Consider the following 95,552-nt stretch of genomic DNA (forward strand, 5'->3'; position numbering starts at 1 on the left):
CCCCTCAAACGCTCCCAACACCGCAACTGGCCGCAACCAGAACCGGCGACAGTCACCATCACCCAGCCAGGAGCAACCTAAAGTCACCGGCATTGGTACTAGGCTGGCTCCCGTTTGACCGGGGGACGGGGGACGGGTGTCTGAGGACGGGGGTCACGTGACCTTGCTGGAGAACGATCCGCGCGAGATCGGCGGGTACCGGCTGGAGGGCCGGATCGGCGCGGGCGGGATGGGCGTCGTGTACCGCGCGCGGTCGCTGTCCGGGCGGCAGGTGGCACTCAAGGTGATCCGCCCCGAGCTCGCCGGGGACGAAGAGTTCCGGGCCCGGTTCCGACACGAGGTCGAGGCCGCCCGCCGGGTGAGCGGGGCGTTCACCGCACCCGTCGTCGACGCGGACCCCGACGCCCCGTCGCCTTGGCTGGCCACCCTGTACGTCCCGGGCCCTTCGCTGGCCGAACGGGTCGCCCGGCAGGGCCCGTTGAGCCCGCCGGAGGTACGGCGGCTGGCGACGGGCCTCGCGGAGGCGCTGCGGGACATCCATCGCGCCGGGCTGGTGCACCGGGACCTCAAGCCCGGCAACGTCCTGCTCGCGGAGGACGGCCCCCGCGTGATCGACTTCGGCATCGCCCGCGCCCTGGACGGCACCCAGCTCACCAGCACCGGCGTCGCCGTCGGCACACCGCCGTTCATGGCGCCGGAGCAGTTCCGGCGCGGCGACACCAGCCCGGCCACCGACGTGTTCGCGCTCGGTTCGGTGCTGGCCTTCGCGGGCACCGGGCGCGGTCCGTTCGGCGCGGACTCCTCGCACGCGGTGGGCTTCCGGGTCGTCTACGAGGAGCCGGACCTCGCCGGGCTGGCGGCGGAGCTGCTCCCCATGGTCGCGGCCTGCCTCGCCAAGGAGCCGACCCGACGGCCCACCCTGGAGACGTTGCTGACGTGGTCCGTCGCGGGCGTGGAGCCTCCCCCGGCCGCGCCCGACACCCGGCCCGCGACCGTGTGGGAGCGGCCCGCCGTGCCGCCCGTACCGACCGAGCCGGACGTCCGCTCGGCACCCCTCGCACCCGCCCTCCCCCCGCCCGCCGGGCCCGCCGTCATACCGGCGCCGACCGACCCCGTCGTCCCCAGGCCACGCCGCCGGACGGCCGCGCTCGTCGTCGCGGTCGCCGTCGCGCTGGCCGCGGCCGGCGGCGCGGCCGTCCTGCTGCGGCAGCAGGAGAAGGACAGCGGCGGTGCCGGTGCCCTGCCCCCGGCCGCCTCGGCTCCGTCCACTCCCGGTCAGACAGGCCGGTCCGGCCCGCCCGACTGCCCCTCGGCCCGCGCCGTCGTGGGCGGAGACGGGCCGTTGAAGACCGTCATGAGCCGTTGGACGGCCGACTACCACCAGGCGTGCCCCACCGCGAACGTGGCCACCGCCGACCTGGGCGGCACCGCCGACCAGCAGTTCGTCGCCGGCCAGGTCGACGCCGTCACCCTCGACGACGCGCCCCTGGGCGACGAGGGTGACGGCCTCGGCAAGCGGTGCACGGCCGCCCGGCCCGCCCAACTCCCGCTCGCCGCCCTGCCGATCGCGGTCGTCTACAACGTCCCCGGGCTCGACTCGCTGGTACTGGACGCCCCGACGGTGGCCCGGATCTTCAACGGCCAGATCACCAGCTGGCGGGATCCCGCGATCGCGACGCTCAACCCCGGCCGGGTGCTGCCCGACTCGGCCATCACCGCGGTCCACCCGTCGGCCGAATCGCCGATCACGCTCGGCTTCACCCGCTACCTCGCCAAGGCCGCGTCCGCCGCCTGGCCGTACCCGACGGCCGCCCGCTCCTGGCCCGCCCAGGCGACGGGCGGTCTGGCGGTCGGCGATCTCGGCGCCGTCCGCCAGACGGTGACCGGCAAGTCCGGCGCGATCGCCTTCCTCCCGCTCAAGGACGCCGACGGGCTGCGGACCGCAAAACTGTCCGCCGGCTCCGGCCCGGTGGCCGCCACCACCGAGGCCGCCACCGCCGCCCTGGTCGGCGCCAAGGTCACCGGCACGGGCGCCGGCCTGACGGTCGACGTCGACTACGCGAACCCCGGCTCCGGCGCGTACCCGCTCGTCCAGGTCGGCTACGCGGTGTTCTGCGACACCAACGCACCGGACAACCGCGGCAACCGCCCGACCCAGGCACTGGCCGGTCTGCTCTCCCACGCGGTGAGCGCCGCCGGCCAGCCGGCCGCGACGCAGCTGGGCTACGCCGCACTGCCGCCCGCCCTCGCCCGTCAGGTCACCGACGCGCTGAACGGTCTGACGGCCGGCTGACCGGCACGGTGGGCGCTGGGCCCGCCGCCCCCTCCCGCCCGGCGAGTCGGTGCCGCCGCTCACCGACCGCGACGCCCGACGGCAGGACGCGGTTCGGGCCACCGCCTCGGTACGCCCGCGAGCTGAGCCTCGCCCGCCCCCGGGCCCCGCGCCGCCCATCCGACGAGGGATCATGAACGGGTGACCATCGACCTGCTGCCCGGCCACGGCGTCCGCCTGCCCGCGCCGCTGCCCGGACTGCGCTTCGGCCTCACCGAGGCGACGGTCCGCCGCCTGCTGGCCCCGCACCACGAGGCGCTCCCGGGCGGTGTGCGCCCCATCTTCGTCTGCGGCTCCAGCTGGGCGCTGCACTTCACCCTGCCCGGGGTCGGCGTCACCCTCTGCTCGGGCTCGGGCGAGCGCCTCCGGGCCGTCTTCCTCTCGCGCCGCCCGGTGGAACCGCTGGAGGGTGCGGCCGCCTGCCCGGTCGGCCTCCACGGCGTCGACGTCTTCGGCCGGCCGGCCCACGAGGTGGTCGAGGCGCTGCGCGCCGGGGGCCTGCCCGTCCCCGATCCCGCCCACGGCAACGTCCGGTACGACACGCTGCGCCTCAGCCGAAACACCCCCGTGCGCTGGACCCCGGCGGGCGGAAGCCGCGCCACGAACCGCCGTTCACCTTCGGCCTCGTCTCCCTCTCCTCCCCGGAAGCCCACCCCTCACCCCTTCACCAGGAGTCGACATGACCACCACCCCCGCGTCCACCTCCGCGACCACCCCCTTGACCATCGCCGTCCTCGGGCCGGGCGGCGTCGGCGGCCTGATCGGCGGACTGCTCGCGCGCGCCGGGCACCGGGTGATCTGCCTGGCCGGCGAGGAGACCACCGCCGTCCTCAACCGGGACGGACTGCACGTCCGCAGCGGGCAGTTCGGCGAGTTCACCGCCCGGGTCGAAGCCGCCACCGAACTGCGCGAGCCGGTCGACGCCGCGTTCGTGACCGTCAAGGAGACGGCGCTGGCCGACGCACTCGACCGGATGCCGCCGCAGGCCCTCGGCTCCGCCGTCGTGGTGCCGCTGCTCAACGGACTCGACCACGTCGCGGCGCTGCGCGAGCGCTACCCGGCCGGGCAGGTCGCGGCCGGCACGATCCGGGTCGAGGCCACTCGGACCGCGCCCGGGCGGATCGAGCACACCAGCCCCTTCACCGTGCTCGAACTGGCCGGAACGGCAGCGGACTTGGCCGAGCAGCTGCGGCGCACCGGCCTCGATGTCACGCTTCGCGAGGACGAGACCGCGATGCTCTGGAGCAAGCTCTCCTTCCTCGCCCCGTTCGCGCTGCTCACCACCCGCCACCGCAGCGAGGTCGGCGTCGTACGCACCGAGCACCGGTCCGAACTGCTCACCGTCCTCGACGAGATCGCGGCCGTCTCCGGCGCGGCGGGCGCCCCGGCGGACGCACAGGCACTGCTCGCCGCCTTCGACCGGGTGCCCGGGTCGATGAAGTCCTCGATGCAGCGCGACGTGGAGGCAGGCCGTCCGATCGAACTGGACGCCATCGGCGGCGCCGTCCTGCGGGCCGCCGCCGCACACGGGGTCGACACCCCGACCCTCGCCGGACTGGTGCGCGACCTCTCCGGACCGGCCAACCGGTAGCAGTCCCGGCCGACTTCACGTCATGGGCAGCACCCCTGACGTGAAGTCGGCGAAGTCGAGTCCGGAATCTGATGTTCCATCAACTCCCTTTCCTGGCCGACAGTAAAGGTTCACCCATGATTCACCCGATCGGGCGGAACCACGAGCGGGCGATCAGGCGTTGTTGCCGGCGGGAGGGATACAGACATGACAAGGAAACCGTACCGACTGGCCGCCGCCGCACTCGCGCTGCTCGCCACCGCTCCACTGCTCAGCGCATGCAAGGACGTCGACCAGGCACTCGACTGCGGCAAACAGGCCGTCAGCATCACCGGCGACATCCAGGACCTCGCCTCATCGGCCATCAACGTCGGCCAACTCACCGACCAGGATCGCCGCAAACACACCTCCGACGCCCTGAAGAAGGTCGGCGACGACATCAAGAAGCTCCGCGACCACAACAGCGGGGACAAGCTCGACAAGGCCACCGACAAGCTGAACAAGGCCGTCTCCAGCGCCCAGGACAACGTCTCCAAGGGCAAGATGCCCGACATCGGGGCGATCACCGACGCCGCCGGCGACGTGACCAGCGCCTGCGCCGGGTCCTGAGCCACCGACCGCACCGCCCGCTCCCGGCCCCGCACCCGCGGGGCCGGGAGCAACCCGGGGCCCGCCCCGGCCTGTCGCCACCGACCGGGCCCCGCCAGGCGGTAGGAATGGCACCGGGACCGAACCGCACCACGGAGGCACCGGTGAACCACCCGATCCTCGACCAGATCCGCGACCTGCGCGCCGAGTTGGCGCCCGGCGACGCCGCCCCGGCACTCGTCACGGCGCTCGCCGACGGCATGGCGCCCCGCCCGGCCCTGGCCGAACTCGCCGCCCAGCAGCACCGGATCATCGCCTCCGACCGGCGCAGCCTGCTGCTGCTCGCCACCCGCAGCGCCGACCTTCCGGTGAGCGCCTGGTTCGCCACCCTCGCCGAGGGCGAGAGCGCCGCGCTGCACACCCTGCCCGGCCTCGCCGCCGCCTGCGGCCTCGGCCCGGACGAACTCGCCGCCCGGCCACCACTGGCCGGCTGCCAGGCCTACCCGGCCTACCTCGCCTGGCTCGCACTGAACGGCGAGCCCGCCGCCGCGGCCGCCCCGCTGGTCGCCAACTTCGCGGCCTGGAGTAAGTATACAGACGTAGACTTAACCCCTGGCCTGCGGAAACACGCACAGCTCACCAGCTACGCGCTCGTCGCGTGAGCTTGGAGGCTCCGGTTTGAGCGGGGCGCCCAATCAGGGCATCGTCTTCCGCCCTGGCATGCTGATAGGCATCCACGGCCAGGGGGCGGGGCGCAGACCGGTTGCTTCCTCAAGCGGCTGGACGCGGTACCCGGCCTTGATCATCTGGGCCTGGAGCCAGTTGGAATCGCACCCGTAAACCGTCGCGAGCCTTCTGACGCCGACGCCGGAGGCGTACCGGAGGGCGATGGCCGGCAGCGCGGCGATCACGAGTGCCCTGAGCATGGCCTGCCGGTCTTGTTCGGTGGTGGCCCACATGGCTACTCCTGAGGAGGGTGGAGAGTCCTCCGCCCTGCGGCAGCGGGGGCAGCCGCAGGGCGGGGGTGGGCCCGCCGCTGGGGGTTGAGGGCGGCGGGGGTGCGAGGTGTCAGTCCCGAGTGGGGACGGGGTTGTCGGGGCTGTCCAACCACACGGTGTGGCCGTCGGGGGTGACGGTGAGGCCGAAGCGGTCGAAGCCGGGGCGGCCCTGGTCGTCCCACCAGCGGTAGGCGGCCTCCACCTCGTCCCACAGGTTGCGGGGGCCGGACTGGACGACCTCGTAGGCGGTGCGGCCCGGTTCCCAGTCGGCGGTGGCCCACGAGGTGACGGCCGTGTCGTGCAGCCACAGCGTGTACGTGCCGTCGTCGTACCGCTCGGTGAGCGGGAACGCTTCGGGCACTTGCACGCCGACGGCGAACATGGCCAGCCAGTCGCCCAACTCCTGCGGTGACAGGTCGGTCTGGGACTTCGCTCCGTCGGCCGGCCACGGCCCGGACAGGTACTCCAGGCTGCTCGGGCGAGGCGTTCGCTGCTGGCGCAGGCGCATGAACGCCGAGGACCCGACGAAGTGGCCGCTGGCCGTCCCGTCGTCGCCGACGGTGAGCCGTACCACGGCTTCCCCGCCGTACTGGGGCCCCCACGGGGCGACGATCACCCCGCCGGGCCCGGTCTGGGATACCCAGGCGTGTGGGATCCGTCCGACGGAACAGGTGGCGATGACGCGATCGAACGGCGCGCCGTCCGGATGGCCATCGGCTCCGTCGCCGACCACGGACGTCGGGAAGTACCCGGCCCGCGCGAGGCGGCGTTGGGCGGCGGCGGCGTTGGCCTCGTCCACCTCGATGGTGACGACGCTGCCGGACCCGAGGCGCTGGGACAGCAGGGCGGAGTTCCATCCGGTGCCGGTGCCGATCTCCATCACCCGGTTCCCGTCCTCCACGTTGAGCGCGGAGAGCATGGAGAACACCATCGTGGGCATGGAGTTGGACGACGTGGGCATGGTTCCCCGTTCGTCGCCCTCGTGGGTTCCGTCGTCCCACTGCGTGGTGAGCGGGACGTCGGAGTAGACCGCGTGCCACCACCGCGCCGGGTCGGTGTAGCGGTGGACGGCCTGGCCCTGGCAGACCCCGTCGGCCTGGCCCGGCCAGATGGTGTCGGGGATGAACTGGTGGCGGGGCACGGCGTTGTACGGTCCCAGCCAGTCCGAGGTGAGAGACCCGTTGTCGATGAGCGCGGAGGCCAGCCGGGTCCGACCGGCCTCCGCTTCGTGCTTGGCGCTCACTGGCTACTTGCCGCCCGCCGGGCGCTGGCCGTCACTGCTGTTGCCGCCCTCGTCCGAGCCGCCGCCGTGCTTGTTGCCGCTGTTGCTGTCGTCCTGCTGGCCGCCCCCGGTGCCGGGGCCGGAGCCGCCGCCGTGCTTGCCGCTGTCGCCAAAGCTGGGCATACAGGTGTTCCCTTCTCGGTCGGTCAGGCCGGGGACTGATGCCCCCTGGCCCGTCGTGCGTCTTACTGGCCCGTCCCGGCCGTTCTTCCCCAGGGTGGCCGGGACGGGGGTCCGTGGGTGCTACTTGGGGTTCGACGGCTGTTCGGCGTGGCTAGCGCTGGTCGTAGATCCCGACGTCCAGGCCGAAGCGTCCGCGTCGCCGGATCTCGATCGTGCGGTGGGGCAGCACGCGTACCCACCACAGGCAGCCCGGCTCCCGTTCCTCCCTGTCGAAGTCGAGACCACCGACGACCAGCAGGACCATGGCGGCGAGGATCAGGACGTACCCCATCACGAGATCACCGTGCCGGGCTCGACTTTCGGACCGATCGTCCACGGCACCCGCGCCAGGTGTTCGTAGGACCGGTGCTCCGGGTCCTCCTTGACGTGGACGAACGGCCAGCTCTGGGCGAGGTTGAACGACTGCAACTCGGGGCCCTCGGCCCCGCACACGGTGCCGTCCTCGTCCTCCGCACGGCACCGGAACTGGTGCAGGGCCGGCGGCATGTCGGGCTCGTCGGCAGCCTGGCTCAGCGTCCAGTCCGTGAACCGGAAGACCGTGCGCAGTCGGGGGGCCGGGGCGGCCTCGCGCGGGGTGGGCAGGTCGGCCGCGTCCTGCCTCGCCGGGGGACAGGACGTGTGCGCGAGCGGCGGGCCCGCAGAGGTGTCAGCCATGGTGTTCCTCACTCGAAGATCCAGTGCCACGTGGCGTGGCGGTGCTACAACTCCCGTGTGCGCTCCCGAAGGAGGCGCATGCTGTCCGACTCGGCAGGCACAAGGGCTGCCGACTTTTCGGACTCGTCGGCTGCCTCGGGTAGGGCAGGCAGGTCGGCCACCGCCTGTCCGTCGTCCTCGGCGTTCTCCTCCGGGCGGCTCGACACGGGACCTACGCCGGGCGCTTGTCGAGCGCGGCCCGCAGCGCGGCACGGCGGTGGGGCGTCCGGGCGCGGCTGATGCAGTCGCTACAGATCAGGTGGCAGGTGCTACGGGGGTCACCGGGGGCCTGGAGCGAGGTGCCCGCGCAGACCAGCGTCTCCCGGGAGCAGGCCCAGCAGGTCCCCTCGCGGTAGCCGTCGGGCCGGTCCACGACGCGCCCCTCGCCCGGAGGCCAGGAGGGCGGCAGCGTGTTCAATCCGCGGCCTCCAAGTCCACCAGCAGGACCATCTCCGGGTAGGGGTCGCTGGAGCTGTCCCGGTTCACCCAGGCGTGGTTGGCGAGCCTGCTCGGGGTCTCCGCGACGGTGCCCGTCCATCCGTCTTTGCGGTGCCGGACCGGGTCGCCCTGGATCACACTGACTTTCACAGTTGCGCCTCTCCATCGGTGCTCATGCGGCGTTCCTGCGGGCGACGCAGGCGGGGCAGGTGCACCAGGACCGCACGGCGGCGATCTGAAGCTCGCCAGCCCCGGACAGGGGGCGGCTGGCGGCGTTGGCCGTCCTGTAGTCGTCCAGCGGGCTCCAGCCGGGGGGAAGTCGGTTCGACTCACTCTTGCTCCGACCCACGTCGACCTCGCGGTACTCACGCTTGGGGTTGCGTCTCGCCATCGGTCTGTCCTCCTTCGCCGTGGCGGTGGGGGGTTACTTTGCGTTCATGTCCGCCGAGCCGTTCATCAACGACGACGACCACGACGCCTGCTGGATCTGTCCAAGCCTTCGGCTCCCCGCTGGGGCGTTCGACGTGCTCGAACGCCCCAGCGGGGAGTACCCGTTCAACCCGGCCGACGGCTTCCGGTACAACCGGGAGGGAGTCCCGGCCTGCGTGCACGGAGACCGCATCGGGCTGCCTCCTGGCCGGTACGCGAGTGCCGGCCAGGAGCTACCCGAGGGCTAGACGGTGATGGCGTGCTACTCGTCGCCGCCGTTCTCGTTGTCGTTCCCGTGCTGGTTGCCGCTGTCGTCACCGTGGTTGTTGTTGCCGTCGCTCATCAAGGCGTCCCTTCTGAGTAGCTGCCGAAGACCGGCAGCGTCGGTGTGTGATCGAGCTGCCGCAGGGTTCATGAGGCCCCAATGTCCTCACTTCGCCTGTCGGCCGCTGACATTCAGTCAACCGTCGGTCACACAACTTCGGATAGGACGTTCCAGCGTGGTCGTCTTCACGGCCCCCGGACATTTCTGAGGGTTGACGGCGGGGTGCCGGGGGGTAGCGTCGCCTCACCGGACCGAGGAGCCCCTATGGCAGCCGCCCGCCCGAACCAAGTCCTTCGGGGTCTCATGCTCACGAACACGTTGTCCGCGAGTGACCTGGCGCGAGCCGTTAACGCCGCTGAGGAGCGGCGTTTCGGTCAGCCGGGGAGTGCAACGGACCGACACGTGCGGCGGTGGCTCTCTGGCGAGACGGGACTACCGCAGATGCACTACCTTGTGGCACTCACGGATGTTTTCGACCTGCCTGCGGATCAGCTCGGGTTCACTCTTTCGGGTGCGAGGGCCCGCCAGCTTGCGGCCGTCCAGCCCCGATCTACGCTGCTGGGAGAGACGCCCGCCGAGCCTCAGGAGAATCACGTGCTCCGTCGTCAGTTCATGATCGCCGCCACTGGGAACCTCATCGGTTTTGCATTCGCACCTCTGCCGACCTCGGGGCGCATAGGGATGGCCGATGTCGAGCGCATCCGGGGGAGCATCGACGAACTCCATGCCGTGGACGACGCCTACGGGGGTGAGCAGCTCGCCGACATCGCCGAAGAGGCCGTCAAACAGATCGAGGACGCCATGGGCCGGTGCGTCTACGGGCCCCGAGTGGAAGCAGCGCTCTACCAGGTGATCGGCGAGCTACATGCCAGCGCGGGATGGTTCGCCTTCGACACTGGCGACCAGAGCCGCGCGGGCCAGAATTTTGACTCTGGGTTGCGCGCCTCCCTGTTGGCCGGCGACCGCATGCTCCAGGCCCGCATCTGGGCCTACATGTCCCGCCAGAGCTGGGAGCTTGGCCGGGCGACGGAGACCATCACCATCGCCCGAGCGGCCCTGGATGCCACGCGTAACAGCCGCAACCACCGCCTCAGCGCCCTGCTGCATGGCCGGCTCGCCCTCGGTTACGCGGCTTCCGGAGAGAGCACCCGGTGCGCAGGCGCTCTCGCACGGGCCGAGACTTCGCTGGACAGGGCCACCGGCACGACGCCGCCAGCGTGGCTGGCCTTTGTCGGCCCGGGTGAGCTACTTGGCGCTGCGGCCATGGCACACATGGACCTGGGTCAGGCCGACAAGGCGGCCGACCAGGAGGAGCAGGGCATGCGGTTGTTGGACCCTGCCTTCAGGCGTAACAGGTTCGCGAAGAGCGTGCACCTTGCCGAGTGCTACCTTGCCGCTGACGAACCGGAGCGGGCGATCGACATGGCGGATGGGGCCCTCGCCCTCTATCCCTCAGTGAACTGCCCCCGTTGGGCCACGCGTCTCGGCAAGTTCCGAGGAAAGGTGGCCGACCTCGGTCTACCGACGACGAAGTCCTTCGTGGAACGCTACGACGTCCTGATCACCTTGTGAGGAGCACCCGCGTGGCCGCCACCCTGACCGTCAGCTACTACACCGCCGACGACTTGCCCGTCATCGAGGGGCAACTGATCGAGGTGTACGCCGAGGTGTACGCGGAGGAGGCAGCCTCTGATCCGTTCTTCCGTGTCGAACGCTTCACCGAACGCCTTCACCGCCATGCTGCCGGGCCGCGCTGGGGCTGCGCGCTAGGAGAGGTCGATGGCTCGGTGGTCGGGTACGCCTACGGTTTTGGACGCACGGCGGCGTACCGGTGGGGCGGACTGATCACTCCGGTGCCAGCCGACCTGCTGGAGGAGACCGATAACAGGACTTTTGCCTTGTGCGAGGTGATGGTCCGTAAGGAGTGGCGTGGCACGGGCGTTGCACGCACCTTGCACGAGGAACTGCTGTCGCACAGGCCGGAGGATCGCTCCCACCTCTTGGTCGAGGAGGACCACCCGAAGGTCCGAGCACTCTACGAACGATGGGGCTACACCTGGATGGGCACGATGCAGCCCTACCCAGACTCGCCCCGCTATGACTCCATGCTTCGCCCGATCATGTGACACAGAGAAGGGGCGGATTCCCCCTGTTCGAGCATGGTCACGTCCTTCCGTTCGGGTGAGAGAGGGTGGGCCCTGGCCCCACCCGATACTTCTCCTCTTCCTCCGGCGGCGGGAGCGGGACGGCGATGGACAGCTCGATGGCCGCGACCCGGCGGGTGAGGTAGCCCCGTCGGCCGGCGGCGGCTGCCACCCACGCCCCGGATGCGTCCTTGGGCATCCAGACGCCTCCGTGCTTCTCCACGGTGCCGATCTGTTCGCCGAGGCCCCGTACGACCCGGTAGTGGCCTCTGCGGCCCTCGTAGTCGAGTTCGAAGCACCGCGGATTCCATCGGCCCTCGGCCAGGACGTTGTCGGGGTGAATGCTCAGGGGTGGTGCCTTCCGTTCGGGTGGGTGGGGGTGGGGCCTGGTGCCATCGGCCGGCGGGGGTGTCGACGGCCCGTTGGGTGGGCGAGGCGGGGGTGGGCTCAGGTGTCCGCTCCCCGATCTCGACGCCGTCGGCGAGCAGCTGCCGGACGGCAGCGTCGGCCTGGTGCTCGTAGGGGTGGCGGGAGATGAAGTAGCCGTTCTCCCGGATCTTGTACATCTCCGCCGCGAAGTCAGTGGTGTTGAGGGTGGCGTCCAGGCGGCGGTCGTGGCCGGCCCCGGTGACGCTCCAGCGGCCGGCGGCCACCGCGGACCACGTGAGGCCGATGTCTGCTCCGGTGCGGGACCGCTGGGCGCGCTCGCGCTCGGCCTGCTCGTCGGCGCGGCGCTGGCGTTCGGCGGCGCGCTCGGCCTGGTGCTGCTGCTCTGCCTCCTCGCGACGCCGCAGGAACTCGGCGCGGCTCTGGGCGGCCTGGCGTTCCAGCTCCGCGAGGCGCTGGCGGGCGGCTTCCCGGCGGCGGGCGGCTTCGTGGCCGCCGGGCAGCGGGGGTAGGGCCTGGGGTTCGTGGCGGGCTGGCCAGGGCTCGGCGAGGTCGGTGCGGTGGTGCCGCCAGATGGTGAGCATGGCGCGGCCGTCCGCTGTGGCGACGACGTCGCCGTTCTCCTCCTGCTGGAGGAAGCCGGCGGCGATGACCAGCTCGACCACCTTCCGCCGTACCCGGCGGCCCTTGGCGTCGAGCCGGGCCCCGGCGGGGACGAGGCGGTAGCCGGTGCCGTCCCACCACACGCCGCCTTCGCTGGGGTGCAGGCTGGCCGCCGCGACGAGGCTGTACACCCTGCTGGTCCACCCGGACTGCTCGCGGGCCTCCCGGGTGCGCTCGGCGGCGACGACCCGGCGGAAGTCGGCTTCGTGGTCGTCGGCATGGAGGCGGGCGGCGTGGCGGGCGTCGTCGCGGTGGGCGTGGGTGTCGCCGGCCTGGGCGGGGCGCCCGGCGTACCGGTCACCGCACTGAAGGCACCAGACCACCCACCACTGCACCCGGTCGGTTCCGGCGGGCCCGACGCCGACCGGGCAGGGGTTACGCAGACCCCACCCCAGGGCGCTGCCGCCTCCGGGTATCCAGGGGGCGCGGGTGGGGGTGGTCACTGGGGTACTTCTTCGCCCAGCCAGCTCCCGCGCTCGAACAGCAGGCCGCCGACGCCCTCGGGCCGGATCCGCTGGACGGGCCGACCCTGGCCGTGGCCCGCGAGTACGGCCGACTGCTCCAGGCGTACGAGCACCTGTTCTGGGACACTCTCGGACAGCTCGACTAGGGTCCGGGGTCTCCCGGGTCACGCCGACGGGCCGACCGGGCGCGGGGGGGCCGAGGCGTTCATCCCCCGCACCCGATCGGCCTCGCTCAGGCCTGCCAGTGCGGCTTGCCGCTGACCATCCGGCAGTAGATCATTCCCCCGTTGGCGTCATGGGTGCTCTTGCCGAGATCGGCGTTGCGGCAGAACTGCCCGGCCGCGTAGCAGTTCCCCGCGTTCGAGCGGAGCTCGCACTCCGCACCGCCGGCCGCCGCGGTGTGCTGCGGCTCCGGGGCGGTCGGCGGCTGGGCCGTGGTGGTCTTCGGCTGCGGCGCCTTCGGGGTGGGCGACGGCGCGTGGGTGCTGGGGGCCGCCGCTGCGGGGGCGGTCGGCGTGCTCGGCGCGGGGTCCGACGCCGACGGCGGCGTGCCGGCCGGGGACGCGGCGGGCGGCGCCGCAGGCGGTGCGGCCGGCGGGGTCGACTGGGTGGTGGCGCCCGCCGGGGCGGTCACCGGGGGCGAGGCCTTGGCTCCGCCGTCGGCGGCCGACGGGTCGCAACCGGTCAGCGCCAGACCGACGGTGAGGACGAGTCCGGCGAAGCCGGCCAGGCCGGCGCACCGACGCCCGCGTATGCGTGAAGGCATGGGTGGAGAACGCTCCGTTCCGTTTGGATGAGGTGTGCGATTCAAGCAGAGCTCGCACACGATCCGCGCACGGATCTCCCACTCGTTGGCAGATCGAGATCTGCCGGCTACCGAGCGTCGCCGCCCTCCGGTCCGCCGTCACGCTGTGCCGAACCGCCGACCGCCCCAACAGGGGTATAGCGCCGGAGCGCAGGGGAATTCGGCATGTTCCTGACATGGCCAGCGGATCGCTACCGTTCCGGCAACCCCCACGCCGAACGAGGAGATCCCCCATGCTCCGCATCCGTGTGCTCGCGGTCGCCACCGCGCTCGCGGGCGTCGCCCTGACCGCCGCCCCCGCCGTCAGCGCGCCCGCTGACGACCCGTCCACAGTCGCCGCCCTCGCTTCCCCCGCGGCCCGGACCGCCCCGGCCCCGTCCGCGCTGCTCCCCGCGCTCCAGCGCGACCTCGGACTCTCCCCGCAAGCCGCCGCCGACCGGCTGGCCGGGGAGAGCCGGGCCGCCCGGGTTCGGACCGCGCTCGCCGCCGCCCTGGGCTCCCGCTGGGCCGGGGCCTGGGTCGAGGGGCCGGACGCCGCCCTGGTGGTCGCCACCACGGACGCCTCCGTCGCCCGGACGATCACCGCGCACGGCGGCCGGGCCACCGTCGTCCGCAACGCCCTGGCCGCCCTCGACCGGGCGAAGGCCGCGCTCGACCGGGCGGCCCGGGCCGCCACACCCACCGCCACGCCGTTCTGGTCCGTGGACGTCCGCACCAACGCCGTCGTGGTCCGGTCCTCCGACGCCGCCCGGACCGAGGACTTCCTGCGTCGCTCCGGGGTGGACCGCGCGCTGGTCCGGGTCGAGCGGGCCACCGCCACGCCCCGGCCGCTGGCCGACCTGCACGGCGGCGACGCGTACTACATCGACAACGCCGCCCGGTGTTCGATCGGATTCCCCGTCACCCAGAACGGCCGGCCCGGCTTCGTCAGCGCCGGCCACTGCGGGCAGCCCGGTTCCAACGCGACGGCCTCCGACGGCAGTTCGATCGGCACCTTCCAGGGCTCGACCTTCCCCGGCAACGACTACTCCTGGGTGCAGGCCGGCCCGGGCTGGACGGCGCAGCCGCAGGTGAACGACTACGCGGGCGGCGCGGTGACGGTCGCCGGCTCGACCGAGCAGCCCGTCGGGTCCTCGGTCTGCCGCTCCGGCTCCACGACGGGCTGGCACTGCGGCACCGTCGAGGAGGTCAACGCCACCGTCACCTACCAGGAGGGCAGCGTCTACGGCGTCACCCGCACCAGCGTGTGCGCCGAACCCGGCGACTCGGGCGGGTCGTTCATCTCCGGCAACCAGGCGCAGGGCGTCACCTCCGGCGGCTCCGGCGACTGCACCTCGGGCGGCGAGACCTACTTCCAGCCCGTCAACCCGATCCTGAGCGCCTACGGCCTCACCCTGGCCACCGGCTGAGCGGCTGACCGGCTGAGCAGCCGCGCACCCGGGCGAGCCATCGGCCGAACCGCCCACCGAGCCACGGGCCGCCGTGAGGACAGGACCTAAGGCAGCCCCGCCGTCCGGCGCTCGAACACCTCGGGGCGCGCGGTCTCCAGGGCGGTGGCGACCGCGCCGAGGAGGACCGCCTCCTCCCCCAGCAGGCTCGGCGCGAGCGTCGGACGCATCGGGGCGATCCGGTGCAGGGCCTGCTCCAGCGGTTCCAGGAGCAGGTCCGCGCTGTTGCCTATGCCGCCGCCGAGGACCACCAGGTCCGGGTCCAGTACGGCGGACAACACGGCGACGGCGTAGGCGAGTTGGCCGGCCTCATGGCCTACGGCCCGGACCGCCGCCGGGTCGCCGGCCCGGGCCCGTTCGAAGACCTGCTTGGCCGTGGGCGCGCCGCCCAGCCCGAGGTCCTGGGCGGTGCGCACCACGGCGTCCGCGGCGGCCTCCTGCTCGATGGTCGCCGGAGGCTCACCGGGGCGGGCGGGCAGCGGCACCAGACCGATCTCGCCCAGCGCGCCGTGTGCGCCGAGCAGCAGTTCGCCGTCCTTGACCACGCCGACGCCCAGGCCGGTGCCGACCAGCAGGTAGGCGAACATCCGGCTGCCCCGGCCGGCGCCGAGGGTGTACTCGCCGAGCGCGGCCAGGTTGGCGTCGTTGGCGACGGTGACGGCCACGCCCAGGCCCTCCCCGATCCGGTCGAACAGACCGGGCCGGCCCCAGCCGGGCAGGCTGGTGGCGTAGCGCACGCCGCGCCGCTGCTCGTCCCACACGCCCGGGGTGCCGATCACCGCGTGCACGATGTCGTCGGCGGCCAGGCCCGCCTCGTCGATGGCCTCGTGGGCGGCGGCGACCACGGCGTCGGCGACGGCGTTCGCCGAGCGGCCCCGGTTGGCCACGTCGCGGCGGGCGACGACCGTCCCGGCGAGGTCCGCGACGGCGACCCGCAGCCTGGCCCGCCCGATGTCCACGCCGAGCACGTGCCCGGCGGCCGGGTCGACCTCGTACAGCACCGCGGTGCGGCCGCGCTCGGGGGCCAGCCGACCGGCCTCGCGGACCAGCCCGGCCTGCTCCAGGGCGGCCAGGGCGGCGGACACGGTGGGCTTGGACAGGCCGGTGTCCCGGGCGAGTTGGGCGCGCGAGGAGCCGCCGCCGGTGCGCAGCAGTTCGAGCAGCAGCCATTCGTTGTTGCTGCGCAGCCGCTGCCGGTTCCACGGCACTGCCGGGGCCCCGGCCGCCGGGCGGTGGGTCGGCAGGTGGCTGCTCATCGGTTCCTCCGGTCTGGGCGGGAAGGCTGGCGGGCGGGCTGCGCCGGGTGGTGCCGGCACGGCCCGCGGCGTCCGGTGTCGGGTGCCGCCGCCCAAGTATGACCGGTGATCATTCCGTTCCCACCCCGGCTGCCGGCCCCGCGCCGCCCCGAGCCGCCCCCAGCGCGATCCTCGGGCCCGTCAGGACCACCAGGCCCGTCGGACCTGTCGGACCTGTCGGGCCCGTCGGGCGTGTCAGACCCGGGCCGGACTCGTCAGACCACCCAGCCGCCCGTCATCCGCCGCACCGCCGAGCCGTCCAGGTCGGCCAGCTTGGTGCCGGCGAAGGCCCGGGCCGCCTCGGAGGTCTGCACCCGCAGCGGCGGCCGCTCGGCGGTGAGGGCCGCGACGATCGGGGCGGCCGCCTGCTCCGGGGTCTGGGCCTGGGCGAAGGCCTTCTGCGTGCGGTCGACATAGGCCCGCAGGGCGGGGGCGTACGGGCCGGCCGCGGCGGTCAGCGCGGGGAGGTCGATGGCCTGGTTGCCGATGAACTCGCTGGCGACGGCGCCCGGTTCGACGACGGTGACGTGCACGCCGACGGTGGCGGCGACCGGCGCCAGCGACTCCATGAAGCCCTCGACGGCGAACTTGGCGGCGCAGTACGCCTCGTTGAAGGGCTGTCCGACCACACCACCGACGCTGGTCACGGTGACGACCCGGCCGCCGGAGGCCCGCAGGTGCGGCAGTGCGGCCCGGGTGACCTCGACCACACCGAAGAAGTTCACCTCCATGGCGGCCCGCACCGGCGCCGTCCCGTCCTGCTCGATCGTGCCGACGTGGCCGGCGCCCGCGTTGTTGACCACCGCGTCGAGCCGGCCGTGCCGGGCGAGGACGGCCTCCAGGCAGGCGGTAACGGAGGCCGGATCGGTGACGTCCAGCTGCTCGACCTCGATCCGCCCGTCGACGCCCGCCTCGGCGGCGGCGCGCCACAGGGCCTCGGCCCGTCCGGTGTCGCGCATGGTGGCGACGACGCCGTACCCGGCGCGGGCGGCGGCCACGGCGGCGGCGAGGCCGATCCCGGAGGAGGTGCCGGTGATGAGGACGATCGGGGCGGCGTCGGTGTCCATGGAAGTCTCTCCTCGGATCTCCCCGGCTTCTCCGGGGAAAAGTGTGTGCGTGCGCACGCACCATACATTTAGGTGCACGCGCACGCAACCGGTCGACAGCCCGGCGGCGCCGGTCGGGCGGCCGTCACACCTTCGCCAGCGCACCCTCCACGTCCGCCCACAGGTCCTCGGGGTGCTCGATGCCCACCGACACCCGCACCGTCCCCGGGCCGATCCCGGCGGCGGCCAACTCGGCGTCGTCGAGCTGGCGGTGGGAGGTGCTGGCCGGGTGGAGCACGAGGGTGTGCACGCCGCCGAGGGAGGGGGCGAGGGCGGCCAGGCGGACGGACTCGGTGAAGGTGCGAGCCGCCTCGCGGCCGCCGACGAGGTCGAAGGCCAGGACGCCGCCGTGGCCGTCGGGCAGGAGCCGGCGGGCGAGGTCGTGGTCGGGGTGCCCGGGCAGGCCCGGGTAGTGGACGGCCCCGACCGCGGGGTGGGCGGCGAGGCGACCGGCCAGGTCGAGGGCGCTCTCACAGTGCCGGCGGACCCGCAGGGCGAGGGTCTGGAGGCCGCGCAGGGTCAGCCAGGCGGCGAACGGGTCGACGGCGGCGCCGAGTTCGATGGCGTAGTGCCAGACCTTGCGGTGCAGTTCGGCGTCCGCGAGAACGGCGACGCCGGCCAGGACGTCCGAGTGGCCGCCGAGGTACTTGGTGGCCGAGTGGATGACGACGTCCGCGCCGTACTCGATCGGCCGGCAGAGCAGCGGCGTCGCGAAGGTGTTGTCCACGACGCTGACCACCCCGGCCCGCTTGGCGACGCCGATCAGCCCGGGCAGGTCGGTGACCCTGGTGGTGGGGTTGGAGATGGTCTCCAGGTGCAGCAGCCGGGTGGTGGGCCGCAGGGCCGCCTCGACCTCGGCCGGGTCGTCGCCCCCGACGTGGGTGACCTCCACCCCCCAGCGCTCGGCGAGGTCGGCGAGCACGGCGAAGGTACCGCCGTACAGGCTTCGCTGGGCGATCACGTGGTCGCCGGAGCGCAGCAGGGCGAGCAGGACGGTGTTGATCGCGCCCATGCCGGAGGCGGTGGCGATCGCACCGGCGCCGCCTTCGAGGTCGGCCACCGCCGTCTCCAGCGAGCGGACGGTCGGGTTGCCGTAGCGGTTGTAGAAGAAGGCCCCGCCCGGGCCGCTGAAGGCCTGGGTGAGCGCGTCGCTGGTGTCGAAGGCGAAGAGGTGGCTCTGGTGCAGTGGCACGCCCATCGGGCGGCTGCCGGTGATGTCCGCGAGAGGCGGGTGGACGATCCGGCTCTCGGGGCGCAGCGCGCCGGGGGCCCAGTGTCCGTCCGGAGCCCGGTGTCCGTCGGGGGTCTGCTGTCCGCCAGAAGCCTGCTGTCCGTCGGGGGCCCGGTGGCCGAGGTAGTCGCTCATGCCGCCCATCGTCGGGCCGGTCGCACGCCGCGCCCAGGGCCAATCGCGCCCGGGTGGCCCGCCCCGGTGCCGCTGCGGCGCCGGGGCGGGCCACCGCGGCTCACTTGCGGCGGCCGAAGATCCGCTTCGCGGCGTAGACGATGCCGACGATCAGCAGCACGAAGAACAGGATGATCAGGATGACCACGACGATCAGGAACTTGCCGAGCTTGGCGAAGAAGCCCGACTTCTTCTTCTCGTCCTTGGCCGCGAGGTGGGCGGCCGGCGCGGTCTGACCGCTCCGGGTGCTGACGGAGACGGCCGGGCCCGCCGCCGGGGCGGCCGGGCCGGAGCCGGTGACGGAAACGGTGGTGGCGGCGGCCGCGACGGGCCGGGGTGCGGCCGTCGCCGTCGCGCTCGACGCCGCGGCGGTGAGGCCGACGGCGGCCAGCAGTGCCACCAGGGCGCCGGCTATCGAACATGCGATCCGGTGAGTCATCGTGCTCCTCGTACGGGTTCTGAGCAGCGCGGAGGAGCCTGGCCGACCGGATCCGCTGGTCTGACCAGGTGGTTTTCTCATCTGCGCCTAGTATGCTCCACTGAGTTTCTACAGCGGTGTAAAAGTTTAGCGACGGGCCTGCCCGGATCGGCTCCGGCCCCGGTCACGCACGCCCGCCGGTTCGACGGGGGTTTCGTGGCAACTGTGGAGGATGACGACGTGTCTGGTCGCAGGGGTTCCCCCGGAGCCGGAAAATCGCCGCGCCGGGCAACCGGCGGCTCGCCGGAGGGCCGCATACCCGACGGCCGCACCGCGGAGGGCCGCCCGGCGGACGGCGGCCAGGCCGGCCGGACCGGTCAGGCACGCAGGACCGGTCAGGCGGGCGGGGCCGGCCAGGCAGGCGGGGCCGGCCAGGCGGGCCGCACGAGCCGGGCGAAGCCGAAGGCCAAGCGCAGCACCAAGGAGAAGGTGCTCTGGGTGACGGCCGGCTGCACCGCCCTCCTCGTCCTCGGCGGCTGCGCCGTCTACTACCGCCTGAACAGCAACCTCACCACCTTCGACGGCGATGCCCTCAGCAAGGACCGGCCGGCCGCCGCGGCCCCGGACGCCCAGGGCCGTACCCCGGTCAACGTCCTGCTGATCGGCTCGGACAGCCGCGGCAACGGCAACAGCGACCTGGGCGGCGGCGGGGACGGCGGCGCCCGCTCGGACACCGCGATCCTGCTGCACGTCTACGCCGACCACAAGCACGCCGTCGGCATCTCCATCCCCCGCGACTCCCTGGTCACCATCCCGCCGTGCAAGCTCCCGAACGGCAAGTGGACCAAGGAGCAGACCAATGTGATGTTCAACAGCGCCTTCTCGGTGGGCGACAGCGACCAGGGCAACCCGGCCTGCACCCAGAACGCCGTCGAGAAGCTCACCAACCTGCGGGTCGACCACACCATCGTGGTGGACTTCAACGGCTTCGCCTCGATGACAAAGGCGGTCGGCGGCGTCGAGGTCTGCCTGCCGAACGACATCCACGAGGGGGATCTCAACCCGAACCTGGGCAAGAAGGGCAAGCTGGTCTTCCCCAAGGGCAAGCAGAAGGTGGAGGGCCAGTCCGCGCTCGACTTCGTCCGAGTGCGGCACGGCATCGGCGACGGCTCCGACATCGGCCGCACCAAGCGTCAGCAGGCCTTCCTCTCCTCGCTCATCAAGGAGGTCAAGTCCCGCGGCATGGACCCGACCACCCTGCTGCCGCTCGCCGACGCCGCGACCAAGTCGCTCACCGTCGACCCCGACCTCGGCTCGGCGGCCAAGCTCCTCTCCTTCGCCATGTCGCTCAAGGACGTCAACCTGCACGACGTCAAGTTCGTGACGGCGCCGTGGCGTTACGAGGGCCCGCGAGTCGCCCTCGTCCACCCCGACGCGGACCAGCTCTGGGCCGCGCTCAAGGCCGACCGCACCCTGGACGGCCAGGACGCCAGCGCCACCGCCGCGGACTCCACCGCGCCGGGTACCCCCGCCGCCGAGGCCACCCCCAGCCCCACCGCCACCACCCCCGTGCCGGACGCCAAGGGCGGCGAGGCCAAGCCCGCCGACGTGAAGGTCGCCGTGCTCAACGGCACCGGCGCGACCGGGCTCGGCGGCAAGGCCGCGGAGGCTGTCAAGGGCGCCGGCTACACCGTGACCAGCGTCGGCAACGCGACCGGCAAGCCGCGCTCCACCACGGTCGTCGAGTACGGCGCGGGCGAGCGCGCCGCGGCCGACGCGGTCGCGAAGCTGTTCCCGGGTGCCACCGTCCAGGCCGGCGGCAAGGGTGTCAGCGTGGTGCTCGGTCACGACTTCGCCGCCGCCAATCCGGCCGGTGCCGCCGACCCGGCCGCCTCCGCGTCGGCCGGCGCCCCGGCCGCTCCGGCCCCGGTGCCCAGCAGCGTCGCCAACGCCGCCCGGTCGGCCGACGACGACCCGTGCGCCAACGTGTCGTACGGCTGACCCGGACGGGACGCACGACGACGGCGGGGCGCCTGCGGATCCCGATCCGGAGGCGCCCCGCCGTCGCGAGGTGCGCGGGGCGTGCTGGGCCTGCGAGGTCTACGAGGCCTGCGGGGTCAGCGCCTGGTGCCGCAGGACGGGCAGAACGCGGCGCCCTCCGGGATGTCCTGGTGGCACTGGCCGCACTGGGTCGGCTGGGCGAGCCGGTGGCCGCAGCCCGGGCAGAACGGCGTGCCGTGCGTCTCCGCCGAGCACTGCGGGCAGACGAGCTGGCGCGGCGTCCGCACGTCGAACTCGGCGCCGGACTGCTGGCCCTGCTGGTAGGAGCGGTCGGACACCATGTCGTTGAGGCCGCGCCGCTGCGCCGCCATCGCCTCGGCCGCCGTGTCCGGGGCGCAGTTGTGGCACAGGCCCTGGCCCGGGTCGAAGCAGCGGCCGCAGACGTAGTGGGTGCAGCGGGCGCAGCGGTTGAAGTGCACCTGGGCGTTGGTGATCGCGCGCTGGAAGGCGGCGTCGCGCGCGTTGCCCCAGGTGTGGCCGGCCAGGCCGTCGGCGGCGTTGCTGATGGTGTTGGCGTTGCCGCCGATGAGGTTCCAGGCGGCGCTGACGCCCTTGCCGATCCAGCCCGCCACCTGACCGGTGGTGAACGCCTCGAACGACGAGCGCCAGGTGTCGGAGCAGCGGTAGCAGGAGAACTCGAACTGGAAGCCCGCGCCGGTGCCGTGCTGCTCGCACAGGTCGCGGTAGTTGCTGCTGAAGTAGATCTCGGAACTCACGTCGTCCCCGGTCGATGAAGTGGCATGTCGGCAGTCCCCGGGCCCCCCAAGGTGCCGACACGGATGGGGCGGGTCACGGGGGCGCTGCACAGAATCGCACATGCCGTCATATTTTGTGAATCTCTTATGGACAACGCCTCGTGATCGCCGCACCGAGGGACGTCCGGGCCCACCGGTCCGGTTCCGATCATGCCGGTACCGATCAGGCCGGTTCCGGTCCGATCGGAACCGGTCTCGTCGAAACCGGCCGACGTCTCTTCAGAGCCCGGCGACCGGCAGCAGCAGGACCCGCGCCGGATCGAACCGCTCCCAGCCCGCCGGCCGCCCGCTGCGACTCACCCGCAACCGGCACCACCGCTGCCCGGCGGAGTCCTGCCACCAGCCGCTGATCCGCCCGGACGCCCAGGCGCCGTCGCCGAGGTCCACCTCGACCGGCTGGTACACCCACTGGACGTCCGGGTCCGCCGGTTCCCCGACGGCCACAGGACTGCGCCGACTCTCCACCACGGTTCCGCCTCCCGACCCGACCCCGGCGCGCGGCCTCCCCGGTCGGGCGGCCACGCGACCAGGCGTGCAGCTCACCCCGGAAACTCTACAGGCGTGTAGAGAAGGACGGGAGGAGTTCCGCCGAAGCCCTCACCCGGCTCAGTGGCGGCTCCGGCGCGCGCTACGGCGGCGGCGCCACAGGGCGAACGGCACGACGGCGGCCAGCCCGAGCGCGTCCGGCGCCGACGGCGCCTGCACCGGCGCGGCCGCGCCCGCCGGCACCTTGCCGAAGGTGTCCGGGACGGGCAGGGTGGACCAGTCCGTGAGCGGCCACGCGACGACGAACGCCCGGCCGATCACGTTCCCCACCGGCACGAAGCCGTCACCGGTCTCGTTGTGGTGCGGGCGGGAGTCCCGCGAGTTGTTGCGGTGGTCGCCCATCACCCAGAGCTTGCCCTTGGGGACGGTGACGGTGCCCACCGGGTCCTGGTCGCAGGGCGCCGAGCCGGGGAACAGGTACGGCTCGTCCAGCGCGACGCCGTTCACCTTCAGCGGGCTTCCCGCCTTGCACTCGACGGTGTCCCCGCCGACCGCGATCACCCGCTTGATCAGGTCCTTCTCGTCCGCCGAAGGCATCAGGCCGACGGTGCTCAGCACCTTCTGGACCGAGCTCATGACCGAGCCGTCCGCGTGCGTCGGCACGCTCTCCAGCCAGCCGCCCGGATCACGGAAGACCACCACCTCGCCACGCTCGGGCTCGGCACCGAACCACGGCGTCAACTTGTCGACCAGCACCCGGTCGCCGATCGCCAGGGTCTGCTCCATCGAACCGGAGGGGATCGAGAAGGCCTGGACGAAGAAGGTCTTGATGCCGAGCGAGAGCAGCAGGGCGATCACCAGCAGAATCGGGAGCTCCTGCCAGAACGGGCGCTTCTTCCGCCCGCTCTTGGCGTCCGGCTCCACACCGCCGGTCCCGTCGGCCCCACCGGTCGGACCGCTGCCGCCGCTGCCGTCGCCGCCGCCGGAACCACCGCCGGCCCGGCCGGATCCGCCGCCGGAGGCCCCGAAGGCCCCCGCCGCGCCCGGGACTTCGGGCGCACCCACCGCACCGCGCTCCCCGGTTCCACCGCTCTCGCCGGACTCCGTGCTCTGCTGGACACTCATCTTCTCGGCCCCTCCCGACGGCCTGGCGGGAGACCGGAACGGAAAACCCCCGCTGTCAGGGAACGAACCTACCGAACGGAGGTTCCCGGGCGCGCCCTGACATGGATCCGCTCACCCTGAGGACCGAACAGACTGAGGAACTCCACCGGCTGCGGCCCGGCGTTGCCGAAGGCGTGCGGGGTCCGGGTGTCGAACTCGGCGGCCTCACCGGCCGTCAGCACCAGGTCGTGCGAACCGAGCACCAGCCGCAGCCGGCCGGACAGGACGTACAGCCACTCGTGGCCCTCGTGCACCTTCAGCTCCAACTCGGGCTCGGTGCCCCGGCCGGGCGGCATGATCTGCTTGAAGGCGTGCAGACCGCCGAGGTGGCGGGTGAGCGGGATGATGGTCTGGCCGTTCCTGGTCACCGGGCGGGGATGGACCCGGGGGTCACCGGTGGCCGGGGCGCCGACCAGTTCGTCCAGCGGCACCCGGTACTCCCGGGCCAGCGGCAGCAGCAGTTCCAGGGTCGGCTTGCGCTGCCCGGACTCCAGCCGGGACAGCGTGCTGAGCGAGATCCCGGTGGCGGCGGCCAGTTTGGCGAGGGTGGTGCCGCGCTCGCGTCGCAGGGCGCGCAGCCGGGGGCCCACTGTGGTGAGGACGTTCTCGAAGTCTTCGTCGGCCATGCCTGCCATTCGCCGGGACGGCAAGGGTGTTTGTCAAACCGGCACACCGGTGCACGGGCGCGCGGGCCCGTCGGCGCGCCCTATGCTGTCCGGCCATGCGCATCCACCTCACCCGGGACAGCGTCGCGGCCGGCGACGACGCCGACGCCCCGCACGCCGCGGCGCTCGCCCTACCCGACGGCCTCGACCTGCCGGAGGCGCTCGCCGCCCTCGGACTCCCCCGGCCGTACCTGCCCCTGATCGGCGGCGGCCGCGCCAGCTGGATCCTGCGCTCCGGCGACGGCACCCCGCTCGCCGTACTCGCCCAGCAGTGGCCGCGCGCCCGGCCGCTCCCGGGCGTCCGGGGCCCGCTCGCCCGTCTGGCCGGGCCGGAGGGCGACGTCCGGCTGCACGCCGAGTACCGGCGCCAGCTGGACCCGGACGCCGAGTACGACCGGCTCGCCGCCGGCTGAGACCGGGGCACCGGAGCCCGCCGGGGCTCCGCCGACGCCCGCCCGGGGCATGACCGGCTGCCCCGCGGCGGGGCCCGGTGGCGGTGTGCGTCGCTACCGGGCCCCGCCGCGGGTCGGTGCCGGCGGCTACCGGTACTCGCGCAGGCGCGGCCGGACACCCAGCGCGGTGAGGGCGAGCGCCGCCGCCAGCGCCCCCGCGGCCAGGGCCGCCGTGCTGGCGTCGAGGTCGTCGTCGGTCGCGGCGACCGCCGAGTCCATCGCCATGGCGTTGACCGCGATGGTGTCCCCGATGGCCGTGCTCAGCTGGTCGAAGTCGTAGTTGGACTGCCCCTGGGAGAGACCGGTGTTGAGCGTCACCGCCTCCTTGAGCCGGCCCTCGTCGCGCAGCGCGCGGATCTTCCGGTCGTCCTGCTGGTACTGCTGGAAGGCGGCCAGCACCCGCTCTGCGGCGTCCTGCTCGCCGGGGAAGGTGATGTTGTGCAGTTCGGTGCCGAGGTAGCCGCCGAAGGGGACGGCCGCGTGGTCGGCGCGGTGCCGGGCGGCGGCGGCCGCCAGTTGGGCGTTGTAGTCGGCGAGGGTGGCGCCGTCCAGGCGGGCGATCGCCTGGGTCTTGTCGAGGAAGCTCTGCTCGTAGGCGGCCGCGCGGGACAAATCGGTGAGGTAGCGGCTCTCGTCGGCGTTCAGGTCGAAGGCGACGGCACGGGCGCGGCTGAGCGCGATCACCGAGTCGTAGGCGTTGCTCTTGGCGGTCACCAGGTGGTCGTCGGCGCGGCTGACCAGGTGCAGGCCGATCGCCAGCACGACGCCGGTGAGCAGCGTGACTGCGGCCAGCGCCGGGTTGACGACGCGGTGGTAGCGCACCGCCAGGACGCGCTGGAGCCCGAGCAGCGCGGCGAGTGCGAGCAGGCCGACCGCGAGCAGCCACCACCAGCCGCTGCCGAGGGCGTCGCGGCGCTCGGTGTAGACCTGCTCGACGGTGGCCTCGTTGGCGGCGGTGACCTGGTCGGCGGCGGGCAGCAGTTGCTGGCGCAGCAGGTCGGTGGCCTGGCGGTAGGCGTCCAGGGCGGCGGGCGAGGGCTGGCCGGCCGGGGCCTTGGCCTGCTCCTCCAGCAGCTGGGCGCGGGCCACCAGGGCCTCGTAGCTGCCGAGCCGGCCGAGCACCTGCTGGACGGCGCTCTGGCCGGCCGGGTCGGCGGCGGCGGCCTGGGCGGCCTGCTGGAGGTCGCCGTCGGCCTGCGCACGGCGCTGCTCGTAGGTGTCGAGGGTCTGCTTGCGCAGCGCCGTGTAGTCGGGGTCGGCGCCGACCAGCAGCAGGTTGGCGGCCTGGGCGTCCATGTCGCTGAGCGCGAAGTAGAGGTCGGCGGCGCGGGTGGCCTGCGGGGCGGCCCGGTGGCCGATGGTGTCGGTGCCGTCGCGGGCCCCGCCGAGGACGGTGGTGGCGGCCGCGCCGAGGCCTATCAGGGCGGCCAGGCTGAGCGTAGTGAGGCCTCGGACCAGGCGCGGAGTGGTCCAGTAGGCGCGGCCGCCGACCGTCCGTGCGCCGTGCCGGAGCCGGGCCAGGGCGCTCGGGGCGGCCGTTGTCCGAGTCGCTGTCCGGGCCGATGTCCGGGCCGTTGTTGTGGCCGTTGTCCTGGCCGTTGGTCCGGCTGGGGCCGGTTCCCCCGCCGGACCGGTTTCCGTCCCCGGGGCCGCCTCCCCCGTGGTGGCCGTCGTGCCCGCTGCCGAGGTGGTCATGGCCGCACGTTCCTCTCCCCCGCTGCACGGTCCGCCGGGGTTTCCTGCTGAAACCGGAGCAGAACCGTTTCTCTCCGCCGGGCGACGCTAGTGCCGCGCCACCTGCGGGAAGCCGCCCCCTGACGGCTCCTTGACGCCGCCGGGCGCCGTTCTTGACGCATCCTTAGCGACCGTCCCCGGCGCCCGGCGGTGTCCGCCGGTTCGCGGTGGTTCTCGGCGGTGGTGAGTGGTGAGTGGTGAGTGGTGATGGGTGGTGGCGATGGGCGGTGGCGATGGGCGGTGGCCCGCGGTGGTGGGCGGGTCAGCCCTGCCCGGCCCGGCGGCCGCGGTTCGCCGTGTTCTTCCGCCGGGCCCTCTTCTTGCGGGCGCGCTTGGACATCGCGTGCTCTCCGATTCCGGGGAAGGGCTTCAAGCGGCCTGGCCGACCAACTGGTCTGCCAGCTTGACCAGGCGCTTCAGCGAGCGCTCCTCCTGGGCGGCCTGCGCCACCGGCGCCACCGAACCGCCGTCGTAGTAGGCGCCGTTGGCGACCGCGACGTCCGGCAGGCAGAGCCGGACGACGGCCGCCGCACCCTCCGCCGCCGGCGCGCCGGCCCGCCCGTACAGCGGCAGCAGCGCCGTGTCGCACAGGCCCGGGTTGAGGCTGACGGCGGTGATGCCGGAGCCGGCCGGGGCCATGTCGGCGGTCGCCATGGTGAGCGCGAGCTGCGACTGCGCGTACGCGGCCACCCGCGAGTACCTCTTCACCCGGTGCGGGTCCGACCAGTTCATCGAAGCCGTCCGGTGCAGCGAGGACGAGACGTTGACGATCCGGGCGTCGCCGGATGCCGAGAGCGGCGCCCGCAGCAGCCTGGCCAGCAGGTGCGCGGCCAGGAAGTTGACCTGCAGCGAGACCTCGTTGCCGTCATCGGTCAGCGTGCAGCGCTCGGGCGCCATCGCGGCGGCGTTGTTGACCAGCAGGTCCAGCGCCGGGTAGTGCTTGACGACCGTACCGGCCAGCACCGCGACCTCCGAGAGGCGGGTGAAGTCGGCGGCCAGCTCGACGAGTTGGTCCCGGCGGGCGCCGGCGTCGACCAGCCGGGCGACGGCCGCCTCGGCCTCCGGGGTGGTCCGGGCGTGCACCAGCACGGTGGCGCCCAGCCCGGCGAGCAGCCGGGCGGTCTCCCAGCCGATGCCGGAGGAGGCGCCGGTGACGAGGGCGGTACGAGCGGACAGGGCGGATTCGGACATGACCGTTCCCAGGGTGCGGGGCACCGCCGGCCCTGTCCGGGCCGGGGTGCGGGCTCAAAAGACCTGATGAGATGCGGAACTCGCGCGCCCGCCCGCACCCCGCGCCGATCGGGCGACGGGGCGGGGCGCGGCACGTGCCGTGCCCTCCGGCGGGGAGGCGCGGATCAGCGCACGGCGATGGCGGCCGCGGCGACGCGGACCGGCGGCCGCGGATGCGGCGGGCGGTCGTGGTGGCGTGCCGGGCGGTTCATGCTCCTCATCCAACCGGCGGGCGCGGACCGGGGCAAGCGCCGCGCCGCCGCCCTGACGAATCCCTGACGCCGGGCGAACAGCCGTGCGGCCGACGCCGGTTGCGGCTGCCGGTCAACCCGCACCGGATTTCGGCGCACGGCGGAGCCGGTCGCGAGCGCCGCGCCCGAACCGACCGTGCCGCGCCCCGCCCCGCCCCGCCCCGCCCCGCTGTCAGAGCCAGTTGCGGCGCTTGAAGACCACGTACAGACCGGTGCAGACCAGCGCCATCAGCCCGATCGCGAACGGGTAGCCGAACGCCCACTTTAGCTCCGGCATGATCTCGAAGTTCATCCCGTAGACGGTGCCGATCAGCGTCGGCGCGAAGAGGATCGCCGCCCAGGAGGAGATCTTCTTGATCTCGTCGTTCTGCACGTGCCCGGCCTCGGCGAGCTGCTTCATCTCCTCGTTCTGCCGCTGCGAGACCAGCGTCGCGTTCACGGTCAGGATGTTCTGCAGCATCTGCCGGAAGCCGTCCACCCGCTCGGCGGCGTAGGTGGCGTGGTCGGCGACGTCGCGCAGGTAGCGCTGCAGCTCGTCGTCGGTGCCGTACTTGCCGAAGCCCGCCTCCAGGCTCCTCATGATCTCCAGCAGCGGCCGGGTCGCCCGCTGGAGCTCGATCACCTCGCGGGACAGCTCGTAGATGCGCCGGGAGACCTGCGGGTCGCCGCCGAACACCTCCGTCTCGATCTCGTCGATGTCGTGCTGGAGCCCGGCGATCACCGGCGCGTAACCGTCCACCACCGCGTCCAGCACCGCGTACAGCACCGCCTCCGGGCCGAGCGCGAGCAGGTCCGGGTCCGTCTCCAGGCGGCGGCGCACCGCGGACAGGTCCGGCGCCTGGGAGTGGCGGACGGTGAGCACGAAGTCGGGGCCCACGAAGAGGTGGATCTCGCCGAAGTCGACCTCCTCCGCCTCGTCCAGGTAGCGCGCGGCACGCAGCACCACGAACAGCGTGTCGCCGTAGCGCTCCAGCTTCGGCCGCTGGTGGGCGACGATGGCGTCCTCGACGGCCAGTTCGTGCAGGTTGAACCGGTCCGCCGCCTCCAGCAGCTGCGCCTCGGCCGGGCGGTACAGGCCGATCCAGGCCATCGCGCCGGGCCGGTCGGGCAGTTCGCGGTAGATGTCGGCGAGGTTCGCCGGTGCGTCGATCCGCCGCCCGTCCCGGTAGACCGCCGCGTCCACCACCGAGCGCTCCAGGGTGACCGGCTCGACGGGCTGGTCGGGCCGCGGATCCATCGAGTGCTCCGGCGCCGGCTGCGTGTCGACGGGGCCGGAGCCCCCGACGGGGCGGGAGAACGGACGCTTGCTCGCGCGCACGGCGCGCACACGCCAGTCGGACATGGCGGATACCTCCACGGTGGGTGCCCGGGCCGCCGTCCGGGGACAGCGGGCCGGAGGCGCCCGGCCGGCCACCACGCGCACGGCGCGACCGGCGGCACCTCGTCGAGGACGAGGTCAGCGCCGCGCGGGAGCCGTACGGGAGGAGGAACGCCGGGTGCCGCGAATGGTGCGGGACAACCGGGGGCGGGGCCGACTTCGACCCGGACTACTGCACTCCACGGCTCTCACCTCCTCGGCTCCGCGCGCCCGCGCACCGAAAGGGGGGCCTGCACAACTCCCGCCGAGTGTAGTACCCGCTCCCGGGTGCCTCCCACCGCCCGCCCCCGGGGGCCCGCGCGGCAACGCTCCGGGCCGGTCGTGCGCCCGGCGCGTTCGGGCTCCAACGGCCGCTCGCACCCTGCCCGTTCGTCCCGCCGATGCGACTACGGGGCCGCCACCGCCCGACTACGCTACGTGTCATGACTTCTTCGGAAACGGCCCCCGGGCGGGGCACGGCGGTGGTGATCGGCGGCGGACTGGCCGGCACGGTGGCGGCCTGGGCCCTGCGCGGGTTCGCCGAGCGGATCGTGGTGGTGGAGCGGGACCGCTACCCGGCGGAGCCCACGTTCCGGGCCGGGGTGCCGCAGGGCCGACACGCGCACCTGGTGCTGGAGGCCGGGCACCGGGCGCTGGAGGAGATGATGCCCGGCATCAAGAAGGAGCTCACGGAGGCGGGCGCGATGAGGGTCGCCGTCTCGGGCGATCTGAAGTGGCTCAGCTCGGCGGGGTGGATGGCGCAGTACCCGGCACAGCTCGCCTTCCTCTCCTGCACCCGGCCGGTGCTGGACAAGGCGGTGCTGGACCGGGTCCGCGCCGATCCCGCGATCGAGTTCCTGGAAGGCGCCGACGTGGTCGGCCTGCTCGGGTCGGCCCGCACGGTGACCGGCGTCAAGGTCCGCGACCGCGGGCCAGAGCGCGGCGAAGTCCGGGAGATCCCGGCCGAGTTGGTGGTGGACGCGGCCGGCCGCACGACCTCGGTGCCGGACTGGCTGGCGGAGCTGGGCCACCCGCCGGTGCCCGAGGAGCGGGTGGACGCGGGCGTCGCGTACTCCTCCCGGCTGTTCCACCGCCCGGCCGGCGTCGACATCGGCTACAAGGCGATATACCTGCAGACCAAGGCCCCCGACGCGCCCCACCTGGGCGTACTGCTGCCGGTCGAGGGCGACCGCTGGATCGTCAGCGTCGCCGGCATGCGCGGCGCCGAACCCGAGCCCGGCGAAGCCGGGTTCACCAAGCAACTGGCCCGGCTGCGCGACCCGAGCATCCGCGAGGCGCTCCAGCAGGCCGAGCCGGCCGGCGAGGTGCGCGGCTTCGTCCCCGGCCCCGGCATCCGGCGACACTACGAACGCAGCGCCCCGGACGGCCTGGTGGTGGTCGGCGACGCCGCCAGCACCTTCAACCCGGTGTACGGGCAGGGCGTCACCGTCGCCCTGTTCTGCGCCCGCGAGCTGCGCCGCACCGCCCTGCGCCACGGCGGCATCGGCCACGCCACGGCCCGGGACGCCCGGCGTGCGATCGCGGCCGTCTCCAAGAACCCGTGGGTGATGTCCTGCACCGAGGACGTCCGCTTCGCCGCCACCACCGGCGGCCCCTCCGGCGCCCTGCTCGCGTTCCAGCACCGCTTCCTCGACAAGGTGCTGGCCGGCGCCGCCCACGACCCGGCGGTCACCGCCGCGTTCCACGAGGTGATGTCGCTGGTCGCCCCGCCGACGCTGCTGTTCCGCCCGTCGCTCCTCGCCGCCATCCTGCGGAGCTGACCGGCCGGGGGCGCCCTCGGGTGAGGAGAGCCGGCCTGCTCCGCACAGCTGCCGACCAGGGGCGCGCCCGGCCCGCCGTGCGCCCCGCCGGAACCGTCAGACGGGCTCCAGGTGCGCGGCCACGTACGGCACGGCGACCTGCTCCAGGGCGCCGCGGCCGAACGCCGGGTGGACGTTGACCTCGAAGACCACGCCGCCGCTCTCGGCGGCGAGGTCGACACCGGCCAGCGGCAGGCCGAGGCAGGCGACCGCGCGGATCGCCAGGTCCGCGAGCCCCCGGGGCAGTTCGGCGGCGGCGAGCGGGGCGGAGACGGCGCCGCGGCTCTCGTTGCAGGGGGCGTCCGGATCCGCCTGCACGTGTTCGACGACCCGGACCACCCGGCCGTCGAGCACCACCACCCGGTACTGGTGCCGGCGGCCGTCCGGGGTGAAGTTGCGGGCGTCCCGGGCGATCAGCCAGTCCGCCCCGTCGTGCTCGTAGTGCCGTGCGGCGGAGGCGAGTTGGGCGTGGGTGGTGACGTGGAAGACGTCGTCGCCGCCCATCCCGACGCAGGGCCGGGCCCAGACGTCGCCGCCGAGCCGGTCGAAGGCCTCGGCGGCGGCCCGCGGGCTCGGCCGGGACAGCGAGACGGTCGGCATGTGCGCGACGCCGTCGCGGGTGAAGCGGGCCACCGTGAGGTCCTTCTCGGTGGCCGCCCGCCAGGCCTGCACATCGGTGCCGAGTGAGCGGGCACCGTGCGCGCCCAGCAGCCGCTGGAAGGGCGCGAAGTCGCGCCGCCGGTGCGGCGGGATCTCGTACACCACGACGGCGTCGGCCGCCACGCTGCGGCCGTCCGCCTCCAGGCGCAGCCCGCCCTCGTCGCCGGGGCGGATCCGGCCGCCCCCGCCGGTCATGAAGTGCCGGGCGTCGAGCAGCACGGGCGCCCGGCCGGTGAGGGCCCGGGCGGCGGCGACGAGGACGTCCCGGCTTCCTTCGGTCGAACTGTGATCAGTCAGGAGAACGAGCTCACGTCGACCCATGCGGGTCATGGAAGCCCGGGGCCCGCGCCCCGGCAAGGGGGCCCCACGAGCCAACACCCGCCCCACTGGCCGAAACCCGCGCGGACGCGGTGCGCTCCCCCGGTAATTCGGATGCGGACGCTTCACCCGCCCCGCTACCCTGGCCGCATGTCTACGCCCCGAATTTCCTAGCCGACGGACCCGCCTCCACACCACCCGTGTGTCCGTTCGCTGTTTCGGAGCGTTATCCCATGATCACCACCCGTGGTGTCGACCTGCGCGTCGGCGCCCGCCTCCTGCTGTCCGACATCACCGTCCACATCGCCCCCGGCGACCGGATCGGCCTGGTCGGCCGCAACGGCGCCGGCAAGACCACCCTGCTCGCCACCCTCGCCGGACAACTGCCGCCCGCCGCCGGGACGGTCACCCGCACCGGCCCCGTCGGCTACCTCCCGCAGGACTCCCGCGCCGCCGACCCGTCCGCCACCGTCACCGACCGCATCCTGTCCGCCCGCGGCCTGGCCACCGCCGTCCGCGCGCTGCGCGCCGCCGAGGAGGCGATGGCGCAGGCCGACGGACCGCACGACCAGCGCCGGGCGATGGACGTCTACGTTCGCGCCGAGGCCGAGTTCCAGTCCCGGGGCGGCTACGCGGCCGAGGCCGAGGCCGCCCGGGTCGCAGCCGGCCTCGGACTGCCCGCCCGGGTCATGGACACCCCGGTCGGCACCCTCTCCGGCGGCCAGCGCCGCCGGGTCGAGCTGGCCCGGATCCTCTTCGCCGACCACGGCACCCTGCTGCTCGACGAACCCACCAACCACCTCGACGCCGACTCCGTCGCCTGGCTGCGCGGCTTCCTCGCGTCCCACCAGGGCGGGCTGGTCCTGATCAGCCACGACCTCGGTCTGCTCGCCGACACCGTCAACCGGGTCTTCCACCTCGACCCGCAGCGCGCCGCGATCGACGTCCACAACACCGGCTGGCGGGCCTACCTCGACCAGCGCGCCGCCGACGAGCGCCGCCGCACCAGGGAACGGGCCAACGCCGAACGCAAGGCCGCCGCCCTGCACGCCCAGGCCGACCGGATGCGGGCCAACGTCGCCACCGCCACCAGCGCCCGCAGCATGGCCCGCCGCGCCGACCGGATGCTCGCCGACCTCGAACCCGCCCGGCAGGCCGAACGGACGGCCCGGATCCGGCTGCCCGAACCCGCCCCCTGCGGCCGGATGCCGCTCGGCGCGATCAGCCTCGCCAAGGCCTACGCCGGCCGCCCGGTGCTCACCGGCCTCGACCTGGCCGTCGACCGGGGCAGCCGGATGGTCGTGCTCGGCCTGAACGGCGCCGGCAAGACCACCCTGCTGCGCGTCTTGGCCGGCCACGAGAGCCCCGACACCGGACGGGTGGTGCCCGGCCCGGGCCTGCGGCTCGGCTACTTCGCGCAGGAGCACGACACCCTCGACCCGGCGCGCAGCGTCCGCGACAACCTCGCCCAGGCCGCGCCCCACCTGAGCGACGGCGAACTGCGGCACGTCCTCGGCGCGTTCCTGTTCCGCGGCGACGACGCCGACAAGTCGGCCGGGGTCCTCTCGGGCGGTGAGAAGACCCGGCTGGCGCTGGCCGGCCTGGTCCACTCCGGCGCCAACGTCCTGCTGCTCGACGAGCCCACCAACAACCTCGACCCGGCCTCCCGGGCGGAGGTGCTGGCGGCGGTCGGCACCTACCCGGGCGCGATCGTGATGGTCACCCACGACCCGGGTGCCATCGAGGCCCTGCGGCCCGACCGCGTCCTGCTCCTCCCCGACGGCGACGAGGACCTGTGGCACGACTCCTACCTGGAGCTGGTCGCCCTGGCGTGAGCGGCGCCGCCTGACGCCGTCGCGTGACAGCACCACCTGCCAGCGCGGCTGCGCCCCGCCGGTCTCCCCGGCGGGGCGCAGCCGGGCCTGAACCGCCCTACGGCCTGCGCGCCTCGATCAGGAAGCGCGCGGAGTGGGCGACGAACGGCCCCTCCGCCCGGATCAGGGCGTCCAGTTCGCGCAGCCGGTCCCGGTAGGCCGCCACGGTGAAGCCCGGGACCATCCAGATCACCTTCCGCAGGATATGGCGGGACTGACGTTTCCGCCCAGCTCAGGGGCATGATCGACCATCCGGAGTCAGCAAAAGGTCAGCAAGACTCCCGGGGGTTCCAACCACCATCGCGACCACAGACCTCACCCGCGGCATGGGCAGCTTCTGCAAGGAGTGCGAGCACCCCGAGTCCCGCTGGAGCAAGTACCCGCACGAGTACAAGATCAGGTACCGCAACGCGGCAGGACGCCAGACGGAGGAATCCGGCTTCGCCACTCAGGACAAGGCCAAGCGAGGAGGCCGTCCGCAACAGCTGGAACACCGCGGCCGCCGGGGGCTCCTACGTCGTCTCCGCCGCACCTTCCACCTGGTACACAGACTTCCGCGCCGACATCGCACGCATCGACGTACCGGTCCCGATCCTGCACGGCACCGGCGACCGCATCCTGCCCGTCGACAACACCGGACGGCCCTTCCGCCGGGCACTGCCGTCTGCCGAGTACGTCGAGGCGGCCGGCCCGGGGGCATCCCCGGGCCGGCCGGCCTGCTGGTGCGGAGCGTCGTGGTGCGGTGCGTCCGGACCCGGCCCGGCCCGGTCGGGTCGGGTCGGGTCGGGTCCGGACGCGGGCTCAGTACCTGGTCTTGATCTCGCTCCGAGGGTACGGCAGCGTCCAGTAGTGCTTCTGCCAGATGCCGAGGGTGAGGATCACCCCCTTGCTGCCCCGGCGGTTGTTGGCCTCCGCGATCCCCTTGCCCATGCTCTTGACCAGGAAGCCGAGTGCCTTGAGGATGCCGCCGATGATCTTCGCCACGAAGTGCGGGAAGAGTCCGACGATCAGGCCGATGATGCTGCTGATCGAGCCGGTGTTCTTCAGCAGCTTGGCGACGCGGGCGGCGCCCGCCTTGCTCATGGTGGCGCTCCAACTCTTCAGCCAGCGCAGACCGTCGAGGTCGGCCATGGTGATCGGGTCGACCGGGTAGCCGTAGGCGTTCGGCGAGCCCTCCAGGACCGGGTCGGTCTGGAGGAAGCGGCCGGTGGCCGGGTCGTAGACCCGGACCCCCATGAGGATCAGGCCGCTGAGCGAGTCGCTGGCCCGCAGTTCCCCGCCGTGCCAGCCGTACTCGGTGGTGCCGGTGGCGTCGGCGACGTTGCCGTACTCGTCGTAGTGGTAGACGGCGAGGTCCTGGGTGCCGTCGGGCGACATCTGGACCGAGGCGTCGCCGTGCAGGTTGGTGAGGACCAGGACCGCGCCGCCGTCGGTACCTGTGGCGGCCACGAGCTGACCGCCGAGGTCCGTGACGTTGCGGGTGAGCTTGCCGTTGACCTCGCTGGTCCAGGTCGGCTTGTCGTCGGTGCCGTCGTAGTGGTGGGTGGCCCGGGCCGTGACGGTCCAGGTGCCGTCCTCGCCCCTGGTCTCCGTGGTGGCCGTCGCGAGGCGGCCCGCGGCGTCCAGGTCCCAGGTCTTGCGGGTTCCGCCGAGCGTCTCGCTGCGGATCAGGTCGGTGGCGTGGTAGCTCAGCTGGGTGCCCCGGGGCAGCGTGGTGGTGCGGCCGAAGGCGTCGTACGCGTAACCGGGGTCGGTGATCCGGTCCGCGGCGTCGTAGCCGTGGTTCTCGGCGGTGGTGACGGCGTCGGCGGTGGCCGGGTCGCAGTCGTCGCCGACCGTGGTGCGCTTGGTGCGGTTGCTGCTCCGGTCGAATGCGTAGCTGCGGGTGGCGCAGTCCAGGCCGTTGCCGGAGACGGCCTTCAACAGGCGGCCGGCGGCGTCGTAGGTGTAGTCCTCGCTGGTGCTGTTGCCGTCGGTCTGGGTGCGTCCGGCCTGCTGCCCGTGGACGGTGAAGCCGGCGGTGTCGGCGAGCAGGACGGTCCCGGCCTGGGTGGCGTAGGTCTTGCCGGTCTGGATGCCCCGGCTGTCGTAGGAGCTGGTGAGGGTGTTGCCGCCGGGCAGCGTCTGGGAGACCAGGCGGCCCTCGACGTCGTAGCCGGCGGTGAAGGTGCCCGCGACCGAATCGGTCATGCTGGTGGGCAGGCCGCGCGGGTCCTTGGCGGTGTCGTAGCCGTAGGTGACGGTGGAGGGCACCGAGTCGGACTTCTTCACCACCCGGTCGAGCCGGTCGTACTCGGTGGTGGTGACGCTCCCGGCGCCGTCGTCGTAGGAGACGGGGCGGCCGAGCCGGTCGTAGCCCTGGGTGACGGTCGCCGTCCCGTTGCCGGTGGTCGACGGCTGGCCGGTGGCCTGGTCGTAGCCGTACACGGTGTCGGGCACGGCGGTGCCGGTGCCGCCCGTCACGGAGACCTTGGTCGGGCGACCGGCGCCGTCGTAGGTCCGGGTGGTGGTGCGGGTGACGCCGTTGGCGGACTCGGTGAGGACGGTGACGTTGCCCCAGCGGTCGTACTGGTACGTCTTGGTCGGCAGCTGCGCGGGGGCGCTGCCTCCGGTGACCGCCGCGGCCGGGGCGGTGGAGCAGACCAGCCCGGCCCATTCCGGGCGACCCGCGCACGAGCCGGTGGCGCCGGTGCCGTAGTAGGTGGTGACGGTGGTGCCCGCGTCCGAGCCGTCGGAGTTCGGGCGGGACTGCGAGACCACGCGGCCGCTCGCGTCGTAGCCGGTGGCGGTGGTGATCTTCAGACCCATCGGGTCCTGGACGGACCGGGTGGGCAGGCCCTGGGCCCAGTCGTAGCCGGTGGCGGTGGTGCGCACGTCCGCGTCGGCGGCGTAGCCCTCGATCCTGGCGCCGACCGCGACCGAGGTCTCCCGGTCACTGACCGCGGCGTTCGCCGGGCGGTTCTCGTCGTGGGTGGTGACGGTGTGGGCGCGGGCCGGGACCTCGTCGCCCGCGACCAGGGCGGGGCTGGTGCCGGAGGCCGCCAGGTCGTGCTCCAGGGTGACGAGCTGCAGCGGGTCGTACTGCTCGACCAGTCGCTTGCCGTCCGCCGAGTACACCGACAGGGCGGACAGCATCTGGGCGCGGTCGGCGGTGGAGCGGCCGGCGATGCCGAGGGCGCGCAGTTTGCCCAGGCCCTCACCGGTGGCGGCCAGGGCCAGGATGCGGTTCTCGGCCGAGAGGGTTCGCACCGGGCTGCCGTGGGCGTTGTACTCGGTGGTGACGATTCCGCCGCCGGGGGTAGCGATGTTGACCTCGCGCCCGGAGGCGTTGGTGTAGGTCACCGAGGCGCGGGCGTAGGCGGCGGTGCCGAGGGCCTTGCCGTCGTGGCCCGCCGGTACGGCGTCGGGCGGCAGTACGGCGGTGGCGTCGGTCGGGGCGTCGCTCTGGCCCCAGGCGGCGACGTCGGAGGGGCCCAGCGGGTACGGGGCGTTGGCGCCCGACAGCGGCACGTCGTACACCATCGAGGTGGTCGCGGCGCCGTCGGTGACGTCCTTGCTGCCCTGCTTGAGGGTCGCCCGGGAGGCGGCCAGCAGCATGCCCTCGCCTGCGGTGGCGGCGTTGCCGGCCTTGCCGTACTCCAGCGTCCAGGGCAACTCTCCGGGCTGGGCCTCGGTGGCGACCCGGCCGGCGGCGTCGTAGGTGTAGACGGTCTTCAGCGCGGGACTGATCAGCGGGTCCCAGACCTCGCGCAGGAGGCCCTGCTCGTCGTAGGCGTACTGGGAGACGGCCACGGGGGTGGCGCTGCTCGCGGCGGGCTCGGTGGACCACAGCCGGATCTGCTTCACTTGGCCGGCCACGTCGCCCAGGGCGGCCGGGGTGGCGGTGGTGGCGGTGGCGTAGACGTACTCCAGGACGCGGCAGCCAGCGGTGGCGGGCGCGGCGGCGCAGTCGGCGGAGGCGGTCCCGGCGGTCGGCGCGATGACGTACTTGGGGCGGGCCAGCGTCCGGCCGCCGGCTACGACCTTCTCCGAGACCACGGAGGTGGTGGAGTCGGCGCTGGGCAGCGAGGAGCCGGTGGCCTGCCAGGTGGTGGCCGCCGGGTCGACCTTGCCGAAGGTGACGGTGGTACCGGCGGTGTCCTTCAGCGTGAAGGCGCCGGTGAACGCACCGCTCAGGGTGAGGTCCGCCGCGCCCGGCTCCGGCTTCCAGCCGCCCGCGCCGGTCGCGGTGAAGCCGATCTCACCGCCGGCCGAGGAGACCACCGACACCGAGGTCGGAGAGGTCTGGCGGACGTAGGAGTAGGCGGTCTCGGTGAGTTCGGCGGTGGTGCCGGAGCTCCACTGCGGGCCGAAGATCGCCGCCTGGCCCTCCTGGGCCGAGCCGTTGAGCGGCCGGCGGGAGGAGAACGAGCGCTCGGCGCTCAGGCCGAAGCCCTGGGCGTCGGTGGCCGAGAGCGTGAGGTCACCGGTGAGGGTGTTGACCTGGCCGGGGCCGACCGGGGTCTCGGGGGCGTCGCCGGCGTGCCGGTCGACCGTGACGGTGGTCGGCTCGGTGGCGTCGGTGGCGGTGCCGTCGGTGAACACTGCGCGCACGTCCACCGGGCCGTTCTCGGCCAGGGTGTCGGTGATGTTCCAGGTCAGCGCGGCCGGCTTGCCGGCGGAGGCGGCGAACGGCCAGGCGGCCACCGGCTTGCCGTCGGTGGTGGCTACGTTGGCGACCGGCACGTCCTTCCAGGCGTCGGTCTCACCGCGGCGGTACTGGTAGCGCACGCCGGTGTAGGTGCTGTTGCCCTCCGCCTGGAGCGAGGTGCGGCGGGCCGGGCGCTCGCCGGGACCCGGGGCCACCAGGGCGGAGCCCTTGCCCGCGTAGAAGGCGTGGGTCTTGTCGGCGGAGACGTTGCCCGCCGCGTCGCGGGTGTGCGCGGTGACCTTGTGCGCCCCGGCCTTGAAGGTGAGCTTGGCCGAGACCGGCGCGCCGGTGGTCGCCACCGTCGCCCAGGCGCCGCCGTCCAGCCGGTACTGGACGTCCTTCACGTCGCTGGTCGGCGGGGTGAAGGTGAAGGTGCCGCTGTAGTCGCCGTTCGCGTCCGGGGAGCCCGCCCACTGGCCGGCCGGGAAGTCCGTGGAGGAGACGGTGGTGGCGCCCGGCGCCGTGGTGTCCACGGTGAAGGTGCGGAAGCCCGACCACGCGCTGTTGGCGGTGCCGTCCCAGGACCGCGAGCGCCACTTGTAGGCGCCCGGCACCAGCGCGGTGCCCGGCGTCCAGGTGAAGGTCGAGCCGGAGGCGGCGAGGCCGGTCCGGCCGGACTGGAGCGCCGCGGTGCCGGTGGACGTCCAGACCTCGAAGTCCAGGGCGATGTTCCCGCCGTCCGGGTCGGTCGCCTTGGCGGACAGCGTCGGCCTGGCCTCGTTGGTCAGCGCGGCGTTCGCCGGGGAGACCAGGGTGGAGACCGCCGGCGGGGTGTTGTACGTCACCGACAGGTACGGGGTGTTGGACGACGCGTTGCCGGAGTTGAACTTCTTCCAGCCGTACGGGTCGGCCTCGTCGGTGGCCCGGATGCCCAGGGTGTTGTTGGCGTTGCCGTTCCCGGCCCAGGCCTTGACCAGGGCGGTGATGTCCTGGTTCACCCAGCCGTCGTTGCAGGAGCTTGAGTAGCCCTTGGTCGCGGTGGAGGTGGCCCACTTGCGGTTCCAGTTGGGCTGCGCCGTCCAGCGGGTGGCGGTGGTGGCGCTGCCGGTGTCCCAGACCTCCCAGCTCTTCGCCGTGCAGGACCAGCTGTGGAAGTTCCACAGGTTGAGCTTGCCGCCGGTGATCTGCTTCCCGCTGATCTTCGCCATCGGGAACTGCAGGAAGGAGCGGGCCACCTGGCCGGAGCCGTTGTTGCCCAGCTTCAGCTCGGTCTGCGCGGAGACGTCGGTGCCGTAACCCTGCTGCACGAAGGTGTCGAAGCCGACGCCGATGTTGACCGCGGGGTCGACGGTCACCGGGTAGACGGTCCTCGGGTCGGTCAGGAAGGCGGCGTCCGGGGTGAGCGTCAGATCGATCGCGTCGCCGTCCTGGGTGACCTTCAGCCCGACCGGCGCGGTGCGGGTGTGCTCGCCGCTGCGCTCGTCGACCTGCGCGTCCCACATCACCGGCGCCGGGAGCTGGCCGGCCTCCTGGCCGGTCTTCGGGTCGAGGAACGACACCGAGCCGTCCGGGTTCTGCCGGGCCCGGAGGCCGTCCGCGTCGAGGGTGAGCGTGACGCTGCCGTTGGCGGCCACCGCCGAGCGGTCCTTGAGCTCCAGGAACTGCTCGAAGCCGGTGCGGGTGGACTCGATGACGAGGTCGGTGGCGGTGAGCGCGTCCGCGTACCGGGCGCGGGCGCCGTCCAGCGTGGGGGCGGGCAGGGCGCCGCGCCAGGACAGCGACATGGCGGTGCCGTTGCCGTTGTCCAGCGACACCAGCGGGGTGCTCGGGGCCTTCTGGTCCCCGGCCTGGGCACCGGCGGCCTTGAACGCCGACACGGCGGCGGGCGGGGTGGCGCCGGCCAGGGCGAGGTTGAGCGGGTGGCCCTTGGCCTTGACGCTGCCGTCAGGCTGGCGGGCGAGGTCGACGTCGATCGGCTGCAGGCGACCGGCCGCGTCCTGGTAGCGGACCGGCCCGGAGGCGACGTCCAGGGTGGTGGTGCCGTCCGGGTTGATCCAGGTGGTGGTGGACTCGGTACGCTCGTCGACCACCTCGATCCGACGGTCCTCCAGCCGGGCCTTGAGGTGGGCGGTGGCGAGGTCCTTGGCCTCGGCCGGGCCCAGGGACCGGGTGGGCCGCGGGGCCTGCTCCGTGGTGACGGCGACGGCCTGACCGGTCGTCATGATGACGACGGCCGACTCGGCGGCGAGCACCACGGCCAGGGCGACGGCGGTGTTGCGCAGCGCGGTACGGCGGCGGGTCGGCAAGGGGGACGGCGCGCCGGTTGCGGCCCGGTGCCGTGGCGGTTCGCCCGTGGGGCGTGGCATGGAACTCCTCGATGGTCTGTGTGGGTGACGGTTCTTTGTGGTGTCGACGGTTCGTCGGGTGAGGGCCGGCGGTTCGGGAGGGCCGGTCGTTGGAGGAGAGAGGAAGGATCGACATGACGAGCCCATGAGAGTCATGGCGAAGCAAAGCAATCGCAATGAATCAGCCAAATTGCCAGGCGGTCGAAATCGATCGAAAACCGTCCGGAAGATTGGAAACCATTCGAGCCCGGCTACCGCGGATCGAACGGATGCCGACCCCTGGCGGCCCGTGCCCGGGCCACCAGCGCCCACGCCCTCGAACGGGCCGCCGTCCCGTCAAGAGCGCGGACGTGGAGCACCAGGCCTGCGCCGACGACGACGGCGCAGGCGCGCGTGCTCCAGGCCGCCGCCGGGACCGGCACACGACCACAGGGCGGCCTGGACCTTCGCGGCGACCGCATCGCCCGACGGCCAGGCGGAACCGGCCGACAGGGCCAGGTGGACCGGTAACACCGAGGTCAGGACCGCCCGGAGGCCTCGGCGGCAGGCGGGGCGTCCCAACCGATCGACCTGGCGGAGGGGCCGTCCCAGCCGATCCCGCCGCCCGCACCCCCGGCGGCGAGGGCCAAGGCGGCGGAGGCGGCGAGGGTGGCGAGAGCGGGGACGACCGGGGCGGCGAGGGCGAGGGACACGAGGACGGTGGCGAGCGGGCGGACGGACACGACGGAGTCCTGTTCTGTGCGGGAACCAGGGCGAGGGCGCCGGAATTCTGGGTGTCCGGGCTTTGGCGAGAGAGCGCGCACGGCGAATCCTCCCCTCCACGAACCGTCACGGGAAGCGGATCCGGCAGGCAGGATCAGGCCAGGCAGCTTGCTGCAAAGAGGCCCGGACGACCTGGGCGGGGGCGTTGACCGGATCATGCCTTGCAAGGGTGTCCACCCGGCGGAAAGATCGACAACGGGCCGATCGGGAATACCGAATCGACCACGGGGATCGGGGGCGCGGAATGCTGGAACTGCTGGGGTTGGACACCACCGCGGAAGCGGTCTACCGGGAAATGCTCACCGACCCCGACGGAGGGATCGCCGAAATCTGCGACCGGCTCGCGCTTCCCGAGGCCGCCGTGCACACCGCCCTCGACCGGCTCGCGGACCTCACCCTGCTCCGGGCCTCCCGCGATCGGCCCGGCGCGCTGCGACCGGTCAGCCCGGAACGCGGGCTCGACCTCCTGCTGCGCCGACAGGAAGAGGAACTCGCCTGCCGTCAGCAGGAGTTTGCCGCCTCCAAGGCGGCCGTCGCACGCGCCCTGGCGGCGTACGCGACGCTGCGCACCGACACCCCGGTCGGCGTCCGCGAACGGCTCGTCGGGCTGGACGCCATCCAGGAGAAGCTGGAGATGCTGAGCGCCCGGCTGACCACCGAGGCCCTGGCGGTGATGCCCGGCGGCGCCCAGTCCGCGGCCAGCCTGGCCGCCTCCCGCCCCCTGGACGAGGAGGCCCTGCTGCGCGGGGTCGGCCTGCGCACCATCTACCAGGACAGCGTCCACGACGATCCGGCGACCCTCGGCTACGCCCGCTGGCTGGTCGGCCTCGGCGGCGAGGTGCGGACCGCTCCCGTCCTGCCGCCGCGGATGCTGGTCTTCGACCGGAGCACCGCGGTGGTACCGATCGACCCGCAGAACACCCGGGCCGGCGCCCTGTGCACCAGGGAGCCGGGGATCGTCGCCCCACTGGTCGCCCTGTTCGAACGGACCTGGGAGGCCGCCGTCCCGATCGCCGACGACCGCGCCGGTGGGGAGCCGGTGGGCCTCAGCCCCGGCGAGCGCGAGGTCCTGCGCCTCCTCTCCACCGGACTCACCGACGAAGCGGTGGCCAAGCGGCTCGGCGTCTCGGTCCGCACCGTCCGGCGCCAGATGGCGGCCCTGATGGAACGCCTCGAAGCCGCCAGCCGCTTCGAGGCCGGGCTGAAGTCCGCCCGGCGCGGCTGGCTCTGACCGGGCCGAAGGCGCGGAGGCCGGTCACGGAGAGGCTTCCGAAACGAGAACCGCTTCCGGGAGCAGCTGCACATCGGCGACCACCACACCCCGTACAACGCCGCCCCGAAGGCACCGGCCACGAGGTAGCCCGCACCCCGTGCCTCGGCGGCGGCCCGGAGGCGGACCGCCCTCGGCGCTGGACCGGCTCGGCCGCGAAGCACCGTCCGTCCGCGCACGGGCGGCGCCTTCTCACGTCGGGCCCTGATCGGGAAGGCCCGGGTCGGACGTCCGAACGGTCAGCCGCCGAGAGGGCCCGACACGTCCGCCACGGTGGGTGTACGCCTGCGACCTGCCCTGCGGCGCGGCTGCCACACTGCAGCCATGACAGAGGAAGGGACGGAGCAGGATCGGCCCCGCCGCCGTTCGCCCACCGCCCGCCCACCGGCCCGCACCGGTCGCGCGTCCAGTCCGGTCGGCCATCGCGGCAGCAGATCCGAGGTGACGCGATGACCTCCGCGGATCTGGCGATCATCACCGGGCTGGTCTTCGTCTGGGGGATGCTCTCGGCACGACTGGAACGCTTGGACATGACCGCGCCCATCGTGTTCACCTCAGCCGGCGTCCTGCTGACCCACGGCCCGCTGACGCCGCTCGGGATCACCCCCAGCCCGGAAATGGTGAAGGTCCTGGCCGAGGCGACTCTGGCGCTGGTGCTGTTCTCCGACGCCTCCCGGGTCGGGCTGCGCCAGCTACGCCCGGATCTGGGGCTGTGCCTGCGTTTGCTGCTCCTCGGGCTGCCGCTGTCCATCGGACTGGGCACACTTGCCGCCTTCGCCCTGCCCGGGGTGGGGACCGTCTGGCTCGCCCTGCTCGTCGGCTCGGCGCTGGCGCCCACCGACGCGGCTCTGGGTGCGGCTGTCATGGTCGATCCGGCGCTTCACCGCCGCGGGCGGCCCGGCGGCCGCGTTGGTCCCCTTCGTCGAGGAGACCGGTGCCCTGCTCTCCCTGCTGGTCTGGCTGATCTTCGGCGTGATCGCGGTGGTACCGGCGATGGAGGCTCTGACCTGGCAGACGGCGCTGTACGCAGTGTTTAGCCTGACGGTCGTCCGGATGCTGCCGGTGGCACTCGCACTGGCGGGGACCCGTCTCGGCCGGCCCGCCGTCCTGTTCCTGAGCTGGTTCGGACCACGCGGCCTGGCATCCGTCGTCTTCGGACTGCTCGCACTGGAAGACCTCGCCGGGCCCGTGGCTCGGCCCGCTGTCACCGCGATCGCCTTCACGGTGCTGCTCAGCGTCCTAGCGCACGGCCTCAGCGCGGACCCGCTGGCCAAGCGCTACGGACCGCGCCTCGCCGCACCACAGGGAACGCCCGCCTCGCCGGCCGAAATCCCCGAGCGACGCCTCATCCGCCGCACCCCGGCCGACAACCGTCTCAGCGGGCGGTGAGCTCGTCGCCGGCGACGCCGAGGTCCGGCCCCACGCGGGGCGCGCACGGCCGGACCGCTGTCGGGAGCCCAGGCGGCCCGGATTCCGGAGAGGCCGCCTACGCTTCGAGTCCGGCTTCGGCTTCGGCCACGGCGATGACGTACCCGAGGGCCTCGGTGATGTGGGTGGCCGCGGACATGACCCGGGCGGTTCCCACGATCGGAGCGATCGCGACCAGGACGTCCTGCATCTGGGCGGGGGTCAGGTCGGTCTGGATGGCCGGATCGATGTGGGCGAGGTAGGACACCGCCGGTGCGTCCATGGCCGCGAGTGCGGCAATACGGGTGAGGATGAGCATGTCCGGGGGCAGCCCGCACCGCTCGACGGAGTCGAGGGTCATGGCGGCCAGGGTGTCGAGGACGGGGGTTTCGGACGATGTCGTCATGCTGAGCCATCTTCAGGGTGCGCCGGAGCCGACGCGTCAGTAGCGAGAAGGAACCCTGCGTCGCACCCGCTGTTTCAACTCTAGGAACACTCCTGCCGAGACGCATCCCGACTGCACGGGCAGCATTTCGGGGAGGCGGCAGACGCGCACCCGGCACTGGTGCCGATCCGCGCTGAACGCTGCCGGCAGCGTCTTGGGCGCGGCGTCGCGTCCCTGGTCCCGGAGCCTCAACCACCTGCGGATGGGCCGCCTTCGACCGTGGGTGCCGACGGCACCGGAGGGGAGCCTCCCGGTTCGGAATCCAGGAACTCCCGGATCGCGAACCCGGCCAGCACCACGACGACGATCCACAGAACCACGACCGCCGTCGGGTAGTTCCAGGTGGCGAGGACGACCGCTGCCACAACCAGGATGGCGGCGCCGATCCAGCGCTTGCAGCGGTGCACGAAGCGGCCCACCGGCCCGAGGCGCATGCCGTGTGACGTCGCCACCTCGCGCAACGCGCCGATCGACGAGCTGCAGGCGCTGCGGACAGCGACGGCGGCCCTGGACGGGCCGATCAGGAACGCGCCGGCAGCCGCCACCAGCGCCGTCACGCCGACGACCCGGATGCCTGCGCGCAGGAAGCGGATCAGTGCGTCGTAGATCGCGCCGGCGGCGGCCTGGGATGCCCCCGGCGGCAGGTGATCGAGGTAGAACGACCGGAAGACCGTCAGCACGGCTCCCAGCAGGAGCATGGCGACGGCCACCCCGAGGGCGGCACCGATCAGGCCGCGACGCCGGTTCACGGCGGTGAACACGCCGGCCGCGGCGATCAGCACCGCGATGACCGGGAGCCAGGACCCCATGATCTCCAGAAGCCGGAAGTAGCTCTTGACCTTGCCGATGTCCTTCGAGGCGAACACCACGAAGCTGGTGTGCACCTCCGGAATCTTCGCGGCGGGTCCGAAGCCGGAGCTCACCAACTGGTCCTTGACCTTGGCGACGATCGGCCCGATATCGATGGCGACCTGGTTGTTCTCCAGCGAGACCGCTCCCCCGCCCTTGCCCGTCAGCGCCTTGTCCAGCGAGGAGTGCACCACCCGGTTCGCGTCGACCCACAGGGTCGCGAACTGATCGCTGGTCACCACCTTGTTCACGGTGGTGCTGACCAACTGCGTGAGGCCGCTGGTGATCGGCCCGCTCAGGCCGCCGATCAGCTTGCCGAGCTCGGGTGGCGCACCCTGCTGGACGGCTGCCTGGGACAGCTCGTTCACCACGGCCTTCACGTCGATCTGGGCCAGGACCTCCGACGTGACCCGATCGGTGAGCGCGGCCTGGACATCCGGATTGCCGGCCAGCGGCGCGACCGTGGCGACGTACCGGTCGGTGTCGCCGACGATCGAGTTCGTCCAGACCGCGATGACCGAGAGCAGCGCCAGTAGAGAGGAGATGACGATCAGGACGACCGCGCCCGACGTACGAAGCCGGTGGTGCCGGTCCCCTGACGGCTGTGCGGACGCCTCCAGGGCGCTGAGACGGTGCCGCAGCTGGTCCAGCTCACTGCGTTCGCCCGTCGAGAGCTCGGCCGGCTCGGGCCGCCCGCCGTGAGCCGACCGCTCGCCCTTGCCGTCCGGCGGCCGCGCGTCCCCCGATCCCCCCCGGATCCGGCCCTGACGCATCGGCGGGCATCACATACTCCCTGGGTCAACTGTCCTGGACGAGATGGTTGACGATCGGCTCGCCCCCTCCAGGAAATGCCCGACGTGCCGGGACCGCCACCGGGAGCGCTCACGCAGGTGACCAGCGCAGCCTGCAGCCCAACCAAGACCATCGGCGCCGGGACTTCCGCCGGTCCCGCACTCGACGGGTCCACGTTCTCGGATCGATGTCACCGGCTGCTTCCACCGTGCCGGTTGTGACCCGAATCCGCGGCGTGGCCCGATGAAGAGCTCATCGCGAGGATCCGTGAGTGGTGCTTGTGGAAGCGTCACTCGACTTCGGTGACGGAGCCGTGCACCGCCAGGCCTCGGGTACGGGCGCGATGCGGTGTCCTCTCGAACCCCTCGACGCCCGTGTCGGCCGACTCACCGGGCTGGCCGACACGGCCCCCGGCAGAACGATCCGGGCCTCGCCTCCACCGTCTTCAACCAGGCCGCGCTCCTCGCCTCCGACCTCGCCCTGCCCGACTACGCCCGCGACCTGTGCCACCGCCACGCCGCCCTCTACCTCACCCGCGGCCCGCTCCCCTCGACGAGCGCCATCCGCGGCCTGGAGCCGATCGTCAACCTCGCCCGCCTCCACATCCGCGCCGGCCACCACCGCCGCGGCCGCCAACTCCTCCTCGGCCTCTACCGCGCCGTCACCACCGCCACCAAGTCCTCCCTTGACGGCATCACCGTCCCCGCCCACCTCACCGAGACCGGAGAGCAGCGCAGTGAAGTCCGCCAGTGGCTGTGGCGGGTCATCATCGCCGACGGAACCCGCGCCCTCACCTCCACCGGCCGCTGGACGGACGCCTTGCACCACATCGAGGAACACCCCGGCATCGGCCAACGCATCTTCGACGGCCGCCAGGTCGCCATCCTCGCCGCGCCACCACCGCCGGCCTGCCCGGCCTGTTGTGAGCCACAGCGCATATCTGATGGTTCATCAGATATGGTCAGCAAGAGGTCAGCATAGGTACGAGCAGACCCTGCCCAACAAGCCCGGACGCGAGACTCGGCCACTGTCAGCACCCTTACCCGCGGAGGCCCCCAGCTGGAGGCCCATGGGTCCCATCGCACTGGCTGAGCAGGCCGCCCAACACCTATCGAATCGCTCTCGACGCGGGACTGCACGGGACATCTCTCCAGTTCAGAGCACTTTTCGAGCTGTCTCCCGGACAAACGGTGCTCACACTGGCAGGGGCGGCCAGCCGGACCTTCCAGACTTCCCTCGACTCTTCCATATCTGTACGATGCGGACACCGGATCAGTCGATCTACCTGCGCGCCTCCATCAGGAAACGCGCCGAGTGGGCCACGAACGGGCCCTCGGCTCGGATCCGGGCGTCCAGCTCGCGCAGCCGGTCCCGGTAGGCGTCGACGGTGAAGCCCGGGACCATCCAGATCACCTTGCGCAGGAAGTACACCACCGCGCCGATGTCGAGGAACTCCATCCGGAGCCGCTCGGAGCGCAGGTCCACCACCTCCAGCCCGGCGTCGCGCGCGGCGGCGCTCTCGTCCTCCGGGCGGCGGGCCCGGCGTGCCTCGGGCTGCGGGCCGAGGAAGTACTCAACCAGTTCGAAGCCGGACGCCGGCCCCACGTGCTGGGCGCAGTAGGTACCGCCGGGCCGCAGCACCCGGGCGATCTCCGACCACCAGGCCTTCACCGGATGACGGCTGGTGACCAGGTCGAAGGCCCCGTCGCCGAACGGCAGCGGCGGCTCGTCCGGGTCCGCGACTACCACCACGCCCAGCGGGTGCAGCAGGCCGGTGGCGCGCGCGACGTTCGGCGGCCAGGACTCGGTGGCCGCCATGGTGGCCGGAAGCGCTCCGCGCTGCGCGGGGGCGGGCGCGCCGGGGGCGGACTTTCCTGCGACGGGCTGTCCTGCGACGGGCTTCGCGGCGGCGAGCCGGGCCGCGCCGGCCAGCACCTCGCCGCCGCCCGTCTGGATGTCCAAGGCCGCCGAGGCCCGGCCCAGCTGCTCGGCCAGCAGCCGCTGGTAGCCCCAGGACGGCCGTTCCTCGGTGGCGCGGCCGGAAAGCCAGGAGAAGTCCCAGCCGTCCACGGACACCGCCTCGGCCTCGGCGATCAGCTCTTCGAAGGTGCGCATACCGGCATCATCCCCGTGGCCCGCCCGCCCGGCGAACCGTTTCACCCTCCGGGTCATCCCCTCGTACCGCAGGGCGGTTCCCCGGACCACTCGCAGACCGCCTGCCGCGATCAGCCCGGTCACCGGCTCCGAACCTCCGCCGTCCGCCTCGAAGGCGGCCAGCACAGCCGGCACCTCCCCGCACTGCCGCTCGACGCATCCCGTCCCGCCCGACGGATACTCGTTCGGCACTCGTTCCACCGTGCCGCCCCATCGTTCCCCGCCCTCGGAAAACCGGTGTCCGCCCCCGGTACGACTGGGCGAGGATGACGGCGTGACGAACGGGCAGGCGAGGGCCCCGCCTACCACCTCGCCCACGTCAACGCCCGTCGTGCCCGCTCTTCACCCCTCTCTCCACCGTGGAGCCTCCGACGCCATGACCCCCTCCCCACAGTCCCCCGTCGGCCGCTTCTACGACGAGTTCGCGGCCGGGTACCACCTCCTCTACCCCGACTGGGACGCCTCCGTCGCCCGCCAGGGCGCCAGCCTCGACGCCCTGATCCGCGCCGGCCTCGGCGATCGCCCGGTCGACGTCCTGGACTGCGCGTGCGGCATCGGCACCCAGTCCCTCGGCCTCGCCGCCCTCGGCCACCGCGTCACCGGCACCGACCTCAGCCCGGCGTCCGCCGCCCGGGCCGCCGCCGAAGCCGCCCGACGGGGCCTCCGTCTCCCCACCGCGGCCGCCGACATGCGCCGGCTCCCCTTCGCCGACGCCCGGTTCGACGTCGTCGTCTGCGCCGACAACGCGCTCCCCCACCTGCTCACCCCCGAGGACGTCCGCACCGCCCTCACCGAGATGCGCCGCGTGCTGCGCCCCTGCGGTCTGCTCCTGCTCACCACCCGCCCCTACGACGACCTGCGCCGCTCCCGCCCGGCCTCCACCCCGCCCCAGACCAGCGAACGCGACGGCCTGCGGTCCGTCATCTTCCAGCTCTGGCACTGGCACGAGGACGGCGAGCGCTACGACCTGGAGCTCTTCCGCCTCACCCCGGATGCCACCGGCCACTGGCAGACCGACATCCGTCGCTCCACCTACTGGGCGCTCACCCAGTCCCAGCTCACCACCCTCGCCTCCGAGGCCGGCTTCACCGCCTCCCGCTGGCAACCACCCGCCCGAACGGGCTTCTTCCAACCCGTGCTCATCGCCCGCGCCCCCTGATCCCGGCCGACCCCGACGACTGCGCGATCCGCACCGGCCGGGACAATTCCGGGGTGCTGTTGACATGGATCGCCGAAATAGCGGACGAACCGCTGGTACTGGAGCCGAGCGACCGGCGGGTCGAGTGGCGGACCAACACCTGGTACCTGAGCGCGGAGGACGAGGACAAGCGATCCTTGTCCGTGACCGAGGTCGTCGCCGCCTTCGAACGGACCGCTCAGGCCATCCGGCTCCGTATCCATGCGCTGGGCTTCGCCGGGGTGGCGACCTTCTACGTGTGGCACGACGAACAGGTCGATCAACTCCGCTGCTCCACCGGATCGGTGGCCGTCGATGAACTGCCGTTCGGCGGCACCTACCTGACCTCCGACGACCTCGCTCCGGTCGTCGAGAGCTTCCTGAACGACCGACGGCCAGCCGGGACCAACCCGTCGGACCAGACCGCGCCCAACGCCATGACGCCCTTCCCCGTCTGGGTCCGCAACGTCGGACCGACCCCACCCTGACCTGTCCCGCAGCCCGCCGAGGGCGGCGGCGGGAGCGGCCGGCCGAGATTCGCAGCTCAGCGGCCTGCGCCGGGGGCCGGGCCGGTCAGGTCTCGCGCTGCGGGTGGTACTCGGACTCGGGTATGCCGAAGGTCCAGGCGACCCCGGCGCGGGCGGTGCGGGTGCTCGGCGGGACGCGCAGCCAGTAGGTGCGGAAGGTGCCGTCGGGCTCGGCGGTCGAGTTGACGACCTCGACCATGACCACCGGTTCGTCGTCGGGCAGGGTGATCCGCCAGAGCACGCCGGTCTCGTCGCGGTGGATGGGCTCGGCACCGGAGTCGGCCAGGTAGCGCTCGTAGCCGTAGTGCTCCAGCAGGACGCGGCGCAGTTCGGCGTTCGCCTCGGTGCGGATCCGCTCGACGGTGACGTCGGCCAGCCCGGCCAGGAACTCGGCGGGCACGGGCATGCCGCGCCAGGCGTGCAGGGCGAAGCCGTCGGCGTACTCCAGGGCGGGGCCGTCCGCCCGGTCGAGCCGCCCGGCCTCGTCGCGGTGCAGCGCGACGGGGCGCTCGCTGACCAGCGCGACGTCCTGGTACGGCCACCACCAGCCGGCCTCGCGGGCCACCCCGGCGAGCGGCGCGACGGCCTCGGCGCTGCCCCCGGCCGCGTCGGAGGCGGCCTCGAAGGCGGCGAACCAGGGAGCGTCGTGCTGGCCGCGCACGGCGTCGAGCAGGGCGAGCCGTACGGTGGTGCGCCGGGCGCGGGCGGCGGCGGCCACGTCGTCCGAGGCCTCCTCACGGTCGACCTCGGGGGCGAGCCGGTCGAGGACCGCCGTGCGGATGCGGTCGGCGAACGGGGTGGTGACCGGGCCGAGCTCGCCACCGGTGAGTGCCCAGTGCGCCGCCCACCCGGCCGCGCCGACCTCCTCGACGGCCCGCCGCCGGGCCTGTTCCCAGGGCCCGGTGCGCACGGCCTCGCGCACGCTCACCGCGCCGGCGGCCCGCAGTTGCAACGCCGCCTCGGCGGCGGCGAACGGCGAGCCGAACCAGCGGACGGCCGTGGGCTCGGGCAGCCCGGCCGCCCGGTAGGCGGCCCGGACCGCGTGCTCGGCCGCCGACCGGTCGGCCGGACCGGTGGCCGCCGCAGCGGCCCGCCAGCGGGCCGTCACCTCGGCGGGCCCGGCCGTCACCGCGCCCGCCGGGCGGTCGGGAATCGTCGTCTCCATCGTCTGCTCCGTTCCCGGCCGGGCTCCCCGCCCGGCCGCCTGCTTCCGTTCCGTTCGGCACTGCGCGTTCCACGCTGCACGTTCCGCGTTGCACGCCGCGCCCGCCCACCCGTCTGCGCGCCGCCTGCCGTCGCCCGACGCCCGGTCACCCGCCCATCAGCCACCGGTCCGCTCGTCGGGCCCCGCGTCAGTCCGCGACCACCCGCACTGCGCCCGGGGTGTACTCGCGCTGGCGCACCACCCGGTACCAGCTCTTCGGCAGCGGTATCGCCGCATGCTCCTCGTGCACCACCCGGCCGCCCTCGGGCAGGTGCAGCCAGCCCGCGCCGAACGGGCCGGCCTCCCGGCGCAGTTCCCCGGGACCGACCACGGCGTGCGCGTGGCCGGTGACCTCCCCGAGGGCCAGCACCATCCGGCCCCGGCCGTCCCGGGGCTGGACGGCCAGCGCGGCCACCCGGGGCGGCACGGCGCCCTCCTCGACCGGCACGATCAGCACATCGCCCTGGCGGTACATCAGTCCTCCCTCGCCGTACGGCCGGACCCCGGCGGCTGCCGGAATCCCGGGCTCCGCCGCGCTGTTCGCGGTCACGTTCCGGAGCCACGACCAGAACGTAGGGCATGGGTCTGACAACGCGCCCGGCCCGCCACCCGGCCACCGGATTGTCGGACCCGACTGGTAGACACGTGTTCGGCCCCGACCCCTGAGGAGCAGCGCATGACCGTCAACCACCACATCGAGCAGTTCCACGGTCTCCCGGTCTTCGACTTCGTCCAGGCCCTGGACGAGGCCGCCGACGGCGGCGACGCGGCAGCCGTGACCCTGCCGGAGCCGGCGTCGGCCGCCTGGCGGATCGGCCTGCACTACGACTCCGAGGAGGCCTTCACCGAGCGCTGGCGGCAGTTCCTCGACACGGTCGACACCGAGCGCGTGACGGCCGTGGTGATCGGCCCGTGGTTCTCCGACGAGCCGGAGCAACTCGACGCCGCCCTGGCCGCGATCGTCGAGGCGGCGGGCCGGCTGCCCGCGCTGCGAGGGCTCTTCGTCGGCGACGTCACGTACGAGGAGAGCGAGATCTCCTGGTTGGAGATGTGCAACGTCACCCCGCTGCTGACGGCCTACCCCGAGCTGGCCGAGCTGGTGGTGCGCGGCGGCAACAACCTGGAGCTGACACCCGTGCGCCACGAGGCGCTGCGAGCCCTGCGCTTCGAGGCCGGCGGCCTGCCGGCCCGGGTGGTGCGGGCGGTGGCCGGCTGCGACTTCCCCGCCCTGGAGCGGCTCGAACTCTGGCTCGGCGTCGACAACTACGGCGGCGACGCCACGCTGGACGACCTCGCCCCCTTCCTGGACGGCACACGCTTCCCCGCGGTGCGCCATCTGGGCCTGCAGAACAGCGAGTTCGAGGACGACATCGCGGCCGCCGTGGCGCACGCGCCGGTGGTGGCCCGGCTGGAGTCGCTCAGCCTCGCCATGGGCGTGCTGACCGACCAGGGCGCCACCGCCCTGCTGGAGGGCCAGCCCCTCACCCACCTGCGCGCCCTCGACCTGCACCACCACTTCCTCACCGGGGAGGTGCAGCAGCGCCTCACCGAGGCCCTGCCGGGCGTCGAGATCGACCTCTCCGAGGCCGGAAAGCCCGACGACCGGTGGCGCTACGTCGCCGTGGCCGAGTAGCCGTCACCGACCGCGCGCGCCCGACGCCGCCGCACCGCCGCACCGACCAGCCCACCACGCCCATCCGTCTGGAACCGACATGACCGTCTCCCTCCACCCCGACCGCTTCCACGACCTGCCGATCCACGACTTCACCCCCGACGACGGCACCCGCACGCCGCCCGCCGCCGGCTCGGTCGCCTGGCGGCTCGCCCTGGACTACGACGCGAAGCACGACTTCGCGCAGCTCTGGCAGACCTTCCTCGACACCGTCGACCCTGCCGGAGTCCGCGCCCTGGTGATCGGCCCCTGGTGGCGCGGCGACTACGTCTCCGTGGCCGCCACCGTCGCCGCCATCACCGCGGAAGCGGAGCGCCTGCCCGCCCTGGAAGCGCTCTTCCTCGGGGACGTGACCTACGACGAGTGCGAGATCTCCTGGATGGAGATGGGCGACGTCACCCCCCTGCTGACGGCCTTCCCCGGGCTGACCGAGCTGACCGTCCGCGGCGGCACGGACCTGAGCCTCCAGCCCGTGCGGCACGACCGGCTGGCCGCGCTGCGCTTCGAGGCCGGCGGCCTGCCGGCCCGGGTGGTGCGGGCGGTGGCGGGTTCCGAGCTGCCGGCACTGGAGCGCCTGACGCTCTGGCTCGGCGTGGACGAGTACGGCGGTGACGCCACGATCGACGACCTCGCCCCCTTCCTGGACGGCGCCCGCCTCCCGAGCTTGCGCCACCTCGGGCTGGCCAACAGCGAGTTCCAGGACGAGATCGCCTCGGCCGTCGCGCACGCGCCCGTGGTGGCCCGGCTGGAGTCGCTCGACCTGTCCATGGGCGTGCTCTCCGACGACGGCGCCGCCGCCCTGCTGGAGGGCCAGCCGCTCACCCACCTGCGCGCCCTCGACCTGCACCACCACTACGTCGGCGAGGAGATGCAGCAGCGCCTCACCGAGGCCCTGCCCGGGGTCGCGCTCGACCTCTCCGAGGCCGAGGACCCCGACGAGGACGAGGACGACGGGGACCGCTACGTCGCGGTCGCCGAGTAGGCGGGTGACGGCACGATGACACCGCGGCTGACCGTCCTCGGCAATCCCGGGCACCGGCGGGTGACGCTGTTCGCCGCCGCCGCCCGGGCCGCCGGGCTGCCCGAGCCCGCCGTCCTGCCCTGGCTGGACGTGCTGCGCGGCGACTACCGGCTGCCCGAGGACGGCCTGCTGCGGATCGAGTCGCCCGGCGAGGAGGCCCTGGTCGACGAACTGCTGCGCGGCCCGGCGCTCGGCCCGTCCTACGCACCGACCCGGGTCGAGGGCACGGCCGCCTGGTACGCGGGGGTGACGGCCGCGCTGCGCGAGCTGGCCGGGCGCCCCGACGTACGGCTGCTGGGCGATCCGGAGGAGATCGCCGTGATGTTCGACAAACGGCGGGCACACGCGCTCCTCGCCGCCGCCGGGGTGCCGGTACCCCGGGCGCTGGGCGGCGAGGTCACCGGCTGGGAGCAGTTGCGCGGGCGGCTGGCCACGGCCGGCCTGCGACGGGTCTTCGTCAAGCCCGCACACGGCTCCTCCGCCTCCGGGGTGACGGCCCTGCAGTTCGGGCCGCGCGGGCAGGTCCTGGCCACCACTTCGGTCGAGCTGGCCGACGGACTGCTGCACAACTCGCTGCGGGTCCGCCAGTACCGCGGCGAGCGGGAGGTGGCCGAGATCATCGACCGGCTGGCACCGGACGGGCTGCACGTCGAGCAGTGGATCCCGAAGGCCGCGCAGTCCGGCCGCTCGGCCGACCTGCGCGTGGTGGTGGTCGCCGGCCGGGCCACCCACGCGGTGGTGCGCACGAGCGCGCAACCGATGACCAACCTGCACCTCGGCGGCGCCCGGGGCAGCCTCGACCTGGCCCGGGAGGCCGCCGGGCCCGCATGGCCGGCCCTGCTGGAGACGGCCGAGCGCGCGGCGGCCTGCTTCCCCGGCTCGTTGATGGTCGGGGTCGACGTCCTGCCCACGGCCGGCTGGCGGCGCGCCCTGGTCGGCGAGGTCAACGCCTTCGGCGACCTGCTCCCCAACCTCACCGGCCTGCCCGGCGGCCCCGCCGAGGGCCTCGACACCTACGGCGCCCAGCTCGCCGCCCTCACCGGGGCCACCGGCCGCACCACCGGAACGCCCCTCCCCACCCCGACGGACCACCAGATCACGGAACCCTCCCGATGAACCACCAGACCTCCCCCCACACCCAGGCTCCCGCTCCGACCCCCGACATGAACGCGGTCGTCGGCACGCACGACCTGCTGCTCGTCACGCTCGACACGCTCCGCTTCGACGTCGCCGAGGAGTTGGCCGCCGCAGGCCGGATCCCGCACCTCGCCGCCTTCCTCCCCGGCGGCCGCTGGGAGCGCCGGCACGCGCCCGGCAGCTTCACCTACGCCTCCCACCAGGCGATCCTGGCCGGTTTCCTGCCCACCCCGGCCTCCCCCGACGGCCCCCACCCGCGCCTGTTCGCGGCCCGCTTCGCCGGCTCCGAGAGCACCGCCCCGCGCACCTGGGTGTTCGACGCACCGGATCTGCCGACCGCCCTCGCCGCCGCCGGGTACCGGACGGTCTGCATCGGCGGCGTGGGCTTCTTCAACAAGCAGGGCCCGCTCGGCTCGGTGCTGCCCGGCCTGTTCCAGGAGAGCCACTGGGATCCCGGGATGGGCGTGCCGTCCCCGACGTCCTTCGAGGAGCAGGTCGCCCGGGCGGAGCGGGTCGCCGCCGAACAGCCCGCCGGGCAACCGCTGTTCCTGTTCCTGAACGTCTCGGCGCTGCACCAGCCCAACTGGTTCCACCTGCCCGGCGCCACCCGTGAGCACGGCGACTCCCGGGCCAGCCACGCCGCCGCCCTGGAGTACGTGGACGCCCACATCGGCCGGCTCTTCGCGGCGATGAGCTCCCGCCGCCCCTGCTTCGCGATCGTCTGCTCCGACCACGGCACGGCGTACGGCGAGGACGGCTACACCGGGCACCGGATCGGCCACGAGGTGGTCTGGACCGTCCCGTACGCCCACTTCACCATCCCCGCGGCCGTCCCCGATGCCGACCCCGCCGACCCCGCCGACCCCGCCGCCCCCGCCGCCCCCGCAGCTCCCGCAGCTCCCGCAGCTCCTGCAGCTCCTGCGGCCAGCCCAGCCGCCGCTGCCGTCCCTGCCACCGCCACCACCGCCACCGCCGCCACCGCCGCCACCGAGGAGCGCGCATGACCACCGCACCCCCGCGCCCCGACTCGCCCTACCAGTCCTACGTCTACGCCTACCCGCACAAGACCGCCTACCGCCCGCTGCCCGAGCGCCCGGGGCTGCGCGAGCTGTGGGCCGGCGAGGCGCAGGACGCGCTCTCGCTCTACCTGCACATCCCGTTCTGCGAGGTCCGCTGCGGCTTCTGCAACCTGTTCACCAGGATCGGCAGCCCCGAGGGCCTGACCACCGCGTACCTGGACGCCCTGGAGCGCCAGGCGGTGGACGTCCGCACCGCGCTGGACGAAGGCGCGCGCTTCGCGCTGGCCGCCTTCGGCGGCGGCACACCCACCTACCTGACGGCCCGCGAGCTGGAGCGGCTGTGCGACATCGCCGAGCGGCGGATGGGCGCCGACCTGCGGGCGATACCGCTCTCGGTGGAGGCCTCCCCCGCCACCGCGACCGCCGACCGGCTGGAGGTCCTGGCCGCCCGGGGCACCACCCGGCTGAGCCTGGGCGTACAGTCCTTCGTCGACGCCGAGGCCCGCTCCGCCGTGCGCCCGCAGAAGCGGGCCGAGGTGGAGGCCGCCCTCGACCGGATCCGTGCCGCCGGGTTCCCGGTGCTCAACATCGACCTCATCTACGGCATCGACGGCCAGTCCGAGGCCAGTTGGCTGCACTCGCTGGACGCCGCGCTCGCCTGGCAGCCCGAGGAGCTGTACCTCTACCCGCTCTACGTGCGCCCGCTCACCGGCCTGGCCCGGCGAGGCGAGCAGGAGAGCCACTCCGCCTGGGACACCCGCCGGCTCGCGCTCTACCGCACCGGCCGCGACCACCTGCTGGCCCAGGGCTATCAGCAGGTGTCGATGCGGATGTTCCGCCGCGCCGCTTCCCCGCAGGCCGGGGCGAGCGAGTACGCCTGCCAGACGGACGGCATGGTCGGCCTGGGCTGCGGCGCCCGCTCCTACACCTCGCGGCTGCACTACTCCTTCGACTACGCGGTGAACGCCACCGAGGTGCGCGGAATCATCGACGACTTCGTCGCCACCGAGGACTTCCACCACGCCGAGGTGGGGCACCGGATGAGCGGCGGGGAACCACGCCGGCGGCACCTGGTGCAGTCGCTGCTCCAGGCCGAGGGCATGCCGTTGGCCGACTACCGGGCCCGGTTCGGCAGCACACCGGCCGCCGACTTCCCGGCGGAACTGGCCGAGTTCACCGCGCGCGGCTGGCTCGCCGATGACCGGGACCGCCTGGTGCTCAGCCCGGAGGGCCTGGCGCACTCGGACGCGGCCGGGCCGATGCTGTTCTCGCCCGAGGTCCAGGCCCTGATGACGGCCTACGAGGCGAAATGACCTTCCTCGGCCTGCCGTCCACCACCCCGCCCGCACCGCGCACACCGAGCGCCGAGAGCGCACCGACCGACGCGGCCGACCGCGGGCGCGACCTCACCCTGCTCTACCGTGGCCCGCTCGCCTCCTGCGACTACGACTGCCCCTACTGCCCGTTCGCCAAGCGCCGCGACACACCCGATCAACTGCGCGCCGACCGCGCGGCCTTGGAGCGGTTCACCGGCTGGGCGGCCGGCCGGGCGGGCAGCGGTGACACCCTCGCCCTGCTGTTCACGCCCTGGGGCGAGGGCCTGGTGCGGTCCTGGTACCGACGGGCGCTGGTCGAGCTGAGTCGGCTCCCGCACGTACGCCGGGTGGCGATCCAGACCAACCTCAGCTGCCGGACCGACTGGCTCGCCGACGCCGATCCCGACACCCTCGCGCTCTGGGTGACGTACCACCCCGGCCAGGTCACCCGGGAGCGTTTCCTCGTCAAGTGCCGGGAGCTGGACGCCATGGGCGTGCGCTACAGCGTCGGCGTGGTCGGCCAGCCCGAGCACCTGGCCGAGGCCCGCCGGCTGCGCGCCGAACTCGCCGCAGGCGTCTACCTCTGGGTCAACGCCGCCGAAGGCCGCACCTACACCGACGCCGAGGCCGCAGACTGGGCAGCCGTCGACCCGCACTTCGGCTACAGCCGGCACGCCCACCCCAGCGCCGACCGCCCCTGCCGAACCGGCGAGTCCGTGCTCTCCGTGGACGGCGACGGCACCGTCCGCCGCTGCCACTTCGTCCGGGACGTCCTCGGCAACCTGTACGACGGCTCCTACCGCACCCAGCTGCGGGCGCGCGGCTGCCCGTTGCCGGTCTGCGACTGCCACATCGGCTACGTCCACCTGGAGACCCTGCCGCTGTACGAGCTGTTCGGCGCCGGCGTGCTGGAGCGGGTGCCACACGACTGGCCACAACGCGGCTGAGACCGGGCGGCGGGACGCGACAACCCGATCGCCGGACGGGGCCGCCACCCGCGAAAGCACACGAACGACCGTGCAGAACCCTCCGCGCCCCGCTCGTCCCGCTCGACCGCACCTCTCCGAGCGCGGCGACACCCGGCGACCGCCCGCACACGCCCCGGCTCCGCCGGCTCCAGCCCGGCTCGCCCCGCCGCCGCCCGCCGCCACCCATCGCCGCCCCCGCCCCCGTGGGCGCCCGCCCGCCAACGTCCCTAGCCTGGAAGCAGGAGGAGGCGAAGCACCATGCTTGGAGACGCACCACTGCAGGCCGTCATCCCCGCCGCCGACCTCGCCCGCGCGAGGAGTTTCTACACCGACACCCTCGGCCTCAAGCTCGCCGAGGAGACCGACGAGGAACTGGTCTGCGACTGCGGCGGCACCCAGTTCACGATCTACCACACCCCCAGCGGCGGACAGGCCGCCCACACCCTCGCCAGCTTCAAGGTCGCCGACCTCGACGGCGCGATGTCGGCCCTGCGTGAGCGCGGCATCACGTTCGAGGAGTACGACTTCCCCGGGCTGAAGACCGTCAACGGCATCGCCGAACGCGACAACCTGCGCGCCGCCTGGTTCAAGGACAGCGAGGGCAACATCCTCTGCCTGGCCCAGTCCGTCAGCCGGTAGCGCAACCCCCCATCCCCCCCGGGCCGAATCCGCTGCCCCGCCCGCTCACCACGAGCGGGCGGGGCAGCAGCCTCGCGACCGCCGGACGACCGGCCCCCACCCGCAACGGCTGGGCCAGCACAACCGGTTCTGCTCCTGCCCTGCCCGGACAGGGGTCAGCGCATGCCCTCGTGCCGGGGAACCCCGTGCCGCAGCCGGTGCTCCGCGAGGCGCTTCCGGTCGACGACGTGATCCGCCGCCTCTCGCAGCCGGCCCAGCACGGAGCTGTCGTCGCGGCTCACCACCGTGAGGTCGTCGTTGACGATCAGCATGCCGAAGTCGAACAGCACGTGGTGGTTGGCACACAGGCAGAGAACGTTGTCGACGGTGTCCGACCCGTGGTGCGGTCTCCCCAGGGGCGTGATGTGTGCGGCCTCGGCGTAGGCGCCGCCCGGGACCACCATGCGGACACCGCACACCTGGCAGGTGTAGTCGTGCGCACGTTTCACGTGGGTGGCGATCGCGGTGTTCCGGACGACGCGCTCGATCGATGTCGCGGATCGGACCGGCCCCGCCTCCCGACCGTCCTCATCCGTCGGAGCCGTCACCCGATCCGTCACCGGAGCCGCTACCTGAGCCGTCACCCGATCCGATACCCGGGCGACTGCCGCAGCCTGTTCGGCCGGGGGAAGGGCGACCAGGCGGAACCGCCACACGAGGAAACCGTCGGAGGAGGTCTCGGACCAGAGGTCCTCGACCCGGAAGAGCCCGTCGTAGCGGTAGAAGGAGCGGGTCGCGGTGGTGACTCCCCGGACCACGCGAACCGGGGCCCCGGTCGCCGCGCTCGTCGCCAGGGCCGCGTTGCCGCGCGTCAGCTGCTGGTTCCGGGCCGGCTGCCCCGTCTGCGGGCTTCGCCCGCCCTCCCCGGTGTAGAGGATCACATCACCGAGGTCCTCGTCCTCCTCGTACCCACCGGAGACCACGATCGATTCCGCGCCGAGCTCTCGCAGACCGCAGATACCGGCCTGGAGCGGCCGGTGCACACCGGCCAGCGAGAGCGTCCGCCGGTTGTCGAACTCCTGGCCCAGTCGTACGCCCGGCACCGGCCCGATGCCGTCGGGGAACGGGCCGAACTCGACGGGAGCCTGCCCTTCCGGGAGGGCCGTGGCCAGTTCCCTGACCCTCGCCCGCTCCTCCTGCCGCGCCGTCTGGGCGCGGAAGAGCACCTCCCCGATGAAGGTGTCCCGGGTGGCCGCCAGCCAGGCGCTGTCATCGGCGCGCAGCGCGGACAGCCCGTCGAAGAGTTCGCGAAGCCGCGACTCCGTCGGAATGGTCCGTCCGTCCAGGTAGGAGTCGAGGGTTCGCGCGCTCAGGTCGCAGTGGCGCGCCACCCGTTCGGTCGACGGGTCGCCGACCTTGCTCCACAGTCCGCGCAGCGCGCGGGTGAAGTCCTCCTCCTCGGGTGTGCGGCCGGCCGTCGCCGCGCCCTGCCGCCGGGCCGCCTCCGCGAGGCCTTCCTCGGCGGAACGTCGCCGGTCGTGCCACTGCCGCCGTTCGAGCTCGCTGCCGCTGCCCCACGCCTCGACCATGGCGTCCAGGTTCTTGGCGCTCGGCAGGCGGGATCCGTTCAGGGCGGCGTAGACCGCCGTCCGCGAGGCGCCTCGCGCGACGACCGTCTCGACCGTGCCCCGGGAGCGTTCCTTGAGTTCGCGGAGCTCGCGGGCGAAGGAGACCAGCGGGCCCGTTCCACTCAGCGGGAGCCTGCGCGCCATATCCCCACCGTGAGATTCCTCACAGTTCCTCTCCCATTTCCTGTGATGTGAGTCACATCGATGACGCCAGTGCGCCTCTGACCTGGACCAACATCAACTTTCTCAAGTCCCGCGATGTTTTCTGCGGTTTTTTGGCCTTCCACGGCTCTGTCATCGTAGCCACTGTCGGTACGAGCCGTACGCCCCACAACGGAGCGACGGCTCCCTGCGTCAACAGGAAGCCGTCATCACTCGTAGCCCCATCAACACCCGGAGAACTACATGCACGAGGGTACGGGGATTCCCGCGTCGGGCGGAAGCGCCCAGGCCACGGGCACCGCACCGCCCGCACCGGGCCCCCGCTGGCTCGCTCCGGCCGGAGTCGCCGCGACCGGCGCAGGCCCGGTCGCGGCCGGATTCCAGAGCAACAACACCATCGCGATCATCTCGGCGGCCCCGAGCCTCGTCGTGGTGTTGCTGTTCTTCTTCGGGGTCGTCTGCCCGGCGGTCTGGTCGCGCAAGGCCCAGCGCAAGAAGGCGGCCCTCAACGTGCTCAACACGCTCATCGGGCGGAGTCCCACGAGCCCCATGAGCCCGCCGCCCCGACGGTAGACCCACGACCACACCACACCACACCCGTTCCCCGTCCCCGTCCCCGATCCCCACACCCGATGCCGCCGCCCGACGCCGCCCACCCGCCTGCGGACGGACACCTCCGGTGGCGGGACGGGCCGGGCTGGCCTTGACTGGGGCGGATCGTTGCCCCGCTGCGGGAGGACCGAGGGATGAGGTCGGTGAGGGAGGCCGCCGGCCGTTGGGGGGAGCGGCTGGCCCGGGGCCGCGGGCAGTGGGAGCGGGCACGGGTCGAGGCCGAGCGGCGCTTCCCGGTGATCACCGAGCTGACGGCCCGGCTGCTCTCCCCCGGACTGCTGGACGCCGCCACCCGGATGGCCTCCCAGATCTTCCTGACCTCCGTACCACTGCTGTTCGCGGTGGCCGCGTTCGCCCCGCCCGATGTGCGGGACCAGCTGGTGGCCTCGCTCCGCGCGCTGTTCGGCGTCTCCGGCGCCTCGGATCAGGAGCTGCGCCAGGCGCTGTACGGCACCGGGGACCTGCGAGGCACCACCGGAATCATCGGCGTGCTGATGGCACTGCTGTCGGCGACCAGTTGCAGCCGCGCGGTGGCCCGGGTCTGCGAGCACGCCTGGCGGCTGCCGAAGGCCGGTACCCGGGCGGCGGCCTGGCGGTGGCTGCTGTGGATCGTGGCCTGGCTGACGGTGCTGCTCTTCCAGGGCTCGTTGCGGGACGGTTTCGGTGTCGGCTTCTGGCTGGGCCTGCCGCTCACCTTCGCGGCGTCCTTGGTGGTCTGGTGGTGGACCACCCACCTGCTGTTGAGCGCCCGGGTCGGCTGGCTGCCGCTGCTGCCCGGCGCGCTGCTGACGGCCGCCGCGGCCACCGCGATGTCACTGACCGCCCGGGTCTACATGCCGGGCGCGCTGAACCGCAGTCTGGCCCATTACGGTTCGCTGGGGCTGGTGCTGATACTGCTGTCCTGGCTGATCGCGCTCTGCGCCGCCGTCACCTTCTCCGTCACGGCGGGGGCGGTGCTGGCCCAGGGGCCCCCGCTGAACGTCTACCTGGGCACGCCCGCCCCGGACCCCCCGCGCACCGGCTGATCCGTCGACGCCGCCACCACCACGGAGCAGCCACCAAGCACCACCGCCGCCGCCGCCACCACCGTCAACGCCGGCGCAGCCGCCGTCGGACGAGCCGGCCCATGGCAACCGGGTCCCAGGAGCCCGGGCGGTCCCGGGTCAGCGGGTAGCAGGCCAGGCCGATCAGCACGGCGCTGAAGTGGCCGATGCTGGTGTAGTCCCGACTCTGCGCGACGCCCAGGCCGTAGAAGACCAGCACGCCGGCCACGTACAGGTACCGCCAGGGCCGCACGATCAGATAGGTGAGCACCGCGACCACCCCGGCGAGCGCGTAGCTGACGCCGTAGTCGAGGGTGTAGACGGCCCTCGGCGGGGCGATGCCGCGGTGGATCGCCCACCCGAGCAGGCCCTCGCTGAGGTAGGTCGCGCCGACGTGCGCGATCATCGCCACCGAGATCCAGCGCAGGGTGCCGAGCCAGCGTTCGGCGGGTACGTGGAAGAGGTTGTAGAGCAGGAAGTAGCTCAGCCAGCCGCCGCCCGCGATCCACAGCGCACTGGTGATCAGCACGCGCACCGGTGAGACCTGGAGGTGGTGCAGGTTGGTCGAGCGCCGTTCCAGGATCCGGTCGGCGGTCGCGCTGTCGACGTGGCGGATCACCTGTGTGGTGGCGAGCAGGATCGCCAGCCAGACGTAGGTGCCCGGGGCCCGGCGGACGTAGGTCCGGACCGCGTGCGCGAGGCGTGCCCACCAGGGGCGCCGGTGTCCGGGCGCGTTGGTGGTGCCACCGGTCATCGGCGCCTCCTCGACGGTTCCCTTCACCCTCACCCGGGGCGGCCCCCGGCGCGTCTACGCGGTGCGCCCTTCGAGTGACCGGGTCTCGCGGACGGTCTACGCACCGGCCGCCGGGGCCCAGCAACCCCCGGCGCACGTCCCGACCCAGGCCGACCCGGCGCACGGCCCCAGCCCGTTCGCGGCGACCAGCACCGGCGCGGTGATCCGGCGGATCGTGGACACCGGGCCCGAGCCCGCCGCGCCGGCCGCCGTCCACGCCCTGGACCCGGCGCCGGCCGCCGTGGTGGTCCGCGCGCTGAACGCCGACCCGGCCGGGCGCCCGGCGGACGGCGCGGCGCTGCTGGAGCTGCTGACGGCCGCTCCGGCCCCGGGCGTCCCGGCGCCGAACGCGAGTTCGGTCCGCGAGGAGATCACCCGGGGCTGGCGTACGCTGGCGCTCTGACCGCCCGGAACGGGCCGCCGGGGGCTGCCGGGCGGCACCACCGGGACCGCACAGCGAGGGCGACGGGCACGATGAGCGAGCGCGGCACGACGACCGCACCTGCGGGTATCGACGCCGGCCCCGGAGCGCGGCACCCGGCGCTGCGCGTGGCGGACCGACTGCGGCTGACCACGGTGTACGTGCTGCTGCTGACCGCGACGGCCTGCTGGCTGGCCGGCCAGAGCCACGGCGCCCGGGCCCGGTTCGTCCGGCACAACAGCAGCAACGTCCACCACATGGAGGTCGGCAAGTGGTGGACGATGTTCACCAGCGGGCTGGTGGTCGACGGGGTGCCCGCCTGGGCGGGCATCGCGGCGGTGGCCGTGGTGCTGGGCCTGGCCGAGTGGCGCTGGGGCCCGGCCCGGGCCGGCGCGGTCTTCGTCTTCGGGCACCTGGGCGCCACCCTGCTCACCGAGGGCGCCATGTGGGTGATGCTCACCGCCCGGATCCCGGGGGCGCTGTCCCGGGCGCGTGACGTCGGGATCAGCTACGGGCTGGTCGGCACCGCCGGCTGCCTGCTGGCCCTGGGCCCGGCCCCGCTGCGCCGGTTCGGGCTGCCCGCGCTCGGGCTGGGGCTGGCCGTGACCTGGGCGCTGGACCAGCAACTGGCCGACGCCGGGCACCTGGTGGCGCTAGGCCTCGGCGCACTGGCCGCCCGGACGCCCTGGCTGCGCATCCGGGCCCGGGCCCGGATGCCGGTCTCCGCCGCACGCTGACGGCCTTCCGACACTCCCCCCGGCGCTCCTCCCCGGGGTCTTGCGATCACCCCCACCCCGAGTAATGCTGATTACATGATTACAACCTCACCCGAAGAGCTCCGGGGGTGGTTCACCGGCCGCCTCCCCGCCGACCTGTTCACCGATCTCGTCGAGATCACCGCGGACCGCGAGGAGATCACCGTCGTCGGCCGCATCACCGAGCCCACCCTCGACCGGACGGCCTCGGACGCCGAGCGCGAAGCGGCGTCCGAGGGCCGGATCGCCGAGTTCCGCGACCGGACCAGGGACGCCCGGATCGCCGTCGCCCGGGAGGCCGAGCGCCGCTACGGCCGCAAGGTCTCCTGGGGCGCCGAGTGCGGCGACCTGAGGGGCATGTTCACCACCGTCTCCGCCCCCGTCATGACCCGGCTGCGCCAGCCCGAACGGCAGGTGCTCGACACCCTGGTGGAGGCGGGCGTCGCCCGCAGCCGCAGCGAGGCGCTCGCCTGGTGCGTCCGCCTGGTGCAGCGCCACTCCGACACCTGGCTCACCGAACTGCGCGAGTCGCTGGAGAACGTCCGCCGCCTGCGCGCCCAGGGGCCGGACGCCGACAGCGCCTCCTGACTCCTCTCCCCGGCGTCCGGCCACCCAACGCGCCTGGGAGAAAGCCGGGTTGAGGCCAGGCGACCACCGATCGGCCACGGCGAGGGGCGGCAACAGGAGCGGCCACCCCTCGCCGAGCCGATCGTATGCTCTTGCGATACTCTGCAAACCTATGCCAGAGTGCGGGCATCGGATACGCCGAATCCCCTCACACGTCGCTAAGTCAGGAGCCCGCGCCTCGCGGGTCAAGGGTGCATGCATGTCGAAGGTCTTGAGCAAGCTGCCGGTCGGTGAACGGATCGGCATCGCATTCTCCGGTGGATTGGACACCTCCGTCGCCGTCGCGTGGATGCGCGAGCACGGCGCCGTCCCCTACGCCTACACGGCCGACATCGGCCAGTACGACGAGCCGAACCTCGCCGACGTCCCGGCCCGCGGTCGCGCCTACGGCGCCGAGCAGGCCCGGCTGGTCGACTGCCGGGCGGCGCTGGTCGAGGAGGGCCTGGCCGCCCTCGCCTGCGGTGCCTTCCACATCCGCTCCGCCGGGCAGACGTACTTCAACACCACCCCGCTCGGCCGCGCCGTGACCGGCACCCTGCTGGTCCGCGCGATGCGCGAGGACGAGGTCTCCATCTGGGGCGACGGCTCCACCTACAAGGGCAACGACATCGAGCGGTTCTACCGCTACGGCCTGCTCGCCAACCCCAGCCTGCGGATCTACAAGCCGTGGCTGGACCAGCGGTTCGTCACCGAACTCGGCGGCCGCAAGGAGATGTCCGCCTGGCTCTCCGAGCGCGACCTGCCGTACCGCGACTCCGCCGAGAAGGCCTACTCCACCGACGCCAACATCTGGGGCGCCACCCACGAGGCCAAGCGGCTGGAGTACCTGGACACCTCGATGGAGATCGTCAGCCCGATCATGGGCGTGGCCTTCTGGGACCCGGCGGTCGAGATCCAGACCGAGGACGTGACGATCGAGTTCGAGTTCGGCCGTCCGGTCCGCATCAACGGCCGGGCGTTCGCCGACGCCGTCGAGCTGGTGCACGAGGCCAACCGGATCGGCGGGCGCCACGGCCTGGGCATGTCGGACCAGATCGAGAACCGCATCATCGAGGCCAAGAGTCGCGGCATCTACGAGGCCCCCGGCATGGCGCTGCTGCACACCGCCTACGAGCGGCTGCTCAACGCGATCCACAACGAGGACACCGTCGCCACCTACCACACCCAGGGCCGTCGGCTCGGGCGGCTGCTGTACGAGGGCCGCTGGTTCGACCCGCAGTCGCTGATGCTCCGCGACAGCCTCCAGCGCTGGGTCGGCCAGCCGGTCACCGGCAGCGTCACGCTGCGACTGCGCCGCGGCCAGGACTACTCGGTGCTCGACACCCAGGGCCCGAACCTCAGCTACCACCCCGAGAAGCTGTCCATGGAGCGCAGCGTCGACGCCGCGTTCGTCCCGGACGACCGCATCGGCCAGCTGACCATGCGCAACCTCGACATCGCCGACTCGCGCAGCAAGCTGGAGCAGTACGCGGTGCACGGCCAGCTGGCGCCGTGGAGCGGCCTGATCGGCGAGCTGGCGCCCGGCGGGGCGGCACCGATCGCCGCCGCCGGCCCCGACGCCGAGGCGCTGGCGGCCAAGTCCACCGCGCTCGACAGCGCTGCGATCGAGTCGGGCAACGACTGATCCGCTGCCGTGACCACGTCCGAGGGCCGCCGCACCACACCGGTGCGGCGGCCCTCGGCGGTTCCGGGCGAGCTGCGGCCGTTCCGGGCCTGAGCCCTCCGGGCCTCACCCGCACAGCGGCCCCGGCCGTGCACGGCGGCCCCGGGCGTAGCTGAATGGGGCAGACGTGTGCCCGGCGGGAGCAGGGCCCGGGCGACGGCTTCACCGGACGCCCCGGGCAGCGGCTCCACCGGAGGCGGGCCCGGACGGCGGCCCCGCCGGGCGAGCCCGGGCGACGGCGAGGAGGCGGGAGCGGGATGGGCGAGGCGGTCGGTTCGATGCTGGCGTCGGCGGTGGGCATCGCGATCAGCCCGCCGGCGCTGGTCGCGGTGGTCCTGATGCTGGCCGCACCGCGCGGGCGGACCATCGGGCTCGCCTTCGCGGCCGGCTGGGCGGCCGGCCTGGCGGCGGTGGTGGCGGTCGTGGTGGCGGCGGGCAGAGCACTGGGTTCGGGTGGCGGCCGGCCGGACTGGCCGTACTGGCTGGAGCTCGCGCTGGGCGTCCTGTTCGTCCTGATGACCTGGAAGCGGTGGCGCGACCGGCCCCGCGCGGGGCACGTCACCGCGCCGCCGAGGTGGATGCGGGAGGTGGGCCGCTTCAGCGCGGGCCGGTCGGCCGGTCTCGCGGTGGCCCTGGTCACGACCGGCCCGAAGAACCTGGCACTGGCCGTCGGCGGCGCGGCCTCGATCGCCGCCAGTACGGCCGGGATCGGCGGCACGGTGGTGGCCGCCGCGCTGATGGTGCTGATCGGCTCGCTGTGCACGCTGCTTCCGCTCGGGGTCCACCTGCTCCGCGGGGACCGCTCGGCGCGGACCCTCGGGGAGTGGAAGGCCTGGCTGGCCACCCACAGCACGGCGATCACGACCACCGTGCTGGCCGTGATCGGGGCCGAGTACGTCGGCGACGCCATCACCGGGCTCGCGTGAGCCCTCCCTCATCACCGGGCTCGCGTGAGCCGCCCCTCGGCGGCCGGCCCGCTGTCAGAGCCGCCGGGCCCCACACCACCACAGCCCTCCACCCACCAGCGCCCGGCTCACCGGATGCGCACCACCCCTCTCCCCCGCACCGACCGCAGGCCCAGCCGTCCGCCGTCCGCCCCCGGGCGCACCGCCAGCACGTCCCTGAGCGTCAGCAGGATCTCGCCGTCGTAGCGCTCGGCCAGCTCCCGCGCCAGCTGCGCGGCGCCGCCCGGCCCGGCGTCCGGGGCCAGGGCGGGCAGGTGGCCGGGGGCGCTGAGGTCCTCGGCCTGGGCGGCCCAGCGGGCCGCGTCCCGGGTCTCGCCCTCGGCCGCGTAGTGGACGGCCAGGCAGTGCACGGCCAGCCGGTCGCCGTACTGCGTCGCGATCCGCCACCAGAAGACGCCGTCCGCGGTGCGGCCCATCCCGTAGAGCAGGCAGCCGAGGGTGCGGAAGGCCGTCTTCTCGGCGAGTTCGAGGTCCAGCGCCAGTTCGCCCGGTTCCACCGCGCCCGCCACGGTGGCGCACAGGTGCCGCAGGTCGCGTCGGAGCTCCGTCCGGCCGCCGGCCCACGGGGGTTCGCCGAAGGCGTGCGGCGGCCGGGCGTTCGCGGGCGGGCGGGCCGGGCGTTCGCGGGCGGGCGGCGCGGGCCGGCGGGCGGCGGCGAGCCGCTCGGCCAGCCGACGGGTGAAGGCGGCCGGGTCGTGGTCGCGGAACTCGCGTTCCAGCAGGGCGGCGTCCGCCCGCAGCAGTTCGGTGACCTTCACGGCGCCTGCCCGTCGTCCGGCTGCTCCAGCAGGTACTCCAGGTGGCGCCGCCCGAGGCTGTAGTAGGTGCGGGCGGTGGTGTGCGCGATGCCGAGGCTGCGACCGATGTCCGGGTAGGACAGGCCCGCCTGCCGCAGCCGGACGACGTCGGCCTGGACCGGGGCGGCGCGCGCGAGTTCCTCCATCGCCCAGTCCAGCGCATCGAGTTCGGCGAGCTGGTCCAGTTCGTCCTGGCTGGTGTCGGGCCGGCGCTGCGCGATGACGCGCAGCCGTTTGCGTTCGGCGCGGCGGCGCTCGCGCAGGAGGTCCACCACCGCGTCCTTGACGACCTTGAAGGCGAAGGCCTGCGGGTCGGCGCTGGCCAGGGCGCGGCGCCAGTTCTTGTAGAGCGTGGCGCCCGCGTTCTGGACGGCGTCCTGCGCGTCCTCGCGATGTCGCAGGCGCTGCTGGGCGTACCGGAGGTAGCCCGGGTGCTCGCGGGTGAAGAAGGCCTCGAAGTCGGCCGGCAGCGCGCCGAGCGGGTCCGCCCGCAGGTCCCGCTTCTCGCCCGGCCCGGGGGTGTTCAGCACACGCGCCCCCCTTTCGTGGGTCAGCTGGCCGGCCCACCGGGTGGCACGCCGACGGCCCCTGGGGGCTCGTGGTGTAACCGTCCGGGCGGCCCGGGTTGTTGACCGGATCGGGCGGACAATTGGCGACCGTTTCCGTTCACTTTCGAACACCGGCGCTGACCTGCCGGTTCGGCCCCGACAGGAGCCCGGGACCCAGGCGCACGTGACCCACGTCACAGGCTGCGGGCCGTCCGACTTGACAGGGCGAATGCCGCGACTACGGCGCCGGCTCCACCACCGCCGAGTCGAGCGCGGCGGTCACCCGCTCCAGCAGTACGCGCAGCGCGGCCAGGTCCTCGACCGGCAGCCCGGTCGCGTCGAACAGCCGGCGCGGCACCTGTCCGGCCCGCTCGCGCAGGGCGGAGCCCTCGGCGGTGAGGCTGACGGTGACCGACCGCTCGTCCTCCGGGCTGCGCTCGCGCCGCACCAGTCCGGCCGCCTCCAGCCGCTTGAGCAGCGGGGAGAGCGTGCCGGAGTCGAGCCGCAGGCGCTCGCCGATCCGCTTGACGGGCAGGTCGCCGTCCTCCCAGAGCACGAGCAGGACGAGGTACTGGGGGTAGGTGAGCCCGAGGTCGCGCAGCAGCACCCGGTAGACGCCACCGAAGGCGCGGGAGGCCGCGTTCAGCGAGAAGCAGATCTGCTGGTCGAGGCGGAGCAGTTCCTCGTCCGCCATGCCGGGGAGCGTGGTCATGGCTCCATGGTACCGATCACCCTCACGCCATTTAGTTGTGCACAATTGAATTGCGTGCTCTACTTATCTCCAGAGGGCGGCCCGGGCGGCCGCCGGAACACACGAAGGGAACCGACCATGGACGCGCTCTACACCGCAGCCGCCACCGCCAACGGCCGGGAGGGCCGCGCCGTCAGCTCCGACGGGCAGCTGGACCTCGCGCTGGCGATGCCGCCCGCTCTCGGCGGCAGCGGCCAGGGCACCAACCCGGAGCAGCTGTTCGCGGCCGGCTACGCGGCCTGCTTCGCCAGCGCCCTCGGCCTGGTCGGCCGCCAGGCCCGGGTCGACACCAGCGAGGTCTCGGTCACCGCCGAGGTGTCCATCGGCAAGGACGGCGCCGGTTTCGGCCTGGCCGTCGTGCTGCGCGTCGAACTGCCCGAGGCGCTCGCGGACGGGACCGGCGAGCAGCTGGTCAAGCAGGCGCACGACGTCTGCCCGTACTCGCGCGCCACCCGCGGCAACATCCCGGTCGAGCTGGTCGTCGAATAGGCCCAGCAGGCCACGCACGCCGAGTAGGCCGAACGGGCTACGCAAACGCCGGCCAGGCCGCCACCACAGACGGGCCCGCCACACGTACCACCGTGTGGCGGGCCCGCCCGCGCCCCGGCTCAGCCGTCACCCGGCCCGTTCACCGAGCGCAGCGTGTCGAGCCTGTGCCGGTACTCCTCGGTGTCGATCTCGCCACGCGCGAACCGCTCCGCGAGCAGTTGCTCGGGCGTCGGCCCGGCCACCGCGCCGTGCGGCGCGCCCCACCCCGGCCCCGCCGCACCCGAAGCCGCCGCACCCGGACCCGCCGGGCCGTGCGGCAGCGGCCGGCGCGACCGCGACACATACCGGAACAGGGCGATGGCGGCGAGCACCAGGACCAGCAGGACCAGCAGAGTCAAGATCGCCATCACGCCGATGCCCCAGCCACCCAGGACGTGGCCGTGTCCGTGCCAGTACCTCATCGGGACCTCCTCCTCCGGCCCCGTAGCCGGGGCCCGCCGAGGTGACCAGCGCCTCACCACCATCGTGCGCCCGCACCGGACCGAAGCGCCCTGAAGAAAGCCTGAGAAAACGTTCCGGCGCTCAGCGCCCGGCCCACCGGGGTAGCGTTGCCGCCCATGAACCACCACCCGCCGGCCGACGACCGCTCGCCCGAGCAGCTCGTCGCGGCCGGGGTGCTGCGGCACCACGGGGACCACCGCCCCCACCCCGCGCTCGGCCACTCCCCGATCAGCTACGTCTCCACCGCGCTCTGGGCCGAACTCACCGTGCTCGCCATCGCACCGCCCGCGGCCGAAGCGACCGCCACCGCCCTGTTGCGCGCCATCGCCGCACGCGCCGTGGACGCGGCCCTGGCCCCCGGCAACGAACGCGCCCCGCGCGACGACCTGTACGTGGCCCACCCCGCGCACATCGGTGCGCACCGCCGGACGGTCTGGTTCCAGCGCTCCGGCCCGCGCGGCCCGGTCACCGCCACCTTCGCCCCGTGAGACGGGACGCTCAGCGCTCGACCTGAAGGCTGTGGCAGACCCAGCTGAGCCGGTCCGGCCCCTGCAGCGGCGGCCGGTCGTGGTACGTGCCGTCCGCGACCGACAGGTTGACGATCAGGTACGCCTGCCAGGCGGGACCGACCCCGTGCAGGTCCGCGTAGACCAGCTCGTCCCCGACGTACCAGTCCACCGAGTTCGCGCCGAGCACGACCCGCAGGTCGAAGGTCGCCCCGGGTGCGATCCCCGAGCCGGCGCCGTGCCAGTACCGGTACCCGCCCCGGACGTGGTTGGAGAACTCCAACAGGTCCGGATGGTCGGGGTGGTACTCGAAGAGGTCGACCTCGTTGCCGCCGCCCCGCCAGGTCCAGACGGCCGGCCAGGCACCCAGCCCGACGGGCAGCGTGATGCGTGCCGACAGTTGGTCGCCGGTGCGGGCCTGGAAGCCGTCCGGACTGCCCTCGGTGGTGAGCAGGTTGCACGTCCAGAGCCCGCCGACGAGCCGCCGGGTGGCGCTGAACACGCCGCCCGGGCAATAGCCGCGGCCGAGATAGTCGAGCTTGTGGTCGCTCCGGTTGGTCGGCCCCATCCGGGGGTAGGCACTGCTGCGCCCGGCGGTCCACTGTCTGGCCGAAGTGAAGTCCGCGTCGAACACGACCGCCACGGCCGCCTCCCCTGTGCTCCGGCGCCCCGGCAGTTCGACCCGCCAGGCACACAGGGTGAGTTACCCGATACGCTCCGCAGTATGCGGAGCGGAACGCCCGGGCCGGAGCAGCGCGCAGCGGTCGGATCGCAGGATCTCGGGATCGACGGATCGACGGATCGACGGATCAGCCCACCGGAGCGGCCGTCCCGCCCGCACCGAGCCGGTCGGTGACCGAGACCACGCCGTCGACCGAGCGGCACAGGTTGAGCACGATCGGGACCAGGTACGGCTCGGGCACCGTACCGCTGAGCACCACCCGGCCCTGATCGACCTCGACGCCGATCTCCGCCGGGCTCACCCCGTCGATCCGGCCGAGCACCTCCTCGACGATCTCCCGCCGGATCACCACGTCCTCGCGCAGGAAGACCCGCAGCAGGTCCCCGCGGCTGACCATGCCGGTCACCCGCCCGTCCTCGTCCAGCACCGGCAGCCGCTTCAGCCCGTGCCGGCTCATCAACCGGGCCGCCGCGACCACGCTGGTCCCGGGGGTCGTGCAGACCGGCTGCCCGGTCATCAGGTCGGCCGCGGTCACGGCACCGCCCGGGCCGGCCTGCGCCGCCTCGGGGGCTGGCAACAGAGCGCCCGGATCCTCCTGCGCGGCCAGCGTGCGCAGCAGGTCGGCCTCGGAGACGATCCCGAGCGGCCGCCCCTCCGCGTCCACCACCGGCACCCCGGTGATGTCGTACTCGGTCAGCAGCGCGACGATCTCCCGGAAGCCGGTCTCGGGCGCAACCCGGACCACGGGGCTGGTCATCACAGATTCGACGGTGGCATGCCGCACGCCGGTTCACCTCGTCCACGACACTCTTGCGGCCGGGCGCGGATCGTCCCGACCGGTACCGGCAGCATCGCGCCCGGTGGCACGGGCCGCCAGGGGCCAAGGGGCTGAACGGGTGGGACCTTGGGCCCGCCCGCCGAACGCGGATCCGACACCGTGCCGAACCACCGCCCGCCCGGCGCCTCGCCGAAACCACCGACCCTGCGATCCGGCGACCCGGTGACCCGGACGGCGCAACCATCACATGATCGACTCGTTGGACCGTCCACCACGACAGCACGAACGGCATCCGGGGAGGGCACGTTGGCAGGACGGACGATGGGCGCGGCATCGTCGGCGCAGGGCGCCGCGGCGCGCCCGGTGGCCCAGGCCGAAGCCGCGCTGGTGCGCCACTACCGCCGGCTGGCCCGGCTGGCGTACCTCGCGCTGCCCGCCGACCGGGACCGGCACAGCCGGGTGCTGGCCGCGCACGCGACCGTCCAGCGCGCCCTGCCCTCCCGCTGGACCCGCCCGGCCGGTCCGCCGGCGGCGGACGAGGACCCGGTGTACGCCGCACTGCGCCTGCGGGTGCTGCGCGCCGCGCTGCGGCCGCACCCCGCGCGGCGGCTGCCCGCTCCCCGGATCTGGGGACTGCGGCTGTTCACCCCGCACGGCGGCGAGGAGGACGCGGCGCTGGACCGCGCACTCGCGGCCCTCGACGCCCCCGCCCGGGCGGCCTTCGCCCTGCGCGCGGTGGAGGGGCTGACGCCGGAGCAGACGGCCGGGGCGCTGCGACGGGCCGGGGTCGAGCACCCCGAGGAGGCCGTCGCGGCGGCGGCCGGCGTGACCGCCGGGGCGGACCCGGAGCCCCCCGCCTTCGACCCGTGCGCGGTGCGGGTCCAGCCCACCGACCTGCTGCGCCGCCGCCGGACGTGGAGCGCCGCGCTGCTGGTCGGCCTGCTCGGACTCAGCACGACGGCGGCCGTGGTGGCCGACTCCGGGCCGGCCGCGCCCGTGGCCCGCCCCGCGCCCGCCCCGTCCGGCACCGCGGCCGACCCGGCCCGCCTGACCCGGGTCGAGCCGGACCGGTGGCAGCACACCGCGCGGGTCGACTTCACCGCCTGGCCCGCCCGCGGCGACCGCCGCGACGACGGCGCGCTGCTCGGCCGCGCCCTGGCCGCCTGGGAGCGGCCCGGCCCGCAGACCCGCGGCGAGCCGGGCGTGGACGCCACGCCGCCCGTCGCCCCGCCGGCCCTGCTGTTCGCCGGGACGGTCGACGGCACCGCCCTGGTGGTGCTGTTCGACGGCCGGCGGCTCGCCCGCTACGCCGACGGGCGCGACGGCGGCCTGGACCTCGCCCGGGCCGACGACTCGGACGTGACCACGGCGGGCGCGGTGGTGCTGCGTCGCCAGGGCACCGCCGTGCGCTATCTGCTGGCCCCCTGGGTGGACGCCGCCGAGACCCGCCGGATCGACCAACCCGACTCCCCCGCGCGGCCGTTGGACCACCCTGACGGGGTCACGGCGGCGGTCCCGGGCGGCGGGCTCGCGGACTGCCACGGCGCCACGGTTCTCCAGCTGCACTCCTCCCCCGCCATCGCCGAGAAGCACGCCTTCCTGCTGACCGACCTCGGCGGGCTCGTCCCCGCGCACCTCACCTACTCCCCGCCGCCGGACCGCGCCCAGCCGGCCCGCGAGCCGCGCGAGGCCACCGGCCAGGACGCGCTGCTGGCCTGGGCCCGCGCGGGCTGCGCCGTCCCGGACGGCACGCCGGGCGTCAAGCAGCTCAACCTGTGGGCCTTCGCGGTGCAGCCGCTGCCGCAGAACGCGGGCTCGGCGTCCTGGGTCTGCCTGCGCGCCGACCGCTGGACCGGTGAGGGCAGCGCCGCCACCGCCGTCCTGCTGCCGACCGCCCGCGGCCCGCAGCGCACCGGCGGCGGCCCGGGGCGGGCGTGCAGCCGGTTCGAGCAGGACGTCGTCGGCTGGGCCTGGTGGCGCTCCCCGCAGGGAGCGGAGTTCCTGCTCGCGGCGGGCAGCCGGCGGGTCACCCGGCTCGCCGTCAAGGGCCCGGACTGGTCCGCCGACCGGCCCGTCCCGGACCACACGCTGGCCGTCGAGCGCCCGGCCCGGGCGACCGTCCAGGTGGAGGCGGCCCTGGACGGCGGCACCCGGATCAGCCCGCCGCGCTGAACCGGCCGGCCGACTCGCGCGCGTACTCCGGCAGCTCGTTGCCCGGCAGCTCGCTCTTCAGCAGCTCACTCTTCGGCAGCTCGTAGTCCGGCAGCTCGACGCTGGAGACCTGCTTGCCGAGCTCCAGCATCCGGTTCAGCACCCAGCGCCGGTTCAGCAGCCCGTTGCGCACACGCAGGCCGGTGGCGGTGCGCGGCGCCAGGAACGGTCCGGTGCGGTCCCCGCCCTTCTGGCAGCCCTCGGCGTAGCCGCGCAGCAGCTGCTCGTACCGGGCGAAGGCGGTGCGGTGGTCGCCGCGGGCCCGGGCCAGTTCGCCGGCCAGGACGTACGCGGCCACCACGGCGGTGCCGGTGCCCATGCCGCCGATGGTGGCGCCGCAGGCCGCGTCGCCGAGCAGGGCGATCCGGCCGCTGGACCAGGTGGGGACGTCGGTGCGGCTGATCGAGTCGAAGTAGAGCTCGGGGGCGTGCCGCAGGCTCTCCAGCAGGCGCGGCACCTCCCAGCCGAGGCCCGCGAAGGCGTCCCGCACCAGGGCCTTCTGCTGCTCCGGGTCATGGCGGTCGTAGCGCAGTTCGGGCGAGGCGAAGAGGCAGAAGGCGCCCGCGCGGGCCGGGTCGCGGTGGTCGGCGCCGATCGAGGCGAGCCGGCCGGGGACGTTGAGGCCGACCGAACCGGGCGCCAGGCCGAGGTCGTCGGGGAACTGCCAGGTGGCCGCGTAGTAGCCGAGGTGGCGGACGTAGCGCTGCTCGGGGCCGAAGGCGAGCCGGCGGACGTTGGAGTGCAGCCCGTCGGCGCCGATCACCAGGTCGAACTCGCGCGGCGCGCCGTGCCGGAAGGCGGCCCGCACACCGCCCGGGGTCTCCTCCAGGGCGGTGATGGAGTCGCCGAAGACGTACTCGGCGCGGGCGCGGCTGTGCCGGTACAGCAGCTGGGCGAGTTCGCCGCGCGGGATCTCCAGCTCGCCGCCCGCGAACTCGGCGGGCAGGTGCAGGAGTCGACGGCCGTCTGCGCCGAGGAAGGTCATCGGGCTGCCGCCGGTGTCGAGCGCGCGCAGTTCGTCGAGGACGCCCATCCGCTCCAGCACCGTCAGGTGGGTGCGGCCGCGGAAGTCGACGTTCTGGCCGCCGCCGCGCAGCGCCGGGGCGAGTTCGACGACGGTGACCTCGAAGCCGTACCGGCCGAGCCAGTGGGCCAGGGCGGGGCCGGCGATGCTCGCGCCCGAGATCAGGACCTTGGTGCTCATGGGAACCACTCCGTCCGAGAGGGTCGAGAAACTGTGTCCGGTGGATACTGTTTGCTGCTGTGTACGGTAGACGCAGTTAGGTCGGACGAGCAACCCCCAGAACGGGAGCGGACTGTGAGCGAGGCGGCGAACGACATGGTGCGGCTGCTCTGGGGCCCCCCGGCCAAGCCCACCCGCGGGCCGAAACCGGCCCTCAGCCTGGAGCGGATCGCGGCGGCGGGCGTCGAGATCGCGGACGCCGAAGGCCTGGGCGCGGTCTCGATGCAGAAGGTCGCCGGACTGCTCGACTTCACCAAGATGTCGCTCTACCGCTACGTGCCCGGCAAGGCCGAACTCGTCGCCCTGATGGTCGAGGCCGCCGTCGGCGAGCCCCCGCAGGGCCGGCACGCCCACGAATGGCGGGCCCAACTCACCGCCTGGGCACACCACTTGACCGAGTCGTTCGGCCGCCACCCGTGGCTGCTCGATGCCACCGTCGGCCCCCGGGTGATGGGCCCGAAGGAACTCACCTGGCTGGAACGGGTGGTGACCGCCCTCGACGGCCACGGACTGACCGGCCCCGAGCGGATGGACGCCGCCGTCCTGCTCGCCGGACACGTCCGCAGCATCGCCCAGCAGTCCCGCGCCGCCGGGCCCGACGGCTCCCCCGAAGCCGAACTCCTCACCGCCCTCGGCACACTGGTGCACCAGCACGCCGACCGCTACCCCGCCCTGGCCGCCGCCATGACCGGGGAGGACGGGCGCGACCAGGCCCTGGACTTCGGCCTGGACCGCATCCTGGACGGCCTCGCCGCCCTGATCACCCGCCGAACGGGCACCGCCTGACGCCACCTGCCCCGCCGCGCCTCGCGAGGAAATCCGATGGGCCTGCGTTCGGTCAGCCGCTAGCATCCCGGACCATGGCGATGTTCGTGCACCTGACCACCGCGGCGAACGCGCCGCGGATCCGCCGTGCCGGGATCCGGGCCGACAGCCGGGGGCAGGGCGGGGTGCGCGGGCTGTACTGCTTCCCGGTACTGCCCTCGTACCCGCTGACCCACCAGTGGCTGCGCGAACTGGCCCGGTTCGGCACCGGGGGCTCGCTGGTCGCGGTGCACCTCCGGCTGGACGACGCACAGCAGGTGCTGACCGGGCACTACCGGGACCGCGCGAGGGGCGCCCAGCAGTGGGTGCCCGCCGCCGAGGCGGTGCGGCGGGTCGCCGAACTGGCGGACCCGCGCGGCTGGGAGGTGTTCGTGCCGCGCGCGGTGGGCGCCCGCGAGGTCCACCGGATCCGCGGCGTGCCGCAGGTCGCCGGCTGGCGCTACCAGCCGAACGCCCACGGCACCCGGCCTTGCCCCTGCATGGGCTGCCAGCCCGTCGGCGGGTACGGCAGCCGTCGGCTGCGCGAGCGCCACCAGCACCCGCTGGACGCCCCGCCGCCGCCCGTGCCCGTCCTGCTCGCCCGGATCGAGGCCGCCGGCGAGCCGGGCGACCCCGCCGAACTGCTCGCCGCCCTGCAGAGCTTCGGGCGCCGCCAGCGCGGCCCACTGGACCGCCTCGCCCGGTTGGCCGCCCACCCGGACCCGGCCGTGCGCGAGGAACTGGTGTGGGCCGTCGCCGGCTGGTCCACCCCGGGCGTCGCCGCCCTGCTCGACGGCCTCGCGAACGACCCGCACCCGGACGTCCGCGAGGCCGTCGAGGCGGCGCTGGAGCGCTGAGGGCCGGCCGTCAGGAGACGCGCTTCGCTGCCAGGAGTCGTCGGTGAAGCTCGGGACCGAGCAGGTGCGGCCGGAGCCGTAGAAGCTCCCGACGTGCCCGTTCGGCCGATCCGGGCGATCATGGGACGAACCGCGTCTCGGCGATTCGGCGCACCGGTGTCAGTCCGGCCGCGCCCGGAAGGTGGACTGCGATGTTCCAGCTCCTGTGGATTCTGCTCATCGGCTTCGTGCTGGGCGTACTGGCCAAGCTGATCCTGCGCGGGCCGCAGTCGATCCCCTGGTGGCTGACGATGCTGCTCGGCGCCGCCGGTGCCTGGCTCGGCAACGCCGTCTCCGGATGGATCGGCGTCCGCCACACCTCGGGCATCGACTGGATCCGGCACCTACTCCAACTCGGCTTCGCCGTCGCCCTGGTGGCCTTCGTCGCCCCGGCCTGGAGCAAGTCCCACCCGAGCCGCTGACCCGGACGACCCGGGCTGCCGCCGCCCCGGACCGCCGGTGGCAGGAGGCGGAGGCGGCCGACCCGTTCGGCGGGGAGGCGCCGTCAGCCGACGTGGACGGCCGGGCGGCGGCTGCGGTCCGGTTCGGCCTCGCGCAGGACTTCGCGGGTGACGGGGGCGATCTCGCCCTGGCCGAAGAGGAAGAACCTGAGGAACTGGGCGAAGGGATTGCCCTCGGTCCACTCGAAGTAGATGTGCGGCTGCTGCCCGGTGAGGTCCCGCACCCGCAGCAGCAGGGCGGCCAGCGCGTTCGGCACGCTGGAGCTCTGTAGCGTCAGCACCCGGTAGCGGTCGTGCAGCACCTCGCCGCGCACGGTCAGTTCGGCCTCGAAGTCGGACGGGTCGAGCACGGTGACCTCGACGAAGACCAGGTCGTCCTCGGTCGGGATGTCGTTGTCGGCGCGGATCTGGCGGATCTTGTCGCGGTACTCGGCGAGGTCCCGGCTGTTCGGCTCGTTGGCGATCAGCCGCAGCGGGCGGTACGTGTAGTCCCGGACGAAGCGTTCCGCGACGACATCGAGCACCACGTCGGTGACGCGCAGTTCGAAGGCCCGCTTGAGCCGGGAGAGGAAGGAGACCAGCATGATGCCGGCGATGAAGCAGCCGCCGATCTTGACGCCGTCCGGCCGCTCGGCGATGTTCACGGCCGTGGTGTAGAGGAAGACCCCGGCGATCGCGGCGAAGCCGACCGTCCTGCGGCGCTGCCCCGACTTGTGGGCGGCGATGGTGACGGCGATGGCGGCCGAGCTGATCAGCACCAGCACGCCGGTCGCGTACGCGCCGCCCTGGGCGTCCACGTTGGCGTCGAACAGCCAGGTGACCAGGAAGGCGATCAGGGTGAGGACGATCACGGTGGGCCGCACCGCGCGGGCCCAGTGCGGGGCCATGCCGTAGCGGGGCAGGTAGCGCGGCATCAGGTTGAGCAGTCCGGCCATCGCGGAGGCGCCGGCGAACCAGAGGATGGCGATCGTGGACAGGTCGTAGACGCTGCCGAAGGTGTTGCCGAGGTTCTGGTGGGCGAGGTAGGCGAGCGCCCGCCCGTTGGCCTGCCCGCCGGCCTTGAAGGCGTCCGCGGGGATCAGCAGGGTGGTGATGAGGCTGGTGGTGATCAGGAAGCAGCTCATGATCGCGGCCGCGGTGGTGAGCAGCTTGCGGGCGCCGCGGATCCTGCCGGTGGGCTTCTCCTCGGTGTCGTCCGGGTCGCCCTCGATGTGCGGCATCACGGCGACGCCGGTCTCGAAGCCGGACAGGCCGAGCGCCAGCTTCGGGAAGACGATCAGCGCGACGCCGATCATCGCGATCACGTTGCCGTGCTCCGCGGTGAGCGCGTCGGTCCAGTCGCCGACGACGTGCGGGGCCTTCAGCACGTGCCAGAGTCCGTTGGTCACCACCACGACGTTCAGCGCGAGGTAGACCGCGACCAGGACGACGGCGATGCCGATCGCCTCGCTGAAGCCCTTGAGGAAGACCCCGCCGAGCAGGGCCACCATGATGAGGGTGATCGTCACCTGCTTGCCGGTCAGCAGGCTGTGCAGATGCGGGTTCTCCACCAGGTGCGCGGTCGCGTCGGCGGCCGACAGGGTGATGGTGATCATGAAGTCGGTGGCCGCGAAGCCGAGCAGCGTGAGCACGAAGAGCTTGCCCTGCCAGAACGACAGCAGCCGCTCCAGCATGGCGATCGAGCCCTGGCCGTGCGGGCTCTCCTGGGCGACCCGCCGGTAGACGGGCAGGGCGCCGAGCAGCGTGACGATCACCAGCACGATGGTCGCCAGCGGCGAGAGCAGGCCGGCGGCGAGGGCGGCGATGCCGGGCTGGTAGCCGAGCGTGGAGAAGTAGTCCAGGCCGGTCAGGCACATCACCCGCCACCAGCGCTGGCCCTTGACGTGCGGCGCCTCGGCATGCGGGCCGGGGTGCTGCTTGGCCATGTCCGACAGGCCTTCCAGCATCCACGCCCGGAACCTCGCGCCGCGGGTCGCGGGTGCCACCCCCGGATCGGCCGAACCCGACGACACCACGTGCACCCCTGTCCACCAGTCGGCCGGCCGCGCTCGGCTCCGGCCCCCCAAAGGCCGCCGGACGGCGGGCCTGGTCAGGCTAGGGGACCGGACCGGTGCCGCCGGGGAGCAGCGCGTCCGGACACGCCAGGGGTGCCCCGGACGGCCCTCAGCGGTGGCGGACGGCGCCCCGTCGTGCCGGCCGTCCCGGCGCGGCGGGCCGCACGCACTGCCCGGAACGGGCGAGGATATCCGCGCGATCGACGGATGCGTGCAGGTTTGCCGAGAACGGACACCAGGGAGGCAGCGGTGGCGGAACCGAGTCGGCGGGGCATCCTGGGCCTGGGCCTGCTGGCGGCGGCCACCGCCTCCTGCGGCACCCACCGCCCGGACCCCGCCCCGCACTCCTCGTCCGACGGTCCCGCCCCGCGCCCCTCCCCCGACGACGCCGCCCCGACCGCCGCCGCCCAGCACGTGGGCGTCCCGCCGGAGCAGTCCCTACCCGGCGCGCCCGACTGGGAGATCACCGACCCCGGCCCCGCCGACGCCATCGAGGGCTTCGCCGACCGGGTCAGCGTGCTGCCCGGTGAGCAGTTCGGCCTGCACGTCTCCACCCCGGCCGCCGCCTTCACCGTCTCCGCCTACCGCACCGGCTGGTACGACGGCGCCCGCGCCCGCCTGGTCTGGCGCCGCGAGCACGTCCCGGGCGGCCGGCAGCCCGCCCCGCGCGTGGACCCCGCGACCAGGACTGTGCTGACCGGCTGGCAGCGCACCCTCGCCGTGGACACCACCGGCTGGCCCGAGGGCGCCTACCTGCTGCGCCTGGACGCCGAGGACGGCTCCGGCCAGCGCTACGTCCCGCTCACCGTCCGCTCCGCCGCCACCGCCGGGCGGACGGTCGTGATGAGCGCCCCCGCCACCTGGCAGGCGTACAACGAGTGGGGCGGGTACAGCCTCTACAACGGCCCCACCGGCGGTCTGGCCACCCGCTCGCTGCGGGTGGTCTTCGACCGGCCCTACGACTACGACCACGGCGCCGGGCTGTTCCTGGTGTACGAGGCGCCGCTGGTCGCGCTCGCCGAGCGGCTCGGGCTGCCGCTCGCCTACACCACCGGGATCGACGTGGCCCGGGAACCCGGGTTGCTGCACGGCGCGAGTGCCGTCCTCTCCCTCGGCCACGACGAGTACTGGTCCCCCGAGCAGCGCGCCCAGGTGGTCGCGGCCCGGGACGTCGGCACCAACCTGGCGGTCCTGGGGGCCAATTGCTGCTTCCGCCGGGTCCGCTTCGAGCCCTCGGAGCTGGGCCCGGACCGGACGGTGGTCTGCTACAAGGACGCGTGGGCGCAGGACCCGGGCCACCAGGCCGGCGCCCCGGCGACCACCGACTTCCGGGCCGGCCCGGGCGCCGACCCGGAGAGCTCGATGCTCGGCGTGATCTACGACGGCTACCCGGTGGACGCCCCGTACGTGGTCGGCTCTCCGGAGCACTGGGCGTTCGAGGGCACCGGCGTCGCCGCCGGGGCGTCGTTCCCGCACCTGGTCGGCGTCGAGTACGACCGGGTGGACACCGCCTTCCCCACCCCGCGTCCGATCGAGGTGATCGCGCACTCCCCCGTGGTCTGCGAGGGCCGCCGCTCGCATTCCGACACCGCGTACTACACCGTGCCGGGCGGCGCCGGGGTGTTCGCCTCCGGGACGATGCGCTGGGTGGAGGCCCTGGACGCGCACGGGCCCGGGGGCGGCAGCGCCGACCACGGGATCGACGCCCGGACCGGGGACCTGGTCCGCCGGGTCACCGAGAACGTCCTGCGCACCTTCGCCGCCGGCCCGGCCGGCCTGACCCACCCGGCCCGGGACAACCTCGCGACCGTCTACGGCGGGGCGTAGCCCGTCGGGGGCTGCGAGGGACCGTCTGCGAGGGGCCGTCGCAGAAATTTCCCGGAACGACGGATCGGGGCGGTGCCGCGGCACCCCGGGCACGCATCGCGGTCGAACGGATTTCCGGGCCGTGGCCGGCCGTGCCCAGCCCGTCACCCGGGGCGAGGAATCGTCCGCCGCACCGATACACTCACACGGTCTCATCCACAGCAGGTCGTCAAGGACAACCGTCCGGCGTGGCACGGGTGCCGGCCGGAAAGGGCACGAGGGAAACAGAACATGGTCGAGGCCTCCCCGAAGGTCGTTGTCGTCGTCCCCACGTACAACGAGCGGGAGAACCTTCCGGTCCTCGCGGGTCTTCTCGCGGACCTCCCGGTACCGGGCCTGCACCTGCTGGTGGTCGACGACAACTCGCCGGACGGCACCGGCGAGATCGCGGACAAGCTCGCCGCGGAGTCCGGCGGCACCGTCGGCGTGCTGCACCGCACCGAGAAGGACGGCCTCGGCCGCGCCTACCTGGCCGGCATGGCCCGGGCCCTGGACGAGGACGCCGACGTCGTGGTCCAGATGGACGCCGACCTCTCGCACCCGGCCTCGGCGATACCCGCGATGGTCCAGGCCCTGCTGGCCGACGACACCGCCGTGGTGCTCGGCTCCCGCTACGTGCCCGGCGGTTCGACCGCCGCGGAGTGGCCCTGGCACCGCAAGGCCCTCTCCGCCTGGGCCAACCTCTACGTCAACACCATCCTCGGCCTGGGCGTCCGGGACGCCACCGCCGGTTTCAAGGCCTGGCGGGCGAGCACCCTGCGGGCGATCGACCTGCCGACCGTGCAGAGCAGCGGGTACTCGTTCCAGGTCGAGATGAACTACCGGGTCGTCCAGCGCGGCCTGACGATCCGCGAGGTGCCGATCCGCTTCGAGGAGCGGATCGAGGGCGCGTCGAAGATGAGCATCGGGGTGCAGGTCGAGTCGGCGCTGGCGCCCTGGAAGCTGCGGCTGAACCGCCAGGACCCGCGGTAGGCCGTAGCCCGCCGGGCCGTGACCCTCACCCGGGTCAGAGCCAGGGCCCGGGCATACGGGTGCCGGTCGGACGGCTCGGCGGTGTGAAGGGCGACCACGGGGAAAGAAGGGCGACATGGCCCTTCTCCCGGAGTCCCTCACGGCCCTGATCCGCCGCGGTGCCCGAGAACCCTTCGTCGTCCAGACCGTGCGGGCCACCGTGGCCGCCACCCTCGCCTTCGCGGTGGCCACCCGGCTCAGCAGCGAGCCGGCCCCGCTGACGGCCCCGCTGACCGCGCTGCTGGTGGTGCAGGTCACCGTCTACTCGACGCTCAAGACCAGCATCCGCCGGGTCAACTCGGTGGTGGTCGGCGTACTGATCGCGACCGGCTTCAGCGCCGTGGTGGGGCTCTCCTGGTGGAGCCTCGGGCTGATCATCCTGGCCTCGCTGGTCGTCGGCCGGTTCGTCCGGGTCGAGGAGTTCGTCCAGGAGGTCGCGATCAGCGCCATGCTGATCCTCGGCGTCAGCGGGCTCGCCTCGCAGGCCTGGGACCGGGTGCTGGAGACACTGATCGGCGCCGCCGTCGGCCTGCTGTTCAACCTGCTGTTCGCCCCGCCGGTCTGGGTGGACACCGCCGGGGAATCGATCGAGGACCTCGCCCGGCGGGCCCGCCAGCTGCTGCTGGACATCGCCGAGCAGTTGGGCCGTCCGACCCCGGTCGCCCGGGCCGCCGAGCAGCTGCACGAGGCCCGCCGGCTCGACCACGCCATCGCCGACGTGGACGTGGCACTGCGCCAGGCGGAGGACAGCCTGCGGCTCAATCCGCGGATCAACGACGGGCTGCTGTCCCGGCTGGTGCTGCGCACCGGGCTGGACACCCTGGAGATCTGCGTGGTGGTGATCCGGGTGCTGGCGCGCTCGCTGACCGACCTGGCCAAGCGGCGCGCGCCCGGCGAGCGGCTGTTCCCGCCGGACGTCGCGGTGGGCCTGGAGGAACTGCTGGCGCACGTCGGCGGGGCCATGGTCAGCTTCGCGGTGCTGGTCACCACCCAGGTGAGCCGCAGTGCCGAGGAGGCGGAGCGGCGGCTGACCGCCGAGCTGGCCGCGGCCTGGACCTGCCGGGAGAACGTCGCCCAGGTACTGCTGCAGAAGGTGCGGGAGCACCCCGAGGCGTGGCAGTTGCACGGTTCGATACTGGCCGAGGTGGACCGGATCCTGGACGAACTGGACCTGGAGCACCGCAGCCGGCGGCTGATGGAGGAGCTGGACCGGGCCTCGGTGGCGAGCCGGGAGCGGTTCTCGCGGTTCGCCGGGCTGCGCCGGTTCGTCCGGGGCGAGCGGGCGCGCCCGGCGGTGCGGGCCGGGCGCTGAGCCCGCGTCGGACTCCGGGGGGGCGGGGGCTTGGGGGGCTTGGGGGCTCAGGGCATCGACCAGGGTTCCTGCGGGAGCGGGTGGCCGGTCTCCAGGTAGGTCTTCAGGTTGGACAGCACCGCCGACCAGCCCCGCTCGACGTCCGCCCGCTCGGCCTCGTCGGCCAGCTGGTCGTGGGTGACGGTGAGCCGGGTGAGGTCGTGCCAGCCCCGGAGTTCGAAGGTGACCTTGGAGGGACCGCCCGGGCGCCGCTCCCCGGGCGCCGCCCAGGTGGTGACCAGCCGGTGCGGGCGGTCGGCGGCCTCGACGACGCCGATCGCGTCGGCCGTCCCGGAGCCGTCGGCGCGCTGGTGCTCCCAGGGCGCGCCGGGCAGCCAGGTGGAGACGTTGCGGTGGCCCCAGTAGAGGCCGGACTCGTCGGCGTTGGTGAGGGCGTGCCAGACCCGCTCGGGGGTGGCGCGCAGGTAGAGGGTGCTGCGGAGGGCGGGCGCGGCCATCGCGTCAGCCCCTGGCCGCGTCGAGCAGCGGCTGGACCTCGATCTTCTGCATCCGCATCATCGTCGCCATCACCCGGCCGGCCTTGGCCCGGTCCTCGTCGGCGATCAGGTCGAGCAGGACGCGCGGGGTGATCTGCCAGGAGAGGCCGAAGCGGTCCTTGAGCCAGCCGCACGGGCCCGCCTGGCCGCCGTCGGCGGTGAGCTTGGCCCAGAGCTCGTCGACCTCCTGCTGGCCGTCGCACTCCACCTGCAGCGACATGGCCTCGGTGAAGTGGAACTCGGGGCCGCCGTTGAGGGCCGCGTACTCCCGCCCGGCGAGTTCGAAGGCGACGGTCATGACCGAGCCTGCTCCGCCGGGGCCGGTCTCGGGGTAGCGGGTGACCTGCGTGATGCGGGAGTTGGGGAAGAGCGAGGTGTAGAAGGTGGCGGCCGCTTCGGCCTGGTCGTCGAACCAGAGGAAGGTGGTGATCTTCTGCATGCGCCCGACGGTAGCCCCGGGCCCCGCCCGGACGGCCGAGCCACGGCCGGGGGTCACCGGTTCGGCGCCCCCGGCCCGCGGCCCGCCCGCCACCGGGTCAGTGCACCCAGCCCGCGTAGCGCTGTACGAAGCGCAGGCCGGTGTGGGCGGTGACGACGACGTCGTAGCGGCCCTGCTTGTCCAGCGGCCAGGACAGGTTCGCCTGCTGCCCGGGCTTGACCCGGACGGTCTGCGCGGTGCCGGCGAAGTCGTTGGGCGCGGCGGTGAAGGAGACGTCGGTCATGCCGTCGTTGGCCACCTGCAAGGTGAGCCGCACGCTGCCGTGCAGGTCGGCGGTGACGATCGGTACGCCGATGTCGTTCTGGCCGTCCTGCCCGTCCCGGACCACGGTGCCGGCGAAGCGGCGGACGAAGCCGTCCGGGCCGTGGACGGTGAAGTCGTAGCGGCCGTTGGTGGCGGCGGCGTCCCAGACGTACCGGGCGGTGGCGCCGGGGGCGACGGTGTACGGGGTGCCCGCGAAGGGCAGCGCGATGTTCGGGTAGACGGTGTACGGGAAGGCCACCGAACCGTCGTTGCTCATCGTGCAGGTGACCTTGCCGGTCTTGCGGTCCACCTCCACGTCGGCCCACGGCTGGTAGGGCAGCGGGCGGTGCGGGCGCTCGCCGCGCTCCTGGACGGGCATCGCCTGGGCTCCGACCGCCGGGAGGGCGACGCCGGGCAGCTTGGTGCCCGCGTCGGCCCTGGCCATCAGGGCCGTGGTGTCGGGCAGCGACGGGACGGACGGGTTCGGCGCGGCGAAGTCGAAGCAGCTGGTGAGGTCACCGCAGACGGACCGGCGCCAGGCCGAGATGTTCGGCTCGGCGACGCCCGTGACCAGCTCCATGAAGCGCAGCACGGAAGTGTGGTCGAAGACCTGGGAGTTGACCCAACCGCCGCGCGACCAGGGCGAGACGACCCACAGCGGGACGCGGTTGCCGAGGCCGATGGCGCGGCCCTGGGTGAACTCCTCGGGGGTGCCGGGCTCGGGGGTGGGCGGGACCATGTGGTCGAAGTAGCCGTCGTTCTCGTCGTACATGACCAGGAAGACGGTGTGCTGCCACACGGCCGGGTTGGACATCAGCGACTGGAGGGCCTGGTCGACCCAGTGCGCCCCGTACGCCGGGCCGGCCTCCGGGTGCTCGGAGAAGAGGTAGGGGGCGACCAGCCAGGAGATGGTCGGCAGGGTGCCGTCCTTGCAGTGGCGGTCGAAGGCGGCCGGGTCGAACTTGGTCATCGCGTTGATGTAACGCGGGTCGGTGGGAGGGAAGTTGTGGAACTGCTTGAAGTAGGAGAGGGCGTTGTCGTCGTAGTCGCCGGTGCGGTCGTCCTTGCTGGGGTTGTGGTAGACCCGCCAGCTGACGCCGGCCTGTTCCAGGCGCTCGGCGTAGGTGGTCCAGTCGGCGACGGGGTTGTCGGTGACCGGGGTGTTGTCGATCCAGGGCCCGGTGGTGCCGTCGCAGCCGGGACCGGAGGTGCCCGTCCAGAGGTAGAGCCGGTTGGGGTCGGTCGGGCCGGCGAGGGAGGTGAAGTAGGCGTCGCAGAGGGTGAACGCGTCGGCCAGGGCGTACTGGTAGGGGATGTCGTCCCGGGTGAAGTAGCCCATGGTGCGCTCGCCCTTGGCGGCGATCCACTTGTTCATCGCGCCGTTGTTGATCGCCTGGTGGCCGGTCGCCCAGTCGTGGGGCAGGCCGCCGGCGTTCTGCGCGTTGTACTTCGAGGTGTCCATCCGGTACGGCAGCATGGCGCCGCCGTCGCTGCGACGGCTGTCCGGCTGGCGGAACACGTCGGCGCCGTCCGGGAATTGGAGCGCCTGCTTGTCGCCGAAGCCGCGGACGCCGCTGAGCGTGCCGAAGTAGTGGTCGAAGCTGCGGTTCTCCTGCATCAGCACGACGACGTGCTTGACGTCCTTGATGGTGCCCGTCAGCCGGCCGGAGGCGGCGGGGGCTGCCTCGGCGGGGGCGGCGCCCAATCCGGTCAGGGCGGTGGCGCCGACGGCCGCGGTGGCGCCGACGAAGGTGCGGCGGGAGAGCTCGGACATCACGAACTGGCCTCTCAGAGCTGGAAAGTGGCGACGGCGGCGGCGGTGTCGGAGGGCCACTCGTTGGCGGCGGTGTTCGGCTCGGGCTGCGGCCAGTCGGCGACCAGGGTGTGCGCCTCGACCAGCTTCAGCGAGCCGGCGTACTGGACGTAGTCGATGCGGTCCTGCGGCTCGGGCTTGGCGCCGCGCTGCTTGCGGGTGGGCGACCAGGTCGCGCCCGGGAACCTGACCGGGTCGCGGTGCTCCTCGCGGAAGGTGTCGGTCAGCCCCGCGCCCTGAAGGGCCACACTGACGGGCCAGTTGAGCACCCCGACGCCGCCGTGCGCGGCGGCGGTGGCGGCCGTCCAGTCCAGGTGGGACGGCGAGGAGAGGGCGCCGGCGAGCACCACCGGGGTGCGCCGGGCGATGTCCGCGCGCACCGCGGCGGCCAGGGCCTTGGCCTGCTTCAGGCGGAGCGAGGCGGTCTCGGCGGCCTCCGCCTGGGCGGCCGTCCGACCGTCCTGGAGCGCGTACGGGCCGTAGCCGGCCTCGTCGAGGTGCGCGGTCCAGAAGCGGACGGCCCGGCCGCCGGGGAGCTGCACGGTGGCCCCGGCGGCGGGCAGGTCGGCGGTCGGCGGGGTGACGTCGGCGAGCGGGTAGCGGCTCAGGATGCCGACGCTGCCGGGGCTCTGGTAGGCGTACCAGCCGAGCGCGTCGGCCAGGGTCTTCGCCCGCTCACCGGCGGTCTCCTGGAGGGCGAGGACGTCCAGGCCCTGGGTGAGGACGACCCGCAGCTGCTTCTCCAGGGCGTCGGTGTACCCGGCGCCGGCGTCGTGCAGGTTCCAGCTGGCGGCCTTGAGGCGCGGCGGCGCGGCGGGGTCGACCACGGGGATGAGGACGGTGACGGTGTCGACGGCACCCGCGCTGTCCTTGACGCCGACGACGGCCAGCTCGGGGCTCTTGCCCGCCGCGGGCGCGGTGCCGGTGAGCGTGCCGTCGGCGGTGACGTTCAGCCAGGACGGCCCGCTGACCTTGCGGAAGACGGCGGTCCCCGCCGGGTTGCCGACCGGGCGGGACCAAAGGCCGCCGAGCTTGACGGAGACCGCCGCGCCGGGGGCGACGGGCGCGGTGGTGAGGGCGTCCACGGCGCTGTGCGGGCGGACGACGGCCGGCTTGGCGCGGAAGCTGAACGGGGCCGTCCGGGCGAGGACGCCGTAGCCGTCCTTGGCGAGCAGGTAGGCGGTGTAGGGGCCGCCGGTCAGCGCGGAGGTGTCGAGCTGGAGGTCACCGGAGGTGCCCGGGACGTACTTCCAGAGGAGGGAGCCGCCGTTGCCGGGCTGGCGGTCGCCGTCGTACACGCCGACCCAGTTCTTGGCGTCGGGGGCGTCGGTCGTCCAGTGGAAGGTGAGCCGGTCGCCTTCGGTGGGGTTGGCGGAGGAGGTGAGGGTCAGGGCGCTGCCTGCGGCCACGGTTGTCCTGTCCGCCGCCCGGGGCCCGGTCCGCCGGGGGTCGGCGCCGGGTCCGCGCGCGGCTGGTCACGGAGGCTGGGGAAGGGAGGGCCCGGCAGTTGGCTGTACAACTGTGGGCGGCCCTCATTCATCCGAAAGTCAGCGACCGGGACGTGAACGGCGTGTGACGGCCCATCGGGCGGTTCGGGAACTCCATGGCGGGCGGCGGGAATTCTCGGCGGAGACGCCGGGGGGCCGGGGGCCGGGGGCCGGAAGAGCCGGGAGGGCCGCGACGGGATCCGTCGCGGCCCTCCGGCGCTGCTGCGCCTCTCGGCTTCTGCGCCTCTCGGCTTCTGCGCTTCTCGGCTTCTTGACTTCTTGGCTTATGCCAGGGCGAGGAACAGCTTCTCCAGCTCGGCCTCGCTCATCGGCGGGGTGTCCTCGTCGGAGGCGGCCATGCACTGGCGCATGCCGCTGGCCACGATCTTGAACCCGGCCCGGTCCAGGGCGCGCGAGACCGCCGCGAGCTGGGTGACCACGTCCTTGCAGTCACGGCCCGCCTCGATCATCGCGATCACCCCGGCCAGCTGGCCCTGGGCACGGCGCAGCCGGTTCAGGACCGCGCCGACCGACTCCTCGTCCACCTGCATGTCCGGGCCGCCTTTCGCATCGACTGTCGACTGACAACTGTACCCGGTGGGGTATCCATTCCCGGGCGGGGCGATGCGGGCGGGGGCACTGGGGTGTTCGGCGGTTCAGCGACGGTGTTCAGCCGCTTTGCTCGGCGGCTGTGCTCAGCGGCGGGCGAGGCGGCGCTCGCCACCGGCGCCGGTCTCGTACGGGAGCCCGTAGTGCGCGAACACGGTCGGTTCGTCCTCGGCGGGCAGGACGTCGTCGGTGCCGATCGACGGCGCCTGCTTGACCTGGTTCTTCGGGAACGCCACCTGGACGTAGTCCGGCCCGACGACCGCCCCGTCGAGCGGGACGAACACCAGGCGGCGCCTGGTCACCAGGCCGACCGCGACGGTGGCGAAGAACGGCTGGTCGGTAGCCGTCTCCACGTAGACGGACTCCAGCGAGCCGATGCGATGGCTCTTCTCGTCGACCACGGCGTGGCCGCGCCATTCGCGGATGTCTGCCATAGCGATCACCACAGCGTCGGACCTCCTGTTCCCCGGTCTTTCCGCTTCCGTCGCCCGACAACGGTTCGCCGCCGGGACCTCCCATCCTCCGCCGGGACGACCAGGGGCGCGCGATGGGCGACGAAAACGGACATACAGGGGTGACCTGACCAACCGCCACCAGGGCCGTGACCTGGGCTTTAGGCTGTCCGCCGAGGGAGTTGCAAGCAGATCACCCGATCGTCAACAGACGGAGGCAGCGGCCGTGGGACACGACGACCTGTGGGAGTCCGGCGAGGCCGGAACCCCGGCCGACCTGCGGCCCGACATCCCGCACCCGGCCCGGATGTACGACTACTACCTCGGGGGAAAGGACAACTTCCCCGCCGATCGGGCCGCCGCCGAGAAGGCGCTCGCCGCCAATCCGGAGTTCCGCTCCACCGCGCGGGCCAACCGGGGCTTCCTCACCCGCGCGGTGCGCTGCGTCGCCGACCTCGGCATCGACCAGTTCCTCGACGTCGGCACCGGCATCCCCACCGCCGGCAACACCCACGAGATCGCCCAGGCCGCCGATCCCGGGGCGCAGGTCGTCTACGTCGACAACGACCCGATCGTGCTCAGCCACGCCCGCGCCCTGATGTCCGGCACGGGCCCGGGGCGGACCGCCGTCCTCCAGGCCGACCTGCGCGAGCCGTCCGCCGTACTCGCCGTCGTCGAGGCCGCGGGGCTCCTCGACTTCTCCCGACCGGTCGGCCTCGTCCTGGCCGCCGTCCTGCACTTCCTGCGCGACGAGGACAAGCCCCATCAGGCGGTCGACACACTGATGGACGCGCTCCCCTCCGGCAGCCACCTCGTCCTCTCGCACGGCACTGCCGACTTCATCCCCGCCGAGGTCCGCGACCGCGTCACCGGCATCTACGACAAGGCCACCGCCCCCCTCGTCGGCCGCACCCGGGACGAGGTCCGCGCCTTCTTCGACGGCCTCGACCTCCTCGACCCCGGCATCACCACCGTCCCCCTCTGGCGCCCCGACACCGCCCCCGCCTCCGGCGCCGACCGCGTCAGCATCTACGGCGCGGTGGGTCGCAAGCCCTGACAGCTCCCCGGAACGAATATACCGACCGGTCTACAGATTCATCCCGGGGCGACGGCGGGGGCGACGGCGGGCGCGGGTAGGCCCAGGTGGGGGTGGGTGGAGCGGCGCCGGGGGGCTGGCTGGAGTCGCTTTAGGGGGGTTAATACCACCGACCGGGGCCACCACGTGCGGTTACTGTCGTCGGGACGGCTCCGGACGGGGGCGGTCATCAGGGGCTATCGCGCAACAAGCAGCGCAGGACACATGGGGGACGAACATGGGCAGGTACCACCGTTTCGCGGGGGCTCTCGTGGTCGCCGGGCTCTCCGCCGGGGTGCTCAGCGCCTGCAACCCGATCGGGACCAACTTCACCGACGACGCCACCGTCACGGACAAGATCACCGGCATCCGCCTGGACAGCGACGCCGGGGAGGTGACCGTGCGCGGCAAGGCCGGCGCCACCCAGGCCGCCGTCCACCGCAACATCACGTACCGGAGCGGCAAGCCGGGCGCGAGCACCCGGGTGGACGGCGGCCTACTGGTGCTCGGCGGCTGCGGACGCAACTGCTCGGTGGACTACACCGTCGAGCTGCCGCCGGGGCTGCCGATCACCGGGGGGACGTCGGCGGGCGGGATCAAGCTCACCCAGGTCGGCGACGTCTCGGTGCACACCAGCTCCGGCGACATCACGCTCGACGACGTGGCCGGGCCGGTCGACGTGCGCACCGACAACGGTGAGATCAAGGGCACCTCGCTCAAGGGTGACCGGGTCAGCGCCAAGACCGACAACGGCGGGATCAAGCTCACCCCCGGCAAGGCCCAGAACATCACGGCGAAGACCTCCAACGGCGAGATCAACGTGACCGTGCCGACCGCCTCCTACCACGTCACCGCCTCGACCGACCTGGGCGAGAAGCACATCGGCGTCCAGAACGACCCGAACGGCCAGTACAAGCTGGACCTCGGGACGAACATCGGCGAGATCACCGTCAAGACGGGCTGACCGCCCCGGCCCCGCCGGGGGGCGTAGCGGGGCCGGGGGCAGGGGTGGTCAGAGACCGACCTGGACCTCGGCGCGGTGCCGGATGTACTCGTCGGGGTGCGCCCTCGCGATGGCCACCGCGGCCTCCACCAGGGCGTGCAGCCGCGACGGGTAGGCACGCGGCACCAGGGGCAGCCCGGGGAGGATGCAGCGCCGCACGTCCAGGTCCTCGTTGGCGACGAACTCCCGCAGCGCGGCCTCGTACCAGGCGTCCCGCACGGTCGACCCCTCGTCGGCGGCGGCCGTGCTGCGGCCGTCCCCGACCGACAGGGACGTCCAGTACCAGGCCCGGGCGGCGCCGGCGCGCTCGGCGTCGGTGCCGGTGTGCAGGTAGCCGAGCAGGGTCAGCCGTACCCGGCGCTGGCCGAAAGCGAGCAGGGCCGGCTCGACGAAGCGCCGGTTGAAGCTCGGGTTGGGGTCGTAGACCGCCGCCTCCAGCAGTGCCTCGAAGTACTCCTCGGGCAGGTCGGTACGCCCGGAAAGCGCCTTGTGGACCTCCCACCGGGCCGCGCTCGGGAAGTCCGCCCCGTGCGCGGCCTCAGCCCCGAGCAGGCGGAGCAAACGCGTCAACCGCAGGTCGAACTCCTGCGATCCGTCCGCCGTGCGCCCGGGCAACGGCTGGAGAATCCGCACCTCGCCTGCCGTGTCCTTGGTTTCCACGAACACCCTCCTCATCCTGAGTCATCGGCAGACTACTCGCTGATACACCAGTTCGGAGGTCGTTTTCGGGCAGGCTGGAATTCAGATCACCGACATATGGCCGGAGTTTGACGGTCGATCAGTCCTGCTACCGCCGCAAACCAGGCGAGTTGGACGGACGGATCGGCAGGCGGGCCGGCGGACGGGTCGGCGGGCGGGCCTTCGCCGGTCAGGCCGGACGGCCCGGCGGGACCAGGCCGGACTGGTAGGCGATCGCGACGAGTTGGGCCCGGTCCCGGGCGTCCAGCTTGGCCATCGCGCGGTGGACGTGGGTGCGGACGGTGAACGGGCTGACGAACATCCGCTCGGCGATCTCCTCGTTGGTGAGGCCGGTGGCGGCCATCGACATCACCTCGCGCTCGCGCGCGGTGAGCACGGACAGCCGCTCGGCGGTGCCGCCGGCCGCCGGATCGGGCTGGGCGAGGAGTTGGTCGATGACGGCCCGGGTGGCGGCGGGCGAGAGCAGGGCGTCCCCGGCGGCGACGGCGCGGACGGCCGCGAGCAGTTCCGCCGGGTCCGCGCCCTTGCCGAGGAAGCCGCCGGCGCCGGCCCGCAGCGCCTGGGCCACGTACTCGTCGATCTCGAAGGTGGTGAGGATCAGTACCCGGGTGCCGGCCAGTTCCTCGTCGCCGCAGATGGCGGCCGTCGCGCCGAGGCCGTCGGCGCCGGGCATGCGGATGTCCATCAGGACGATGTCGGGGCGGGTGGCGCGGGCGAGTTCGACGGCCTGGTGGCCGTCGGCGGCCTCGCCGACCACCTCCATGTCGTCCTCGGCGTCGATCAGCACCCGGAACGCACCGCGCAGCAGCGCCTGGTCGTCCGCGAGCAGTACCCGGATGGTCATGCGTGGTCCTTGTCTACTCGAACGGCACGGTCTTCCCGGCCGGCCCGGTCCGCCCGTACGGCACAGCCACCGCGACCGGCGCCGTCGTCCCGGGCGCCGGTGCGCAGCGGAAGTTCGGCGGTGACCAGGAAGCCGCCGTCGGGCCGGCTGTCGGCGGTGAGGCGGCCGCCGACCGCGCCGGCCCGTTCGCGCATGCCGATCAGTCCGAAGCCGCCCTCGCCGGGGGCCGGGTGGGGCAGCAGGGCCTGCCGGGGGCGGGCGCTGGTCGGCGGGCGTCCGTTGGCGACGCTGACGGCGACCCGGCTGCCGCTGTAGGCGAGGGTGATCTCGGCGCCGGCGCCCTGGGCGTGCTTGGCGACGTTGGTCAGGGACTCCTGGACGATCCGGTAGGCGGTGAGGTCCACGCCGGGCGAGAGCGCGCGAGCCTCGCCCTCGACGGTGAGCCGCACCGGCAGGCCGGTGCGTTCGAAGGCGTTGATCAGCTCGGGAAGCCGGTCGAGGCCGGGGGCCGGTTCGAGTGGCGCGGGCTCCTCGGCTCGGCGCAGCAGGCCGACGGTGGCGCGCAGCTCCTGGAGCGCGGAGCCGGTGGCGTCGGTGATGTGGCTGAGCACCTCGCGCGCCTGGGTGGGGTGGCGGTCCATGAGGTAGACGGCGATGCCGGCCTGGGCATTGGCGAGGGCGATGTGGTGGGCGACGACGTCGTGCAGGTCGCGGGCGATCCGGATCCGCTCGTCCGCGACCCGGCGGCGGGCCTCCTCCTCGCGGGTGCGTTCGGCGCGTTCGGCGCGTTCCTCGATGGCGGCGAGGTGGGCGCGGCGGTTGCGGATGGAGTCGCCGAGGGCGCCGGGCAGCAGGGCCCAGGCGAGGACACCGATCCGTTGGCCGATCGGGCCGCCGCCGTCGCCGATCAGCGACGTGCCGGTGAGCAGGACGGCGGAGGCGATCGAGGCGCGCAGGGCGGTGGCGCGGTCGGTCCGGACGGCGAGGAAGTAGAGGGCGAGCAGCAGCGGGGTGGCCAGCCCGGGGGTGAGGCGGGGGGTGGTGAGGATGAGGGCCATCGTGCAGATCAGCGTGATGACGACCACTGCCCGCGGGTGCCGGCGGTGGGCGAACACGGTGACGGCGGAGACCAGCGCGATGGTGGCGCTGAGCGGCCTGAAGGAGATGACGTGGCCGGTCTGGTCGACGGTGACGCCGATGCCGGTCATCGCGATCAGCACGGCGCCGCCGACGGCGTCGAGCAGCCGGGGGTGGTCGCGGCGCAGCCGCTGCCAGGTGTCGCTCATCGTGGTGCTCTCCGGGTCGGGGGTGCCCTGGCGGCACCCTCGCCGGGTTCTGCCAGTTCGTGCCGAACCGCGCCCTGCCGGGCGGGGTGGGCCGGGTCGGGGGCCGCCGTGTGCGTGGCGGACCCCGACAGCAACGGTAACGGTAGGGATCGAACCATTGTCCGGGCCGGGGCCCGCCCCGTGGATCGGGACGGGCCCCGGCTGGTCCGCGGGGGGTCGGCCCTAGACCCGTCCTTCGCACATAACGAGTTCGGATGATGTGGTGATGCGACCGGTACCCCGGTGGGGTGCCGGTCGTTGAGCCTGGCGTGTCG

General features: G+C 73.5%; 90 protein-coding genes and 4 pseudogenes. 44 read left to right on the plus strand and 50 right to left on the minus strand.

Going from position 1 to position 95,552, the window contains the following annotated elements; genetic code table 11:
• Positions 1-157: 157 nt before the first annotated feature.
• The 4 genes from AB0P03_RS26830 (at position 158) to AB0P03_RS26845 (ending at position 5,152) form a co-directional block, all read left to right on the plus strand.
• On the plus strand, positions 158-2,293 hold the full coding sequence (locus tag AB0P03_RS26830; RefSeq protein WP_363582729.1) for a serine/threonine-protein kinase: 2,136 nt from the start codon (positions 158-160) through the stop codon (positions 2,291-2,293).
• 718 nt (positions 2,294-3,011) lie between these two features.
• On the plus strand, positions 3,012-3,923 hold the full coding sequence (locus AB0P03_RS26835) for a 2-dehydropantoate 2-reductase (RefSeq protein ID WP_363582725.1): 912 nt from the start codon (positions 3,012-3,014) through the stop codon (positions 3,921-3,923).
• Between the two features lie 186 nt (positions 3,924-4,109).
• A complete protein-coding gene (locus tag AB0P03_RS26840) occupies positions 4,110-4,511 on the plus strand; it encodes a hypothetical protein (protein WP_363582723.1) in 402 nt (133 codons plus the stop codon).
• A 143-nt stretch (positions 4,512-4,654) separates the two neighbouring features.
• On the plus strand, positions 4,655-5,152 hold the full coding sequence (locus AB0P03_RS26845) for a transcriptional regulator (RefSeq protein ID WP_363631288.1): 498 nt from the start codon (positions 4,655-4,657) through the stop codon (positions 5,150-5,152).
• A gap of 33 nt (positions 5,153-5,185) precedes the next feature.
• On the opposite strand, the gene AB0P03_RS26850 is transcribed toward AB0P03_RS26845, so the two are convergent.
• The 8 genes from AB0P03_RS26850 to AB0P03_RS26885 form a co-directional block, all read right to left on the minus strand.
• Positions 5,186-5,449, minus strand: a complete 264-nt coding sequence (locus tag AB0P03_RS26850) for a hypothetical protein (RefSeq protein ID WP_363631290.1) — start codon at positions 5,447-5,449, stop codon at positions 5,186-5,188.
• Between the two features lie 109 nt (positions 5,450-5,558).
• Positions 5,559-6,731, minus strand: coding sequence for a methyltransferase domain-containing protein (locus AB0P03_RS26855; RefSeq protein ID WP_363631291.1), 1,173 nt, complete (start codon positions 6,729-6,731; stop codon positions 5,559-5,561).
• Between the two features lie 3 nt (positions 6,732-6,734).
• The gene (locus AB0P03_RS26860; RefSeq protein ID WP_363631293.1) at positions 6,735-6,893 is read right to left on the minus strand and encodes a hypothetical protein; all 159 of its coding nucleotides are present in this window, start codon (positions 6,891-6,893) and stop codon (positions 6,735-6,737) included.
• A gap of 151 nt (positions 6,894-7,044) precedes the next feature.
• Positions 7,045-7,227 (minus strand): hypothetical protein, encoded by a 183-nt coding sequence (locus AB0P03_RS26865; RefSeq protein WP_363631294.1) that lies wholly within the window; start codon positions 7,225-7,227, stop codon positions 7,045-7,047.
• On the minus strand, positions 7,224-7,607 hold the full coding sequence (locus AB0P03_RS26870; protein ID WP_363631296.1) for a hypothetical protein: 384 nt from the start codon (positions 7,605-7,607) through the stop codon (positions 7,224-7,226). Before AB0P03_RS26870 ends, AB0P03_RS26865 begins: the two co-directional genes overlap by 4 nt.
• 211 nt (positions 7,608-7,818) lie before the next feature.
• A complete protein-coding gene (locus tag AB0P03_RS26875) occupies positions 7,819-8,019 on the minus strand; it encodes a hypothetical protein (protein ID WP_363631297.1) in 201 nt (66 codons plus the stop codon).
• Positions 8,020-8,060: 41 nt separating this feature from the next.
• Positions 8,061-8,234 carry a hypothetical protein gene (locus AB0P03_RS26880; protein WP_363631299.1) on the minus strand — a complete coding sequence of 58 codons (174 nt, stop codon included), beginning with the start codon at positions 8,232-8,234 and terminating at the stop codon, positions 8,061-8,063.
• 22 nt (positions 8,235-8,256) lie between these two features.
• On the minus strand, positions 8,257-8,475 hold the full coding sequence (locus AB0P03_RS26885) for a hypothetical protein (RefSeq protein WP_363631301.1): 219 nt from the start codon (positions 8,473-8,475) through the stop codon (positions 8,257-8,259).
• 46 nt (positions 8,476-8,521) lie between these two features.
• Here AB0P03_RS26885 and AB0P03_RS26890 point away from each other — a divergent pair, with 46 nt between their 5' ends.
• The 3 genes from AB0P03_RS26890 to AB0P03_RS26900 all read left to right on the plus strand — a co-directional run bounded on the left by AB0P03_RS26890 (position 8,522) and on the right by AB0P03_RS26900 (position 10,964).
• On the plus strand, positions 8,522-8,761 hold the full coding sequence (locus tag AB0P03_RS26890) for a hypothetical protein (RefSeq protein ID WP_363631302.1): 240 nt from the start codon (positions 8,522-8,524) through the stop codon (positions 8,759-8,761).
• Between the two features lie 518 nt (positions 8,762-9,279).
• Positions 9,280-10,410: a hypothetical protein gene (locus AB0P03_RS26895; RefSeq protein ID WP_363631304.1), complete on the plus strand. Its 1,131-nt coding sequence runs from the start codon at positions 9,280-9,282 to the stop codon at positions 10,408-10,410.
• An 11-nt stretch (positions 10,411-10,421) separates the two neighbouring features.
• Positions 10,422-10,964: a GNAT family N-acetyltransferase gene (locus AB0P03_RS26900; protein ID WP_363631306.1), complete on the plus strand. Its 543-nt coding sequence runs from the start codon at positions 10,422-10,424 to the stop codon at positions 10,962-10,964.
• Here the strand turns inward: AB0P03_RS26900 and AB0P03_RS26905 are convergent.
• The 3 genes from AB0P03_RS26905 to AB0P03_RS26915 all read right to left on the minus strand — a co-directional run bounded on the left by AB0P03_RS26905 (position 10,934) and on the right by AB0P03_RS26915 (position 13,262).
• Positions 10,934-12,475, minus strand: coding sequence for a hypothetical protein (locus AB0P03_RS26905; RefSeq protein ID WP_363631308.1), 1,542 nt, complete (start codon positions 12,473-12,475; stop codon positions 10,934-10,936). The two genes, AB0P03_RS26900 and AB0P03_RS26905, sit on opposite strands and share 31 nt — an antisense overlap.
• The gene (locus AB0P03_RS26910; RefSeq protein ID WP_363631309.1) at positions 12,472-12,609 is read right to left on the minus strand and encodes a hypothetical protein; all 138 of its coding nucleotides are present in this window, start codon (positions 12,607-12,609) and stop codon (positions 12,472-12,474) included. The genes AB0P03_RS26905 and AB0P03_RS26910 overlap by 4 nt, the downstream gene beginning before the upstream one ends.
• A 119-nt stretch (positions 12,610-12,728) precedes the next feature.
• A complete protein-coding gene (locus tag AB0P03_RS26915; RefSeq protein WP_363631311.1) occupies positions 12,729-13,262 on the minus strand; it encodes a hypothetical protein in 534 nt (177 codons plus the stop codon).
• 272 nt (positions 13,263-13,534) lie between these two features.
• On the opposite strand from AB0P03_RS26915, the gene AB0P03_RS26920 reads away from it, so the two are divergent.
• Positions 13,535-14,710 carry a S1 family peptidase gene (locus AB0P03_RS26920; protein WP_363631313.1) on the plus strand — a complete coding sequence of 392 codons (1,176 nt, stop codon included), beginning with the start codon at positions 13,535-13,537 and terminating at the stop codon, positions 14,708-14,710.
• Positions 14,711-14,796: 86 nt separating this feature from the next.
• On the opposite strand, the gene AB0P03_RS26925 is transcribed toward AB0P03_RS26920, so the two are convergent.
• The 4 genes from AB0P03_RS26925 to AB0P03_RS26940 form a co-directional block, all read right to left on the minus strand.
• Positions 14,797-16,005 (minus strand): ROK family transcriptional regulator, encoded by a 1,209-nt coding sequence (locus tag AB0P03_RS26925; RefSeq protein ID WP_363582691.1) that lies wholly within the window; start codon positions 16,003-16,005, stop codon positions 14,797-14,799.
• A gap of 254 nt (positions 16,006-16,259) precedes the next feature.
• On the minus strand, positions 16,260-17,111 hold the full coding sequence (locus AB0P03_RS26930) for an SDR family NAD(P)-dependent oxidoreductase (RefSeq protein WP_363631314.1): 852 nt from the start codon (positions 17,109-17,111) through the stop codon (positions 16,260-16,262).
• A 124-nt stretch (positions 17,112-17,235) separates the two neighbouring features.
• The gene (locus tag AB0P03_RS26935; protein ID WP_363582777.1) at positions 17,236-18,348 is read right to left on the minus strand and encodes an aminotransferase class I/II-fold pyridoxal phosphate-dependent enzyme; all 1,113 of its coding nucleotides are present in this window, start codon (positions 18,346-18,348) and stop codon (positions 17,236-17,238) included.
• 268 nt (positions 18,349-18,616) lie between these two features.
• Complete coding sequence (locus tag AB0P03_RS26940; RefSeq protein WP_363582687.1) at positions 18,617-18,994, minus strand: hypothetical protein; 378 nt, start codon at positions 18,992-18,994, stop codon at positions 18,617-18,619.
• A 468-nt stretch (positions 18,995-19,462) separates the two neighbouring features.
• On the opposite strand from AB0P03_RS26940, the gene AB0P03_RS26945 reads away from it, so the two are divergent.
• Positions 19,463-20,974 (plus strand): LCP family protein, encoded by a 1,512-nt coding sequence (locus AB0P03_RS26945; protein WP_363631371.1) that lies wholly within the window; start codon positions 19,463-19,465, stop codon positions 20,972-20,974.
• Between the two features lie 116 nt (positions 20,975-21,090).
• Here the strand turns inward: AB0P03_RS26945 and AB0P03_RS26950 are convergent, their stop codons facing one another.
• From AB0P03_RS26950 to AB0P03_RS26965, 4 genes are all read right to left on the minus strand, one after another.
• Positions 21,091-21,750, minus strand: coding sequence for a zinc ribbon domain-containing protein (locus AB0P03_RS26950; RefSeq protein ID WP_363582685.1), 660 nt, complete (start codon positions 21,748-21,750; stop codon positions 21,091-21,093).
• Positions 21,751-22,008: 258 nt separating this feature from the next.
• Positions 22,009-22,257 carry a hypothetical protein gene (locus AB0P03_RS26955; RefSeq protein ID WP_363631316.1) on the minus strand — a complete coding sequence of 83 codons (249 nt, stop codon included), beginning with the start codon at positions 22,255-22,257 and terminating at the stop codon, positions 22,009-22,011.
• 138 nt (positions 22,258-22,395) lie between these two features.
• Positions 22,396-23,400 carry a signal peptidase I gene (gene lepB, locus AB0P03_RS26960; protein ID WP_363631318.1) on the minus strand — a complete coding sequence of 335 codons (1,005 nt, stop codon included), beginning with the start codon at positions 23,398-23,400 and terminating at the stop codon, positions 22,396-22,398.
• Between the two features lie 68 nt (positions 23,401-23,468).
• On the minus strand, positions 23,469-24,065 hold the full coding sequence (locus tag AB0P03_RS26965) for a helix-turn-helix transcriptional regulator (RefSeq protein ID WP_063350727.1): 597 nt from the start codon (positions 24,063-24,065) through the stop codon (positions 23,469-23,471).
• A 95-nt stretch (positions 24,066-24,160) separates the two neighbouring features.
• Between AB0P03_RS26965 and AB0P03_RS26970 the strand changes: the two genes are divergently transcribed.
• Positions 24,161-24,517: a hypothetical protein gene (locus AB0P03_RS26970; protein WP_363631319.1), complete on the plus strand. Its 357-nt coding sequence runs from the start codon at positions 24,161-24,163 to the stop codon at positions 24,515-24,517.
• A gap of 126 nt (positions 24,518-24,643) precedes the next feature.
• Here AB0P03_RS26970 and AB0P03_RS26975 read toward each other — a convergent pair whose 3' ends face one another.
• From AB0P03_RS26975 to AB0P03_RS26985, 3 genes are all read right to left on the minus strand, one after another.
• Positions 24,644-26,251: a hypothetical protein gene (locus AB0P03_RS26975; protein WP_363631321.1), complete on the minus strand. Its 1,608-nt coding sequence runs from the start codon at positions 26,249-26,251 to the stop codon at positions 24,644-24,646.
• A 408-nt stretch (positions 26,252-26,659) separates the two neighbouring features.
• Positions 26,660-27,481: an SDR family NAD(P)-dependent oxidoreductase gene (locus tag AB0P03_RS26980; RefSeq protein WP_363582675.1), complete on the minus strand. Its 822-nt coding sequence runs from the start codon at positions 27,479-27,481 to the stop codon at positions 26,660-26,662.
• A 462-nt stretch (positions 27,482-27,943) separates the two neighbouring features.
• Positions 27,944-29,113 (minus strand): magnesium and cobalt transport protein CorA, encoded by a 1,170-nt coding sequence (locus AB0P03_RS26985; protein WP_363582673.1) that lies wholly within the window; start codon positions 29,111-29,113, stop codon positions 27,944-27,946.
• Positions 29,114-29,571: 458 nt separating this feature from the next.
• On the opposite strand from AB0P03_RS26985, the gene AB0P03_RS26990 reads away from it, so the two are divergent.
• A complete protein-coding gene (locus AB0P03_RS26990) occupies positions 29,572-30,909 on the plus strand; it encodes an FAD-dependent monooxygenase (protein ID WP_363631323.1) in 1,338 nt (445 codons plus the stop codon).
• A gap of 96 nt (positions 30,910-31,005) precedes the next feature.
• Here AB0P03_RS26990 and AB0P03_RS26995 read toward each other — a convergent pair whose 3' ends face one another.
• A complete protein-coding gene (locus tag AB0P03_RS26995; protein ID WP_363631324.1) occupies positions 31,006-31,929 on the minus strand; it encodes an alpha-L-glutamate ligase in 924 nt (307 codons plus the stop codon).
• 230 nt (positions 31,930-32,159) lie between these two features.
• Here AB0P03_RS26995 and AB0P03_RS27000 point away from each other — a divergent pair, with 230 nt between their 5' ends.
• Complete coding sequence (locus AB0P03_RS27000; RefSeq protein ID WP_363631326.1) at positions 32,160-33,761, plus strand: ABC-F family ATP-binding cassette domain-containing protein; 1,602 nt, start codon at positions 32,160-32,162, stop codon at positions 33,759-33,761.
• Positions 33,762-33,858: 97 nt separating this feature from the next.
• On the opposite strand, the pseudogene AB0P03_RS27005 reads toward AB0P03_RS27000, so the two are convergent.
• Positions 33,859-34,008, minus strand: a pseudogene (locus AB0P03_RS27005) (SAM-dependent methyltransferase); the annotation flags it as partial.
• A gap of 239 nt (positions 34,009-34,247) precedes the next feature.
• Between AB0P03_RS27005 and AB0P03_RS27010 the strand changes: the two are divergent.
• Positions 34,248-34,481, plus strand: a pseudogene (locus tag AB0P03_RS27010) (alpha/beta hydrolase); the annotation flags it as partial.
• Positions 34,482-34,601: 120 nt separating this feature from the next.
• Here the strand turns inward: AB0P03_RS27010 and AB0P03_RS27015 are convergent.
• On the minus strand, positions 34,602-40,796 hold the full coding sequence (locus AB0P03_RS27015; protein WP_363582665.1) for a DNRLRE domain-containing protein: 6,195 nt from the start codon (positions 40,794-40,796) through the stop codon (positions 34,602-34,604).
• A 497-nt stretch (positions 40,797-41,293) separates the two neighbouring features.
• Complete coding sequence (locus tag AB0P03_RS27020; RefSeq protein ID WP_363631329.1) at positions 41,294-41,497, minus strand: hypothetical protein; 204 nt, start codon at positions 41,495-41,497, stop codon at positions 41,294-41,296.
• A gap of 284 nt (positions 41,498-41,781) precedes the next feature.
• Between AB0P03_RS27020 and AB0P03_RS27025 the strand changes: the two genes are divergently transcribed.
• The 3 genes from AB0P03_RS27025 (at position 41,782) to AB0P03_RS27035 (ending at position 44,196) form a co-directional block, all read left to right on the plus strand.
• Complete coding sequence (locus AB0P03_RS27025) at positions 41,782-42,768, plus strand: helix-turn-helix transcriptional regulator (RefSeq protein ID WP_363631331.1); 987 nt, start codon at positions 41,782-41,784, stop codon at positions 42,766-42,768.
• A 488-nt stretch (positions 42,769-43,256) separates the two neighbouring features.
• Positions 43,257-43,844 carry a cation:proton antiporter gene (locus AB0P03_RS27030; protein WP_363631333.1) on the plus strand — a complete coding sequence of 196 codons (588 nt, stop codon included), beginning with the start codon at positions 43,257-43,259 and terminating at the stop codon, positions 43,842-43,844.
• Positions 43,780-44,196 (plus strand): cation:proton antiporter, encoded by a 417-nt coding sequence (locus tag AB0P03_RS27035; protein WP_363631334.1) that lies wholly within the window; start codon positions 43,780-43,782, stop codon positions 44,194-44,196. Before AB0P03_RS27030 ends, AB0P03_RS27035 begins: the two co-directional genes overlap by 65 nt.
• Positions 44,197-44,293: 97 nt before the next feature.
• Here AB0P03_RS27035 and AB0P03_RS27040 read toward each other — a convergent pair whose 3' ends face one another.
• The gene (locus AB0P03_RS27040; protein ID WP_363631336.1) at positions 44,294-44,620 is read right to left on the minus strand and encodes a carboxymuconolactone decarboxylase; all 327 of its coding nucleotides are present in this window, start codon (positions 44,618-44,620) and stop codon (positions 44,294-44,296) included.
• A 227-nt stretch (positions 44,621-44,847) separates the two neighbouring features.
• Positions 44,848-46,281, minus strand: a complete 1,434-nt coding sequence (locus AB0P03_RS27045; RefSeq protein WP_363582659.1) for a hypothetical protein — start codon at positions 46,279-46,281, stop codon at positions 44,848-44,850.
• A gap of 362 nt (positions 46,282-46,643) precedes the next feature.
• Here AB0P03_RS27045 and AB0P03_RS27050 point away from each other — a divergent pair.
• Positions 46,644-47,194 (plus strand): annotated as a pseudogene (locus AB0P03_RS27050) (hypothetical protein); the annotation flags it as partial.
• Positions 47,195-47,581: 387 nt separating this feature from the next.
• Here AB0P03_RS27050 and AB0P03_RS27055 read toward each other — a convergent pair.
• Positions 47,582-48,415 carry a methyltransferase domain-containing protein gene (locus AB0P03_RS27055; RefSeq protein ID WP_363631338.1) on the minus strand — a complete coding sequence of 278 codons (834 nt, stop codon included), beginning with the start codon at positions 48,413-48,415 and terminating at the stop codon, positions 47,582-47,584.
• Positions 48,416-48,830: 415 nt separating this feature from the next.
• Between AB0P03_RS27055 and AB0P03_RS27060 the strand changes: the two genes are divergently transcribed.
• Both AB0P03_RS27060 and AB0P03_RS27065 read left to right on the plus strand, forming a co-directional pair.
• Positions 48,831-49,613, plus strand: a complete 783-nt coding sequence (locus AB0P03_RS27060) for a class I SAM-dependent methyltransferase (protein ID WP_363631339.1) — start codon at positions 48,831-48,833, stop codon at positions 49,611-49,613.
• Positions 49,614-49,666: 53 nt separating this feature from the next.
• The gene (locus tag AB0P03_RS27065) at positions 49,667-50,119 is read left to right on the plus strand and encodes a hypothetical protein (protein ID WP_363631341.1); all 453 of its coding nucleotides are present in this window, start codon (positions 49,667-49,669) and stop codon (positions 50,117-50,119) included.
• 85 nt (positions 50,120-50,204) lie between these two features.
• Here the strand turns inward: AB0P03_RS27065 and AB0P03_RS27070 are convergent, their stop codons facing one another.
• Positions 50,205-51,323: a DUF6745 domain-containing protein gene (locus AB0P03_RS27070; protein ID WP_363631342.1), complete on the minus strand. Its 1,119-nt coding sequence runs from the start codon at positions 51,321-51,323 to the stop codon at positions 50,205-50,207.
• A gap of 187 nt (positions 51,324-51,510) precedes the next feature.
• A complete protein-coding gene (locus AB0P03_RS27075; RefSeq protein ID WP_063350717.1) occupies positions 51,511-51,837 on the minus strand; it encodes a hypothetical protein in 327 nt (108 codons plus the stop codon).
• A gap of 201 nt (positions 51,838-52,038) precedes the next feature.
• Between AB0P03_RS27075 and AB0P03_RS27080 the strand changes: the two genes are divergently transcribed.
• From AB0P03_RS27080 to AB0P03_RS27110, 7 genes and pseudogenes are all read left to right on the plus strand, one after another.
• Positions 52,039-52,995 carry an STM4015 family protein gene (locus AB0P03_RS27080; RefSeq protein ID WP_363631344.1) on the plus strand — a complete coding sequence of 319 codons (957 nt, stop codon included), beginning with the start codon at positions 52,039-52,041 and terminating at the stop codon, positions 52,993-52,995.
• A 79-nt stretch (positions 52,996-53,074) separates the two neighbouring features.
• Positions 53,075-54,016 carry an STM4015 family protein gene (locus AB0P03_RS27085; RefSeq protein ID WP_363631346.1) on the plus strand — a complete coding sequence of 314 codons (942 nt, stop codon included), beginning with the start codon at positions 53,075-53,077 and terminating at the stop codon, positions 54,014-54,016.
• A gap of 15 nt (positions 54,017-54,031) precedes the next feature.
• Positions 54,032-55,171 carry an STM4014 family protein gene (locus tag AB0P03_RS27090; protein ID WP_363631347.1) on the plus strand — a complete coding sequence of 380 codons (1,140 nt, stop codon included), beginning with the start codon at positions 54,032-54,034 and terminating at the stop codon, positions 55,169-55,171.
• A gap of 47 nt (positions 55,172-55,218) precedes the next feature.
• Positions 55,219-56,016 (plus strand): annotated as a pseudogene (locus tag AB0P03_RS27095) (STM4013/SEN3800 family hydrolase); the annotation flags it as partial.
• Between the two features lie 176 nt (positions 56,017-56,192).
• Positions 56,193-57,524 (plus strand): STM4012 family radical SAM protein, encoded by a 1,332-nt coding sequence (locus tag AB0P03_RS27100; RefSeq protein WP_363631349.1) that lies wholly within the window; start codon positions 56,193-56,195, stop codon positions 57,522-57,524.
• Positions 57,521-58,474, plus strand: coding sequence for an STM4011 family radical SAM protein (locus tag AB0P03_RS27105; protein WP_363631350.1), 954 nt, complete (start codon positions 57,521-57,523; stop codon positions 58,472-58,474). Before AB0P03_RS27100 ends, AB0P03_RS27105 begins: the two co-directional genes overlap by 4 nt.
• Positions 58,475-58,753: 279 nt before the next feature.
• Positions 58,754-59,134: a VOC family protein gene (locus tag AB0P03_RS27110; RefSeq protein ID WP_363582641.1), complete on the plus strand. Its 381-nt coding sequence runs from the start codon at positions 58,754-58,756 to the stop codon at positions 59,132-59,134.
• 155 nt (positions 59,135-59,289) lie between these two features.
• Here the strand turns inward: AB0P03_RS27110 and AB0P03_RS27115 are convergent, their stop codons facing one another.
• Positions 59,290-60,885, minus strand: a complete 1,596-nt coding sequence (locus tag AB0P03_RS27115; protein ID WP_363631352.1) for a YDG/SRA domain-containing protein — start codon at positions 60,883-60,885, stop codon at positions 59,290-59,292.
• Between the two features lie 261 nt (positions 60,886-61,146).
• Between AB0P03_RS27115 and AB0P03_RS27120 the strand changes: the two genes are divergently transcribed.
• The gene (locus AB0P03_RS27120; RefSeq protein WP_363582638.1) at positions 61,147-61,476 is read left to right on the plus strand and encodes a hypothetical protein; all 330 of its coding nucleotides are present in this window, start codon (positions 61,147-61,149) and stop codon (positions 61,474-61,476) included.
• A gap of 173 nt (positions 61,477-61,649) precedes the next feature.
• A complete protein-coding gene (locus AB0P03_RS27125) occupies positions 61,650-62,540 on the plus strand; it encodes a YhjD/YihY/BrkB family envelope integrity protein (protein ID WP_363631354.1) in 891 nt (296 codons plus the stop codon).
• A 64-nt stretch (positions 62,541-62,604) separates the two neighbouring features.
• Here AB0P03_RS27125 and AB0P03_RS27130 read toward each other — a convergent pair whose 3' ends face one another.
• The gene (locus AB0P03_RS27130; RefSeq protein ID WP_363631356.1) at positions 62,605-63,312 is read right to left on the minus strand and encodes a rhomboid-like protein; all 708 of its coding nucleotides are present in this window, start codon (positions 63,310-63,312) and stop codon (positions 62,605-62,607) included.
• On the opposite strand from AB0P03_RS27130, the gene AB0P03_RS27135 reads away from it, so the two are divergent.
• The 5 genes from AB0P03_RS27135 to AB0P03_RS27155 all read left to right on the plus strand — a co-directional run bounded on the left by AB0P03_RS27135 (position 63,299) and on the right by AB0P03_RS27155 (position 67,743).
• Positions 63,299-63,754, plus strand: coding sequence for a hypothetical protein (locus AB0P03_RS27135; RefSeq protein ID WP_363631358.1), 456 nt, complete (start codon positions 63,299-63,301; stop codon positions 63,752-63,754). The genes AB0P03_RS27130 and AB0P03_RS27135 overlap by 14 nt on opposite strands.
• Before the next feature lie 71 nt (positions 63,755-63,825).
• Complete coding sequence (locus tag AB0P03_RS27140) at positions 63,826-64,509, plus strand: rhomboid-like protein (protein ID WP_363631359.1); 684 nt, start codon at positions 63,826-63,828, stop codon at positions 64,507-64,509.
• A 75-nt stretch (positions 64,510-64,584) separates the two neighbouring features.
• Positions 64,585-65,115 carry a hypothetical protein gene (locus tag AB0P03_RS27145; protein WP_363582629.1) on the plus strand — a complete coding sequence of 177 codons (531 nt, stop codon included), beginning with the start codon at positions 64,585-64,587 and terminating at the stop codon, positions 65,113-65,115.
• Between the two features lie 238 nt (positions 65,116-65,353).
• Entirely contained in the window at positions 65,354-66,778 is a 1,425-nt protein-coding gene (gene argG, locus AB0P03_RS27150; protein ID WP_063350707.1) for an argininosuccinate synthase, read from the plus strand.
• 296 nt (positions 66,779-67,074) lie between these two features.
• Positions 67,075-67,743 carry a GAP family protein gene (locus AB0P03_RS27155; RefSeq protein ID WP_363582627.1) on the plus strand — a complete coding sequence of 223 codons (669 nt, stop codon included), beginning with the start codon at positions 67,075-67,077 and terminating at the stop codon, positions 67,741-67,743.
• A 107-nt stretch (positions 67,744-67,850) separates the two neighbouring features.
• On the opposite strand, the gene AB0P03_RS27160 is transcribed toward AB0P03_RS27155, so the two are convergent.
• The 3 genes from AB0P03_RS27160 to AB0P03_RS27170 all read right to left on the minus strand — a co-directional run bounded on the left by AB0P03_RS27160 (position 67,851) and on the right by AB0P03_RS27170 (position 69,839).
• On the minus strand, positions 67,851-68,540 hold the full coding sequence (locus tag AB0P03_RS27160) for a hypothetical protein (protein ID WP_363582625.1): 690 nt from the start codon (positions 68,538-68,540) through the stop codon (positions 67,851-67,853).
• On the minus strand, positions 68,537-69,109 hold the full coding sequence (locus AB0P03_RS27165; protein ID WP_350882705.1) for a sigma-70 family RNA polymerase sigma factor: 573 nt from the start codon (positions 69,107-69,109) through the stop codon (positions 68,537-68,539). The genes AB0P03_RS27160 and AB0P03_RS27165 overlap by 4 nt, the downstream gene beginning before the upstream one ends.
• 256 nt (positions 69,110-69,365) lie before the next feature.
• Positions 69,366-69,839, minus strand: a complete 474-nt coding sequence (locus AB0P03_RS27170; RefSeq protein ID WP_363582623.1) for a MarR family transcriptional regulator — start codon at positions 69,837-69,839, stop codon at positions 69,366-69,368.
• 117 nt (positions 69,840-69,956) lie between these two features.
• Between AB0P03_RS27170 and AB0P03_RS27175 the strand changes: the two genes are divergently transcribed.
• On the plus strand, positions 69,957-70,367 hold the full coding sequence (locus tag AB0P03_RS27175) for an organic hydroperoxide resistance protein (RefSeq protein WP_363582621.1): 411 nt from the start codon (positions 69,957-69,959) through the stop codon (positions 70,365-70,367).
• Between the two features lie 119 nt (positions 70,368-70,486).
• Here the strand turns inward: AB0P03_RS27175 and AB0P03_RS27180 are convergent, their stop codons facing one another.
• The gene (locus AB0P03_RS27180) at positions 70,487-70,828 is read right to left on the minus strand and encodes an SHOCT domain-containing protein (RefSeq protein ID WP_363582619.1); all 342 of its coding nucleotides are present in this window, start codon (positions 70,826-70,828) and stop codon (positions 70,487-70,489) included.
• A 156-nt stretch (positions 70,829-70,984) separates the two neighbouring features.
• On the opposite strand from AB0P03_RS27180, the gene AB0P03_RS27185 reads away from it, so the two are divergent.
• On the plus strand, positions 70,985-71,356 hold the full coding sequence (locus AB0P03_RS27185; RefSeq protein WP_363631361.1) for a hypothetical protein: 372 nt from the start codon (positions 70,985-70,987) through the stop codon (positions 71,354-71,356).
• 10 nt (positions 71,357-71,366) lie between these two features.
• On the opposite strand, the gene AB0P03_RS27190 is transcribed toward AB0P03_RS27185, so the two are convergent.
• On the minus strand, positions 71,367-72,017 hold the full coding sequence (locus tag AB0P03_RS27190; RefSeq protein ID WP_363582615.1) for a beta-glucanase: 651 nt from the start codon (positions 72,015-72,017) through the stop codon (positions 71,367-71,369).
• A gap of 166 nt (positions 72,018-72,183) precedes the next feature.
• A complete protein-coding gene (locus tag AB0P03_RS27195) occupies positions 72,184-72,813 on the minus strand; it encodes a CBS domain-containing protein (protein ID WP_363582613.1) in 630 nt (209 codons plus the stop codon).
• A 342-nt stretch (positions 72,814-73,155) separates the two neighbouring features.
• Here AB0P03_RS27195 and AB0P03_RS27200 point away from each other — a divergent pair, with 342 nt between their 5' ends.
• On the plus strand, positions 73,156-75,006 hold the full coding sequence (locus AB0P03_RS27200; RefSeq protein ID WP_363582611.1) for a hypothetical protein: 1,851 nt from the start codon (positions 73,156-73,158) through the stop codon (positions 75,004-75,006).
• Here AB0P03_RS27200 and AB0P03_RS27205 read toward each other — a convergent pair.
• The gene (locus AB0P03_RS27205; RefSeq protein WP_363631363.1) at positions 74,990-76,249 is read right to left on the minus strand and encodes an FAD-dependent monooxygenase; all 1,260 of its coding nucleotides are present in this window, start codon (positions 76,247-76,249) and stop codon (positions 74,990-74,992) included. The genes AB0P03_RS27200 and AB0P03_RS27205 overlap by 17 nt on opposite strands.
• Positions 76,250-76,363: 114 nt before the next feature.
• Here AB0P03_RS27205 and AB0P03_RS27210 point away from each other — a divergent pair, with 114 nt between their 5' ends.
• The 3 genes from AB0P03_RS27210 (at position 76,364) to AB0P03_RS27220 (ending at position 78,410) form a co-directional block, all read left to right on the plus strand.
• On the plus strand, positions 76,364-77,074 hold the full coding sequence (locus AB0P03_RS27210) for a TetR/AcrR family transcriptional regulator C-terminal domain-containing protein (protein ID WP_363631364.1): 711 nt from the start codon (positions 76,364-76,366) through the stop codon (positions 77,072-77,074).
• 74 nt (positions 77,075-77,148) lie between these two features.
• Complete coding sequence (locus AB0P03_RS27215; protein WP_363631366.1) at positions 77,149-77,949, plus strand: HEAT repeat domain-containing protein; 801 nt, start codon at positions 77,149-77,151, stop codon at positions 77,947-77,949.
• A gap of 191 nt (positions 77,950-78,140) precedes the next feature.
• The gene (locus tag AB0P03_RS27220) at positions 78,141-78,410 is read left to right on the plus strand and encodes a GlsB/YeaQ/YmgE family stress response membrane protein (RefSeq protein WP_363582603.1); all 270 of its coding nucleotides are present in this window, start codon (positions 78,141-78,143) and stop codon (positions 78,408-78,410) included.
• A gap of 83 nt (positions 78,411-78,493) precedes the next feature.
• Here AB0P03_RS27220 and AB0P03_RS27225 read toward each other — a convergent pair whose 3' ends face one another.
• Positions 78,494-80,395: an amino acid transporter gene (locus tag AB0P03_RS27225; protein WP_363582601.1), complete on the minus strand. Its 1,902-nt coding sequence runs from the start codon at positions 80,393-80,395 to the stop codon at positions 78,494-78,496.
• A 357-nt stretch (positions 80,396-80,752) separates the two neighbouring features.
• Between AB0P03_RS27225 and AB0P03_RS27230 the strand changes: the two genes are divergently transcribed.
• The 3 genes from AB0P03_RS27230 to AB0P03_RS27240 all read left to right on the plus strand — a co-directional run bounded on the left by AB0P03_RS27230 (position 80,753) and on the right by AB0P03_RS27240 (position 84,692).
• A complete protein-coding gene (locus AB0P03_RS27230; protein WP_363631367.1) occupies positions 80,753-82,330 on the plus strand; it encodes a N,N-dimethylformamidase beta subunit family domain-containing protein in 1,578 nt (525 codons plus the stop codon).
• Positions 82,331-82,600: 270 nt separating this feature from the next.
• Positions 82,601-83,341, plus strand: coding sequence for a polyprenol monophosphomannose synthase (locus tag AB0P03_RS27235; RefSeq protein ID WP_063350695.1), 741 nt, complete (start codon positions 82,601-82,603; stop codon positions 83,339-83,341).
• A gap of 115 nt (positions 83,342-83,456) precedes the next feature.
• Positions 83,457-84,692: an aromatic acid exporter family protein gene (locus tag AB0P03_RS27240; RefSeq protein WP_363374742.1), complete on the plus strand. Its 1,236-nt coding sequence runs from the start codon at positions 83,457-83,459 to the stop codon at positions 84,690-84,692.
• Positions 84,693-84,739: 47 nt separating this feature from the next.
• Here AB0P03_RS27240 and AB0P03_RS27245 read toward each other — a convergent pair whose 3' ends face one another.
• The 6 genes from AB0P03_RS27245 to AB0P03_RS27270 all read right to left on the minus strand — a co-directional run bounded on the left by AB0P03_RS27245 (position 84,740) and on the right by AB0P03_RS27270 (position 90,322).
• Positions 84,740-85,189 carry an SRPBCC domain-containing protein gene (locus tag AB0P03_RS27245; RefSeq protein WP_363582597.1) on the minus strand — a complete coding sequence of 150 codons (450 nt, stop codon included), beginning with the start codon at positions 85,187-85,189 and terminating at the stop codon, positions 84,740-84,742.
• Between the two features lie 4 nt (positions 85,190-85,193).
• Positions 85,194-85,667, minus strand: coding sequence for a VOC family protein (locus AB0P03_RS27250; RefSeq protein WP_363582595.1), 474 nt, complete (start codon positions 85,665-85,667; stop codon positions 85,194-85,196).
• A 97-nt stretch (positions 85,668-85,764) separates the two neighbouring features.
• On the minus strand, positions 85,765-87,744 hold the full coding sequence (locus AB0P03_RS27255; RefSeq protein WP_363631368.1) for a phosphocholine-specific phospholipase C: 1,980 nt from the start codon (positions 87,742-87,744) through the stop codon (positions 85,765-85,767).
• A gap of 14 nt (positions 87,745-87,758) precedes the next feature.
• Entirely contained in the window at positions 87,759-89,192 is a 1,434-nt protein-coding gene (locus tag AB0P03_RS27260) for an endonuclease/exonuclease/phosphatase family protein (RefSeq protein ID WP_363631370.1), read from the minus strand.
• Positions 89,193-89,554: 362 nt separating this feature from the next.
• Entirely contained in the window at positions 89,555-89,821 is a 267-nt protein-coding gene (locus tag AB0P03_RS27265; protein WP_363582589.1) for a metal-sensitive transcriptional regulator, read from the minus strand.
• A gap of 144 nt (positions 89,822-89,965) precedes the next feature.
• Positions 89,966-90,322, minus strand: coding sequence for a PRC-barrel domain-containing protein (locus tag AB0P03_RS27270; RefSeq protein WP_363582771.1), 357 nt, complete (start codon positions 90,320-90,322; stop codon positions 89,966-89,968).
• A gap of 235 nt (positions 90,323-90,557) precedes the next feature.
• Between AB0P03_RS27270 and AB0P03_RS27275 the strand changes: the two genes are divergently transcribed.
• Both AB0P03_RS27275 and AB0P03_RS27280 read left to right on the plus strand, forming a co-directional pair.
• Complete coding sequence (locus AB0P03_RS27275; protein WP_363582587.1) at positions 90,558-91,388, plus strand: SAM-dependent methyltransferase; 831 nt, start codon at positions 90,558-90,560, stop codon at positions 91,386-91,388.
• Positions 91,389-91,644: 256 nt separating this feature from the next.
• The gene (locus AB0P03_RS27280; protein WP_363582585.1) at positions 91,645-92,370 is read left to right on the plus strand and encodes a DUF4097 family beta strand repeat-containing protein; all 726 of its coding nucleotides are present in this window, start codon (positions 91,645-91,647) and stop codon (positions 92,368-92,370) included.
• Between the two features lie 48 nt (positions 92,371-92,418).
• On the opposite strand, the gene AB0P03_RS27285 is transcribed toward AB0P03_RS27280, so the two are convergent.
• The 3 genes from AB0P03_RS27285 to AB0P03_RS27295 all read right to left on the minus strand — a co-directional run bounded on the left by AB0P03_RS27285 (position 92,419) and on the right by AB0P03_RS27295 (position 95,238).
• Positions 92,419-93,069, minus strand: coding sequence for a hypothetical protein (locus tag AB0P03_RS27285; protein WP_363582583.1), 651 nt, complete (start codon positions 93,067-93,069; stop codon positions 92,419-92,421).
• A 208-nt stretch (positions 93,070-93,277) separates the two neighbouring features.
• Complete coding sequence (locus AB0P03_RS27290; protein ID WP_363582581.1) at positions 93,278-93,952, minus strand: response regulator transcription factor; 675 nt, start codon at positions 93,950-93,952, stop codon at positions 93,278-93,280.
• Positions 93,949-95,238: a histidine kinase gene (locus tag AB0P03_RS27295; RefSeq protein ID WP_363582579.1), complete on the minus strand. Its 1,290-nt coding sequence runs from the start codon at positions 95,236-95,238 to the stop codon at positions 93,949-93,951. Before AB0P03_RS27295 ends, AB0P03_RS27290 begins: the two co-directional genes overlap by 4 nt.
• Positions 95,239-95,552: the final 314 nt, after the last annotated feature.

It is taken from the genome of Kitasatospora sp. NPDC088779 (genome assembly GCF_040685395.1).
GTDB lineage: Bacteria > Actinomycetota > Actinomycetes > Streptomycetales > Streptomycetaceae > Kitasatospora.

Bases quoted from the DNA above. Each gene is read 5' to 3' on its own strand.
- AB0P03_RS26835 (WP_363582725.1), top strand. From the start codon at position 3,012: ATGACCACCACCCCCGCGTCCACCTCCGCGACCACCCCCTTGACCATC.
- AB0P03_RS26840 (WP_363582723.1), top strand. From the start codon at position 4,110: ATGACAAGGAAACCGTACCGACTGGCCGCCGCCGCACTCGCGCTGCTC.
- AB0P03_RS26850 (WP_363631290.1), bottom strand. From the start codon at position 5,449: ATGTGGGCCACCACCGAACAAGACCGGCAGGCCATGCTCAGGGCACTC.
- AB0P03_RS26860 (WP_363631293.1), bottom strand. From the start codon at position 6,893: ATGCCCAGCTTTGGCGACAGCGGCAAGCACGGCGGCGGCTCCGGCCCC.
- AB0P03_RS26870 (WP_363631296.1), bottom strand. From the start codon at position 7,607: ATGGCTGACACCTCTGCGGGCCCGCCGCTCGCGCACACGTCCTGTCCC.
- AB0P03_RS26885 (WP_363631301.1), bottom strand. From the start codon at position 8,475: ATGGCGAGACGCAACCCCAAGCGTGAGTACCGCGAGGTCGACGTGGGT.
- AB0P03_RS26890 (WP_363631302.1), top strand. From the start codon at position 8,522: ATGTCCGCCGAGCCGTTCATCAACGACGACGACCACGACGCCTGCTGG.
- AB0P03_RS26895 (WP_363631304.1), top strand. From the start codon at position 9,280: ATGCACTACCTTGTGGCACTCACGGATGTTTTCGACCTGCCTGCGGAT.
- AB0P03_RS26915 (WP_363631311.1), bottom strand. From the start codon at position 13,262: ATGCCTTCACGCATACGCGGGCGTCGGTGCGCCGGCCTGGCCGGCTTC.
- AB0P03_RS26920 (WP_363631313.1), top strand. From the start codon at position 13,535: ATGCTCCGCATCCGTGTGCTCGCGGTCGCCACCGCGCTCGCGGGCGTC.
- AB0P03_RS26925 (WP_363582691.1), bottom strand. From the start codon at position 16,005: ATGAGCAGCCACCTGCCGACCCACCGCCCGGCGGCCGGGGCCCCGGCA.
- AB0P03_RS26930 (WP_363631314.1), bottom strand. From the start codon at position 17,111: ATGGACACCGACGCCGCCCCGATCGTCCTCATCACCGGCACCTCCTCC.
- AB0P03_RS26935 (WP_363582777.1), bottom strand. From the start codon at position 18,348: ATGGGCGTGCCACTGCACCAGAGCCACCTCTTCGCCTTCGACACCAGC.
- AB0P03_RS26940 (WP_363582687.1), bottom strand. From the start codon at position 18,994: ATGACTCACCGGATCGCATGTTCGATAGCCGGCGCCCTGGTGGCACTG.
- lepB (WP_363631318.1), bottom strand. From the start codon at position 23,400: ATGAGTGTCCAGCAGAGCACGGAGTCCGGCGAGAGCGGTGGAACCGGG.
- AB0P03_RS26965 (WP_063350727.1), bottom strand. From the start codon at position 24,065: ATGGCCGACGAAGACTTCGAGAACGTCCTCACCACAGTGGGCCCCCGG.
- AB0P03_RS26970 (WP_363631319.1), top strand. From the start codon at position 24,161: ATGCGCATCCACCTCACCCGGGACAGCGTCGCGGCCGGCGACGACGCC.
- AB0P03_RS26975 (WP_363631321.1), bottom strand. From the start codon at position 26,251: ATGACCACCTCGGCAGCGGGCACGACGGCCACCACGGGGGAGGCGGCC.
- AB0P03_RS26980 (WP_363582675.1), bottom strand. From the start codon at position 27,481: ATGTCCGAATCCGCCCTGTCCGCTCGTACCGCCCTCGTCACCGGCGCC.
- AB0P03_RS26985 (WP_363582673.1), bottom strand. From the start codon at position 29,113: ATGTCCGACTGGCGTGTGCGCGCCGTGCGCGCGAGCAAGCGTCCGTTC.
- AB0P03_RS26990 (WP_363631323.1), top strand. From the start codon at position 29,572: ATGACTTCTTCGGAAACGGCCCCCGGGCGGGGCACGGCGGTGGTGATC.
- AB0P03_RS26995 (WP_363631324.1), bottom strand. From the start codon at position 31,929: ATGGGTCGACGTGAGCTCGTTCTCCTGACTGATCACAGTTCGACCGAA.
- AB0P03_RS27000 (WP_363631326.1), top strand. From the start codon at position 32,160: ATGATCACCACCCGTGGTGTCGACCTGCGCGTCGGCGCCCGCCTCCTG.
- AB0P03_RS27015 (WP_363582665.1), bottom strand. From the start codon at position 40,796: ATGCCACGCCCCACGGGCGAACCGCCACGGCACCGGGCCGCAACCGGC.
- AB0P03_RS27025 (WP_363631331.1), top strand. From the start codon at position 41,782: ATGCTGGAACTGCTGGGGTTGGACACCACCGCGGAAGCGGTCTACCGG.
- AB0P03_RS27030 (WP_363631333.1), top strand. From the start codon at position 43,257: ATGACCTCCGCGGATCTGGCGATCATCACCGGGCTGGTCTTCGTCTGG.
- AB0P03_RS27040 (WP_363631336.1), bottom strand. From the start codon at position 44,620: ATGACGACATCGTCCGAAACCCCCGTCCTCGACACCCTGGCCGCCATG.
- AB0P03_RS27045 (WP_363582659.1), bottom strand. From the start codon at position 46,281: ATGCGTCAGGGCCGGATCCGGGGGGGATCGGGGGACGCGCGGCCGCCG.
- AB0P03_RS27055 (WP_363631338.1), bottom strand. From the start codon at position 48,415: ATGCGCACCTTCGAAGAGCTGATCGCCGAGGCCGAGGCGGTGTCCGTG.
- AB0P03_RS27060 (WP_363631339.1), top strand. From the start codon at position 48,831: ATGACCCCCTCCCCACAGTCCCCCGTCGGCCGCTTCTACGACGAGTTC.
- AB0P03_RS27070 (WP_363631342.1), bottom strand. From the start codon at position 51,323: ATGGAGACGACGATTCCCGACCGCCCGGCGGGCGCGGTGACGGCCGGG.
- AB0P03_RS27075 (WP_063350717.1), bottom strand. From the start codon at position 51,837: ATGTACCGCCAGGGCGATGTGCTGATCGTGCCGGTCGAGGAGGGCGCC.
- AB0P03_RS27080 (WP_363631344.1), top strand. From the start codon at position 52,039: ATGACCGTCAACCACCACATCGAGCAGTTCCACGGTCTCCCGGTCTTC.
- AB0P03_RS27085 (WP_363631346.1), top strand. From the start codon at position 53,075: ATGACCGTCTCCCTCCACCCCGACCGCTTCCACGACCTGCCGATCCAC.
- AB0P03_RS27090 (WP_363631347.1), top strand. From the start codon at position 54,032: ATGACACCGCGGCTGACCGTCCTCGGCAATCCCGGGCACCGGCGGGTG.
- AB0P03_RS27100 (WP_363631349.1), top strand. From the start codon at position 56,193: ATGACCACCGCACCCCCGCGCCCCGACTCGCCCTACCAGTCCTACGTC.
- AB0P03_RS27105 (WP_363631350.1), top strand. From the start codon at position 57,521: ATGACCTTCCTCGGCCTGCCGTCCACCACCCCGCCCGCACCGCGCACA.
- AB0P03_RS27110 (WP_363582641.1), top strand. From the start codon at position 58,754: ATGCTTGGAGACGCACCACTGCAGGCCGTCATCCCCGCCGCCGACCTC.
- AB0P03_RS27115 (WP_363631352.1), bottom strand. From the start codon at position 60,885: ATGGCGCGCAGGCTCCCGCTGAGTGGAACGGGCCCGCTGGTCTCCTTC.
- AB0P03_RS27120 (WP_363582638.1), top strand. From the start codon at position 61,147: ATGCACGAGGGTACGGGGATTCCCGCGTCGGGCGGAAGCGCCCAGGCC.
- AB0P03_RS27125 (WP_363631354.1), top strand. From the start codon at position 61,650: ATGAGGTCGGTGAGGGAGGCCGCCGGCCGTTGGGGGGAGCGGCTGGCC.
- AB0P03_RS27130 (WP_363631356.1), bottom strand. From the start codon at position 63,312: ATGACCGGTGGCACCACCAACGCGCCCGGACACCGGCGCCCCTGGTGG.
- AB0P03_RS27140 (WP_363631359.1), top strand. From the start codon at position 63,826: ATGAGCGAGCGCGGCACGACGACCGCACCTGCGGGTATCGACGCCGGC.
- AB0P03_RS27145 (WP_363582629.1), top strand. From the start codon at position 64,585: ATGATTACAACCTCACCCGAAGAGCTCCGGGGGTGGTTCACCGGCCGC.
- argG (WP_063350707.1), top strand. From the start codon at position 65,354: ATGTCGAAGGTCTTGAGCAAGCTGCCGGTCGGTGAACGGATCGGCATC.
- AB0P03_RS27155 (WP_363582627.1), top strand. From the start codon at position 67,075: ATGGGCGAGGCGGTCGGTTCGATGCTGGCGTCGGCGGTGGGCATCGCG.
- AB0P03_RS27170 (WP_363582623.1), bottom strand. From the start codon at position 69,839: ATGACCACGCTCCCCGGCATGGCGGACGAGGAACTGCTCCGCCTCGAC.
- AB0P03_RS27175 (WP_363582621.1), top strand. From the start codon at position 69,957: ATGGACGCGCTCTACACCGCAGCCGCCACCGCCAACGGCCGGGAGGGC.
- AB0P03_RS27180 (WP_363582619.1), bottom strand. From the start codon at position 70,828: ATGAGGTACTGGCACGGACACGGCCACGTCCTGGGTGGCTGGGGCATC.
- AB0P03_RS27185 (WP_363631361.1), top strand. From the start codon at position 70,985: ATGAACCACCACCCGCCGGCCGACGACCGCTCGCCCGAGCAGCTCGTC.
- AB0P03_RS27195 (WP_363582613.1), bottom strand. From the start codon at position 72,813: ATGACCAGCCCCGTGGTCCGGGTTGCGCCCGAGACCGGCTTCCGGGAG.
- AB0P03_RS27200 (WP_363582611.1), top strand. From the start codon at position 73,156: ATGGGCGCGGCATCGTCGGCGCAGGGCGCCGCGGCGCGCCCGGTGGCC.
- AB0P03_RS27205 (WP_363631363.1), bottom strand. From the start codon at position 76,249: ATGAGCACCAAGGTCCTGATCTCGGGCGCGAGCATCGCCGGCCCCGCC.
- AB0P03_RS27215 (WP_363631366.1), top strand. From the start codon at position 77,149: ATGGCGATGTTCGTGCACCTGACCACCGCGGCGAACGCGCCGCGGATC.
- AB0P03_RS27220 (WP_363582603.1), top strand. From the start codon at position 78,141: ATGTTCCAGCTCCTGTGGATTCTGCTCATCGGCTTCGTGCTGGGCGTA.
- AB0P03_RS27225 (WP_363582601.1), bottom strand. From the start codon at position 80,395: ATGCTGGAAGGCCTGTCGGACATGGCCAAGCAGCACCCCGGCCCGCAT.
- AB0P03_RS27235 (WP_063350695.1), top strand. From the start codon at position 82,601: ATGGTCGAGGCCTCCCCGAAGGTCGTTGTCGTCGTCCCCACGTACAAC.
- AB0P03_RS27240 (WP_363374742.1), top strand. From the start codon at position 83,457: ATGGCCCTTCTCCCGGAGTCCCTCACGGCCCTGATCCGCCGCGGTGCC.
- AB0P03_RS27245 (WP_363582597.1), bottom strand. From the start codon at position 85,189: ATGGCCGCGCCCGCCCTCCGCAGCACCCTCTACCTGCGCGCCACCCCC.
- AB0P03_RS27250 (WP_363582595.1), bottom strand. From the start codon at position 85,667: ATGCAGAAGATCACCACCTTCCTCTGGTTCGACGACCAGGCCGAAGCG.
- AB0P03_RS27255 (WP_363631368.1), bottom strand. From the start codon at position 87,744: ATGTCCGAGCTCTCCCGCCGCACCTTCGTCGGCGCCACCGCGGCCGTC.
- AB0P03_RS27265 (WP_363582589.1), bottom strand. From the start codon at position 89,821: ATGCAGGTGGACGAGGAGTCGGTCGGCGCGGTCCTGAACCGGCTGCGC.
- AB0P03_RS27280 (WP_363582585.1), top strand. From the start codon at position 91,645: ATGGGCAGGTACCACCGTTTCGCGGGGGCTCTCGTGGTCGCCGGGCTC.
- AB0P03_RS27290 (WP_363582581.1), bottom strand. From the start codon at position 93,952: ATGACCATCCGGGTACTGCTCGCGGACGACCAGGCGCTGCTGCGCGGT.
- AB0P03_RS27295 (WP_363582579.1), bottom strand. From the start codon at position 95,238: ATGAGCGACACCTGGCAGCGGCTGCGCCGCGACCACCCCCGGCTGCTC.